This is a genomic window from Chromobacterium sp. IRSSSOUMB001 (assembly GCF_023507765.1).
Taxonomy (GTDB): domain Bacteria; phylum Pseudomonadota; class Gammaproteobacteria; order Burkholderiales; family Chromobacteriaceae; genus Chromobacterium; species Chromobacterium haemolyticum.
Window position 1 is genome coordinate 1 of the sequence record NZ_JALCYU010000005.1, and the last position, 112,798, is coordinate 112,798.

Below are 112,798 nucleotides of genomic sequence, written 5' to 3' on the forward strand. Positions count from 1 at the left end.
AGCCGTGGAGGTGACCGGCGGCGGATTGACCACGGGCGGCACATAGGCCTGCGGCTTGGGCGCGGCGGTGGGCTGCACCACTTTCTCGATCTTGGGCGGAGGGGGCGGCGGAGGCGGCGGCGGTTCGCTAATGACCGCCACTTCCACTTTTTGCTGGATCACTTTGACCACGCCCTGGGCCAGGCCCGACACCAGCGCGTAGATCAACAGTGCATGGAAGACGACCACGCCGACCAAGCCCGCGATGCGGCGCTTGGGCGGGGGACCGCCGATTCCTCTGGCTGTGATGCTCGTCATGTTTGGTACCCGTTATTCAACAACATCCGCATCTTGGAACCTGTTCACCGTCTGCGACGCATCCGGCCTTCTCCGCGGCTTTCGCCGCTTGCGAGGTTTTGAACAGGCTCTTGGACCCGCGCCGTCTTGTGAACGGTCTGGGCGTGGATCACGGACTGGTTGCCACTGTTGCCACATGGCACAAACTGCGTGCCGCTACTCTTCGCTACGACTCCTCAAGCCCGCCCCGCTCCGCTCCGGCCGCCGAAACCAGGTTCGGCCACACCGCGCGGGCCTTGAGCGGGCCCTTGCTGCCGCGGCGCCGGCGGGCTTGACGCCCGCCGGAAACCGCGTTGAATCCCGTTCGCAGCCCCTTGGACCTCACGCGGCGCGCGCGTCTTGCGCCGCGTTCGGCCGCAGGGCTTTGAACAGGTTCGTACGACATCGGCGCATCACATCTTGTAGTTGAACTTGGCGAAATAGGCTCGGCCCACCGGGTCGGTGAAGCGCGGGTCGTAGCCCTGCTGGAAGGTCTTCTGCTGATTGCTGACCGGCGGCTCCTGGTCGAACAGATTGCGCGCGCCCACGGTCAGCGTGAGCTTCTTGTCCCAGACATAGCTGCCGGACAAGTTCCAGGTGGAGTACGGCCGCACGCTGTGCGACGGGTCCTGGTCGGTGTAGCCCGATTTGTAGTCCTGAGCCAACAAGGCGCTCCAGGCCCCTTGAGCCCAGCCCAGGTTCAGGTTGTGCTGCCAGCGGAAGGTGGGCGCGGTGTCGACGAAGACGCCCAGGCTGTTGTGATAAGCCCCGCCCTTCTCTACCTGGTACTGGTACTTGGTCATATAAGTACCGTCCAGACCGATGTTGAAGCTGCCCACCGCGGTGCGCGGCGAAGCCCACGACACTTTGAGATCGATGCCGGAAGCGCTGGTGGTGCCCAGGTTCAGGGTCTGCGACGAGATGTAGTTCAAGTCGTTCTTGGCGTCGCGGCTCATCAGGCCGGCGTACTTGGCGGCGTTGGCCGGATCCAGCAGTACCGCCTCGTCCACCGTGCCTATGGTGTCGTGGATCATGGTCCACCAGAAGTCGGCGCTGGCGGTCAGGTTCTTCACCGGCTCGATCACGATGCCGAAAGACAGGGAGGACGATTTTTCCGGACTCAAACCCTTGTTGCCGCCCGTCATCAGATTGCGCTGCAAGGTGCCGTCGCAGGCCTTGGGGCCGGCGCCGGGCTGGGCCACGCCGTTGGGGCAGTAGGTCGGGTCGTAATAGCCTTGCGCGGAGTTGACCACCTGATTGGGCTGGTTCACATCGTACAGCGACGGCGCGCGGAAGCCGGTGCTGGCCGAACTGCGGAGCATCAGCTGCGGCATGGGCTGGTAACGCAAGGCCACCTTGGGGTTCACCGAACTGCCGAAGTCACTGTAGCGGTCGTAACGCACCGCCAGTTGCGCTTCCAGGTTCTTCACCACCGGAATGTCGGCTTCGGCGAACAAGGCGTTGACGTTGCGCTGGCCGGCCGCGGACTTGGCGGCGTCCAGGCCCAGGCCCACCGCGTCCTGCGACACCTCATAGTTGTAGTCGTGGCTCAGCTTCTCCTTGCGCGCCTCCACGCCGAAGGCCACCGCCATCATGCCGGCCGGCAGCTGCAACACTTCCTTGCTGACCTTGAGGTCGGCGGAATACACCGTGGCCTTGGCGGTGTCGGCGGTGCCGGTGACCGCGACGTTCTTCCAGGCGGCCTGACCAGCGACGGAAGTGTCGGTGGGATCGAAGCTGCCGCTGGTGATGCCGGACTGCAGTTTGCTATTGCTCAGATAGCCGCCCACCACCACGTTCTTGGCGTAGGACTCGGACCAACCCAGACCTGCCTTGTAATCCCAGCCGGCCACCAGACCTTCCAGGTTCAGCATCAAGCGCTGGGCGGTGCCGTCGCCCTCGTTGACGCGGTTGCCCAGCGGGATGGAGCGGCCATACAGCACGTCGCCGTTGGGATAGGTCACGTCGCCCACCGTCAACTGGGTGGGGCCGGGCTGGATGGACGAGGTGTTCTTGTTGCGGGAGATCAGGTACTGCAGGGACAGCTCGTGGTTGTCGCCAATGCGCAGCGCGCCCTTGGCGACGGCGGAGGCCTGCTCGATTTCCGGCTGGATGCCGGCGAACAGCGCGTAGTTCTCCTTGCACATGCCGCCGGAAGACACAGAGTACGGCGGGCTGCACGCCGGATAGCCGATGTTCACCATGGTGCCGTCCGGCTTCTGGATATTCACCGGATAGGCGTAGGTGCTGAGACGGGGTTTCTTGGGAATGGCGAACGAGCGGTCCACCGCGAATACGGGGTTGGCCTTGTGGTAGTTGGCCGCCACGTAGAAGTTGTAGCCGTCCTTGTTCAGATCGCCGATGCCGAAAGAGCCGTTGACCGACTTCTCGTGACCGCCGCCGTGCTTCGGGTCCAGCAGGTCGCCGCCGATGCTGAAACCGGTCAGGCTCTTCTTGGTGATGAAGTTGATCACGCCGCCGATGGCGTCCGTGCCGTAAATCGCCGAGGCGCCGTCGCGCAGCACCTCCACCCGCTCCACCGCGCTGAGCGGAATCGCGTTGAGGTCGACGGCGTAGCCGTCCATAGGCTGATTGGCCAGTCTGCGGCCATCCAGCAAGATCAGCGTGTACTGGCTGCCCAGCCCGCGCAGATTGGCGTAGGACGCGCCGCCGTTGCTGTCGCCCACCGCGGCGCTGGCGCCCTGGGTAGACTGATTGGCCGCCAGGCTGTTGACCACCTGCTCAACGGTGTTGAGGCCTTGCTTGCTCAGGTCTTCGGTTCGGATGATGGTGACGGGGGCGGCCTGCTCCTGCTTGATGGAGCGCTTGATGTTGGAGCCGGTGACTTCCACCCGGTCCAGGGTGGCGCTGTTGTCGTCGGCGTAAGCCAGAGACGCGGCGCCGACACCGAGCATGGCGAGCGCCAGCGCGATTTTCTTCTTGCGACAATTCATGATTCTCCAATCCCTTGTAAGTTCATTTGGCCACTGACCTCGTCGGGTTTATGGCTCTATCGAGAGCATCGTCGTGCTCATTTTTTGATCTGAACCGAAGGCGATCCGAGTGTGCGAATTAATCATGACCAGCGTCAATAAACTTTTCCGCGGCAACCTCCCGCCATCTTCAGAGCGAGTAGGCACTATGTTTGAAGCAATACTTCTTAACGACTCAAAACCATTATTAAACAAGCGTCTAACCGGAAATCGGAATCAATCGCCAGTCAAGACTAAATGCATATTTAGAGCAGTAACTACAAAAAAAAGGCATGCGTAAATCCCATAGTCATGTTGCTTTTTTGCAATTTCGTTAAAACCACCGCAGTGTAAATACTTCTTATTCTTTGTTTTCAATACCTGTTACATGTAAAAATCTTGCACCAGCCATGAGTTATTTGGATGTCGCTATCTAAACCCGGCCCACCCGTCGGGTTGAGCGCAAAAATGCCGAGCTCGACAAGCTACAGCGCGCCAGCCCCCGCATGAGCCAGGCTCATGCAAATCCTTCCGCCGCCCTGCCAGAGCAAGCGGCGCGGCTTAAACGCGGCAGCCGATCCGCCACAGTCCACCCCTGTCCTGATTGCCATTTTCAAAGTTTGTGATTGACCTGCTAAATGATAACGATTATCATTTCTAAAAATTCACCCAGGAGGGATGTCCAATGAATGCCATGCTTGTGGGAGCCGATACCCTCGGCAATATTCCGGATGTGCTGCGCGATTTCGGCATCAACATTCATCGTCACGTCAGCGGCCGCAACAGCTCGCACCAACGCAAGGTGGACCGCCTGCCGGCCGGCACCGACCTCTTGATCCTGTTCACCGATTTTCTCGGGCACAACGTGATGCGCCATTTCCGCGAGCTGGCCTCGGAAAACCAGATCCGCTTCATCGCCTGCCGCCGATCGGTCTGTGCGCTCAAGCAATCGCTCACCGGAGCCGGCCTCAACGACAGCCAATGCGCCGCCTGCCCGCATCAATGCGCGGCGGCCAAGAGCGGCGGCGGCAAGCGCAAGCGCTGAGTTTTTCTTACCACCCTTGAAATTAAAAGCCGGCTTTCGCCGGCTTCTTTTTATCCCGCGCCGCGGGAAAGAAAAAACCGGCCAGAAGGCCGGTTGGTCGCTGTACTTCAAATAAACGACTACTCGCCGCGCCCCGCCCTGCGCGCGGCCTCGCTCAACTGCTTGAGCTGCTGCGAGAAATTGCGGCAATTGCCGCACATGAACAGGTGCACGCGCAGACGCACGTATTCCCACTGACTCAAGGGACGGTCCTGAGAGGCCGAGATCAAACGGCTGGCCTGACGACAACTCAACTTCATACGCTAGCCTCCCGGCCCCAGCGGATCGAAAAACACTCCCGCAAGCTCATGCGGGCGCGATACAGCAATACGGAACAGTTGGTCGCGGTGATCTCCAGATTCTTACAGATCTCCGCAATCTCCATGCCCATCACCTCGCGCATCACGAACACCATCGCGGTGCGGCGCGGCATCACTTCCGAGCACTGTTCGAACACCTCCCAGAACTGGCGCGAGACCAGGGATTGCTCCGGCCCGCTCCAGGCCTTGACCGGCTCGCGCCAGTGGCCGTCGCGGCTGAACAGACCGTCAAAATCGCTATCGTCAGCCTCGTCCTCCAGCGATTCGAACAGTTTTTCCTTGCCCTTGCGGCGCAAGGCGTCAATCAGTTTGAAACGCAGGATGGAGGTCAACCAGGTGCGCAGCGTGGATTTGCCGCTGAAGGAGGCCCTGGATTCCAGCGCCGCCAGCAGCGTTTCCTGCACCGCCTCGTCCGCGGCGTCTTTTTCGCGCAGTTGCGCCAGCGCGTAGCGGAACAGGTAGGGCCGCTCCGCTTCTATGTCTCGGTCTTCTATCATTCGCCATTCGCTTTCTTGCCGCTCACTCGCGGCAGAACTCCACCGCCTGATCCAGCCGCTCCACCGCAATCACGTGCAACCCCTCAATCGGCTGGCGCGGTCGGTTGGCCTGCGGCACGATGGCGCGGGTGAATCCGAGCTTGGCCGCTTCCTTCAAGCGCTCCTGGCCGCGCGCCACCGGGCGCACCTCGCCCGCCAGGCCCACTTCGCCGAACACCACCAGCTTTTCCGGCAACGCCCGGTTGCGCAAGGAGGACACCATGGCCAGGATGATGGCCAGGTCGGCCGCCGGCTCGTTGATCTTGACCCCGCCCACCGCGTTGAGGAACACATCCTGGTCGAAGCAGGCGACGCCGCCGTGGCGGTGCAGCACGGCCAGCAGCATGGCCAGGCGGTTCTGTTCCAGACCCACGGTCAGGCGCTTGGGCTGGAAGCCGTGACAATCGTCCACCAGCGCCTGGATCTCCACCAGCAGCGGGCGGCTGCCCTCCTGGGTGACCAGCACGCAGGAGCCGGCCACGTCGTCCCGGTAGGAAGACAGAAAGATGGCGGAGGGGTTGGACACGCCCTTGAGGCCGCGGTCCGTCATCACGAACACGCCCAACTCGTTGACCGCGCCGAAACGGTTTTTGATCGCGCGTATCATCCGGTAATTGGAGTGGGAATCGCCCTCGAAATACAGCACGGTGTCCACCATATGCTCCAGCACGCGCGGGCCGGCCAGCGAACCTTCCTTGGTGACGTGTCCCACCAGCAAAATGGTGATGCCGGTCTGCTTGGCCATCCGCGTCAGTTGCGCCGCGCATTCGCGCACCTGGGACACCGAACCCGGCGCCGACGTCACTTGGTCGGTATACAGGGTCTGGATGGAGTCGATCACCGCCACTTCCGGCCGCTCGCGCTTCAGTGTTTCCAGGATGGTTTCCAGCCGGATTTCCGCCAGCAGGTTAACGCGCTCGGTGGCTACCGCCAGCCGGGTCGCGCGCAGCGCGATCTGCTGCGGCGATTCCTCTCCGGACACGTAGAGCACCTTGCGGCGCGCGCCAATCTCGGACAGCGCCTGCAGCAATAGCGTGGATTTGCCGATGCCGGGATCGCCACCGATCAAAATCACCGCGCCCCGCACCACGCCGCCGCCCAGCACCCGGTCCAGTTCGTCGATGCCGGACGGGTCCCGCGGCACTTCCTCGGTTTGCACATCGGACAGCTTCTGCACTTGAGTGGCGCTGTCGCTCCAGGACTGGAAACGGGCGTTGGCCACCGGCGCGGCCTGCACCGCCTCGGTCAAGGTGTTCCAGGCGTTGCAATGCGGGCACTGGCCCTGCCATTTGGGCGTTTGACCGCCGCACTCGGCACAACTGAAAACGGTTTTGATTTTTGCCATCAGGACAACGGAAAGAAGTGGACGGGCTCAGCCGTGCGAACCAGGCGCAGGGCTGTTCTTATTGAGTTCATTGATGATGTTGAGCAGGCGTTTCTGCTCCGGCTCCCCGCCGGAGGCCGCCTTGGATTTTTCCCCGCCTTCGCCGGCGGGCTTGTTGCGAATGGCCGCCAGCACCGCTTCCACTTGCGGATCGGTGCGCGCGGCGCGTTCGGCCTCTTCGTTGCTCAGCGGCCTGGGGCCGGAGGGCGAGATATTGGCGCTGGATTTCTCCACCGGCGCGGACGCGGCGCCGTGGCTGCTGGCGGTGGGCGCCGGCATGCCGGCGGGGGTGGACGCTTCCTTGGGCGGTTCCATGGTGTCCAGCTTGTTCTTGGCCATGTACTCGTTCATCTCGCGCCAGCCGGCGTAGATCGCCGCCTTGTCGGCTTCGGGATTGCGCAAATAGCACTCTTCCAGCGAACGGCCGGTCTGACGGCAGGCAGCGCCTATCGCCTTATTGGCGTCCTTGGTCAAGCCGGTGACGTTGCCCACCCAGTTGCAGCCGGTCAACGCCAGCAGCAGCGGCAACCATAGCCATCGCCCTATGCTCATGCCTCGCCCCTTCCCCTCAAGCGCGCCGGGCGCGCAAATCCAGTTCCACGATCTCGCCGCTTCGGCCCTGGCTGGCGGGCCCCAGCCAGTACAGCAAATGCGGCATCAGTTCGGACAGATTGCCGCGTTCGGACTTGTCCTCGCCCGGATGGGTGCGGTTCCGCTGAGGCGAATTCACCGGCCCCGGAATCAGTTGGTTGACGCGCAACTGCGGGTAAACATCCCATTCGTTGGCCGCCACCTGAGTCAGATAGTTGAGGCCGGCCTTGGACGCGCCGAAACCGCCCCAGTACGGCGCAGGGTGCAGCGCGTGGGTTTCGCCCACGAACAGCACCGCCGCGTCCGGCGACTCCTTCAACAGCGGCAGACAAGCGCGGGTCAGCGCGAACGGCGCCACGGTATTGATCCGGTACTGGTCCATCCACTCTTCCACCGTCTGATTGGACAGCGGCGACAGCGCGTAAAAATGGGAAGCGCAATGCAAGATGCCGTCCAGACGGCCCAACTCGCGCTTGATCATCATCGCCAGATTGTTGAAATCGCCCTCCGCCGCTTTCAGCAGGTCCAGCGGCACCGCCGCCGGGTCCGGCCCTCCGGCGGCCGCTATTTCATCGTAGACCTTCTCCAGGCCTTTGACGCTGCGAGCCAGCAACACCACGGTGGCGCCGTGCCGCGCCAAAGTGAGCGCGGCCTCGCGGCCTATGCCCTGGGTGGCGCCGGTGACCAGCACCACGCGGTCCTTGAATGCGTTAGAGGCGATATCTGTCGTCATTTTTTTCGCTATCTTGTAATCAGGGCCATCGGCGGCGCGCCTCTGCGGCCGCCGGATGGCTCACAGTCTTCCAATCACCGCGCGGGCGGCTGCGACGCCGCTTCGGACGGCCCCCTCCAAAGTGGCAGGATAATCAGCATGCGTCCAATCTCCCGCCAAATAAAGCGATTGTACCGGGCTTGGCTGCGCCGGTCGCCTCATATCGACCAAACTGGCAAAAGTGGCCCGCCGCTCCGCCAGCACCCGGAAATCAAGCCGCCGGCCGGCGCGCGGATCAAGCCGGCGCACGTCGGCCTCCACCAGAGCAGCCAGTTCCTCTTGCGAAAGCGCGTCCAGATGCTCCGGCGCGCTCATCACCGCGGCCACCCAGCCGGTTTCGCCCATCAGCGCGCCGCGGTCGAACAGCCAGTCGCCGACGCCGCCGCTGCAGGCGCACATCGGCGCCGGCAAGCGGACCGCGCCCTCAAACTGCAGATAGACGGTGTAGATGGGCCAATAACGATAAGCATTGGTCAACTGGCGCAGCGTTGGATCCGCCGTCAGTTCCGCCGCGTGATACGGCGCCACCGCCAGCACGGCGGCGTCGAAACGCTCGCCGTCCACGCTCACCCCCGTTGAATCCGCCGCCACGCCGCGCACGCGCCGGCCGGCGCGCAGATCCGCGCCGCGCTCGGCCAGCCACCGCCAGGCGGGCTCAGGGAACAAAGCGGACAAATCCACTCTGGGCAGCAAAAGATCGCTGGCGGCGCGGTCCGCGCCCAGGCTGTCGCGCAGCACCGCGGCCAGCACCCGCATCGACGCCTGTTCCGGCGGCGTGTTGAGGCCGGACAGCACCAGCGGCCGCCAGAATTCTCGGATCAGCGTTTCGGACTGCCCTTGCTGCGTCAGCCATTGCGCCACCGCGCAATCCGGCGCCACCCGCCAGCCCTGTCCTTTCAAACGCTGCAAGGCCAGCGCCAGCCTCGCCTTGTCGCGCCAGCTTATGCCGCGCGCCGTCAGCAGGCCCGCCGCCAGGTGCCAGGGCGCCGGCAGACGCGGACAGCTCAGGCTGATGCCGCCCTGGCGTCGCCAGTTCATCGGCAGGCGCAGCAAGGCCCGGCTCTCGTCCACGCCCACCGCGGCCATCAGCCGCAGGCATTCCCGGTACGCGCCAATCAGAATGTGCTGGCCATTGTCCAGCCGGCTGCCGCGCACGCCGATGCGGCGCGCGCGGCCTCCCGGCTCGCGCCCGGCTTCGAACACGGTCAGCTCCGCCCGGCCGGCCAGCTCCACCGCGGCGGCAAGCCCGGCCCAGCCGGCGCCGATCACGGCAACGCGCGGCTTGCTCATCATCGGCTCACGCCCGGTAGCCGAAAGTCCAGGTTTTCCATGCCAGCCACAGTTTGCGGATGGGCGTCAGCGACAGCCGCTGATTGAGCACCTTGGCCGGACCGTCCAGCTTGATTTCCTCCAAGGTGGCGCGATAGATCGCCGCCATCAGCAAGCCGGGGCGCTGCGCCTTGCGGTCCGCGGCGGGCAGCATGTCCCAGGCCTGTCGGTAATACTGCTGCGCGCGCTCTATCTGGAACTCCATCAAGGCCTTGAACGCCGCGCTTTCCTCGTAATGCAAGATGTCCATCGCCGGGCAGTTGAAACGCTGCAGCTCCTCCATCGGCAGATAGATGCGGTCTCGGCGCGCGTCCTCGCCCACGTCGCGGATGATGTTGGTCAGTTGGAAAGCGATGCCCAGCTCGTGCGCGTACTCCAGCGTCTTCTCGTCGCTGTAGCCGAAGATGCGCGCCGCCAGTTGCCCCACCACGCCGGCCACGCGATGGCAGTACAGCAACAGGTCCTGGAAGCGTTGATAGCGCACCATGCTCAGGTCCATCGCCATGCCATCTATGATTTCCTCCAGCTCGCTCTGCGGCAGGCCGAAGGCCCGAGCGTGCGGCTGCAGCGCCTGCATCACCGGGTGTTCCGGCGCGCCCTGGTAGAGCTTGGCGACCTCGCCGCGCCACCAGGCCAGCTTGGCGCTAGCCACGTTGGGGTCGTGGCATTCGTCCACCACGTCGTCCACCTCTCGGCAGAAGGCGTACAGCGCGGTAATCGCGCGGCGGCGCGGCTCCGGCAAGAAACGGAAGCTGTAATAGAAGCTGGAGCCGCTGGCGGCTGCCTTGTCTTCGCAATACTGATCAGGCGTCACGCGCCACTCCTGTTCAAGCGGCGGCCGCGGAGGGCCGCCGTTCTCATAATATTCATCGTCACCGCGCCGCGGTTCTTACGAATGTGTTTACGATCTCGCGAGCAAGGGCGAAACAAGGCGTTGCGGCTGAAAAAGCGGAGTGTACACACGGTACATGAGCATTTTGAAGCCGTACTCACCGTGTAACGCTCCACGACGCGTAGTAGATCGTAAACAGGTTCTTATTTGGCGCGCGCCGCGCGCCACAACATATAGAGCCAGTCGCGCCAGTTCAGCACCGGGCGGCTGCGGAATACGTCGCCGCCGGAGTCGTGCAGTTTTTTCAGGATGCGCTCGCCGCCCAGAATGATCAGCCTCAGTTCCAGCCCCATCCTGCCCTTCAGCACTTTGCCCAGCGGCGCGCCGGCCTGCAACATCTTGCGCGCGCGTTCTATCTGGGCGCGCATCATCGGCTGCCACAGGCCGCCGGCGTCGCGCGCGGCGATCTGCGCCTCGGTCACCCGGAAGCGCTGCAAATCCTCCTGCGGCAGATAAACCCGGCCCTTGCGCCAGTCCAGCTCTACATCCTGTAGAAAATTGATCAGTTGCAGCGCGGTGCAGATGCCGTCCGACATCGCCTGCGAGCGCCTGTCGTTCTCGCCGTAGAGGGCCAGCATCAGCCGGCCCACCGGATTGGCGGAACGGCGGCAGTAATCCGCCAGTTCCGCGTAATCGCGGTAGCGGGTTTTTTCCACATCCTGACGGAAAGCCGCCAACAGGTCGTGAAACGGCTGCAAGTCCAGACCGTGCTCGGCGATGGCCGCCGCCAGATTGCGCATCATGGCGGTGTCCGGCGTGTGCCCGGCGCCGATGCGCTCCAGCTCCGCGCCCAGGCGGTCCAGTTCGGCCAGCCTCAGCTCGGGTGCGTCGTCGCCCTCGTCCGCCACATCGTCGGCGTAGCGCGCGAAATGGTAGATCGCATGCACGGCGCGGCGCATCCTGCGCGGCAGCAGAATGGAGCCCACCGGGAAATTCTCGTAATGCCCAACCGACATTGGCTTGCTTCCTGTTGTATGGCTGGCGAATCCGGGATTATAACCGAGCGCCCCGGCCCCTCCTATGCCGGCGGCCGCGCCGCCGCCGGAAAATTATCCAAAAAAAATGGCGGAGGCTATTTACACGATCCTGCCGCTGCCATATACTGCGCAGCACTGTGAAACGCAGCCGGTGCGGGGGTATAGCTCAGTTGGGAGAGCGCTTGCATGGCATGCAAGAGGTCAGCGGTTCGATCCCGCTTACCTCCACCAAAAACTGCTTCACAGCAAGACGCCGCCCAGCGCGGCGCATAGCAAAAGCCGATTCCGAGGAATCGGCTTTTTGCATTGTCCCCGTCCTTTTCCCGCTTGCCTTTTTTTGTTGCGGCGCAAATAACTAAAGCAAGCTCACCCCGCCTCCCGTCGCGGAGCCTCCGTATGCCTCGTGCTCGTCTGATCTTCCTGCTGCTGTCGCTATTCGCGTTCGGCGCCGCGGCCGAACCGCGCCCCGCCAGCCTGCGGCTGTGCACCGAAGACATGGATTCCCCGCCATGGCGCAGCCAGAACGGCCCCAACCTGAGCCTGCAGCTGCTAAAGACCTCCGCCCAAAAAACCAAAATCAAGCTGGAAATCCGGGAAATGGCTTGGGTGCGCTGCCTGAGCGAGGTGCAGAACAATCAGATCGACGGCGTGTTCGAGATCAGCTTCAAGCCGGAGCGGCTGCGCATCGGCGTCTATCCGATGAAGGGCGACGCGCCAGACCCGACCTTCCGCATGCATCTGGACGGCTACAGCCTGTACCGGCTGAAAGGCTCTAAACTGGAATGGAATGGCCAGAGCCTCAGCCATCTCGACGGCGCCGTCGGCGCACAGACCGGCTTCTCGGTAATCGCCCAGCTTCAGGCGCTGGGCGCGCCGGTCGACGACAGCTCGCGCAACCCGGAACAGAATCTGAACAAGCTGCTGGCGCGCCGCATCGGCGCCCTGGCCCTGCCCACCTTGACCGGCGACAACCTGCTGGCGAACAACCCGGTCTATAGGGATAGAGTAGAAAAAGTGGGGCCGGATCTGGTCGCCAAGCCTTACTACCTGATTTTTTCCCACAACTTCGCGGATAGCCACCCCAAGCTGACCCGCCAATTCTGGGAAGCCATCGCCCAGACGCGGGAATCCCCTGAATACCGCAAAGCCCTGCAAGACGCGCTGCGCCAGCTCAACCGCTGACGCCGCCATGTTGCGTCTCCGCTATCCCAAATCGGCAAAGCGCCGCCCGCCCGCTTGCCCCTCCGCGCGAATCTTGCGAGCGTAAGCCTGGTTTACGACTCACGCCGCCGGGGGAAACATGACCGCTCGCCTGCCCGTCCATACCGCCGAGCCCGTCCGCGGCGGCCTGATCGCCCTGATCGCCTTCGCCGCCGTCGCGCCGCTAGTGCTAATGACCGCCCCGGCGCTGGCCAGCCAATTGGCCACTCAGTTTGGCCTGGGGCCGGAACGAATCGGCCTCCTGTTCTCCGTAGAGCTGGGCGCGATGAGCCTGGCGACGCTGCCGGCCTACCTATGGCTGCCGCGCGTGGACTGGCGCCGCGCCGCCGCCTGCGCCGGCGGGCTGTTCATCGCCGCCAATCTCGCCTCCTGTTTCGCCTCCACTTACGCCGAGCTTTTGCCGCTGAGGCTGCTCAGCGCGCTGGCCGGCGGCTCCTTGATGATTCTATGCCTGTCCACCGCCGCGGCCAGCCCCAATCCGGACCGCGCCTACGGCCTGTGGGTCTCCGGCCAGTTGGCGCTGGGCGCTTTGGGGCTGGTTCTGTTTCCGGGCTGGTTCGCCCGCTACGGCATCGCCGCCTGTTATCTGAGCTTGGCGGCGCTGATGGCCTTATGCCTGCCGCTGGCTCGCTGGTTTCCGCCCTCCGCGGCCAAGCCAGGCGGGCCAGCCGGCGCGAAAACGCCGCCCTGGCGCCCGGTGGTGATCGGCGCTGCCGCCACCTTATGCTTTTACATCAGCCTGAGCGGCACCTGGACCTTCATCGGCAGCATCGCAGGCCAAGCGGGGCTGACGCCCGAACAAAGCGGTGACTGGCTGGCCCTCGCCACCTTGATGGGCATCGCCGGTTCCGTCTGCGCCGCGGCGATTGGCGGGCGCGGTCAACGCCGCCGCCTGCTGATCGCCGGTTACGGGCTGATGCTGCTGGCGCTGGCGCTGCTGCTGGGCGCGCCGCGCGTCGGGCGCTTCGCGGCGGCGGCGCTCGCCTTCAAATACGCGTGGACCTTCATCCTGCCCTTTATTCTGGCCACGCTGGCCGCGCTGGATCACAGCGGCCGGCTGATGAACACCGTCAACCTGGCCATAGGCGGCGGCCTGGCGCTGGGGCCGTCGCTGGCCGGCGAATTAATGGCGGCCCACGGCCAAAACCCGCAAACCCTGCTGCTCGTCTCCATGGGGCTCGCCGCCTTGTCGCTGGCCCTGTTGCTGACGCTGCGGCCCGCAACGGCAAGGAGCACGCAATGACCTCCCGCACCGCGTTTTTCTTCGACGAGCTCTGTCTGTGGCACAGCGTCGGTCCTCACGCGCAGATTCTGCCGGTGGGCGGCTGGGTGCAACCGCCTTCCGGCGGCGGCCACGCGGAATCCCCGGACAGCAAACGCCGGCTGAAGAACCTGATGGACGTGTCCGGCCTCAGCGCCCGGCTGCAAGTGCGCAGCGCGCCGCCGCTGGACGAAGACGATCTGCTGCGCGTGCACTCGACCGCCTATCTGCAACGCTTCAAGGCGCTCAGCGACGCCGGCGGCGGCGAGTTGGGGCCGCAAGCGCCAATCGGCCCCGGCAGCTATGAAATCGCCAAATTGTCCGCCGGCCTGGCCTGGGCCGCGGTAAACGCCGTGCTTGCCGGCGAGGCCGACAAGGCCTACGCCTTGTCCCGTCCGCCCGGCCACCATTGTTCGGCGGACGGCGCGATGGGCTTCTGCTTTCTGGCCAACGCCGCCCTCGCCGCGGAGCTGGCAATCGCCCGCCACGGCCTACGCCGCGTCGCCATCGTGGACTGGGACGTGCATCACGGCAACGGCACCCAGTCGATTTTTTACCAACGCGGCGACGTGTTGTCCCTCTCCCTGCATCAAGACGGCTGCTATCCGCCCGGCTCCGGAGGAGCCGAGGACCGCGGCGAGGGCGACGGCCTGGACGCCAATCTGAATATTCCGCTGCTGCCCGGCGGCGGCCATCAAGCCTATCTGGACGCGATGCGCTTGCTGGTCCTGCCGGCGCTGCGGCGTTTCCGGCCCGAGCTGATCATCGTGGCCTGCGGCTACGACGCCAACGCCGTCGACCCGCTGGCCAGGATGCAAGCGCACAGCGACACCTTCCGCTCCATGACGCGGCAGCTGGCCGACTACGCCGACGCCGAGGCGAACGGACGGTTGGTCCTGCTGCACGAAGGCGGTTATTCCGAAGCCTATGTGCCCTTTTGCGGCCTGGCCGCGCTGGAAGCGCTGTCCGGCGTCCGCACCGAGGTGGAGGATCCGCTGCTGGAACTGATCGTCGCTCAACAGCCGGGCGCGCCGATGCGCGAGCTGCAGACTCGCCTGTTGGAGGCGCAAGCCGAGCAACGCGGGTTTTGAACGCGCTCAATCATCAAGGAGAAACGATATGTCCAACGTCACCCCCGAATTCATCCAGGTCGGCGCATTGGCCGACGGCTTCGCGCCCGACAGCCTGGCCCTGCCCCGCTGCGCCGAACTGGACGGCCAAAGCCTGCGGCTGTGCTTCGACGACGACAGCGCCGCGGATTGCCGGCTGGAGCCCGACGGAGACGCTAGCGTCGCCGTTGTCCAGCCGGGGTTGGCCTCGGCGCTGACGGACATGAACGGCTTCCACGCCAGTTCCTTGCGGCCCGGCGTCTATTTCGTCGACTTCCGCCACCAGGGCCCGGCCACGCAGTCCCTCAGCCTGATCCTGGACTTGGCGCGCGGCCGCTTCACCTTGATCCGGGGCCGGCTGCCCGACGCCGCCGCCACTCGGATCTGCGCCTTCGACCGAGTGGAGCGCCAGCTGGAGCTGACCGGGGTGGAAGTCGAATTCCTCCACGGCGCCGTCAACCAGCCCGCCGCCGCGGTCCCGCCGCACGCGCCCAGCCGCGAACTGATCGGCATGCGCAACCGCTACCGCTACAGCCCCACCGAGTGCTACGAGCACATTTACCTGAATGACGGCCTCTACGCCTGGCACTGTCTGGAGGGCGTGGAGCGCGGCCTGGCCGACGTCGACCGCTGCCACTACTACCAAGTGGCGGAGCGGCTGTATTTATTCGTCTGGCGCGAAAAAATCATTCCCACTCTGGGCGTGATCTTGATCGACCTGGAGCAAATGCGCACCGACGGCAAGATTTTCGGCTATCAGGACGGGAATTTCGGCGCCACCCGCAACTTCCGGGTGGGCGCGCGGGCCAGCGTCGTCAACCACACTCGCGGTTAAAGGCCCGCGCCGGCCTCATTCCCTTTCCAGCCGCGCGTAAGCCAGCGTCGGCACATCCACCGCCGTCGCGCCGCCGTCGGCCGTCAGGCAAGCGCCGCTGACCATCGCGGCCTCGTCGGACAATAGAAAGCGGCAGATCGCGGCGATTTCCTCCGGCGTAGCCGGCCGCCGCAAAGGCACGTCGGCGGTCACCCGCCGATAGGCGGCATCCAGATCTTCGCCATGGGCCGCCATCAGCGGCCGCATCTCCTCGTCCGCCATCGGCGTGCGCACCCAACCCGGACACAGCGCGTTCACCCGCACCGCCGGCCCGTAGTCGCGCGCCAGCGACCGGGCCAGCCCCAGCAAGGCGTGCTTGGCCACGACATAGCCGCAGGCTTGCGGTCCGGCCGCCAGGCCGGCGATGGAGGACATCAACACCATGCCGCCGCCCTGTCGAATCAGGTCCGGCAGGCAGGCGCGGGCGCTGACGAAGGCGGTGTCCAGATTCGCGCGCATGGCGGCGCGCCAGGCCTCGTCGTCGGTCTCCAACGCCGCGCCCATGCCCAGACCGCCGGCGCAAGCCGCCAAGCCGTCCACCCGCCCCCAGCGCGCGCGGACTCGCGCGAGAAAATCATCCCAGACCGCGGAGTCCGCGGCGTCGCCCGCCAAGGCCAGGCCGCCGGTTTCCTCCGCCAGCGCCAACAGAGGCCCGGCCCGCCGCCCCACCAGGGCCACGCGCGCGCCCTCGGCGGCGAAACGCCGCGCGCAGGCAGCGCCGATGCCGGAACCCGCGCCGGTGATCACAATGGTTTTGTCTCGCAAGGACATCGCAGTCTCCTTTGGCCCAATTTGCCGTCAAGCTCGCCGGCGGGAAGCGCCGGCGTCATGTTAATATATTCATTTAATCGTCAGGTCATCCCCGCCCTCTTCCCGCGACGTGAATCGAAGGAGCCGCCATGGATCCCACGCAACGCCCCTATCAATATCAATTGCCGCAACGCCTGCTGCGCGCCCGCGAAGCGGTGATGTCCTACTTTCGACCGGTGTTGACCCGCCACGGGCTGTCGGAACAACAATGGCGCGTATTGCGCCTGCTGGCTGAGCGCGGTGAAATGGAAGCCGGCGACATCGCCCAGCGCGCCGGCATCCATCCGCCCAGCCTCAGCGGCATCCTGACGCGCATGGAGCGGGACGATCTGGTGTACCGCCACCGCGCCCGAAGCGACAATCGCCGCTTGATCGTCACGCCCACGCCGCACGCCAAGCTGCTGACCCAGCGCATCATCCCGCTGTCCAACGACTGCTACCGGCGGATCGAGACGCATTTTTCCCCTGCCAAGCTGCAGGCCTTGCTGGCGTTGCTGGACGAGTTGGAAAACCTGCCCGCGCCGTAAATGAGAAGCTGTTCACGACCCTGTTTACGCGACGGGCGAGGGTCCGCCCCTCCGCGAGTCGCCATGGATAGAGAGGATGGAACGCAGCGATGCCCTCGCGATACACGCTCATGACTAGCCCCGCCCCGCCTCTTCGGCCAGCAAGGCGCGGCGGCAAGCGGCCAGGCTGGCCAGCAGCGCCAGGCCCTGCACCCCGCGCAGACCGATGTAACGCCGCAACGGCGGCAGCCGACAAGCCACCTCGCTGGCGCCGTAAGGCTCCAGATGTATCTGCCAGCCGTCCTGGCCGCCATGCAGCTCGCAACGCTTGAAGTCCAGCGGCGACAGGGCGACGCGCAAATCCGCGTCCGCGCGCAAGCGCTCCAGCAAGGGCGCCAACGCCGCGGCATCGCCGTCCAGCAAATCAACGACGATGCCGCTGCGGCGCCAGAAGCCGCCGTGGCGCAGGCGAATGCGCGCGCGGCCCGGCGCGCCGGGCACCGACAGCAGGAACTCGCAGGCCACCACATGCGCCAGCCAGCCCGCCTCCACCCGCTCCCGCGCAGAAAAGCTCCAGTCTCCGTGCGGAAACCGAAAACGCCGCTCCCCTTCGTCCTCCGCGTCCAGGCTGTCCAGCTCGGGCCAGTCCAGGCTCAACCGCGTCAGCATCGCGCCTGGACGATAGCCGCCCGGCCTGCGCCAAGCCTCAGCCAGCCGCGGCCACACGTTCCAGCTCCCGCCGCAAGGCCTCGTCCTCGTCCAAAGGCTGCGCGTTCAAAATCTGCTCCAGCGGCACCGGCCGGAAAGGGTTGACCTTCTGCACCAGCAAGGTCCACAGCAGCGCGTACACCAGGGTCAGCCCCAGCATCCAGCCAAAGGGCACGTAGATGTCGCGCGCCTGCATGCCGGGCGGGGTGATGAAACAGATGGCCAGCACGATGCCCAGCGCGGAGCCGATCTGCGGCAGCGGAAACCACGGCGAGCGGTAAGCGCGCGGAAAATCCGGCCGCGTCAGCCTCAGCCGCACCACGGACAAGGTCACCAGCAGATAGGCCACGCCCCAGGAACAGACCGCGGCCAGCACCAGGGGCATGATGCGGTCCAGATCGCCCTGAATCAGCCAGGCATGGATACAGGGAATCAGCACCGCGACCGCGATGCCGCACCACGGGGTATTGAAACGCGGATGCAGATAGGCGAAGCAGCGCGGCAAAGCGCCGTCCTGAGCCATGCCGTACAGGATGCGCGGCAGCGCCGCCATCAGGGTGTTGATCGTCGCCGCGCCGGCCAGCAGCAGGCCGACGCCCAGCCAGATTTTGCCGAACGGCCCCATCACCCGCTCGGCGAAGGCCGGCAGCGCCATCGGCGTGTCCAGCAGCCTTGGCCCGTCCGGATGGGCCGGGTCCAGCGGCGTATTGGCCACCTGCCGCACCATGGCCGCGCCGTACAACAGCATGGTGACGGCCACGCCGCTAAGCCCTATCTTCAAAGCCCGCGGAATGGCGCGCCCGGAGTCGCGCAGCTCCGGCGCCAGCGGCGTCACCAATTCCGCGCCGACAAACATGAACATCGCCATGCCCACCAGGCTAAGCAACAAGCCGGGATCGTCCAAACGCAGCGGCGCGCCGAACCAGCCGCCCAGATCCACCGCCGGCGCGCGCAGCAGGCCGGCCACGCCAAACACCGTCAGCGTCGCCCACATGCCGAAGGTCAGCGCCACCTCGGCCTTGCCGAACAGCGTCACTCCCAGCGCGTTGAGCCCGCCGAAAACGATGACCAAGCCCACGCCCACCATCCAGGCGCTGCCGCTTTTCTCCAGCATGGTGTTGAGATGGTCGAAATTCACCAGCGCCATGATGCCAGACAGAATGGTCTCGGCGGTGCCGGCGAACACATGCACCAATAGATAGGCCGACAGGGTGCCGGCGATGGCCAGGCCGCGGCCCAGGCCGGCGCTGATGTAATCGTAAACCGCGCCGGAAGTCGGCAGCATCGCCGCCGCTTCGGCGAAAGTGGTGGCCTGCGCCTGCATCATCAGGTAGGCGATCAGCATCGCCAAGGCGAAAGTGCCGCCGGCCATGCCAAAGCCGCTGGTGGCGGTCAGTATCACCGGGCTGGCCATCACTACGCCCACCGAACTGGCCAACGCCACCGGAAAGCCCACCACGCCGCGGCTCAGGCTGCGGCTCAAACGTTCGCTTACAGACATGGTTCTCCTCCCTCTCCATCCGCCGTCGCGCCGGCCGCCGCTCTCTGTTTTCCTGGCGGCGTGCCGGCGCGGCCGGCTGCTCCCCGTCCGGGCCAGCCGTTCAGGCCTCGGCCAGTCCGGCCTCCAAGGCCGTCGCAATCACATCGGCGTGCTCGCGCAGCAACACCAGCGGCGGCGACAGAATGATCTTGCTGCCCACCGGCCGCACCAGCGCGCCGGACCGGCGCGCGATTTCCGCCACCTTGTCGGCGTAACCGCTTTGCGGGTCGATGGGCTCCCGGCTGGCTTTGTCCTTGACCAGGTCCAGAGCCAGCATCAGCCCCTTGCCGCGCACCTCGCCCACCGCCGGATAACGCTCGGCCAGCGGCCGCAGCCGCTCCAGCAGGTAGGCGCCCGTTTCCGCCGCCTTTGCCGGCAGGTCTTCCTCTTGCACGATGCGCAGATTGGCCAGAGCGGCGGCGCAGGCCACCGGATGGCCGGCGTAGGTGTAGCCGTGCATGATGACGCCGCCGAAATCGCCGTTGGCGGCGAAGGCGTCCGCCACGCGCTGATTGACCACGGTGGCCCCCAGCGGCAGATAACCGGAGGAGATGCCCTTGGCCAGGCACATCATGTCCGGCTTCACCCCCCACAGCCGGCTGCCGAACATGGAACCGGAGCGACCGAAGCCGGTGACCACCTCGTCGGCGATCAACAGCACGCCGTGGCGGTCGCACACCTCGCGCACCCTCGGCCAATAGCTGGCCGGCGGCACGATGACGCCGCCGGCGCCCTGGATGGGCTCGGCGATGAAGGCCGCCACCGTGTCCGGGCTCTGGAACAGGATTTCGCGCTCAAGCATCCGCGCGCAAATCTCGGCCAGTTCCTCCGGGTCCTCGGTGAACGGGTTGCGGTAGAGCCACGGAGTCTCCACGTGGAAGCAGCCGGGCAGCAGCGGCTCGTAATTGCGGCGGAACACCGTGTTGCCGTTGACCGAACCGCCGCCGAAGTGAGTGCCGTGGTAACCCTGCTTCAGCGAAATGAACTTGACCCGGTCCGGCTGGCCCTTGAGCCGCCAATACTGACGCGCCAGCTTGAGCGCGGTTTCCACCGCGTCCGAGCCGCCGGAGCTGAACACCACCCGCGCCATATCCTCCTGCCGCAACATGTCGATCAGCAACGCGGACAGCTCCTCCGCCCGCGGATGGGAGATGCCGTCGAACAGTTGGAAATACTCCAGTTCGTCCAATTGCCGGGCGATCGCCTGCTTGATCTCGGCGCGGTTGTGGCCGACGTTGACGTTCCACAAGCCCGCTACGCCGTCCACCAGCTTGCTGCCTTGGTCGTCGAACACATGGCAGCCGTCGCCGCGGACGATGCGGATGGGCGGCCGCTCTTTCATTGCGTTGGGGTGCAGCATCGGGTGCCAGAAACGGGCTTTGTCGTAAGACATGTTTTTCTCCTGAATCAAAGTGGAAGCGCGTCCGCGCTCAATGGGCGATGCAGACCGATTTGATCTCGGTGAAACTCTCCACCGCGCCCTTGCCGAATTCGCGGCCGAGGCCGGATTCCTTGTAACCGCCGAAGGGCATGCCCGGGTCCAGCGGAATATGGCTGTTGACCCAGACCGTGCCGGCCTGCAGCCGCGGCACAATGTCCAGCGCCGCCGACAAATCATTGGTCCACACGCTGGCTGCCAGGCCGTAGCGCGTGTCGTTGGCCAGCGCCACCGCCTCGTCCACCTCGTCGAAAGGCATCAGCGCCAGCACCGGGCCGAAAACTTCCTCGCGCGCCACCGGGTTGTCCGGCGCCAGGTCCGTCATCACCGTCGGCTGCACGAAATAGCCGGGCAGGTCGGCGGCCCCGCCGCCCGTCAACACGCGGGCGCCGGCGGCGCGGCCGCGCTCTATCAGCCGGCACACCGCCTGCTGCCGCCGCTGCGACACCAGCGGATTGACCTGAGCCTCCAGATCCATGCCCGGCCCCAAGCGCATGCCGGCCACGGCGGCGGACAGCGCCTCCGCGAACATATTGAATTTGCTGCGATGCACGTACAGCCGCGAGGCGGCGGCGCAGACCTGGCCCTGATTGAGAAAACCGCCCAGCAAAGCGCCCTTCACCGCCTGATCGATGTCGGCGTCGCCCAGCACCAGCATCGGATTCTTGCCGCCCAGCTCCAAAGCCAGCCGGGTCATATTGTCCAGCGCGGCGTGGCCGACGGCCTTGCCCACCTCGGTGGAGCCGGTAAAGCTGACCTTGCCGATCAGCGGGTGCCCGGCCAGCGCGCGGCCCGCCACTTCGCCGCGCCCGGTCACCACGTTGAACACGCCCGGCGGCACGCCGGCCTCCAGCGCCAGCTCCGCCAAACGCAGCGCGCTCAGCGGCGTCTCGCTGGCCGGTTTCAACACCGCGGTGCAACCAGCCGCCAAGGCCGGCACCGTTTTCCACAAGGCAATCATCAATGGGAAATTCCACGGCGCGATGCCGGCGGCCACGCCCACCGGCTCGCGACGGGTGAAGGCGGTGAAGCGCGCGCCCGGCGGCGCCGGAATCGACACGTCCAGGGTTTCGCCGGTGATCTTGGTGGCCCAGCCCGCCATATAGCGCACGTATTCGATGGAGCCGCCCACCTCGATGGCCCGGGCCAGGTGGATGGATTTGCCTTGGTTCAGCGTTTCCAGCTGCGCCAGCTCCTCGGCATGCGCCTCCAGCAAATCCGCCAGCCTCAGCAATACACGCTCGCGCTCGGCCGGCCGCAAGCCGGACCAGGCGCCCGACTCAAAGGCGCGCCGCGCGCTGGCCACCGCCGCGTCCACATCGGCGGCCTCGCCGTCCGCCACGCTGGCGATCACCCCGCCGCTGGCCGGATTGCGCACCTCGTTTCGCCGCCCGGACAGCGCCGCCCGCGGCTTGCCGTCTATCCACAGCCCATGTTCCCGCTCTAGAAAGGCCCGTACCGACTCCAGCACCGGCACCAGGTTTTGATCCATCCGCGTCTCCTTTTCAATCAAGCTTGCCGCCGCGTGAGCGCGGCCGGCGATGGCTCAATATACCCAGCGTCGCCGCCGCGGCTTATCCCAAATCGGCAAAGCGCGGACCGGCCCTTCGCGTTGCGGCGCAGCATGTCGCCAGATGGAAACATTCAGTAAAAACAACGGCTAACCATCCCACGGAAGGCTGGACATTTCGATTTGAATAACATATTAATCATTTTGCGGCCCAGAACATGGGACCGAAAACAGGCGGACTCCACCCCCACCCACCGGAGAAAGCAGATGATTGCCGCAGCCCGTTGTTTTGACGACGCCCACCTGCACGCCGAGGCCTTGCCCGGCTGGGAGCAGCTATACAGCCAGATCAGCGGCGGACGTTTCCGCAGCACCCTGAGCCGAGTGCGCACCTCGCGCCTGGACATCTTCCGCGAGAGCTTCAACCAGCGCGTGGTGCAACAAGGGCGCGCGCCCGGCGGCATGATCCATTTCGCGCTGCCCATCCGCGCGCCGTCGCCGCTGAGCCTGCAAGGCGTCGCCGTACCCGACAACGCCCTGATGGCGCTGCGCGGCGGCGAGGACTTCGTGTTTCACTTGCCGCCGGGCGCGGATTCGGTTCAGGTGTCGGTGCCCTACGAGGATTTGGCCGAATTGACGCCGGCGCTGTGCCGCCCGCTGCGCGAGGCGCGAGGCAAGACCCCGGTGTTCCCCGCCCGCCCGGCCGCGCTGTCGGCGCTGCGCGCGCTGCTGAACGGCGTGTTCGAACAGGCCTTGCTGGACCCGGCCCTGCTGTCCTACGCCGGCAACCAGAAAGTGATTCAGCACCAATTGCTGGACCTGCTGCAAGACGCGCTGGCGGACGTCGCGCTGGGCGAGCGCCTCGGCAACCTGACCTTCGCCACTCATTGCGACATCGTCAGACGCAGCCAGGCGCTGGCGCTGGCCAAGCCGGACGAGCCGGTGACCGTGCTGGAGCTGTGCAGCCGTCTGCGCGTCAGCCGCCGCACGCTGCAAAACAGCTTTCAGCTGGTGGCGGATACCACCCCGGTTGATTATCTGCGCTCCATCCGCCTGAACGCGGTGCGCCGCATGCTGCTGAACCCCACGCAAGCCGGCCACGGCGTGCGAGACGCCGCCGGGGCCTGGGGCTTTTACCACTTGGGGCATTTCGCCGGCGATTACCGCAAGCTGTTCGGCGAAGCCCCGTCCCACACCCGCGCCCGCGCCCTGGCCCACCTGGGCGCGCCTCCCGGCGCGCGCGGTCTGGAATCAGCCCACGACGCGACGCACTAGGCCGCGCGGATTCAGGCCTGGCGGCGCGCGCGGTAGTCGCTGGGCGGGCAGCCCGCCAGGCGCTGAAAGAAGCGGGAAAAGTAAGCGGGGTCCTTGAAGCCCAATTCATAGGCGATGGCATGCACCGAGGCGGGGGAATAGATCAACAGACGCTTCGCCTCCTGCAACAGCCTGTCGTGCGCCAGCCGCTTGGACGGCAAGTCCGCCAACCGGCGGCACACGTCGTTGAGCCGCGCCTCGCTGACGCCCAGTTCGGCCGCGTAGCGGTCCAGGCTCCAGTGTTCACGGTAATGCGCCTCGATCAAGCCGTTGAAGCGATGGTAGAGCCGCCACTCGTCGCGACGCGGCCCCCGCCGCGGCCCCGGCAGGCCGGATAGCCGCAACACGTCCACCAATACCAGTTGGGCCAAGGCTTGCCGCGCCAGATCCGCGCCCGGCTCCGGGGCCTCGCTCTCCCGCTGCAACTGCGCCAGCCTCTCGGGTAGCCGCCGCGCCATATCGGCCCATTCCGCCGGCACCTCGCCCAGCTCCACGCAGAACGGCGCGCTCAAGGCATCCGGCCCCGCTTCCTCCAGCCAGCCGCGCGCCAGCTCCTGACGCAAGGTCAGCACATGGCCGTCGGCCTCCGGCCCGGTGATGAAGGCGTGCGGCACCGTGGGCGGGGTCAGAAACAAAAGCGGCGCGTGCGCCTGGTAGTGATCCTCCTCCAGCTGCAGCCGGATATCACCGCTGGCAAGGTAGTGCAATTGCAAAAAACGGTCGTGCCTGTGCACCGGCATATTGCGGCCGAAAAAGGCCGCCAGCCGTCCGAAGGATTCGCAATGGATGTCGATGGACTCGTAAGGGCTGTCGTAAGCCTTGCCGATGTCGATATTCGGTATGCGCGCGCCCAGGCCGCGCGGGTTTCTGCTCATCGCCATCCCTCTCTTGTGACATTTTCGCCATAGTCGGCCGCACTTGCCGCATGTTCTGTGCAAAAGACCGCCGCTCTGGCCTCAGCGCCAAATCGACAAACAAGGCCGCCACCACCCAAGCGCGGTTTTCCGCGGCTCTCCCCGCAATGCAACATGGATAAACATTGACAGCAGCCCACCGTTATCGTTATAAACTTTAACATGTTAATGAATATTTGAACAACAGCAACCCATTCAATAACAAGGAGTTAAGCATGAGCTTTGTCCTAGACGCCGCAACTGAGCGGCCGGCGGCCATCTACGGCGCGGCGCTCAACCACCGCCGTCTGCAGGCGGCGCTGGCGGCGGAGTTCGAACAGGCCCCCTACCAGCGTCCGCCGCAAGCGCCGGTGCTGTTCGTCAAGCCGCGCAACACCGTCAGCGCCTCCGGCGCGCCCATTCCCTTTCCCGCCGATGCCGACGCCGTCTACGCCGGCGGCGCGCTGGGCGTGCGCATCGCCCGCGACGCCTGCCGCGTGAGCCCGGCCGACGCCTTGTCCCATGTCGGCGGTTACGCGGTGGTCAACGAAGTCAGCCTGGCCGAAACCAGTTTCTACCGGCCGGCGATCCAGGCCAAATGCCGCGACGGCTTCTGCCCCATCGGCCCCGAGGCCGGCCCTGGCGCCATCAATCCGCAGCGGGTGCAAGTGCGCACCTACGTCAACGGCGCGCTGGCCGAAACCAACGACAGCGCCGACTGGCTGCGCGGCGTCGCCCAGTTGATCGCCGACGTCAGCCAGTTTCTCACCTTGTACGCCGGCGACCTGCTGATCGTGGCCACGCCGCCGCGCAACGTCCGGCTGCGTCCGGGCGACACCGTGGCGGTGGAAATAGACGGCATCGGCCGCCTGGAAAACATCGTCGCGGCCGAGGAGGATATCCAATGAGACACGCCCGCATCCGTTACCAGGGCCAAACCTGGCGTGCGCAGGCCGACGCCGACGGCGCCATCGTGCTGCCGGACGGCCGCCGCCTGGGCGAAACCGAGGTGGAATGGCTGCCGCCGTGCCAAGGCACGCTGTTCGCGCTGGGCCTCAACTACGCCGACCACGCCGCCGAACTGGACTTCAAACCGCCCAGCGAACCGCTGGTGTTCCTCAAGACGCCCGCCACGCTGACCGGCCACCGCCAACAATCAATGCGGCCGGATAATGCTGAATATATGCACTACGAGTGCGAACTGGTGGCGGTGATAGGCAAGACCGCGCGCAAGGTGAAGCGCGCGCGGGCGATGGACTATGTCGCCGGCTACACCGTATGCAACGACTACGCGGTGCGAGACTATCTGGAAAACTACTACCGGCCCAATCTGCGGGTGAAAAACCGCGACGGCCTCACCCCCATCGGCCCATGGATGGCGGACCGCGACGACGTGCCCGACCCGCATTGCCTGGAGCTGGCCACCTATGTCAACGGCCTCCGCGTCCAAAGCGGCAATACCCGCGACATGGTGTTCGACATCCCCTTCCTGATCGAATACCTGTCCGCCTTCATGACGCTGCAGCCGGGCGACATGATCGCCACCGGCACGCCTCAAGGCCTGTCCGACGTGCGCCCCGGCGACGAAGTCGTCGTGGAAGTCGCGGGCGTCGGCCGGCTGCTCAATCACATCATCAGCGAAACGGACTGGCTTGCGCGCCGGAACGCGGAAAAGGAAACCCCATGATCAAACACTGGATAAACGGCCGCGAAGTGGCCAGCCAAGACAGCTTCGTCAACTACAACCCGGCCACCGGCGAAGCGCTGGGCGAAGTGGCCGCGGGCGGCGCCGAAGAAATCAACCTGGCGGTGGCCGCCGCCAAGGCGGCCTTTCCCAAGTGGGCGGCCACGCCGGCCAAGGAGCGCGCGCGGCTGATGCGCAAGCTGGGCGAGCTGATTCAGCGCGAAGTGCCGCGGCTGGCGGAATTGGAAACCCTGGACACCGGCCTGCCCATCCACCAGACCCGCAATGTGCTGATCCCCCGCGCCTCGCACAACTTCGACTTTTTCGCTGAAGTCTGCACCCGCATGAACGGCCACAGCTATCCGGTGGACGAGCAGATGCTCAACTACACGCTGTACCAGCCGGTGGGCGTGTGCGCGCTGGTATCGCCGTGGAACGTGCCCTTCATGACCGCCACCTGGAAGACCGCGCCCTGCTTGGCGCTGGGCAACACCGCGGTGCTGAAGATGTCCGAACTGTCGCCGCTGACCGCCAACGAGCTGGGCCGGCTGGCGCTGGAGGCCGGCATCCCGCCCGGCGTGTTCAACGTGGTGCAGGGCTACGGCGCCAGCGCCGGCGAAGCCCTGGTCAGCCATCCGGACGTGCGCGCGGTGTCCTTCACCGGCGGCACCGCCACCGGGCGCCGCATCATGCAAAACGCCGGGCTGAAGAAGTACTCGATGGAGCTGGGCGGCAAATCGCCGGTGCTGGTCTTCGACGACGCCGACTTCGATCGCGCGCTGGACGCCGCGCTGTTCACCATCTTCTCCCTCAACGGCGAACGCTGCACCGCCGGCAGCCGCATCTTCGTCCAGAACGGCATCTACGATCGCTTCGTCGCGGAATTCTCCGCCCGCGCTCAGCGCTTGATCGTCGGCGACCCGCAGGACCCCAACACCCAAGTGGGTTCGATGATTACCCGCCAGCATTACGACAAAGTCACCGGCTATATCCGCATCGGCCTGGAGGAAGGCGCTCGGCTGACGGCCGGCGGCCTGGAGCGTCCGGCCGGCTTGCCCGAAGCGCTGGCCGCCGGTCACTTCATCCGCCCCACCGTATTCGCCGACGTCGATAACCGCATGCGCATCGCCCAAGAGGAAATCTTCGGCCCGGTGGCTTGCCTGCTGCGCTTTAGCGACGAAGCCGAGGCACTGCGGCTGGCCAACGACGTCGACTACGGCCTGGCTTCCTACATCTGGACGCAGGACATCGGCAAGGCCCACCGTCTGGCGCGCGGCATCGAGGCCGGCATGGTCTTCGTCAATAGCCAGAACGTGCGAGACCTGCGCCAGCCCTTCGGCGGCGTCAAGGCGTCCGGCGTTGGGCGCGAGGGCGGCGAATACAGCTTCGAAGCCTTCGCCGAGGTGAAAAACGTCTGCGTCTCCATGGGCAGCCACTTCATCCCGCGCTGGGGCGTGGAAACCCGCTGACACGCAAGCCAAGGCCGCCCAGACGGCCGCTTCCGCAAACGGAACGACGCGCGGGCGCAGCGCCCGCGCAACACAAAGGAGAACGCAATGGGAACCCTAGCCCTGGCGGCCAAGATCACGCACGTGCCGTCCATGTATCTGTCGGAACTGCCCGGCCCGCATCAAGGCTGCCGCCAGGCGGCCATAGACGGCCACAAGGAGATCAGCCGCCGCTGCCGCGAACTCGGCGTGGACACCATCGTGGTGTTCGACACCCACTGGCTGGTCAACTCCGGCTACCACGTCAACTGCGCGCCGGCCTTCGAAGGCGTGTACACCAGCAATGAGCTGCCGCACTTCATCAAGAACATGCCCTACGCCTACCCGGGCAATCCCGTTCTGGGCAAGCTGCTGGCCGAAGCCGCCACCGCCGCCGGGGTACATACCCGCGCCCACGACGCCACCACGCTGCCGCTGGAGTACGGCACCCTGGTGCCGATGCGCTATATGAACGCCGACCAGCACTTCAAGGTGGTATCGGTGGCCGCGCTGTGCACGGTGCACGATCTGGCCGACAGCGCGCGGCTGGGCGCGGCGATGCGCGAGGCGGTGGAGCGCGATTACGACGGCCGCGTGGCCTTCTTCGCCAGCGGCTCGCTGTCGCACCGCTTCGCCCAGAACGGCACCGCAGAGCAATACCTGCACAAGGCCTGGAGCCCCTTCCTGGAAAGCATGGACCAAGAAGTCATCTCCATGTGGTTGGACGGCGATTGGAAAACCTTCTGCGACATGCTGCCGGAGTACGCCGAAAAGTGCCACGGCGAGGGCTTCATGCACGACACCGCCATGCTGCTGGGCGCGCTGGGCTGGGACAACTACCGAGGCCGCGCGGAAATCATCACCCCCTACTTCGGCAGCTCCGGCACCGGCCAGATCAACGCGGTGCTGCCGGTGGAACCTCAGGGAGAGCGCCATGCCGCACTTCATCGCTGAGTGCACCGACAATATTCGCGAGCAGGCGGACCTGCCGGAACTGTTCCGTCAGGTGCACGACTGCCTGGCCGCCAGCGGCCTGTTTCCCCTCGCCGGCATCCGCAGCCGCGCCCATTGGCTGGACACCTGGCGCATGGCCGACGGGGAAGCCGACTACGCCTTCGTCCACTGCACCTTGCAGATAGGCAGCGGGCGCACCGAGGCGCAGCGCAGCGCCACCGCCGAGCAGGTGTTCGCGCTGATCCAACGCCACTTCGAACCGCTGTTCGCCCAGCGCTACCTGGCGCTCAGCTTCGAGCTGACCGAACTGTCCGCCACGCTCAACTTCAAGCACAACAATGTGCACCAACGTTTCCGCCAGCCCTCCTGAGGAGCCCGCATGCTGAGCCATGACCAGATCCGCGCCGCCGCGCGCCGCTTGCACGACGCCGAGCGCGAACGCAGGCAGATCCGCCAGCTCTCGCTGGAATATCCCGAGATCACCATAGAGGACGCCTACGCCATCCAGCGCTGCTGGGTGGAAATGAAGCTGGCGGAAGGCCGCAAGCTCAAAGGTCACAAGATAGGCCTGACCTCCCGCGCCATGCAGATGTCCTCGCAGATAGACGAGCCCGACTACGGCTCGCTGCTGGACGATATGTTCTTCAACGACGGCGCCGATATTCCGGTGTCCCGCTTCATTGTGCCGCGGGTGGAAGTGGAGCTGGCCTTCATCCTGGGCCGGCCGCTGTCCGGCCCCGGCGCCACGCTGTTCGACGTCTACGACGCGACCGAGTACGTGATTCCGGCGCTGGAAATCATCGACGCGCGCAGCCAGTCCATAGACCCGGACAGCCAGCGCCCGCGCAAGGTGTTCGACACCATCGCCGACAACGCCGCCAACGCCGGCGTGGTGCTGGGCGGCCGGCCCATCCGCCCGCGCGAGCTGGACCTGCGCTGGGTGGCGGCGCTGATGTACCGCAACGGCGTGATCGAGGAATCCGGCGTCGCCGCCGCGGTGCTCAATCACCCGGCCAACGGCGTGGCCTGGCTGGCCAACAAACTCTCGCCGTTCGACGTCGAACTCAAGGCCGGCCAGGTGATTCTGGCCGGCTCCTTCACCCGGCCTGTGCCGGCGCGCGCCGGCGACACCTTCCACGTCGACTACGGCCCGCTGGGCGCGATCAGTTGCCGCTTCGTCTGACACCCTCTAGAGGAACCGCCATGCAACTCCCCGCCAACCCATTCAAAGCCGCGCTGCGCGAAGGCCGCAGCCAGATCGGCCTGTGGCTGGGCCTGGCCAGCCCCTATAGCGCCGAACTGCTGGCCGGCGCCGGTTTCGACTGGTTGTTGATAGACGGCGAACACGCGCCCAATGAACTGAACGACGTGCTGCTGCAACTGCAGGCTATCGCCCCCTACCCCTGCCACCCCATTGTGCGCGCCGCCAGCAACGACCCGGTGCGCATCAAGCGCTTGCTGGACATCGGCGCGCAAACGCTGATGCTGCCCATGGTGCAAAACGCCGACGAAGCGGCGCGGGCGGTGGCGGCCACCCGCTACCCGCCGCGCGGCATTCGCGGCGTGGGCAGCGCGCTGGCGCGCGCCTCGCGCTGGAACCGCGTGCCGGATTACCTGACGCGGGCCGACAGCGAAATCTGCGTGCTGGTTCAGGTGGAAACCCGGCAGGCTCTGGCCGCGCTGGAAGGCATTGCCGCCACCGACGGCGTGGACGGCGTCTTCATCGGCCCCGCCGACCTGGCCGCCGACATGGGGCATCCGGGCCGGCCGGACCACCCGGACGTGCGCGCGGCGATGGACGACGCCATCCGCCGCATCCGCGCCCAAGGCAAGGCCGCCGGCATCCTGATGGCCGACGAGGCCGAAGCGCGCCGTCTGCTGGAACTGGGCGCCCGCTTCGTCGCCGTCGGCGTCGACACCACCTTGCTGGCGCGCCGCGCCGAAGCGCTGGCCGCGGCCTTCCGCAGCCAAACGCCCGGCCTGCCGCCGTCCCCATCCGCCTACTGACCCACGGCGGGCCGCCCGGCCCGCCACACCCAAAGCGGCGACCACACAAGAACAAGGCGCCGCCCGGAGCCGGCTCCGGCTCCGCCCCCGAGGAGAACAAAGATGAGTCACACCCCCGCTCGCTCAAGCGCGAACGCGCGCAAAGTCGCCTACGCCACCGTGATCGGCACCGCCATCGAATGGTACGACTTCTTCATCTACGCCAGCGCCGCCGGCCTGGTGTTCAATAAGCTGTTCTTCGCTCCGGCCGGCGAGCGCTCCGCCACGCTGATCGCCTTCGCCTCGGTCGGCGTCAGCTTCCTGTTCCGGCCGCTGGGCGCCTTTCTCGCCGGTCACTACGGCGACCGGCTTGGCCGGCGCGCGATGCTGGTGCTGACCCTGGTGCTGATGGGCGCCTCCACCGCGCTGATCGGCCTGCTGCCCACCTATGAGTCCGCCGGCCTGCTGGCGCCGCTCGCGCTGATCCTGCTGCGCATCCTGCAAGGCATCTCCGCCGGCGGCGAATGGGGCGGCGCGGTGTTGATGGCGGTGGAACACGCGCCGCGCGGTCAGCGCGGCCGCTACGGCGCCTTCCCGCAGATAGGCGTGCCGCTGGGCTTGCTGCTGGCTTCCGGCGTGTTCGCGCTGATGAGCGGGGTGATCTCCCCCGGCGACGCCTTCCTGGAATGGGGCTGGCGCGTGCCCTTCCTGTTCAGCGTCGTGTTGCTGTTCATCGGCCAATGGGTGCGCCGCTCGGTGGAGGAAAGCCCTGTCTTCGAGGAGATCAAGGCGCGCAAAGCCGGTTCGCGCACTCCGGTGCTGGATCTGTTCCGCCGCCACGCGTCACTGGTGCTGCTGGCCGCGCTGGTGTTCGCCGGCAACAGCGCCGTCGGTTACATGACCACAGGCGGCTTCATCCAAAACTACACCACCGACCCCGCCGGCGCGCTGCGCATGGAGCGCACCCCGGTGCTGCTGGCCGTTGCCTTCGCTTCCGCCTGCTGGATGGCCTTCACCTGGCTGGCCGGCGTCTGGTCGGACCGCATCGGCCGCCGCCGCATCTACATCATAGGCTTCGGCGTGCAGCTGGCCGGCGTGCTGATGCTGTTCCCGCTGGTCAACAGCGCCGGCTTGCCGGCGGTGCTGCTGGCGCTGTGCCTGTTGTCCGTGGGCACCGGCCTGACCTACGGCGCGCAATCGGCCTTCTACGCGGAGCTGTTCCCCGCCTCGGTGCGCTTTTCCGGCGTGTCCATCTCCTACGCGCTGGGCGCCATTCTCGGCGGCGCCTTCGCGCCGATGATAGCCAAGGCCTTGATCGCCCAAACCGGCTCCACCGCCGCGGTGACCGCTTATCTGAGCTGCATGACGCTGATCGGCCTCGCCGCCGCGTTGCTGCTGCGCGACCGTCGCGACATCCCGCTGGGACCGGAGCACGAAGCCGAACAGGCCGCCTCGCCGATACGCTGGCGCGGATCCGTCTCCGCCGCCATGCGCGCAAATACCATGAAAAGTACCTAAGACAGCTTGGAAGGTGCATTCCAGTGCGTGGCATCGCTATCCATAATGCAAATTCGCTGAAGGTATTCATTATTATCCAGCGCCACCACGCACCCAGGAGACCCGCCATGCGCCACCCCAATCCCTTGCTGGAAACTCTGCTCCCCATCCTGCCCGCCATCGCCTCCAACGCGGAGCGGGCGGAACGCGAACGCACCGTGCCGGCGGAAAACATCGCGCTCTTGAAAAGCATAGGCTTTCACCGCGCCTTCCAGCCCAAGCCTTACGGCGGCCGGGAAATCAGCCTCCCGGAATTCGCGGACTGCGTGGCGGCGCTGGCCGGCGCCTGCGCCAGCACCGCCTGGGCCGCCAGCCTGCTGGCCACCCACAGTCACCAGATCGCGCTGTTCTCCGCCCGGCTGCAAGAGGAGGTCTGGGGCGAGGACCGCGACGCCACCGCCAGTAGCAGCATCGCGCCGCTGGGCCGGGCCGAAACCGCGGACGGCGGCGTGCTGCTCAGCGGAGAAATGGGCTGGAGCAGCGGCTGCGACCACGCCGAGTGGGCGATACTGGGCTTTCGCCGCCCCGGCCCGGACGGCGAGCCGCAATACTGCTTTGGCGTGGTGCCGCGCGCCGATTACCGGATCCGCGACGACTGGCACGCCGCCGGCATGCAAGGCAGCGGCACCAAGACGCTGCTGGTGGACAAGGTCTTCGTGCCGGAACACCGGATAGAAGCGGCCAAGGACATGATGGAAGGCCGCTCCGCCGGCTTCGGCCTGTACCCGGACAGCAAGATCTTCTACGCGCCTTACCGGCCCTACTTCGCCAGCGGCTTCGCCGCCATCAGCCTGGGCGTGGCCGAGCGCATGCTGCAAGTGTTCAAGGAACGCAGCCGCAACCGCATTCGCGCCTACACCGGCGCCCAAGTGGGCGCCGCGCTGCCCGCCTATATGAGGCTGGCCGAATCCACTCACCAGGTGCTGGCCGCGCGCGCCTTGCTGGAAGCCAGCTGGCGCGATCACGCCGAGCACGGCGCGGCCAAGCGCTACCCCACGGCGGAAACGCTGGCCTTCTGGCGCACCAACCAAGCCTACGCGGTGAAGATGTGCATCCAGGCGGTGGACCGTTTGTTCGAATCCATGGGCGGCAACTGTTGGCGGTTGGAAAACGAGGCGCAGCGGCTGTTCCGCGACGCTCATATGACCGGCGCCCACGCCTACACCGACTACGACGTCTGCGCCCAGATCCTGGGACGTTCGCTGCTGGGGCTGGAGCCGGACCCCTCCATGGTCTAAGAACCTGTTCATAATCTGCTGCGCTGCGACGATACCGCGTTAAAAACCGCTTCGAAATGCTCATGTACCACTTGTACATTCCGCTTTCTCAGCCGTTTTCGCCTTGTCTCGCTTTTGCTCGCAAGATTTTGAACAGGCTCTAAGAACGTGTTTACGATCTCGCGAGCAAGACTTTGAACAGGTTCTACCGCCCCTCCCACCCGCGCCTTTCCGGCTCCGCGCCGGGCGGCCTTGAGGACACGCCATGAACGCACCCGCCCCTGCCCACGACGCGCGCGCGCTGCGCCGCGCGCTCGGCAACTTCGCCACCGGCGTCACCGTCGTCACCGCCTCCACACCGGACGGCGAACGCGCCGGCGTCACCGCCAACAGCTTCAATTCCGTCTCGCTGGACCCGCCGCTGGTGCTGTGGAGCCTGGACAAGCGCTCCGCAAGCAACGCGGTGTTCGACCAGGCCGGCCACTTCGCCGTCCACGTGCTGGCCGCCGACCAGATTGAGCTGTCCAACCGCTTCGCCCGCGCCGCCTCGGACAAATTCGCCGGCCTGAAACCGGAAACCGGCCTAGGCGGCGCGCCGCTGCTGGACGGCTGCGCCGCCCGCTTCCATTGCCGGCTACATCAGCGGCTGGACGGCGGCGACCACTGGATTCTGCTGGGTTTGGTCGAGGCCTTCGACGACTGCGGCGCCGCGCCGCTGCTCTACCATCAAGGCATGTACGCCGCCGCGCTGCCGCGCGCTCGGCCGGCCGCTGCCGCGGAACCCCAGCCCGGCTGGCTGGGCGACAACCTGCTCTATCTGCTGACCCAGGCGCTGCAGGCCTACCAGGCCAGTTACCGGCCGCGCCAACTCGCCACCGGCCTGAGCGGAGGCGAAGCACGGCTGCTGCTGGTGCTGGAACAGCAGCCGGGGCTGGATGGCTGCGCATTGCAGCGCGAGGCGGCGATGCCGCCGGAAGCGATAGAACTGGCCGAGGCCGAGTTGCGCCGCAAGGGGTTTCTGACCCGCAACGCCGCCGGCTACCGCCTCAGCGAGGCCGGCCGCGAACAAGCCGCCACGCTGTGGCGCATCGCCGGCCAGCAACAGCGGGAGATCCAGGCCGGGCTGGGCGAACAGGATCTGGCCGCCTGCAAGCGCGTGCTGCGCGCGCTGATCCGCCAAGGCTGAACCTCCCTGCCGGCGCGTCCGCGGCGGTCAAAACCGCGGGCGCGCCCGGTCAAGGCCGCCGCGCGCGGCCGCCCTATGCTGGAGCAGCCGCCCATCCTCAAACAGAAGAAGGGCGGCGCGACAACAAGGGAGACTCCATGCGCGACTACGACTACATCCTCATCGGAGCCGGCTCCGCCGGCTGCGTGCTGACCCACAGGCTGATCGAAGCCGGCAAACGCGTGCTGCTGCTGGAAGACGGCCCGCCGGACAACAGTCCCTACATCCACATGCCGGCGGCCTTCATCAAGGTGCTGGGCAGCGAACGCACCGTCACCTACCGCAGCGAGCCGCAGCCGGAAGCCGCCGGCAGGCGCATCTTCGTGCCCCAGGGACGCACTCTGGGCGGCGGCAGTTCGGTCAACGCCATGGTCTACATCCGCGGCCAGGCCGCCGACTACGACGACTGGGCCGCTCAGGGCTGCGAGGGTTGGGACTGGGCGCGGGTGCTGCCCGCCTTCAAGAAGGCGGAAAGCCATATGCGCTTGTCCGAGCCCTACCACGGCGTGGACGGGCCGCTGAAAGTCAGCGACACCCGCTACCGTCATCCGCTGAGCCTGGCCTTCGTCCAGGGCGCTCAGGAAATCGGCCTGGCCTACAACGACGACTTCAACGGCCGCGAACAGGCCGGCGTCGGCTTCTACCACACCACCACTTTCGACGGACAGCGCGGCAGCACCGCCGCCACCTATCTGGCAGCGATCCGGCAACGGTCCGAACTGGACCTGCGCACCGGTTGCCATGTGCAAAAAATCGGATTCGACGGCCGCCGAGCCTGTCAGGTGGAATGGCGCGACGCCGGCGGCCTCCAGCGCGCGCGCGCCACGGCGGAGATCGTGCTGTGCGCCGGCGCGCTGTCCAGCCCCAAACTGCTGATGCTGTCCGGCATCGGCCCCGCCGCGCAGCTGCGCGAACACGGCGTCGCCGTGCTGCGCGACGCGCCGGAAGTGGGCGCCAACTACCAGGACCATCTGGAAGTGTCGGTCTACGGCCGCGCCCGAGCGCCCATCAGCCTGCTAGGCCAGGACCGCGGCCTGGCCGCGCTGCGCCACGGCCTGCAATGGCAGTTGTTCCGCACCGGTTTGCTGAGCTCCAACGTAGTGGAATCCGGCGGTTTCGTCGACACCGGCGGCGGCGGCCGGCCGGACATTCAGTTTCATGTGCTGCCCACCCTGGTGGGCGACGTGGATCGCGAGCCGCTGCCCGGCCACGGCATTTCCATCAATCCCTGCCTGCTGCGCCCCAAATCGCGCGGCAGCGTCGCGCTGGCCAGCGTCGACGCGGCCGCGCCGCTGCGCTTCGACAGCGGCGCGCTGCGCGAGGCGGAGGATATCGCCGGCCTGCTTCGCGGCGTCAAACTGGCGCGTCGCATTCTGCGGGCGCCGTCGATGCGCCGGCTGATCGCCGAAGAACTGCTGCCCTCGCCGGCGGAGCACGCCGACGACGCGAGGCTGGAGCAGCACATCCGCCAATTCGCCAAAACCGTCTATCACCCGGCCGGCACCTGCCGCATGGGCGGCGACGCCGACGCGGTGGTGGACCCGCGGCTGCGCGTCAAGGGCGTGACCGGTCTGCGGGTTTGCGACGCCTCGGTGATGCCCTCCATCGTCTCCGGCAACACCAATGCGCCGGTGGTGATGATCGCCGAGCGCTGCGCGGAATTCATGCTCTCCGGCCAGTAAGCCGCCACCGCAAGCCCCTGTTCCGACAGGGGCGGCCGGCAGCGAAGCCGCCTCCGACACAAACCGTGCTGCGCCGGCTAGATTGAGCCGTGGCTTCGCCTCCCAGACCTTGCCAAAAAATCATTAGAACCTGTTCATAATCTGCTGCGCTGCGGCGATACCGCGTTAAAAACCGCTTCGAAATGCTCATGTACCACTTGACCATTCCGCTTTCTCAGCGGTTTTCGCCTTGTCTCGCTCTTGCTCGCAAGATTTTGAACAGGCTCTTAGAACTTGTTCATGATCTATTCTGATTTCTCAGAACCTGTTTTCGCCTTGGCTCGAGAGAGCGTAAACAGGTTCTTAAGCTTCGCATAAGCTTTGCATTCCATGCTGCACGCATTACCCCATGCAAGGACATTCCTCATGCTGCGCAATACTTCTCAACGCTATGGCGCGGTTTCCCGCGCGCTGCACTGGCTAGGCGCTTTAGGCGTCATTGCCGCGCTGATTTTCATTGAAGCCAAAGGGATTTTCCCCAAGGGCACGCCGCTGCGCGACAGCGTCAAATACGCCCATATTCAGGCCGGACTACTCGTCTTGTTATTGCTGTTTCCTCGCCTGATCTGGCGTACGGGCAATCCGTCGCCCGCCATCACCCCCCAGCCGGGCCGGCTGGCGACTTTGGCCGCCAAGGCAGGCCACTGGTTACTCTACGCTCTGATGCTGGCATTGCCGCTGCTGGGCATCGCCTTTATCCAAGCCGCCGGCAAGAATATAGACTTCTTTGGTTTTCCTCTGCCCTTGCTGCTCCCCCCCATGCCGGATATCTCGCACGATCTCAAGGAAGCTCACGAATGGCTGGGCAACGCTCTCATGTGGCTGGCCATCCTGCATGCGGCCGCGGCGTTATGGCACCACTTCATCGTCAAGGACAACACTCTGACCCGGCTAATCGGGCCACTGCGCGTCTCCAAATAAAAAGTGCCGGGCGCACGCGCCCGGCACTTCCTCCCGCATCAATCCCTTCCGCTACAAAGGCAACACCAGCTTGAGCCACAAGGCATCGCCCTCCGGCCGGTTTCGCACTTCGAACTCCTTCAGCCACCTCAGCTCCAAGCCGGCCTTGTCGAACTGATAGCGCAGCGCCGGGCCGATGGCGACAGCCTGGCCGCGAAAGCCGTTGCCCGCCACCGCCTGACCATGCTGGGTATCATCCGTGGTCTGCTTGATGAAATAGCCGTTCAACCCCAGCCGCCAGGCCGGGCCGGCCGCGTAGCTCAGCGAGTAGTCGAAATGGAACTGCTGGCCGGACTGGTAATCGATGCCCCGGTTCTTGCCGTTGAAGGTGTAGCTGATCTTGGACGAGAGCTCCCAGCCGGACGCCGGCAGATAGGAAAAGGCGAACACCGGCCGCAGCGAGTAATGATTGGCCCCCAGGTTCAACATCCGATCGCGATCATAACTGCCGGAGGGCAGCACGATGTCGGCCGCCAGCGCCGTATGCAGCGGCCCGGCGTCGCCCCAGGCCAGCACCGGCCCCAGTACCGCGTCGCCCAGGCCGCTGCGGCGCTCATGCCCACCGCCCGCGTCCAGGCTCAAGCTGGGCAGCGGCGCCAGCGCGAAACCACCCAAACGCCCGCCCCACAGCGTCCGGTCCGACATATACAGCAGCCGCGGCACCAACACGTCGGCCTGCAGTTTGAAGCCCGGCACGGAAGCGTTGCCGGCATCGTCGTTGAAACGCTTGGCCTGATAATGGGTGTAATAGAACACGCCGTACCAGCCGGCCGGCGGCAGCGCGCCGGCAAGAAAACCCTCAGCGCCGGCGCCAATGGTGTCCGCGCCGGACTGGGTGGCCTGAGCCGTTACACAGGCCAACGCCGCCGACAGCCCGGCCAGCGTATTGATCAAATTCTTGTGCATGATGTTCTCCGTCAGGGAGTGCGGCATCCCGGCGCAGCGGGACGCGCAATGAGAATGGCGCTCAGGTCGGCGCCCGGTCGGCTTCCGACACGGCTCCGCTCGGCTTCAGCCGCAGCGGCGCGGTTTCGCGCAGGCCCAAGGACAGCAGCGCCGGCAACAGGGCGCCCGCCATGGCGATCCACATCACGATGGACAGGCCGTAGCGGTCCGCGGCGAAGCCGGCCACCGTGGGCGCGACAAAGCCTCCGGCCAGTTCGCCCACTCCCATGATCATGCCCAGCGCGGTGGCGATGCGCCGCGGCGACACCGTTTCCGCCGGAATCGTGGCCATGAACAGGGTGAAGCAGCCCAAGCCGGTGTAGCTGAGAAACACCAGCGGCAGCAGCCAGGTCATGCGGTCCACGTTGAGCAACACCAAGGGGCAGCAGGCGGCGATCAAGGAAAACCCCACCATCGCCGGCTTGCGCCCGATGCGGTCGGAAATCGCCGGCACCAGCGCGCCCCACGCCACCCAGGCGAAGCCCAGGCTGCTCATCACCGCTCCCATCGCCTGCGGGCTCATGCCCTTGACCTGAATCAGAAAGGTGGGCGTGAAGGAGATCAGGATGATGAACCAGGTGATGTAGCTGCAAGCGATCAGCACGCACAGCAGAATGTTGCGCTCGCCCAGCAACTGGACGAAACCGCCGTCCCGGCCTGCCGGCACCGGCGCGGGCGCCGGCTCGCGCACATGCCGCCAGACCAGCCAGGCGATCAGCAGCCCGGGCAGACAGGACAGGTAGAAGGCGGCGCGCCAGCCGTAGGTCTCGGCCAGCGCCACCAGCAGCGGCGGGCCCAGCACAGCGCCCAGCAGGCCCGGCGCCGAGCCGTTGACGATGCCCATATTGAAACCGCGCCTCGCCGGCGTGGATGCCGCCGCCAGCAGCGATTGGGTAATGGGCAGCACCGGCCCTTCCGCCAACCCCATCAGCGCGCGGAACAGCAGCAAGGACAGGAAACCCGCCACCAGGCCGGAAGCGGCGGAAAACAACGAGAACGCCAGCACCGCGGCCACCAGCATCGGCTTTTTCACGCCGCGCCGGTCCGACCAGGCGCCCAGGCCCAGGCCTGACAAGGACCAGGTCAGCGCCAAGGCCGACGCCAGCATGCCCAGATGCGCGGGAGTCAAGCGCAGTTCGGCCGCCATGAAGGGAAAGAGAAAGGACAGCGCCAGCCGATCGAAAAACACGAAACCGAAGCTTAGCGCCAGGATGGCCAGCAATTTGTTTTCATAGGAGAGGCGCATGGCGGGCCTCTCTTTCGCCAGCGGCGCGCGCGCGGCCGCCCGGCGGCGAACCGCCCATTCGTGTGTGCATGATGATGTCTCCTCTTTATTAGGTGGGCGTCAGCCATGCCCGGAAGCGCGGCGGACCCGTCCACTCTAACGATGGGGAGAGCGTGAAATTTGCCTAATGAGGACAGTCTTGTTGTCTGGAAAGGACGCGCGCGGCCAAGGCTTCGGCCCGGGTCTGGCTCGGCGTTTCACCGTAGCGGCGTTTATAGCTTCGACAGAAATGGGCAATGTGGTTGAAGCCCCAACGGAAAGCCAATTCGCTGACCGATAGGTGGCGCAAGGCCGGATCGGCCAGGTCGACCCGGCAACGTTCCAGCCGACGGCCCCACAGATGGCGCGTCACCGATTCGCCTTCCTGTTCGAAGATGCGGGCCAATTGGCGCGCGGACACCCCAACCGCGCGGCTGATGCGTTCGCAGTCCAGATCGTCCTCGGACAGATGCCGTTCGATATAGGCCTTTGCCCGCCACAGACTGCACAAAGTGGATCGGGAAGCAGGCAAACCCTGACGCGCGCTCCACAAGGAGTGCAGCCATTCCAGCAACTGGCTGGCCAAATGCCGCCGCGCGGCCGCGCCGCCGCTAAGCAAGCGGTGGGCCGCCAAGGCGTCCATGCCTGCGGCGCGTTCAATGCGCACCAGACCGCGCTCGTTCCACACGCCCACCTGCTCCTGGAACAAGGGCCGCGGAATGTCCAGCACCGCCATCGCCATATCGGCCGGAAAGCCGTGGCCGTAAGGGCGCGCGGTATCGTACAACACCACGTCGCCCGGGCCGTGGCGGGCGCACTCCACGCCCTGATGGCTGAAGCCCTCGCCCTGCAGCATCAAGCAGGCAAAGATGGAGTCCCGGCCATCCCGGCTCAGGCTATGCCCGCTGCGCGTCACCGCGTGCTGGTTGGCGCGTATCGTGGCCATGCGCAGCAAGCCGAAGTCCTGCCAGTCCAGCGAAGCCTCCAGCCGCTCTTCCGGGCGGCGGTCGCACTCCACCCGGACCAGTAAGCGGTCCACCTCGCTCAGCCAAAAATCCAGCTTGTCGCCGTCCGCCGCCTGGCGGGTGGAAAGGTGAATGTCTCCGGTGAAACGCGTATCCATGACAGGCCTCCTCCTAGCGGCCGCCCGGCTGGGCGGCGATGGCTGAAACGGCATCGGCAAATCATGGCACAACATTTAATACATTAAAAATCAAACCCGCGGACCCCGCCCGGGCCGGGCGCGCCCCTGTCTCGCCTCCGCCACAGCGGCTGAAGCCAGCGCTAGGCCAAGCTGGAGCCCCGAACCACTAGCCGGCCGGTCAGCACCACTTTGCGCGTTGAGCGCTGCGGCTGCACCAGGCGCTCCAGCAACATCGCCATCGCCGCGCGGCCGATCTCGTCCACCGGCTGCTCTATCACCGTCAGCCCCGGTCCGGCCAGCTCCGTCCAACTGTCGTTGTCGAAACCGGCCAGCGCCAGCTGCCGCGGCAGTTCCAGGCCCAGCGCGCGCACCGCGCGCATCGCGCCCAGCAGCAGCAGGCCGTTGCTGATCACCAGGGCCCGTGGCGCCTCGGCTTCGGCCAGCCAGGCGGACACCGCCTGCTGCGCCGCCTCGGCCGTGGGCGCGACGAAACGCGCCGGCGCGGCCAGCCCGGCCTCCGCCAACGCGGCGGCGAAGCCCGCGTGTCGTTCCGCTCCGGTACTGCTGGTATTGCCGAACAACCCGCCGATGCGGCTATGGCCCTGCTCGCGCAAATGGCTGACCAACAGGCCGGCGGCGGCGGCGTTGTCCAGCACCACCGCGTCGGCCGCGCCGCCGGGCGCGGCCCGGTCGATCAACACCACGGGAAAACCCAGCGCCTCGGCGTCCAGCGTCTCAGCCGTGGCGCGGGTGGCCGCGAAGATCACCCCGGTGACGCGCTCCTCCTGCATCAACCTGAGGTACATCGCCTCCTTGTCCGGGTTCTCGTCGGTGTTGCACAGAATCACCCGCATGCCGGCCTGGTAGGCCACATCCTCCACCGCGCGGCTGACCGCGGTGAAGAAGGGGTTGCGGATATCGGACACGATCAGGCCGATGGTGTCGCTGTGCCGCGAGCGCAGGCGCCGCGCCGACAGATTGGGGCGATAACCGGTGGCGGCTATAGCCGCCTCCACCTTGGCCTTCAACGCCGCGCTGACCGGGCCCTTGGCCAGAGCCCGCGACACGGTGGCCACCGACACGCCGGCCGCCTGCGCCACATCTTTGATGCTGACCGTCATATGAAATCGTTTTCTCTCGCCATAATCGGAATTACGTTTACGCAAGCATACCCCCAAAGCGTAATTTTACAACACTGTCGCTTGAGACAGCACAAAGATGTAGCGCCAGTGCTACGAGCATGTTGACAGTAAAAATGTAATCGTTTTCAATTCACTCAACACACGAACGGCCCCCCTCCGCAAAGACAGCTGGCGGGCGCGAGCCGATCCGCTATACAGAGCCTGTTCGACTCCGCGCCGGCCCCCGGCCGCGCGGCGGAACTCGAAGAGGTTACAAACACCCCGCAGCTACCTGAACCGACAGAAGAGACCGACATGCACGATACCGGATCGCCCTCCTCCCTGATCCAGCCAGAACTGATCCGGCTGGGCTGTCAGCCCGCCGACAAAGAGGCGGCCATCCGCCTGGCCGGGCAGTTGCTGGCCGACGCCGGCTGCATAGACCCTGCCTACATCGACAGCCTGCTGCGACGCGAAGCGGTGGCCAACACCTTTCTGGGCAACGGCCTGGCCATCCCTCACGGCATGGTGGAAGACCGCCAGTTGATCCGCCGCACCGGCATCGCCATCGTGCAGATTCCGGACGGTCTGGAATGGAACCCCGGCCAGCGCACCCGGCTGCTGTTCGCCATCGCCGCCCAATCCGACGAACACATCACCCTGCTGCGCCGTTTGACCCGGCTGCTGCAAGACGAAGTCCGGCTCGAACAACTATTCAACGCAAGGGACGCCGCCCAGGTGCAGGCCTTGCTGGAAGAGACGCCGCCGGCCGCTGCCGGCGAAGCGGCCGCGGCTGATCTGGCCGAGCGCGCGCAATGGATAGTCGACTACCCCAACGGCCTGCACGCGCGCCCTGCCGCGCAATGGGTGGAGGCCGCGCGCCGCCACGCCGCCCAGCTGCAAGTGCGCCACGGCCAGGACGCCGCCGACGCCAAGAACCTGATCAGCCTGTTGCAACTGGGCCTGCGCCACGGCGACACCGTCACCGTATCCGCCCAAGGCCCCGACGCCGCCGCCGCCCTGGCCGCCCTGTTGTCCGCGATGCGCGACGCCTCGGCCCAGGAACAGACCGACGCTGCGCTCGCCGCGCAAAAAGCGCAACTGCTGGCGGCGCAACAGGGCTGGATCCCGCCCGGCCATCCCTTGTCCATCGCCGGCGTCGCCGCCAGCCCCGGCCTCGCCATCGGCGTGGTGCGCGTGCTGCACGCCGGCCAGCTCAAAGTGCCGGACCGCCCAGTGGCGCTGGGAGAAGGCGGTGACCGCCTGCACGAGGCGCTAAGCGCCACCCGCGCCGAACTATCCGAGCTGGCCGCGGCTACCGCCAGCAGGCTGGGCAAGGCCGAAGCCGGCATTTTCCACGCCCAGGCCGAACTGTTGTCCGACACCGATCTGATCACCCTGACCTGCCAGCTGATGGTGGGCGGCCATGGCGTGGAATGGGCCTGGCACCAAGCGGTGGAACGCATGGCGGAACGGCTGGCCGCGCTGGGCAACCCGCTGCTGGCGGCGCGCGCAGCCGACCTCCGCGACGTGGGCCGCCGCGTGCTGCGCCAGCTTGACCCGGCGCTGAACAGCGCCACCCTGGCCGACATCGACGGCGACGACTGCATTCTGCTGGCCGCCGATCTCACCCCCTCCGACACCGCCACCCTGGACACCGGCCGCATCCGCGCGCTGGCCACCGCCCAAGGCGGCCCCACTTCGCACACCGCCATCCTGGCCCGCACCCTGGGGTTGCCGGCGCTGGTGGCCGGCGGCCCGGCCTTGCTGGACATCGCCGACGGCACGCCGGCCATCCTGGACGGCGTAGGCGGCCGGCTCTATCTGAACCCCGGCGAGCAGGACCTGGCCTCGGCCCGCGATTGGCTGCAGGCCCAGCAGCGCACTCAGCAGCAACAGGCGGAACAGCGGCAGCGCCCGGCCATCACCCCGGACGGCCACCGCGTGGAAATCGCCGCCAACATCAACCGCCCTGACCAGGTGGCCGCCGCGCTGGACGCCGGCGCCGAGGGCGTGGGCCTGATGCGCACCGAATTCCTGTTTCTGGAACGAGAACAGTCTCCAAGCGAAGACGAGCAGTTTCACACCTACAGCGCCATGCTGGACGCGCTGGACGGACGGCCGCTGATCGTGCGCGCACTGGACATCGGCGGCGACAAACAGGTGGATTACCTGAAGCTGCCGGCCGAAGAAAACCCCTTCCTCGGCATGCGCGGCTCACGCCTGCTGCTGCGCCGCCGCGATCTGCTGGAACCTCAGCTGCGCGCGCTCTACCGCGCCGCCCGCAGCGGCCAGCCGCTGTCCATCATGTTCCCGATGATCACCTCGCTGAAGGAAATCACCCGGCTCAAGGGCTGGTGCGAAGGCATACGCCGCGAGCTGGACGCCCCGGCGGTGCCTCTCGGCATCATGGTGGAAGTGCCCGCCGCGGCCCTGCTGGCCGATCAACTGGCTGAATACGTGGATTTCTTCTCCATCGGCACCAACGACCTCACCCAGTACACGCTGGCGATGGACCGCCAGCACCCGGAACTGGCCGCCGAGGCCGACAGCCTGCATCCCGCCGTGCTGCGCCTGATCCAGCACACCGTGGCCGGCGCCGCCCGTCATCAACGCTGGGTGGGCGTGTGCGGCGGCATCGCCGGCGACCCGTTCGGCGCCGCGCTGCTGACCGGCCTGGGCGTGGCCGAGCTGTCGATGAGCCCGCGCGACGTGGCCGCGGTCAAGGCCAAGCTGTGCGCCAACGGCCACGATCGGCTGCGCGAGCTGGCGCAGCAGGCGCTGGCCTGCGACAGCGCCGATGAAGTGCGCATGCTGGCGCGGGAGCTGACATGAGCGCCCGCGTCCACACCGTCACCCTCAATCCGGCGCTGGACCAAACCATCGCCCTGCCCCGGCTGACCCCCGGCGCGGTCAACCTGGCGCAAAGCGCCAGCGGCAACGCCGGCGGCAAGGGCGTCAACGTGGCCAGCTGCCTGGCTGACTGGGGCGCGCCGGTAAGCGTTTTCGGCCTGCTGGGCCGCAACAACAGCGAAGCCTTCGAACAATTGTTCCTGGACAAGCGCATCGCCGACCACATGCTGCGCCTGCCCGGCGACACCCGGGTCAACATCAAGCTGGCCGACCTCTCCAGCGGCGACACCACCGACATCAACCTGCCCGGCATCGCCGCCGGCGAAGCGCAGCTGGAGCAAGTGGGCGCCGAGCTGGCCGCCCGGCTGAACCCCGGCGACATCGTGGCGCTGTGCGGCAGCTTGCCGCCCGGCCTGCCCGCCAACAGCTATCTGCGGCTGTGCCGGTTGCTGCGGCCTCTGGGCGCGCGGCTGCTGCTGGACAGCAGCGGAGAAGCGCTGAGCCAGGCTCTGGATGGGGACGCTCCGCCTCACTGCGTCAAACCCAATCGTCACGAACTGGAGCTCTGGGCCAGCCGCGCCCTGCCCGACACCGCCGCGGTGCTGGCCTGCGCGCGCGGGCTGCTGCAACGCGGCGTGGAACAAGTGGTGGTGTCGCTGGGCGCGGACGGCGCGCTGTTCGCCAGCCGCGACCGCTCGCTGCTGGCCTCCTTGCCGGCGCAACAGCCGCTGAGCACCGTGGGAGCCGGCGACGCCTTGGTGGCCGGCCTGGCCGCGGCGCGGCTGGATGGACTGGAGCTTGAGGCGGAAGCCCGGCTGGCGGTTGCCTTCGCCGCCGCCAAACTGGCGCGCGTCGGCCCCCACCTGCCGCCGCCGGAACAGGTGCGCGCATTGGCGGCTCAAGTCCGGCTGCAAAGCCTGGATTAAGAGGCAGCTTACGATCCGCCTCGCGTAGGCGGATGAGCCGAGGCGACGCGGCATCAGGGGCTTTGCCCACGGCTCCAAACCAATAACACAAGGGAAACAACGCCATGAACCTAATTGCCATCATCGACGCCGGCGAGCGCAGCACCCAGGGCCGGCTGGCCGCGGAAGCGCTACGCCAGGCCGCCCAGCGGCACGGACATGCCCTTAAGCTGGAACTGAACGGCGCGCCGCCGCTGAGCGCGATCGAACTCGCCGCCGCCCAGGCCGCGCTCTTGATCGGCGCCTCCGCCGATCCGCGCCTGGACAGCCTGCCCGCGCTCCGCCTGAGCCTGGACCAGGCCTTGGCCGATCCGGCCGAGGCCGTCCGCCGGGCCGCGGCGCTGAGCGCGCCCCAAACCGACGCCTTGCGCATCGTCGCCGTCACCTCCTGCCCCACCGGCATCGCCCACACCTTCATGGCGGCGGAAGGCCTGAGCCAGGCGGCTCAGGCGCTGGGCCACGCCATCCGCGTGGAAACCCAGGGTTCGGTGGGCGCGCAAAGCGCGCTCAGCGCCGGCGAGATCGCCGAAGCCGACCTGGTGCTGATCGCCGCCGATACCCAGGTGGAACTCAGCCGCTTCAAGGGCAAACGCCTCTTCCAAAGCGGAACCAAGGCCGCCATCAACGACGGCCAGGCGCTGCTGCGCCGCGCCATCGCCGAAGCCGCGCCGCACCAGCCGGACACCGCCGACACTCCACCGGAAAAACCGGCCAGCGAGCGCAACGGCCCGTACAAGCATCTGATGACCGGCGTGTCCTTCATGCTGCCCTTCGTCACCGCCGGCGGCATCATGATCGCGCTGGCCTTCGCCCTGGGCGGCATCTACGCCTTCGACGACGCCCACAAGGGCACGCTGGCCTGGGCGCTGTTCCAGATCGGAGCCAAATCCGCCTTTGCACTGATGGTACCCATCCTCGCCGGCTACATCGCTTACTCCATCGCCAACCGTCCCGGCATCGCGCCCGGCATGGTGGGCGGCATGCTGGCCGCCAGCCTGGGCTCGGGCTTTCTTGGCGGCATCATCGCCGGCTTCATCGCCGGTTACGGCACAGACTGGCTGAATCGAAAAATCCGGCTGGGCCGTAATCTGGACGGTCTTAAACCGGTGCTGATCCTGCCGGTATTGGGGTCGCTGCTGGTGGGCCTGCTGATGATCTACGTGATCGGCGGGCCGGTGGCTGCCTTGCTGGGCATGCTGACCGAGGCGCTGAAAAGCCTGCAAGGCAGCAGCGCGTTGCTGCTGGGCGCCATCATCGGTTCGATGATGGCCTTCGACATGGGCGGCCCGGTCAACAAAGCCGCCTACGCCTTTTCCACCGGCTTGATCGCCAGCCAGGTGTATACGCCGATGGCCGCGGCCATGGCCGCCGGCATGACGCCGCCGCTGGGCATCGCGCTGGCCACCAAGCTGTTCGCCGACCGCTTCAGCGCAGACGAACGCGAGGCCGGCAAGGCCGCCGGCGTGCTGGGCCTGGCCTTCATCAGCGAAGGCGCCATTCCCTTCGCCGCGCGCGATCCGCTGCGAGTCATCCCGGCTCTGATGCTGGGCTCCGCCGTGGCCGGCGCCATCTCCATGCTGGCCGGAGTTGAGCTGAAAGTGCCGCACGGCGGCGTCTTCGTGCTGCCCATCCCCAACGCCGTCAGCCATCTGGGCTTCTACCTGCTGGCGCTGTTGGCCGGCACCGCCGTCACCGCGGTTGCGCTGCGCGCCTTGAAGAAACCCGCCCAGGCCACCGCGGCCTGAGCCTCTCCCGCTATCTAGCAAACAAGAGCCCCTCCCGGTCATCGCCGGGAGGGGCTTTGCAACTGGGGTTTCAATGGCGTTGCGCCAATGCAAGGCGAATCACGAACCAGCACAGAGACGCCCCCAACTGCGGACGCGCCAACCCGGCCAAAGCGCTCTACACCGAGGCCGAGGCGCGCTCGAACGCCTGATCAATGCGTAGTTCGTCCCCCGGAACCGCCATCAGCAAGGCCGCCACGGGACGCTTGCCAAAACCGCCCGGCTTGCCGCCCCGCCCCGCCCCGGCTATACCGACGGAAGGCGCGACTGCGGGAGAAACCATGAGGCGTGTGTTGAGCATGCTGCTGTTTTGCGGGACGGCCTGGGCGGCCCAGCCAGAGGCTTGGCGCATTGTCGGCGACATTCAATTCGCGCCCTACAGCTACCAGAACGAAGCCAACGCCAAGCCTCAAGGGCTGGACGTGGAGATTGTCCAGGCGGTCATGGCCGAGGCCAGAATTCCCTACCAACTGCACCTCTACCCCTGGGAGCGCGTCAAGCAAATGCTGGGCAACGGGGACGTGGACATGGCTTTCCAGTTCGCAGGCACCGCCGAGCGGCGCGCCCAGTACGAACTCGCCGGCCCAATACGCACCGGCCGCACCATCTTCATGGTGTTGAAACAAAACAGCCTGCAAAACTGGAACACTCTGGCCGACCTGGCGCCGCTGACCATAGGGCAGGTCCACGGCTATGCCTACGAGTCCGCCTTCGACAAAGCGCCGCTCAAACGCGACGCCAGCGCCACCAACCCCGAACAACTGCTGCTGATGCTGCTGGCCGGCCGCATTGACCTGATCGTCGGCGACCGCGGCCAACTGCTTTACTACGCACGCCAGCTGCGCGCACTGCCGCATGTGCGCATCCTGCCCAAACCTCTGGTGGAAATGCCGCGCTTCGTCGCCTTCTCCAAAGGCGACAGCCGCGCCGCTCAATTCAACGCCGCGCTGGCCCGGCTGCAGCAAAACGGAAAGCTGCAAACGATTTACAACCACTGGCAGCAATAAGCCGCCGCCTTCGGACGTAAAAAGCCCGGCAGTCTCCCGCGGGAGACAAGCCGGGCCCGACCTTGTCTACAAGCAGCCGGCTGTGCCACCGCCCACATTCAGCCTGGCCGCCGCGTTGCCGCGCAAGGACATCACGTTATCCTTCAAGGACTGCAAGCGACGACCGTTGAACTCGTGCGCCAGCTCGCGCGCCGCGCTGCCCTCCGCCTCCTCCGCCGCCTTGGGCAGATAGGATATTTTGATGTCGGACACGTAATTGGTTTGATTGGCCAATTGCTGGCGGATCACATTGTCGCAAGATGCGCACGGCGCCTGCGAGATATAACCCACCATGCGTCCGCCGCGCGGCACCGCGCCATCCAGAATGTCCTTCTCAAAGGTTTTCAGCGCCTTGAGTTCCGCATCCGTGGCCTGCTGGCCTATGGTGGCGGACAGCTTGCCATTGGGCACGTTCACATTAGTGGCCGCTTTCTCCACGCTGCTCTGCCGCAGGAAGCCGGGATAAGCCCGATGGCCGGCAGAATTGGCCTCGTAAAGCAAATCCGCGGCGTCCTGGCCGGACATTGCGTTATAGACACGAGTGCCGCCGTTGTAGCTGTACTCGAAACGGGCTACCGTGGCCCCGCGCCATTTGGCCGCCAGGTTCTTCAACTTGGACGAGGACGGCGGGTTGGCCTTGGCCGCGCCGCTGACGCCGTTGACGTGGTACTCCATCGCGTTGACCAGTTCGCCCGGCACCAGGCTGTTCTTGTCAGTCACCTTGCTGATGTCCACTGTCGCGCCGGCCAGCGCCGCCTGGGACAGCGCCAACGCCAGAACCGTCCAGGCCGCCGCGCGCGCTTGCTTGAATATACGCATAGTCATGTCTTCATTCCTGTTCGCATTGTTCGAACATCATGCTCAAATCCGGCAGAAGCGGCTGAGATAGCCGGACTCCGTGGCCGCGACTTCTTCTTCGGTCAAGGCCGCCTCGGCCCCCAGCTCGGACGCTTCCAAGGTGGAGAAAAACTCCGCCGCCGCCATGCCTTCCATCAGCAGGGCAATCGGCAACAGCAGTTTGGCCAGGCGTTGGAAGCCGCTGCTCTCCTGCTCGGACGGCGGATGCGGCTTCATTTGCTGCTGATAAAGCTGGCGATACCAGCCGCTCAGCTTCTGGTCGGTCATATTGGCGTAGCACAGCTTGCCGCTGCTCTCCGGGTAGAGATTCTTGCCGTCCTTGGCGCAGGGGAAATCAAACAGATAGCCCTTGCGGTCCTGGTAGGCCGCCGCCAGCCGCGCCACGCGGAACTGGGCGGCGGGCTGAAACTGACCGCTTTTGAAACCGGCGGAGTTGAAGCGGGTGCGCCGCACCTCGTTGTGCAGCAAGTTCATCAAGTAATGCTTGTCGTATTCGGACAGGCTGTTCACGCCAGTGGTGGCGCTGCTCAGGTAGCGGTCCAGCACCTCCTTGCGAATGCCGTTCTGCAACTGCTTGGCAGCCGGCACTTTCTGCGTCGCGTCGCGCAGCAACTGAGCCGCCACCGCGAACTTGGCGGCGATGGTGCTGTAGCCATAGCCGAACACATCCAGGCTCTTGTAGAAAATGTCTCCGTCCACCCCGGCCTTGAAGGCATTGGCCAGCACCAGCCTGTCCTCGTCCTGGCGGTAGCCGGCGCGACGACGATTGAGGTCCACGTCCGTGCCCGGCAAGGCTTTGTTCAGGCCCATCTCGCTGGCGAACAGTTTCACCGAATCGTCCAGCGTCAGATTGACGCGGTGGTAGCGGTTGAAATCGCTGAGCGCGTTATTCCACTCTATGGAATTGATGATGGGCGGCTGGGGATTGAGTTCGGAATAAACCGAGCCCGGCGTTTTCAGAAACGCCCCGGCGATCTTGTCGCCGCCGAGATCGGCTTGGCCATGGTTCTTGGTCTTGTGGTACAGCACCGACTTCAACAGCGTGTCGGGCACAAAGGTTTCGGCCATCGCCGGCGGCGTCAGCAGCAAGCCGGCGGCTGCCAGGCCGCATAGCCAGCGCGAACGCCGAACTGAGGTTTGGGTCATCACGGACTCCAATGAGGGTTAGAAACAGGAGGGATACATGTCGTTCTTTCAGAGCCGGTTTACGATCTGCCGCGCGTCGGCGATACGGCCGTGAAAACCGCATCGAAAATACGCGTGCCGCGTATCCGAGCCACGCTGTTGCAGAGGCGGAAACATCAGGCGCGAGCCGGGCTGCCACCCGTCCGCAAAAAATAAGAGAACAATGAAATTCTAATAGATTAGAGCCTAAGCTCAAGGTTCCCCAGTGAATTGCAAAAATCGCTCATCAAGCATAAAGCCAGCCCTCACCTCATGCCGAAGGCAATAAAAAAGCCGCCTCGCGGCGGCCATCGCTTCTCCCTCAACCTCAAACCTCGGGCGCCGCGGCGCGCCACTCCGCTTCCGACAAAAGATACAGACAGTGTCGCCGCAGCGGATGCCCGGCCTCCAAGGCGGGATGATCGAAGTCCCGGCCGCTATCGCGCATGCCCAGCCTCCGCATCACGCCTTGCGACGGCAGATTGGGCAAGGCGGTGAAGGACACGATTTCGTCCAGCCCCAAGATCTCGAAACCCAAAGCCAGCGCCCGGCGCGCCGCCTCGGTGGCGTAGCCCCGGCCCCAGGATGCTCGCCGCAGGCGCCAGCCCGCCTCCACGCAGGGCATGCACGGCAGTTCCGCGCTCGGCACCGCCAACCCGACGAAACCGACAAAGTCGCCGGACGCTTTCTCCTCCAGCGCCCAAAATCCCCAGCCGCGCGCCGCTATCAGCCCGCGTTGGCGCTCCATGCCGTCCGCGCTCTCTTCCTCGCTCAACAGCGCCGGGAAATAACGCATCACCTCAGGATCCCGCCCCATGGCGGCGAAGGGCGCCAGATCCTCGTCCCGCCATTGGCGCAGCAATAAACGCTCCGTCTCCATTTCCATCTCTTTAATCCTTCCCATACAAACTCATTCGCTCCCCGCTCGCCATTATCACGGAACCGTAACCGCCGGCTGAGTAAAATCTGCAAGGCACGCCGTCCGCGTCCCATTAGCATGCGGCGATCAACCTTCACTCGCGTCTACCCATCATGCTCATTCAAACTTCCCGCGCCGCCATCCCCCAAACGACGGCGGCGGACGAACCCGCCCGCTCCAGCGTCGCGCCAAACGCGATGTCGGCGCGGCTCAAGCAAACGGAAAACCGCGCGGACGCCCCCGCCTCCTCGCGCACCGCGCCGCGCGTCAATCCGCTGGACGGCCTCTGCGTGCAGCAGCCGCTGGAAGACCTCAACCCTGAAGCCGCCCGTCAAAGGCTCAAGGACAGCGCGCTGCTTGCCAACTTCCCCTATAGCCGGGACCTGGACAGCCTGCGCGCCACCCAGTGGAGCCCGGACGCAGAACTGGCGCGCCTGCTGGCCAAGGGCGGCAAGCTGGAGTTTCAACCACAGCAGGCGCGCTTGATGGACCCGGAAAGCGGCATGGTGGCCTATGTGTTCCGCAACAAGGCGGCGGGAGAAATCCGCCTGGTTTTCGGCGGCACCACCAGCGGCCGCGGCGTGGGCGGCTTGGCTCAACGCAACCTGAAAAACCTGGCCAGCGTGGCGCGGCAATGGCGCGCCAACATCGGCAACGCCGCTTTCGGCGGCCGCCCCGCCTGCTACGCCCAAGCCGCCCAACTCACCGCCAAGTTGCAAACGCTGGCCGCCGGCCTGCCGCTGATGCGCGGCGGCGAACCCGACTACATCGTCAGCACCGGCGGTCATTCTCTGGGCGGCGGCATGGCCGCCTACGCGGCGATGAAATTGTCCACTCCGCAACGTCCCGTCCACGCAGAATGCTTCAGCAGCGCCCAGTTCGGCCGCGGCCTGCAAAACGAACTGCTGACGCGCCACGGCAACGATCTGGAGCAAGCGCGCGCGGCCTCTGCCCATATCCGTCATTACTGCGTTCAGGGCGATCCAGTGCCGGCGTTGGACGGCCTGCTGCCCGTGCGTCACGTCGGCCAGCTTTACCTGCTGCCGGCAAACCGCCAGGCCGACGACAGCCGCCTGGGCCGCCACGACAAATTCCTGGACCATGTGCAAGACTTCGTCGCCAGCGCCTGGCAAGGACAATCGAGGTTTTACGCCTAGAGCGCCGGATCACGGCTCGGACCTGACCGGGGGATGCGACTTTGCGCCGTTGGCGGCCGATGCCGCCGCCTTGACCCCCTCATCCCCGCTAGGCACAATCGCAAACGCGCCGCCCTAACCGGCAGCGCCCAGATTGGAGTCTGGCCCCGCCACCTCGGACCCAGCGCCGCAAACGCTTGGTCCGTGCCCTTGCACCATCCGTCATGCCTACAACGGGCAGGCCATGGTGGGAGGGTGCTCGCACCCGCCGGTCCGTGGCGCCGGAACTCCAATCCTGCCATGCGCCTGCCATGAGCCTGCCGCCTCGCCGGCAGCCTTGAATCAACAGGAGAGCGCGCATGTCCGTCAAATACCCAAGCCGTCGCCATTACCGCCCCAACCTCAAACCGGTTCCCTATCAGGAGCTGCCCTTCGCCGCGCGTTTGCCGGGCTGTCCGCGCGTGCATTGCTGGCAAGTGCCGCCAGCCGACGACTATCGCCAGGCCTATCTGCTGGGGCGCGAATACGCCGGCCACTTCATCCAATACGTGCAGGACAATCCCGATGTCCCAAGACACATGCTGCTGGCGCGCATCGCAGGCGATGTCGACTTCTCGGTGGAAGGCCCCGAGCAGGGTTACTGGGCCGGTTTCTTCGCCCTGATCGAACAAGTGCTGATCCTCCCTATCGATATCTTCGGCTACATCGACCGCATCCAGCTTAGGGAGGAAACACTGCACCGGTCGATGAGAAAACAGCCGACAGATATTGAATAACTGCATTTTTTCTCCGGCAAGCCCTGAGCCGGTTTTGGCACAAGCAAGGCCGGCACAGGCCGAATCCGGCCACGCCCCGCCAACACAATCCATTAAAATCAACAGCTTGAGCAAAAAACATCCTGGCACGCGCTTTGCCTAATAAGAACCACTACAAAGCAGCGCACCGCATCGCCGCGCCAAAAAATGCAAACGTCGTATAAATAAAAGGTCGCCGCGCCCCGCCCGGCCCCTATCCACAAAGGAGAAACACCATGCAACGCATCCGAACCTGGCTCTGTCTCGCCGCCCTGGGCGGCGGCCTCTCGCTGCCCGCCCTCGCCGCCGACGTGGTGAGACTGGGCAACCTCAAGTTCGCCCATTACGGCGCCATCAGCTACATGAAGGAAATCGCGCCCAAATACGACCTGAAGATTGAAGAACGCATGTTCGCCAAAGGCATCGACATCATGCCCGCCATCGTGGCCGGCGAAGTGGACGTCGCCGCCAGCGCGGCGGACGCGGCGGTGGCCGGCCGCGCCGGCGGCGCGCCGATTTTCGCGGTGGCCGGCTTCGCCAAGGGCGGCGCGCGCATCGTGGCGGCCAAAGACAGCGGCATCAAGAGCGTCAAGGACCTGAAGGGCAAGAAGGTGGGCGTGGCGCGCGGCGGCGCGCAGGAGTTGCTGCTGGCGGCGGAGCTGGCCAAGTACAAGCTTAGCTGGTCCGACAAGTCGGGCAAGGATGTGCAGGTGATTTACATGCCTTTCGCCGACCTGAACCAGGCTTTGATGGGCAAGCAGATCGACGCGATGAGCCAGTCCGAGCCGCAATCGTCCCAGGCCATCAACAAGGGTTTCGGCGTGGAAGTGCTAAAGCCCTACGACACCCCGCTGGGCGAGCCCATTCGCACCCTGGTGATGACGGAGAAGATGTACAAGGAACGCCGCGGCGTGGCGGAGCGCCTGATCAAATGTTTCGTGGAGGCCACCAACACCTTCATCAAAAATCCCAAGCTGGCGGAAAAATACGTGCGTGAGAACATGTTCAAGAACCAGATCAGCGCCGACGACTTCCAAGACGCCATTTCCAACTCCCCGTACAGCTACGATCTGAGCGTGGCCCACATCCAGACCACCACCGACATGATGCAGCAGTACGGCATCGGCAAGATGGTCAAGCCGCCCAAAGCGGCGGACTGGGTGAAACTGGACTTGCTGAGCAAGGCCAAGCAGGACCTCAAGGTTAATTGACGGCGGCGGGAGCAATCATGCAGCAGACTGTGTTTTCCCGGCTGGGCCAAGCCTGGTCCAGCCTGGCGGTGCCCATCGCCATCGTGTTGATCTGGCAGGCCAGTTCCAGCCTGGGTTGGATCAACCCGCAAATCCTGCCCTCGCCGCTGGCGGTGTTGCAGAAGTGGCTGGCTTACTGGCAGCCGCTGGAAGCCTACGACCCCTCGTCCGGCGCCTACTTGTCCTGGCTGCTGTCCGGCGAACTGATCCACGACGTGGCGGCCAGCCTGTGGCGTGTGGTGCTGGGCTTCGCGCTGGGCGGCGGCCTGGGCTTGCTGCTGGGGCTGTTCATGGGCGTCAGCGACCCGGTGTACCGGGCGTTCAACCCCTTGATCCAGTTCCTGCGGCCGATTCCGCCCATCGCCTGGACCCCGCTGTCCATTCTGTGGTTTGGCCTGGGCAACCCGCCGGCGGTGTTCCTCATCACTATCGGGGCTTTCTTCCCCATCCTGATGAACACCATCTCCGGCGTGCGCAATGTGGACGGCATCTATATCCGCGCCGCGCGCAACCTGGGCGCCAGCCGCGCCACCCTGTTCCGCCGGGTGATCCTGCCTGCGGCCACGCCCTTCATCTTCACCGGCGCGCGCGTGGGCATGGGCACCGCCTTCATCGTGGTGATCGTGGCGGAGATGATCGCCGTGAACAGCGGCGTCGGCTACCGCATCATGGAAGCGCGCGAGTATTTCTGGACCGACAAGGTCATCGCCGGCATGGTCACGATTGGCATTCTCGGGCTGTTGATCGACATGCTGATGCAGGGCTTGAACAACCGCTTGCTCAAGTGGCATCGCGGCATCGACCAATAAGAACCTGTTTACGATCTGCTGCGCGTCGGCGATACGGCGTTGAAAACGAGTTCAAAATGCTCATGTACCACTCGTACATTCCGCTTTTTCGCTCGTTTTCGCCTTGCCTCGCCCTAGCTCGCGGGATCGTAAACACGTTCTAAGAACCGCTAACAACACCCCTGACCCTGCGTTGCGCCTCCTTGTCGTACCACTGGTACGACCTGCGTCGGCGCGCCTTGGCCCAGGTTCGCTGCTCGGTTTTGTTAGCGGCGCCAAACACACCGCCGCGCTGCGCGGCATGGAAGGATGAAGGCATGAGCGCCCAGATCGAAGTGCAACAGGTGCAAAAAGTATTCAAGACGCCGGGCGGCGACGTGATCGCCCTGCGGGACATCCAGCTGGACATCCAGCCCGGCGAGTTCGTCTGCCTGCTGGGCCCCTCCGGCTGCGGCAAATCCACCTTGCTCAATGCCATCGCCGGCTTCGCGCCGCCCAGCGGCGGCGAGATCCTGGTGGCCGGCCAACGCGTCGCCGCGCCGGGACCGGACCGCGGCATGGTATTCCAGGAATACGCGCTGTTCCCGTGGATGACGGTGGAACAGAACATCGGCTTTGGCCTGGAAATCCAGAAGCGCGGTCCGGCCGAGATTCGCGCCGCCGTGGAGCCGCTGCTGGACAAGCTGCACCTGCGCGATTTCCGTCACCGCTTCCCCAAGGACCTGTCCGGCGGCATGCGCCAGCGGGTGGCCATCGCGCGGGTGTTGGCGCTGGATTCGCCGGTGATGCTGATGGACGAACCCTTCGGCGCGCTGGACGCGCTGACGCGGCGTTCCTTGCAGGACGAGTTGCTGCGCATCTGGCAGGAAAGCGGCAAGACCATCATCTTCGTCACCCACAGCATCGAGGAATCCATCTATCTGGCGGACCGGGTGGTGGTGATGACCTACCGCCCCGGCACCATCAAGCGCGACGTGCGGGTGGAGCTGCCGCGCCCGCGCGACCCCAGCGCGCCGGGTTTCAACGACCTGAAGCGGGAACTGACCCGGCTGGTGATGGAGGAACATTCACGCCATGAAGCCGCGGAACTGCAAGCTGCGGTAGACTGAGGCATCGCCGATTCCCGATCCGCCGCCATGCTCGCACGCGCGTTGCGTTTCCTGCTGAAAAGCCTGCCTTCCCTCGTCTTGCTGGCCTTGGCGCTGGGCGGCGGCTGGGTCTTGGCCAGCCGCATGCTGTTGACCGAAGCGGAGCGCGAGGGCCGGCATCGGGCGGAGATGCACGCCGCCAATCTAGGCGCCACGCTGGAGCAGTACCGCTACCTGCCCTATGTGCTGGCGCTGAACCAGGACATCCTCAACCTGCTGGCGGACCCGCGCAACCCGCGGCGGGTGGAGGCGCTGAACCGCTATCTGGAGCAAGTGAACCGGCAGTCGCGCACCTCGGCGCTGTTCATCGTCAACGTGGACGGCATCGCGCTGGCGTCCAGCAACTGGATGTCGCCGTACAGCTTCGTCGGCAACAGCTACGCCTTCCGCCCCTATTTCCAACAAGCGCTGGCCGGCCAGTCCGGCAGTTTTTACGGCATAGGCAGCACCAGCCGCGAGCCAGGTTATTTCCTGTCCTGGCCGGTGTTGTCCGGCCGCCGTGTCGTGGGCGTGGCGGTGGTCAAAGTCAGCTTGGCGCCGCTGGAAGAAGCCTGGCGCAAAGGCGCCGAGCCGGTGCTGGTCAGCGACCGGCACGGCGTGGCCTTTCTCAGCGCCAATCCGGACTGGAAATTCGCCACCTTGCAACTGCTGCCGCCGACAGTCCGTCGCCAGATTGACGCCACTCGTCAATACCTGGGCGCCAAACTGCATCCCTTCGCGCTGCTGCAACCCCACACAGGCTGGCGTCAGCAGGCCTGGCTGGCGCCGGACAGCGAACGCAAACTGCTGGCGGGCCGCTACCTTCAAATCCGCCAGACCTTGCCGCAAACCGGCTGGACACTGACCTTGCTGGTGGACATGCACGGCCGCAACCTCACCCTGCTGGCCATCATGAGCACGCTGCTGGCCAGCGGACTGGGCCTGCTGACGCTGTGGCACTACTGGCGGCTGAGGCTGCGCCGGCTGCGCGAGCAACTGGCGGCGCAACAGGCCCTGCAACAAGCGCACGACCAGTTGGAGCGCAAGGTGGCGGAGCGAACCCGCGACCTGGCGCTGAGCAACACGCAGCTGTCGGCGGAGATCCGCGAGCGCATCCAGACCGAAAACAGCCTGCGCATTACCCGCGGCCAGCTGGCCGAAGCCAGCAAGCTGGCCGCGCTGGGCCAGATGGCGGCAGGGGTGGCGCATGAGATCAACCAGCCTCTGGCGGCGCTGCGCGCCTTCGCCGACAACGCGGTGACCCTGCTGCAACGCGGCCGCTCGGACGCCGCCAGCGATAATCTGGGTCAGATTTCCCAACTCGTGGAGCGCATCGCCCACATCACCCGGGATCTGAAAACCTTTGCCCGCCGCCACCGCGGCCCGCTGGGCCAGACCAATCCGCTCTCCGCGCTGCAAGACACGCTAACGCTGCTGCAGCCGGCGCTGCGCGAAGCCCGGGTCGCGCTGGAGCTGGACCTTCCTCCGCGCTGCCCTGACATCGCCTGCGACGCCATCGGCCTGGAACAGGTGTTCACCAATCTGCTGGGCAACGCCATAGACGCGATGCGGCCCCAGCCGCAAGGCCGGCTGGAGATCAGCCTGCTGCATAAAGCGGGCATGCTGGAATTCCGTCTGCGCGACCACGGCCCCGGCATCGCCGACGCCGATTTGCCTCACCTGTTCGAGCCCTTCTACAGCACCAAGCCGCGCGGCCAGGGCCTGGGACTGGGGCTGGCCATCGTGCAGGAGATCGTCGAGCAGTCCGGCGGACGCATCGAAGCCGGCAACCATCCGGAAGGCGGCGCCTGCTTCATCATCAACTGGCCTTGCGAGTCCACGCCATGACGCCCACCCTCAGCGCCCCCGTGGGCGTGATTTATGTTGAAGACGACCCGGCCGTGCGCATGGCCACGCTGCAATCGCTGGAGTTGGCCGGCCTGCCGGTGCAATCCTTCGCCGATGCCGAAAGCGCGCTGGCCGCGCTAAGGCGGGACGAGCGCGCGGTGCTGCTCAGCGATGTCCGCCTGCCGGGACTCAGCGGCCTGGAACTGATGGAGCAGGCGCTGAGCCTGGACCGGGAACTGCCGGTCATCCTGGTCACCGGCCACGGCGACATCGCAATGGCGGTGTCGGCCACCCGCGCCGGCGCCTACGACTTCATCGAGAAGCCCTATGCGCCGGGCCGCTTGACCGAGACGGTGCAGCGCGCGCTGGACAAACGCCGGCTAACGCTGGAAAACCGCGAACTGCGCGCCAGCCTGGCGCGCAGCAGCGGGCCGGTATTGATAGGCCGCAGCCCGGCAATGCAGGCGCTGCGCGAAACGCTGGCCAATATCGCCGACACCGACGCCGATGTGCTGATTCACGGCGAAACCGGCACCGGCAAAGAAATGGTGGCGCAGGCGCTGCACGCCTGGAGCCGCCGCCGCGAGCGTCATTTCGTGCCGCTGAACTGCGCCGGCCTGCCGGAATCCATTTTCGAGAGCGAGATTTTCGGCCACGAGGCCGGGGCCTTCACCGGCGCGCTCAAGCGCCGCATCGGCAAGATAGAGTACGCCAGCGGCGGCACCCTCTTCCTCGACGAAATCGAAGGCATGCCGCTGGCCCTGCAAGCGAAACTCTTGCGGGTGCTGCAACAGCGTGTGGTGGAAAGGCTGGGCTCCAACAGCCTGATCCCGGTGGACTGCCGGGTGGTGGCCGCCACCAAGGACGATCTGGCCCTGGCCAGCCGGGAACGGCGCTTCCGCGAAGACCTTTACTACCGGCTCAACGTGGTGTCGCTGCGGCTGCCGCCGCTGCGTGAGCGGCGCGAGGACATTCCGGATTTGTTCCAGTGGTTTGTGGAGCAGGCGGCGGCGCGCTTCGACCGCCCGGCGCCAGACACGCCGCCGGCCTTATTGGGGCGCCTACAAGCACAGACTTGGCCGGGCAATGTGCGCGAGCTGCGCAACGCGGCGGAACGCTATGTGCTGGGCGTGGCGCCGGACGGCGGCGAACCGGCGGCCTACGCGCCCAGCGCGCTGGACGCGAGGGTGGACGCCTACGAGAAACAATTGATCGAACAGGCGCTGCTGCGCACCCAGGGCCAAGTGATGCAGGCGGCCGAACTGCTGGGCATTCCACGCAAGACGCTGTACAACAAGTTCGCCAAGCACGGCATAGACCCGGATGGCTACCGCGCCTGAGAACGTGTTCACGATCTGCACTCCGCAGCCGCCTCACACCGCCCGCAGCAGCATGAAATGGCGCAGGCTGTAATAACCCTGTGCCGTCGGCCACGGCAGCGCGCCCAACAGGCTCAGGCCCGCTTCCCAGCGCTGATTGTCCAACAGCGCCTCGGAGACGAACTCGCCGTTCAGATTGCAGAAGAACAGCCGGGACCAATGCGCGTCGCCCCCCAGCGTTTCCGCTCGCAGCGCGGTGGTTGCCTGGCGGAACAGCGCCTCGAACAAAGACTGCTCCAGCCGCTCGGCGGCGCCGCGCAAACCGAAGTTGCCAATGTAGGCCATATATTCTCGGCCGGCGATTTCCCAGCGTCGTTCAGTGACCTGGGCCTCGTCGGCGATGCCCCATAGGCCGGCCAACAGCACGTGCAGCACGTTGGCGCTGAAGTTTTCCAGAGCGTCGTTCAGCCCTTCCTGTCCAGCGCCCAGACCCGCGAAGCTTTCCATCATGCGGATATCGTTGTCCAACAGCACATGGACATCCAGCCGACCATTGTTCTCCCCCGGCGTCCAATGAGCGCCGATAGCCGGCAACTGGCCGTGCGGCAACAACCAGCCCTTAGCTTCCTGACAAGGCAAGCCGTGAGCAGCCAATATTTGCGCCAGCAGCGGCGTAGGGTTCAGGGCGGTTTGGGCTTCCGGAGTGTGGGCAGACAAGATGATCATCCTTTTGATTCTTTGCGAGGCCGGCAGTGTACCACCGCCCGCCTCGATGCCCGCTAGCGAAAACGCGGACAGGTCCCACCTTTTGTGCGCATGAGCGTTTTGAGTGGGCTTTCAACGCCGTATCGCCGCAGCGCAGCAAACTTTGAACCGGCTCTCAAGCATCGCCGCAGGCGGCGAACTGCAAAGCCGCCAGCCGCGCGTACAAGGGAGAGCCGGCCAACAGGCTCTGATGGTTGCCCTCCGCCACGATGCGGCCCTGGTCCAGCACCACGATGCGGTCCGCCTGCTTGACCGTGGCCAGCCGGTGAGCGATCACCAGGGTGGTGCGGTTTTGCGCGGCCCGCTCCAGCGCCTGTTGCACCAGTTGCTCCGACTCAGCGTCCAAGGCGCTGGTGGCTTCATCCAGCAGCAACAAAGGCGGATTCTTCAGAATGGCGCGGGCGATGGCGATGCGCTGGCGCTGTCCGCCGGACAAACGCACACCGCGTTCGCCCAGATAGGTGTCGTAGCCCTGCGGCAGCTTTTCGATGAAGCCGTCCGCGGCGGCAGCGCGGGCCGCGGCCCGCACTTCCTCATCGCTGGCCTCCGGTTTGCCGTAGCGGATGTTCTCCAAGGCGCTGGCGCCGAAAATCACCGAATCCTGCAACACCACGCCCACATGACCGCGCAAATCGGCAAACGACAGTTCGCGCACATCCACGCCACCCAGCAATACCTGTCCCTGCTGAGGATCGTAAAACCGCAGCAAGAGCTGAAACAAGGTGGACTTGCCCGCGCCGGACGGGCCCACCAGCGCCACATGCTCGCCGGGGCGTACGCTAAGCCGGACGCCGCTGAGCGAAGGCTGACCAGGGCGGGACGGGTAGGCGAAATCGACATCGCGCAGCTCCAGGCCGGCGGGCCCGGGCGGCAGAGCCCGCGGCGCGGCCGGCTCCGTCACCGGCGAACGCAGGGACAACAGTTCCATCAGCCGCTCGGTGGCGCCGGCCGCCCGCTGCATATCCCCCCACACTTCCGCCAGCGCGCCGATGGCGCCGGCGGTGACCACCGCGTACAAGATGAATTGCCCCAGCTGGCCGGCGCTCATCGTGCCCTCCAGCACTGCGTGCGCGCCCAGCCATAGAACGAAAACAATGGCGCCGAAGATCAGGAGAATCACCGCCACGGTCAGCCAGGAGCGGGCGCGGATTCGCGCCAGCGCGGCGTCGAAGCTGGTTTCCACCGATTCCCCGAAGCGCTGACTTTCCCGCACCTGCTGATTGAAAGCCTGCACCGTCGGAATCGCATTCAGGGTTTCACCGGCGATGGCGCTGGAATCCGCGATGCGGTCCTGACTGGAACGGGACAAGGTCCGCACCCTGCGCCCGAAGACCACGATGGGCAAGACCACCAGCAAGAGCGTCACCAGTATGTAAGCGGTCAGGCTGGGGCTGGTGGCCATCAACATGGCCAGGCCGCCCAACATCAGCAAGGCGTTGCGCAAACCCATGGACAGGCTGGTGCCGATCACCGTCTGCACCAGAGTGGTGTCGGTGGTCAGCCGGGACAACACCTCGCCGGTCTGGGTGACTTCAAAGTATTCCGGGCTAACCCGGATCACATGTTGGTACACCGCTCGACGGATGTCGGCGGTGACCCGCTCGCCCAGCCAAGACACGCAATAAAAACGCAGCGCGGTGGCCAGCGCCAACACCGTCGCCACGCCAAACAGACCAAGGAAATAGCGGTTGATATCCGCAGCCGCGCGCTGGCTGAAGCCGTGGTCGATCAGAAAGCGAAAAGCCACCGGCAGCAACAAGGTGGCGGCGGCGGCGACGATCAGGGCCAGCAAGGCCATCCAGGCGCGCAGCCGGTACGGACGCAGATAGGGCAGCAGGCCGGCCAGCGGGCTCAGCCGCAGCCATGGGGAAGATGCAACGGACATGAGGAGAGACGCTCCATGAAGCACAGCGCCCTACTCTAGCCTGCCGTTGAGCAAACCGCACCCCCGGACATGAAAAAACCGCCGCGGGCGAAGCCGGCGGCGGCGGGAAAGTCGGGCTTTCCTGGATCAGAACTTGTACTGCATCTGCACGCCCAGCAGGTGGCCGCGGATGGAGCTGTAAGAACCTTGCAGCGTGTCGCCGTTGCCCAACGGGCTCTTGGCGGTGTGATTGATCTCGCGATCGCCGACGCCCATCAGATAGGTGTAGCCGGCGTCCACGGTCAGCTGCTTGCTGGCCTTGTAGCTGGCGCCCAGGCTCAGCCAGACGCGATCGGTGTCCGGAATCAGCGGGTTGCGGTAGCTGGAGTTGCGCACCGGGCTGGTTTCATAACCGACGCCGCTGCGCAGGGTCAGCTGATCGTTGTAATTGTAGTCGGCGCCCACCGAGAACAGCCAGCTGGCCTTCCAGTTGTTGTCGATGACGGTCTCGGCTTTCGGGTTGCCCTTGATCACCAGTTGGTCGAAGCGGCTCCAGTTGGTCCAGCGCGCGGTGGCGCTCAAGGCCCACTTGCTGTTCAGACGGCTGAAGCCGGACAGCAGCAGCGATTCCGGCGTGGTCACGTCGGCGGCGCCGGCATGCACGCCATCCACATTCGTAAAGCCAGGAATGCCAAGACGGTTGAAACCGCTCGCGGTGTAATCGCCGCGCGCCTTGTGGTGCAGCTTGGAGCGATAGGACAGGCCGACGCGGTTGTCCTGGTTGAACGCGTACATCAGGCCCAGATTGTAGCCGTAGGCCCAGCTGTCGGCGTCGATCTCGCCGGTGGCGTCCGGGAAGAAGGCACCCTGCTTCAGATCGGCCTTGGCGTATTGAGCCGACACGCCGGCGCCGAAGCTCCACTTGTCGTCCAACTTGTAAGCGAAGGACGGGTTGAAGTCCACGGTCATGATGGAACTGGAAATGCCGTGGTTGCGGCCCACCCAGTTATCGTCATAGCTGGCGCCGAGGCCGAAGGGCACGGTGATGCCCAGGCCCAGGCGCGCGCGGTCGTTCAACTGATGCACCAGATAGGCGTTGGGGATCACCTCGGCCTTGGCGCGGCCGTTGTCGCTGCCCTGGCGCGCGGCCGGGAAACCGCCCTTGCCTTCGAACGGCGCGTCGATTTCGGCGTAAGTGAAACCACCCTGCACCTGGGTGCCTTCAATCAGGGTCATGCCGGCCGGGTTGTAGAATACGGCGGACAAATCGTCGCCCACCATGCCGGCGCCGGCGTGGGCGCGGCCCAGGCCTGCAACGCTCTGCTCGGACAATTGGAAGCCGGCTGCGTGAGCCAGCGGCGCGGCCGCCAGAAGGCCGGCCACCAGCGCGGGAATAAGGCGAACGGAGGAAGGTGCGAATGCTTTCATTTTTTTATATCTACCCCGGCGGCGGCTGCCGCCTTTGTTATGGAAACCGGGCTTACGCGCGGAAATTATGCTATTTAAATAGATAGCGATCACACAATTTTTAGGGGGTGGAGTCTAAATACTATTTTTTAAAAAAACAAGAAGCCCACACCACGCAAAAAGCATAAGCAGACCGCGCCATGCGCTGAATCAAAAGGCTGTGCTAATATTGGCGGCTCCTCATAACCCTGTTGAATAAAGCAACCATGAAACGAATGCTGAGCATGCTGGCGTTGAGCGCGCTGCCCGCCGTGGCCCTGGCCTCGCCGACAGTGGAAATGATCACAAACAAGGGCAATATCGAGATTGCGCTGGACTCGGTCAAAGCGCCCAAGACCGTGGAAAACTTCGTCGCCTACGCCAAGGCCGGCCACTACAACGGCACCGTGTTCCACCGCGTGATCGACGGCTTCATGATCCAGGGCGGTGGCTTCGACACCAAGCTGAATCAAAAGCCCACCCGCGCCGCCATCGCCAACGAGGCGAGCAACGGTCTGAAGAACGGCATCGGCACCATCGCCATGGCCCGCACCGCGGACCCGAATTCCGCCACCGCCCAGTTCTTCATCAACGTGGCCAACAACGACTTCCTCGACTATAAATCCCCGACGCCCCAAGGCGCCGGCTATGCCGTGTTCGGCAAGGTGACCCGCGGCATGGACGTGGTCAACCGCATCGCCAAGACCCGCACCGGCAGCATGAACGGCATGGGCGACGTGCCGTTCGAGCCCATCGTGATCCAGAAAGTCACCATCAAGCCTTAAGCTTTTCTGCCACCTATTTCATACCGGCAGGCCGCTACCCGCCCTGCCCGTCATCAAGGAAACACCATGATCAAACTGACCACCAACTTCGGCGCCATCGTACTGGAACTGTTCGCCGACAAAGCCCCGAAAACCGCCGCCAACTTTGAAGAGTACGTAAAGAGCGGCCATTACGACGGCACCATCTTCCATCGCGTGATCAACGGCTTCATGATCCAGGGCGGCGGCTTCACCGCCGACATGTCGCAAAAGCCGACCAACGCGCCAATCGAGAACGAGGCCAACAACGGCCTGTCCAACAAGACCTACACCGTGGCCATGGCCCGCACCATGGACCCGCACTCGGCATCCGCCCAGTTCTTCATTAACGTGTCCGACAACGACTTCCTGGATTTCAAATCGGAAAGCGCCCAAGGCTGGGGCTACGCCGTGTTTGGACAGGTTGTGGAAGGCCAGGACGTGGTGGACAGCATCAAGGCGGTGCGCACCGGTCGCAGCGGCCCGCATCAGGACGTGCCGGCCGAAGCCGTGGTGATCGAGAAAGCCGAAATCATTTGATTAGCAGACGCCGCGCAACGCGCGGCGCTCCCCGCCCGGCCGGCCGGGCTTCAACTCATCCGCACGCGACATGGCCATTCACTTCATTTCCGACCTGCACCTGGCGGACGACACTCCGGCGCTGAACCGCTTGTTTCTGGACACGCTGCAAGCCTGGCAAGGCCGGATCGACGCGCTCTACATCCTGGGCGATCTGTTCGAATACTGGGTGGGCGACGACGACGATTCGCCGTTTCTGGAAACGCCGCTGGCCGCGATGCGCGCCTTCGCCGCCATCACGCCGCTGTATGTGATGCATGGCAACCGCGACTTCCTGCTGGGCGAGGGCTTCTGTCAACGCAGCGGCGCGCGGCTGCTGAACGATCCCACCTTGATTGAAACCCATGGCCGTCGCTGCCTGCTCAGCCACGGCGACGCGCTGTGCACCGGCGACATCGCCTACCAGCAATTTCGGGCCGTCAGCCGCAACCCTCAGTGGCAGCAGGCGATGCTGGCTCGGCCGCTGGCCGAGCGCCACGCGATCGCTCGCCAAGCGCGTCAGCAAAGCGAAATGGCCAAACGGCAAAACGGGCTGACTGAGATTTCGGACGTCGCCGCCGACGCCGTCGAAGCGCTGCTGGCCGAGCACGACTGGCCAACGCTGATCCACGGCCACACCCACCGCCCTGCAACCCACCGGCATGGAGAGTCCGAGCGCTGGGTGATCCAGGATTGGCATGGCGATCAGGGCGGCTATCTGCGGCTGGACGATGAGGGCATCGTCAGCCTGCCGCTGAGCGCCGCCTAAAAACCTGTTCAAAGTCTGGTCCGCGTCGAGGGACAAGACATTGCAAATGCAAAACGCCCGCCTAATCGGCAGGCGTTTTTCGCATCAGCGCGGCGCCGTCGGCAGCGGCCGCCACTGCGGCCACCAGCCCGGCTCGGTGGCTAATTCAGAATCCACCGCCACGCCGGGCAGCGCCAGCACGCGCCCGTCGGCGTCGCACAGCAGCGGCCAGCGCTCGCGCAAGGGCGGCGCAATGCCGGCCTCCTGCAAAAAACTCTTCACAGGCTTGCGCCCAACTCCTGACGCCAAGCGCTCGCCGCCCTCGCGCGGCCTCAGGATCAAGCCTCGCGCCAATGTGTCCGCCGACAGGCCGCGCGGCCGCCAATCCCAACTCAGCGCCCCGCCCCACTCCGCCGACACGCGCTCCGTCGCCGGGTCCACCGGTCCAAGCGCCACGGCTCCCGGAGCCGGCAGCGCCGACAAGGCGAACAGTCCATCGCGGTAACGGTACAGCAAGCCCCGCGCCAGACTAAGCCGCGGACAACTGCCGGCGCCGGCCTCCAGCGCCTGGCGCTGAAACTCCGCCAGCGCATCCGGCTCCGGGGCCGGCCAACCCAAACCGCGCAACCAGGCCAAGAGCGTCTGGCGCTGCCTAGCCGCGGACAAAGCGCGCCAGCGAATCAAATCCAGACCACCGTCATTGCGACAAACGACCAGATCCTGCGCCGCCACCTCGTCCAACACCGCGGCGGCGTCCGACAGCAAGCCGGCCGAGCGCGTCAGATGACGACGATAATCCGGAACCGCCGCCTCCAGTTGCGGCAGCAAACGCTGGCGTAGAAAATTACGCCGCCAGCGCTCGTCCCGATTGCTCTCGTCCTCAACCCAGCTCAAGCCCTGAGCCCGGACAAAGTCCTCCAGCTGCCGCCTGCGCAAGCCCAGCAAGGGCCGCCACAACCAGGGGCCCTCCGCCTCCAGCTTGCGCAAGGCCGGCATCGCCGCCAAGGCGCGCGCGCCGCCGCCGCGCAGCAATTGCAGCAGCACGGTTTCCGCCTGGTCGTCCAGATGATGCGCCAAGACCACCACGCCGGCGGCGGAGCGCCGGTACGCTTGATAGCGGGCCTCGCGGGCCACCGCCTCCAGGCTATCGCCGCCGCTCAAGACCACACTCACCCGCTCCACCCGCAAAGGCGCGTCCAATGTCGCGCACAAGACGCGACAATGTTCGGCCCAGGCGTCTGCGTTTGGACTCAAACCATGGTGCACGTGCACCGCGCGGATCTCCAACTCGGGACGGCGCGCGCGCGCGCGGCAGAGCAAGGCCAGCAGCGCCACTGAATCCAGGCCTCCGCTCAAACCCACCTCAAAAGCACATTGGCCGGACAATTCGTCCGGCCAATGGCTTAACAGTGATTCAAGCGGGTCAGGCTGCGGCTTCCTTGAAGCGGCCATAACTCATCAATCTGTCGAAACGGGTTTTCAGCAACTCGTCGATCGGCTTGCTGGTCAAGTCTTTCAACTCTTCCTGCAGCACTCGCTTCAGCGTCGCCATCATTTGAGCGTGATCGCGATGCGCGCCGCCCACCGGCTCGTTGACCACACGATCGATCAAACCCAAGGTCTTCAAACGCGGCGCGGTAATGCCCAGAGCCTCCGCGGCGTCGGACGCGCGTTCGGCGGTCTTCCACAAGATAGAAGCGCAGCCTTCAGGCGAAATCACCGAATAAGTAGCGTATTGCAGCATGTTGACGCAATCGCCCACCGCGATGGCCAAAGCGCCGCCCGAACCGCCCTCGCCTATCACCGTGACGATGACGGGCACGCGCAAGCGGGTCATTTCATAGAGGTTGCGGCCAATGGCTTCGGATTGGCCGCGCTCTTCCGCGCCAATGCCGGGCCACGCGCCGGTAGTGTCCACCAAGGTGATTACCGGGATGCCGAACTTCTCGGCCAGCTTCATCAGGCGCAGGGCCTTTCGATAGCCTTCCGGGTGAGGCATGCCGAAATTGCGGCGGATCTTTTCCTTGGTGTCCCGGCCTTTCTGCTGGCCGATCACCATTACCGACTGGCCGTTGAAACGAGCCAGACCGCCCACGATCGCGGCATCATCGGCAAACGCGCGGTCGCCGTGCAGCTCTTCGAAGTCGGTGAAAATACTCTCTATATAGTCGAGCGCGTAAGGGCGCTGCGGATGGCGCGCCACCATGGCAATTTGAGACGGCGTCAGCTTGGCGTAGAGCGTCTTGGTCAAGTCCTGACTCTTCTTCTGCAAGCGCGCGATCTCCTCGGAGATATCCAGCACCGAATCGTCCTGAACATAGCGAAGTTCTTCTATTTTGTTCTCGAGCTCGGCAATAGGCTGCTCAAAATCGAGAAAGGTCGGCTTCATTCTTAACGTCATCCGATAAATAGCTAATGGCGGCATGATACCTTAGCGACAAAGTCGGCGTCACCTTTCTGTCTGACAAAAACATTAAATTTTGGAGCTTTTATTCGAAATTACCGTTGCTTGCAAAAATTTGCTGACAGACCACTTGCGCAAGCTTAAACCCTGTGTTTTAATTCGCCTCCTCGCTGAAACGCAAACGCAGCAGCGAAAAGGATTCAGGGCGTTTAGCTCAGTTGGTAGAGCGTCTGCCTTACAAGCAGAATGTCGGCGGTTCGACTCCGTCAACGCCCACCAAGGTTTTACGGTTGGAGTGGTAGTTCAGTTGGTTAGAATACCGGCCTGTCACGCCGGGGGTCGCGGGTTCGAGTCCCGTCCACTCCGCCAACAGCATTGAAGCAGTACCCGGATTCGGGCGTTTAGCTCAGTTGGTAGAGCGTCTGCCTTACAAGCAGAATGTCGGCGGTTCGACTCCGTCAACGCCCACCAAGGTTTTACGGTTGGAGTGGTAGTTCAGTTGGTTAGAATACCGGCCTGTCACGCCGGGGGTCGCGGGTTCGAGTCCCGTCCACTCCGCCAACAGCATTGAAGCAGTACCCGGATTCGGGCGTTTAGCTCAGTTGGTAGAGCGTCTGCCTTACAAGCAGAATGTCGGCGGTTCGACTCCGTCAACGCCCACCAAGGTTTTACGGTTGGAGTGGTAGTTCAGTTGGTTAGAATACCGGCCTGTCACGCCGGGGGTCGCGGGTTCGAGTCCCGTCCACTCCGCCAACAGCATTGCATAGCAGTACCCGGAAACGGTGCAACAGTTTCGGGCGGTTAGTCTCAGTTGGTAGAGCACTGCCTTCACACGGCAGGGGTCGCTGGTTCGAGTCCAGTACCGCCCACCAAATTGCTGGAGTGGTAGTTCAGTTGGTTAGAATACCGGCCTGTCACGCCGGGGGTCGCGGGTTCGAGTCCCGTCCACTCCGCCAAGCATTGCGAAGAAGCAGCCTTTAGGCTGCTTTTTTGCATTTTGCGTCGCATATTTCAAGCAAGCATTCGCTTATCTCCCAATTTAGGACAAACAACTACCATTCTATTGCTTATCAGCTTGCAATGCGTCTAGGCTACGGTGATACTTTTGGTTGACTTTCTGCATTCCATATAAAGAGATTCAACTATGCGCAATTTAATCCTGGCGACTGGCTGCTTCGCCAGCACGCTGGCTTTGGCAGGCGATCCCGCCGACAAGGCTATCTGGGAATATACGGTCAAAAACGGCGACAATCTGTGGTCGCTGGCGGCCGAGCATTTGTCGTCTCCCGCTTATGTGCCGAAGCTGCAAGCCAGAAATCGCATCGCCAATCCTTATCGGCTGATCCCCGGCAGCACCTTGCGGGTCCCCTACCCGTGGATCAAGCAAGCGCAATCCGACGCCACGCTGGAAGAAATGTCCGGAGAGTCGGCTGCTGTCGACGCCAAGGGTAAACTGTTGGAACTGGCGGTGGGCAAAAAATACCCCAAAGGCACCCGCTTCACGACCGGAAACGACGCAATGATCAAACTGCGCTTCGTCGACGGCTCTTCGCTGGTGATCAACGCCAACACGGATTTAAGCCTGCAAACCCAGGTCTACTATCCCAGCACCGGGGCAATCCAGTCTCAGATCAAGTTGAACAACGGCAGCACTGGCAATTCGGTGATTCCCAACATACTGATGCCTAGCCGCTACGAGATCCGCACCCCATCGGCGGTGACCACCGTGCGCGGCACCGAATTCCGGGTTAACGCCTCCGGCGGCGAAGATACCTTGGCGGAAGTACTCAAAGGCAGCGTGGAAGTCAAAGGCCGTCGCAGCAAGGTGGACGTGCCCGCCGGCTTCGGCACTCTGTCCAGCCGCAAAAACGGCCCCAGCCAGCCAGAGGAGCTGCCGCCTCCGCCCGACCTATCCACCGTGGCGGAAAACAGCCAATTCAACCCGCCGCCGCTGGAGTGGCAGCGCGACGAGCGCGCAATGTCCTATCGCGTCACGCTGAGCGGCAAGAAACGCTTGGCCGAGCGCCAGTTGCAAACCCCTCGCTACTATCCGCGCCTACCGGGCAACGGCGATTACGTACTGAAAGTCCGAGCCAAGAACCGCTCCGGCCTGGAAGGCTACGACAGCACGCGCAGCTTCAAGCTGCAAGCCTACCCGCTTCCGCCGCTGCTGTTCACGCGCGCGGACGGCGCGCAGCTGCGGGGCAAATCCCTACCCCTGCGGGTGGACGCCAGCCCGGAACGGCCGCTGCGGCTGCAGATTTCGCGCCAACCTGATTTCGCCCAGCCGCTGCTGGAACAGACCTTGACCGAGGCCGAGTTTAAAGCCGAATTGCCTGAGTCCGGCATCTGGTACTGGCGGCTGGCGCGACTGGACTCACACGGCCAACCGGGACCTTTCTCCGCCGCGCAAAAAGTGGAATCCAAGGGGTGGCTTAGCCGCCTGGACAACACCACGCCGGTACTGGCGGCCCGCCCCTATCCCGTCGCGCGCGCGCGCTACACGCTGACGCTGACCCAGGCCCAAGCCGCAAACGCAAACACGCCCCCGTTCTCTCTGAGCAGCGATCGCCCACAATGGGAGCTGAAAGCGCTGGAAGCCTTGCCTGCCGGGCAATACAAAGCGACTGTCAAGGTGGAAGGTGAACACGGTTACTTGGCGACTGAGGAGCAAGAAATGCTCACTCTCCCCGGAAAACTTCCCTAGAATGGCAACATGCTAACTCACTATCGCGACAAGGTTCTGCGCTTGTTGCCTTTTTTGCTGGCCCTGCTGGCGGCTCTGCTGACCCTCTCCGGTCTTCTGCTGCGGCTGGACTTCTGGCTGTACGACGGGCTGATCCGGCTCAAGTCCAACCATAACCAGACCAGCGACATCGTCGTCGTCGCGGTGGACGAGCGCAGCCTGTCTGAACTGGGGCGCTGGCCTTGGCCGCGCGAGTATCACGCCCAACTGGTGGACAAGCTGGCGCAGGCTAAAGCCGTGGGCTTGGACATCGTCTTGGCTGAGCCCTCGCACAATATGCCGGAGTCGGATCAAGCGCTGGCCGATGCCATTCGCCGCAACGGTAAAGTCATCAGTCCGGTGTTTCCCGAAATGCAGGGCAACCGTCTGACCGAAACCCGCCCCTTGCCAGGCATCGCCGCCGCCAGCGCCGGCCTGGGCCACACCGACTACGAGCTGGACAGCGACGGCGTTATACGCCGCGTCTACCTGAAAGCGGGACTGGGCTCGCCTCATCACCCCAATTTCGCGCAGGCCGTACTGGACCTGGCTCATGGCCGACGCCAATCCGACCAGCAAAAGCTGGGGCTGCCTCACGGCAATCCTGACAGCTGGCTGCGCGAAGACCCTGTAATGGTGCCTTATCTGACAGGCTCCCCGCCATTCCAGCAGGTATCCTATATCGACGCGCTCAATCAACTGCCACCGTCCTTCTTTGCCGGCAAGATCGTCCTGGTGGGCGCCACCGCCACCGGCCTGGGCGACATCCACGCCACGCCTCTGTCGGCCAACAACCGCGGCATGCCGGGTGTGGAAATCAACGCCTTCCTGCTCTACGGCTTACAGCAGGACAACACCCCCGTGCCACTACCTCTGGGATGGAAGGCCCTTATCAACGCGCTGGCCATCTTGCTGCTAGACCTGCTGCTCTGCCGCTACAAACACCGCCAAGGCATTCTGCCGGCCTATCTGCTGGCCTCCTGTGGCGTGCTGGTGCTCAGCGTCTTGCTGCTGACGCTGGCTTCGGTTTTCTGGAGCGGCGTCACCACCGCCATCCTGCTGTGGCTGGCCGGCAGCGTCCGCTTCGTGTCGCGGCAATCCAAGCTTTTGTTGCAAGCCAACACCGACGGCCTCACCGGACTTTACAACCGCCGGCACTTCGACGAGATCCTGGCGCCGACGCTGGACAAACACCGCGCCGCCGGAAAAACCCTGGCGCTCTTGATCCTGGACGTGGACAACTTCAAAGGTTACAACGACCACTACGGCCATTACGCCGGCGATCTGATCCTGCAACGGCTGGCGCAAGAGCTGAACGCCTACTTCAGCACCCGTCGCCACATCGTGGCGCGGCTGGGCGGAGAAGAATTCGGCGTGCTGCTGGAAGAATGCGGCCAGGACCAAGCGGTGGCCGCAGCGGAAGGCTTCCGCGCACGACTGGAAGAGCTGGAGCTGCCTCATTTGAAGAGCCCCCTACGCAAAGTCACTTGCAGCATTGGCGTCGCCGCCCGGGTACCGGAAACGGATGACAACGGCCGCACTTTCTATGAAGACGCCGATAGCGCGCTCTACATCGCCAAACGCTCAGGCCGCAACGCGGTCAGCCCCGCCCCCGATACCTTGACGCCGCAGCACCTGCGCTAACCTCGCTCCGACGGCCTCGCTTCGCCATGCCCGCGGCCTATGCGCCCTCCTAGAATACGTAACGGCCGGACAGGTACAACATCCTCCCCCATAGATCGGTGGCGGGGCCGGAGTAAGCGGCCGCCCCGCCGCTGAAGCCGGCGCCGGTGGCGTAACTGGGCATCCGGTTACCCAGATTGCGTATGCCGCCACTGACGCTGAAGCCCTTGCTCGGCTTCAGGCCGAAATTGATATCCAGCGCGGTGTAGGACCCCACCCTCTCCTTCACGTCCCCGGCATTGCGGTACAGCTGGGAGTACAGGTTCTTGAAAGACGCGTAGCTGCGCGCCGTCAGCCCCAAAGAATAGCTGCCCCGGCTGTAACTCACTTCAAAGACGTTTTTCCAGCGCGGCTGCGCGCCGTAGTCGGCGTACTCCAGCATCGGATCGGTCTCGGTCTGCGATTCCCGGTAGCTGAAGATGCGGCTTTGCGCGTTGCGGAACTTGAGCTTGCCGTAAGCGCCCAGCGACCAGTCGTACTGCACATCAATGTCGACGCCGGAAGTCCGGGTCTTGCCAATATTCATGTACGGCGCGGAAATGTAGTCGATGTCCCCCCTTACGCCGGGAAGATCGGCGGGCTTGCGCGCCACGAAGCCGGGAAAACGATCCGGATTGTCCAGCACGTATTGCGGGTCCAGCGACTGCACGGTGTTGGACACCTCGATCCGGTACCAATCCACGGTGGCCGACAGCGCCGGAGTCGGCTGCAGCACCAGGCCCAGCGCGTAGTTCCGCGACTCCTCCGGATTCAGCCCCGGGTTGCCGCCGCTGCGCAGCTGATTGCTGGCCAGGCCGCAGCGTTCGCGGGCGATGCCGCGGTCGGCGCACTGCGCGTAGTCGTACACCGAAGTGTAGGCCTGGCGCGACGCGTACAGCTGAGGCAGCGTCGGCGCCTTGAAACCGGTGGTGACGGAGCCCCGCAGCATCGCCGGCTCCCAGGGGCGGAAGGAAAAAGCCAGCTTGGGGTTGAAGGTGTCGCCGAAATCGTTGTAGCGATCGGCGCGCAGCGCCAGCTGGACCTCCAGATTCTTCAACACCGGCAAATTGACTTCGCTGAAAGCGGACAGCACCGAGCGGCTGGCCCGCAGACTCTGCTGGACGGCGAAATTCATGATCTTGCCGGTTTGCAGCAGCGGGTCCGGCTGCGCGTCTATCGACTCATGCGACCACTGCAGACCGGCGGCGAAGCCGGCGGGGCCGGCCGGCAACCTGAACCACTCCTCATTGCTGGCCTTGAATTCAAACGCCGACAAACGCGACGAGGACGTGTTGGCGATGGTGGCCAGATACGGCCGCAGCGCGGCGGCGTCGTTATGCTGCGAGAACGGGTTATAGAGCGGCCCGCCGTCGGTGCCGTTCCGCAACATGGCGAGGAAAGCGTCGTTCAACACCACATTGTTCTGCCTCGCCTCCACCTTGTTCAAGCCCAGGTTCAACGAGCTCTCCAAGTCCCAGTCGCGCCACAAGGCGCGTCCGCCCAGCACCGCGCGATACGTGTCGCTGGTGATCTCGTTGAGCCGCCGGCCGCTCTCCGACAGATTGCGGGTGATCTGCAGATTGTCGGTGGGCTTGAAATCCGGGTAGACCGAGGCCAGGCCGCCGTCCCGCGGATACACCGCCCAGCCCGGGCCGACTATGGTCTGGACGAAGGAATAGCCGCCATCCAGCGGCGTCTCGGTGCGGTTCAGCCCCAGTTCGGCGAAGAACTCCGCGTCGCCGCTCAAACGCCGGGTGTAATGGGCCGTCAAGCCGTAACGGCTGGTGCGCGGCGACAGCTGCGTGCCCAGCTCGTCGACATCGGACACGCACAACGCAGCTCCGCTGGGCCGGGTGGTCAGCCTCCACGGCGGGCAGCCGGGCAAGGGCTTGGCCAGCGCATTGCTTCTGTCGGCGTTGGGCGTGCGGTCGTTCCAATAGCCCCATTGCGCGCCGCTGCGCAGATCCGGCCCGCCCTGAAAACGATAATCATTGCTGCGGGTGGCGTCGTGGTTGCGGCTGAACACCGGCTCGCGGTGGTAGACGTCGAAAGACAGCAGCAGGTTCTGCCCGTCCTGTTCCAGATCGCCGAAGCCGCCGCTCAGATTCAGCCCATGCTCGATGCCGTCTCCATCCAGATTGCCGCCGCCGCGCAAGGTCGCCTCGGCGCCCCGGAAGTTGCGCCGGGTCTTGAAGTTGATCACGCCAGCCACCGCGTCAGAACCGTAAATGGCCGATGCGCCGTCCCGCAGAATCTCCACCGATTCGATCACCGACAGCGGCAAGGTGTTCAGATCGACGAAAGCGTCGGTGCCGCTGATGAACATCGCGTAATTGGGCAAGCGACGGCCGTTCAGCAATACCAGCACATACTTGGAGCTCATGCCGCGCAGGCCGGCGGTGGCCGCACCGGCGGCAAAGCTGTTGGAGTTGGTGCCGGCCAGCAAGCTGCCCACCGACGGCAGCCGGTCCAGCAACTGGATCACGGTGGACGCGCCGGTCTTGTCGATATCCTCTTTCTTGATCACCTCGACCGCCAGAGCCTTTTCCTTGCCGATGCGCTTGATATTGGAGCCGGTCACCGTCACCCGCTCCAGCGGGACGGCCTCCTCCGCCCAAGCGCCCATGCCCAAGCCCATACCCGCCGCGGCAACCGCCAGATAGCTGCGTTTCATCTCCTTCCCCCCTTAGTAGTGCGCTCGCCGGTCGCGGCGCGCGCCCCTAAGCTGCCGCAGCGGGCGCTACCAAAGAGATTGGCGGCGGTCGCCGGCCCCCTTCCCAAGGCCGGAAAACCACACATCCATTTAAAATCAACATCTTAAATAAATTTCAGCTGTGGCGATAAAAGCACAGGCGCGCCTGCCGACCGCACGATTTCCGATGTCGGCATTATTATTTACATCTTAAGCATGCAATAAGATCATGGCCCAAAGAAAAAGGCCGCCCAAGGCGGCCTTCGCTGCGCGGCAATCCGGCGTCAGGCCGATTTGCGCGCCAGCAGCCAGCCGGCAAAGCCGATCACGCCGACAAAGAACACCGCCACCCAGAACGGCATCGCCATTCCCAGGAAGGTCCAGTCCACGGAGGCGCACTCGCCGCTGCCCTTCAGCACCTTGGAAATCACCTCCGTCAACGGCGAGGACTCCATCAAGAACTCCAGGCCCGGACCGCAGGCCGGCACCTGATCCGCCGGCAGGTGTTGCAGCCACAGTTGGCGCAGCGACACCGACAGGCCGCCCAAAGCGGCCAGAATCGTCAAACCGCCCCAGGCCCTGACGCCGCAACGGCCGGGGTTGACCAAAGCCGCCACCAAGGCGACCACGCCGGCGGCGATCACGCCGATGCGCTGGAAGATGCACAGCGGGCAAGGCTCCAGGCCCAACTGGTATTGCGCGAACAATGCAAAACCCATCGCGCCGGCGCAGGCGGCGGCGATCAGCAGAAAACCTTGTCGGTTGCTCAAGCCCATATCTTCCTCAATGTTTGGCGGTAAAACGTCATGGCGCATGATTGTGCCATACAACATGGAGGATTCAGAACCGCGCCGCGGCTTAAAGTTCCAGGAAACGGCGGATAGCCTCTTTCTGATGCAAAGCATCCTTATAGCCCAAGGCGATCAACTCGCGGGTATAGCCCGGCTCAAACAGCAGATACGTGGCCAAGGCCGTGCCCCGGTGACGGGTGGCGCCGGTGCCCTTCATCAGGAAGCGCAGCAAAGGCGGAAACAGCCGAGTGTGCTTGTAGGCGATGCCCTCCAGCGATTTGCTGGGGTTGAGCATGAAGATGTCCACCCTGCGCAACTGAGTCTGGCGCGCCAGTTCCTCGTGGCTTTGCAATAGCGACACGGTATGGTTGACCCGGGTCAGCCGCTCCATGTCCACCGACATGCTGTCGATGAACACGCTGTTGAGCAGATGACCGAATATCTGCGCCGGCGACGGATAAAAACCGCTGTGGCGGCGTTCTATGGTGTCCGGCCGCTTGCTGGCCAGACCAACCACGAACAGCTTTTCCGCCCCAAGGTGCAACGCCGGCGACAAGGGCGACAACTGGCGCACCGCGCCGTCGCAGTAAAACTTCTCCCCTATGCACACCGAGGGAAAAATCAAGGGGATGGCCGAGGTGGCCATCATGTGCTCGATACCGATGCGCTCGCGCATGCCCAGCCGCTGATAGCGCTCCCACTCCTCCAGGCTGTCCGCGCCCTGGAAAAAGGTGACCGACATCCCTGTGGTGTAACACGAGGCCGTCAGCGCCAGCGCCTTGAGCGCGCCGTGGCGAACGGAATGGTCTATGCCCTCGAACACCATGACCTTGGTCAGCAGCTCGCGCAGCGGGGCGTTGTCTAGAAAGCTTTTGGGGTTGCGCCACAGCCGGCCGCCGGACATCACGGACAGGCCAAAGTGCAAAAAGGTCTTCAGGAAATAGCCGGAACTGGCGTCGTAGACATCCTGAATGTGCAGTTGCTTCCACATCTGCGCCAGCGTGGATACCGCCAGGTGAAAGTTGCCGGCGCCGGAGGCCAGTGCCACCGCGTTGATTGCCCCGGCCGACGTGCCGCAGATGATGGGAAAGGGATTGACGCGCGCATCCGGCAGCAGCCGGGAGATCCCCAGCAACACCCCCACTTGGTAAGCCGCGCGCGCGCCGCCCCCCGACAACACCAGTCCGATATCGGATTGCCTCCCCATCCCGCACCTCGCGTGGCTATGTTGGCGGCGGACCGGTCGCCGGACGCCGCACGGCTTCTTGTTCTATTTAGGGTAGTCAAACGCCGCGGCCAGCGCCAACTTCGCGCGGAGGAAATCCCTTGGACGCGTTCGGAAGCGGCTCAAAGTCTAACGAGCCAGGACGAGGCCAGGCGAAAACCGCCGAGAAAGCGGGATGAACTAGAGGCTCATGGGCGTTTCGAAGGAGCGCCCGCCGCGCCACGTCCCACGAAGCGCAGCGGACTTTTACAAGCCATTAATAGCCGGCCGCCGTCTGCATCGCCCACAGATGCGCCCCCACCAGCGCGCGCCACGGCGCGAAGCCTTGCAGCCACTGCTCTGTTTCGCGCGGCGACACCGCCTCGGCCCTCCCCAGCAGACGCTGCAGGCCTCGCCGCACCGCCACGTCCCCGTGCAGCGAGCCGTCCAGCCAGCCATAGCCGCGCAGCAGCGCGTAGCTGACCGTCCACGGGCCGATGCCGGGCATGGCCAGCAGCCGCGCGGCGATCTCCTCCGGCGCGCCGTCGTCCAGCCAGCCTTGCAAGGGCAGGCCGCCGTCGACCGTCTGCCGGCTCAGTTCCAGCAAGGTCCGGGTTTTGGCGCGAGAGAAGCCGGCCTGCCCCAATTGATCCGGCTCCAGCTCCGCCACCTGCTGCGGCGACGGATGGCATAGCAGGCCGCCGCTGTGACGGTTGCCGACCAACTGCATCAGCCTGCGCCGCAGCGAAATCGCGGCATGCACGCTGATCTGCTGGCCCGTGACCGCCCAAACCAGCGCCTCAAACGGGGTGGTCGTCTGCGGCACGCGCAAACCGGGACGCGCGGCGATCAGCCCCGCCAGCTGGGGATGGCCGCGATGCGCGCACTCGAAATCCGCCACCGGCTGCGCCAAGCCCAGCATGCGGCGCGCCATGGAGGTCAAGGCCGCCGCGTCGCCGGCCTGCGGCGAAACGTCCGCGTCCAGCTCCACCCGCACCGCGTCCGCAGCGAAATCCATGCTAAGGCAGGCCGGCGCGCCGCGCCACAGCAAGCCCTTGCTCAGGCTCAGCGCCGTCACCCGCTCGGATAGCTCCTGCGCGTCGCGGCGGTGGAAGGCCATGAAGTCGTCCCGGCGAAAATCCGCGGGCAAAGACAGGGATAAAGACAGCGAAACGAAATCGGCCGGTTCAGCCATGGATCAGCGCGCCTTGCGAAAAGTCAGATTGATGCGGCGCCGCCCCAGCAACGGGTGCATCCCGTCCGCCACCGGCAGCACCCCGTGGAAACGCATCCGGTCCGCCCCGCCCCACACCAACACGTCGCCATGGCGCAACTCAATGCGGCCGGCACGCTCGGCGCGGCTAAGACCGCCGAACAGAAAAATCGCCGGCAAACCCAGCGACACGGACACGATGGGCGCGCCAAAATCGCGCTCGTCCTTGTCCTGATGCAAGGACATCTTGGCGCCCGGCGCATAGCAATTGATCAGGCAGGCGTCCGGCGCGAAGCCGGGGAAACCGGCCTCGGCCGCGGCCTCCTCGGCCAGAGCCCGCAACAAGGCTGGCATCGCCGGCCAAGGCTGCCCGCTGCCGGGGTCACGCTCGGCGTAGCGGTAGCCGCGCGCATCGGACACCCAGCCGTAAGCGCCGCAGCTGGTTGTGGCGACCGACATCGCCCGTCCGCCCGGCGTCTGCATGCCGCGCGGAGGCGCTTGCCGCAGCACCGCCTCCACTTCCGCCAGCAAGGCCGCGTCGATCTCGCAGACGCGGCGATGCAATAAGGCCGCGCCAGGCGATAGGCGCTCCAGCCAGCCGCCCTCTTCCGGCGCGAACAAATCCGCCATCGCCTGCCTTAGAGCCTGTCCAAAGTCTCGCGAGCCAGAGCGAGACAAGGCGCAAACCGCTGAGAAAGCGGAATGATCAAGGGGTACATGAGCGTTTCGAAGCGGTTTTTAACGCAGTATTGCCGATGCGCAGCAGACATTGAGCGGGTTCTCAGGCCTCGCCGGCCACCATCATGCTGCGCAACAGCACCGAGCCCATCTGCCGGCCGCCGCGCTCCAGCACGTCGTTGCCCACCGCGTCTATCTGCATGAACATCTCGCGCAGATTGCCCGCAATGGTGATTTCCTCCACCGGGTGCATGATCACGCCGCGCTCCACCCAGAAGCCGGCCGCGCCGCGCGAGTAATCGCCGGTGACCGTGTTGACGCCCTGCCCCAGCAGCTCGGTTACCAGCAGGCCGGTGCCCATGGCCTGCAACAGCTCCTCCAGGCTTTCGCCGGTGGAGTGCACCACCAGATTATGCGCGCCGCCGGCGTTGCCGGTGGTCTGCATGCCCAGTTTGCGCGCCGAGTAGCTGCCCAGCATATAACCCTGCAGCACGCCCTTGTCCACCAGCCGGCGCGCCACCGTGGCCACGCCCTCGTTGTCGAAGGCGCCGCTGGCCATGCCGCGCAGCAAGAAGGGGTCTTCGTCTATGGTGACGTTGGCCGACATCACCGGCTTGCCCAGCGAATCCAGCAGGAAGGACGATTTGCGATACAGGCTGCCGCCGCTGATGGCGGCCACCAAGTGGCTGAGCAACGAGGCGGCTATCGGCGCCTCGAACACCACCGGATACTGCCCGGTCTTCACCTTGCGCGCGCCCAGTCGCCGCGCCGCTCGCTGACCGGCCTTGGCGCCGATGGCTTCCGGCGCGTCCAGATCCTCGCGCCGGCGCGCCGACGAATACCAGTAATCGCGCTGCATCGCGCCGCCGTCCTCGGCCACCACCGCAGCGGAAATGCTGTGGCGGCTGCTGGCGTAGCCGGCGATGAATCCGTGGCTGTTGGCGTAAGCGAAGTGGCTGGACTGCGACGAGGCGGTGCCACCCTCGGAGTTTCGGATGCGCGGATCGGCGGCCAGCGCCGCGGCCTCGCAGGACTTGGCCAGTTCGATGGCCTCCTCCACCGGCAGCGACCACGGATGGTATAGGCTGAGGTCCGGAAACTCGGTGGCCATCAACTGGGAATCCGCCAAGCCGGCGCACGGATCCTCGGCGGTGTAGCGCGCGATGTCCAACGCGGCGCGCACGGTGTCGGCCAAGGCCTCTTCGGAAAAATCGGAAGTGCTGGCGTGGCCTTTCTTCTGGCCCAGGTAGACGGTTACGCCCACGCCCTTGTCCTGGTTGTATTCGATGGTTTCCACCTCGGACAGGCGCACGCTCACGGTCTGGCCCAGTCCTTCGGAAACATCGGCTTCGGCGGCGCTGGCGCCTTCGGCCTTTGCCAGTTCGATGACGCGGGAGGCGATGTCCTCCAGCGCGGCCTGGCTGAAACTGAATGTCTTGTCTTCCATCTAGTGTCTTTCGCAATGGTCGAAACGGCCGGAGGCCTTTTCCGGTATCATACCAGCCTTGAGAAAACCGATTGAGAATTGCCAACGATGACCCATTACCAGAACGACAGCCCGGACGACGGCTACGTCAGCAAATCCCAGCGCAAGCGCGACATGGATGCGCTGCAAGACCTGGGCCGCGAACTGGTGGAGCTGTCCAAGGACACGCTGAAGAAAATGCAGCTGCCGGAAGACCTCCTCACCGCTATTCTGGACTATAAACGCTTTACCGCGCACGGCGCGCTGCGCCGCCAACTGCAATACATCGGCAAGCTGATGCGCGACGTGGACCCGGAGCCGATCCAGCAATACCTGCAAATTCTCAAAGGCGAATCGTCCGAGCACATCGCCTGGCAGCACCTGCTGGAACGCTGGCGCGAACGGTTGATGGAAGACGACAAGATGCTGGCCAGCTTCGTCACCGACTTCCCCGCCGCGGACCCGCAGCAGCTGCGCACGCTGATCCGCAACGCGCGCAAGGAAAAACAGGACAACAAACCGCCCAAGTCCTTCCGCCTGCTCTATCAGGCCGTCAAGGACGTGATTCCGGAACCGGGCAAGCCGCGCCTGCATCAGCAGGACCAAGAGGACGACGAGTGATGCTGAAAGTAGGCCTGGTCTCGATCTCCGACCGCGCCAGCAGCGGCGTGTACGAAGACAAGGGCATTCCGGCGCTGCAGGACTGGCTGGCCGCCGCGCTGGCCAGCCCCTTCGTCGTCGTCGCCCGTCTGATCCCGGACGAGCAGCCGCAAATCGAAGCCGCGCTCAAAACGCTGGTGGACGAGGAAGGCTGCCAACTGGTGCTGACCACCGGCGGCACCGGCCCGGCCGCCCGCGACGTCACCCCCGAGGCCACGCTGGCGGTGGCGGACCGCGAGATGCCCGGCTTCGGCGAGCAGATGCGCCAGATCAGCCTGCGCTTCGTGCCCACCGCCATCCTGTCCCGCCAGGTGGGCGTGATCCGCAAGCAGGCGCTGATTCTCAACCTGCCCGGCCAGCCCAAGGCGATCAAGGAAACGCTGGAAGGCCTGCGCGGCGCCGACGGCCAAGTGGAAACCTCTGGCATCTTCGCCGCCGTCCCCTACTGCATCGACCTGCTGGACGGTCCCTATATCGAAACCCATGAGGCGGTGGTCAAGGCCTTCCGCCCCAAATCGGCTCAGAAAAAGCCGGCCTGAGCCATGGCTTACCAGTCTCCCGCCTGGCTGCGCGGCGGCCATGCCCAAACCATCTGGCCGGCGCTGGCGATCAAGACCCCGCGCCCCGACTACCGCCGCGAGCTGTGGGACACGCCGGATGGCGCCCGCATCGCGCTGGACTTTGTCGCCGGGCGGCCCGGCGCGCCGCTGGTCGTGTTGTTTCACGGGCTGGAAGGCAGCAGCGACAGCCACTACGCGCGCGCGCTCTTGCTGGCGGTTCAGCGGCGCGGCTGGCATGGCGTGGTGCCGCACTTTCGCGGCTGCGGCGGCGTGGACAATCCTCTGCCGCGCGCCTATCACGCCGGCGACAGTGCCGAAGTGCGCTGGATTTTGAGCCGGCTGGCTCAACGCTTCCCGATCTTGGCCGCCGCCGCGGTATCGCTTGGCGGCAGCATGCTGCTCAACTACCTGGCGGACGAAGGCGCGCTGGCGCTGCCGCGCGCGGCGGCGGCGGTGTCCGCGCCGCTGGATCTGGTGGCGGCCAGCACCCAGCTGGACAGGGGCTTGGGCAAACTACTGTACACCCGCATGTTCATGGGCACGCTTAAGCCCAAAGCGCTGAAATCGCTACAGCGCCACCCCGGCCTGTTCGACGGGGGCAAACTCCGCCGCGCACGCACCTTCATTGAATTCGACGACCTGGTCACCGCGCCGATTCACGGCTTCGGCACCGCCCTCAACTACTGGCGCAGCGCCAGCGCCAAGCCTCGGCTGGGCCAGATCGCCCGCCCCACTCTGGTGTTGAACGCGCGCAACGATCCCTTCCTGCCGGAACAGGCGCTGCCGCGTCAGGCCGACGTGGCAGCCAGCGTCACGCTGGAATTCCCGCCCCACGGCGGCCATGTGGGTTTCGCCTCCGGCGCCTTTCCCGGCACACTGGATTGGCTGCCGTCTCGCTTGCTGGAATTCTTCGAGCCGCATCTGGATTGACTGCGCGGCGCTTTCTGCGCATCTTGACGGCATCCACCCATTAAGCGAGGGCGCCGCATGAGCCCAGATTCCGTCAAAACTTCCCTTCTGCGCAAAACCTATTTGCGCATTCTCGCTCCGCTGTTCATCGCCTCCGTACTGGCCTTTCTGGATCGGGTCAATGTCAGCTACGCGGCCTTAACCATGAACGCCGACCTCGGCTTCGACGCCAAAGTATACGGCCTGGCCGCCGGCATTTTCTTCGCCGGCTACGTGCTGTTCGAGGTACCCGGAGCGATTCTGGCCGAGCGCTGGAGCCCTAGCCGCTGGATCGCGCGCATCCTGTTCTCCTGGGGAGCGGTCAGCATATTGCTGAGCCTGGTGCAGAACGAATGGCAGTTCTACCTGCTGCGCTTTATGCTGGGCGTGTGCGAAGCCAGCTTCTACCCGGTGATCTACGCCTCGGTGATCCCGCGCTGGTTCGTCGCGGAAACCCGCGCCCGCGCGATTTCCATCACCTTGAGCTCCCTGCTGGTATCCGCCATCGTCGGCGCGCCGCTTGCCGGCTGGTTGGTGGGTCTTCAGCCCTTCGGCCTGAAAGGTTGGCAAAGCCTGTTCCTGCTGGAGGGCGGCGTCACCATGCTCTACGGCGGTGCTGTCTTGCTGTGGCTGCAGGACGATCCAGCCAAGGCCGCTTGGCTGAATGTGGAGGAAAAGCGCTATTTGATCGACACGCTGCAAGCGGAAAAAGCCGCCACCCGTAAACAACAGCCGGCCACGCTGCGTCAGGCCCTGGCGCAGCCGGCGGTGCTGCGGCTATGTCTGATCTACTTTCTATGGATCACCGGTTTCTGGGGCTTCAGCTTCTGGATGCCCACGGTGATCAAGAACGCCTCCGGCTGGTCGCCGCTGGCCATCGGCCTGGCCTCAGCCGTGCCCATGCTGGCGGCGCTGGCCGCCATGCTGTGGCTGGGTCATTCCTCGTCGCGCCGGGCGGAGAAACGCTGGCACGTGGCGCTGCCGCTCTTGCTCGCCGCCGCCGGTTTCCTGATTGGCGCGCTGAGCGACCATCTCGCCGTGGCGCTGCTCTCCGTCACCATCGTCGCCATCGGCGTCTACAGCCCGATGGGCGTGTGGTGGTCCATTCCCACTACTTTTCTCACCGGCACGCTGGCCGCGGGCGCCATCGGCCTGATCAATTCCGTGGGCAATATCGGCGGTTTCATCGGCCCCTATGCGCTGGGTTTGATTGAGGCCGCCACCGGCAGCCACACCCTGGCTTACCTCTGGCTAAGCGGCTCATTGCTGCTCAGCGCCCTGCTGGTGCTGGGCTTGAAGCCGCAAGCGCAAACAGCGGACAATGCAAACCAAGCCGCCGCTTCCGGCGGACGATAGGACACACTATGCTGACACGGCTCTTCACTCTCGCCTTCTGCTCTCTGCTGCTCACCGGCTGCGCCGGCATGGCCGAGCGTCTGAACGGCTCGCTGGAGCCGCCCGCCGAACGCGGCTACGCCATTCTGTCGTTGACCGGCAAATCCTCCAACCCGGACAGTGCGACGCTCGGCCTGGATATCGCCAACGCCGCTGGTCGCGTCGTGGCCGTCGACCGCGCCAGCCTGCTGACCGACACCGTTTTCGGCGAACCGGGCAAATCCATGGCGGAGGGCAAATTGATGCTGTTCACGCTGGAGCCGGGCCAGTACCGGGTGGAACAGGTCTGGGCCAACTGGCTGGAAGACGGAGCTTGGGGCGTGAGCCGCAAAATGCGCGGCTTCCGCCTGGCCGCTCCGTTTGAAGTGAAGCGCGGCGAGGCGGTCTATTTGGGCAATGTGGACGTGGAAATGAGTTTTTTGCCGGAAGCGCGGCTGCGCGACGAAACCGAACGCGATCTCGCGCACATCCGTCGCATCTGGAAGATCAAGGACGTATCCGGCATCCAGTTACGACCGCTGGGCGAGGCTCGGCCCTGAACCCGCTCACTTCTGCCACAGCTTGGACAGATAAGCCGGCTTCACCACCGCCGCCGACAACGGCGCCGCCTCCAGCACCCGGTAAGCGTTCTGCCGAGTGTCGCGCAGCAACGCGTCGGCGTAGGGCGCGCCGTCCAACTTGCGCAAGGCCGCCACTCGCGGCGCGTTGGCCTTGTCGCTGCGGTGGGTGACCACGCCGATCTCGTTGCTGGCCAATTTGACGAAGCTGCCGGGCGGGTACACGCCCAGCTCCTTTATCAGCAAAGCGGCGTGCTGCGGATCGAAATCGCCCAGCTCGCCACGATACAGGCTGCCGATCACCAGCGCCGGCAAGGCCGGCTGCGGCTGATGTATGCAGGAACACAACACGTCCACCATGTGCAGCAAGGCTGCGTCCGGGTGGATATCCTCGCCGCGCAGCCCCTGCGGGTAGCCGTCGCCGCCGCGCTGCTCCTGATGGGTCTGCACCAATAGATGCCAATGTTCGTCCACCACGCCGGCCTCGCGCAAAATGGCGGAACCGACAATGGGATGGGCGTAGAGATCGTCGCGCTGCGCGGCGTCCGGCGGCGTTTGCTGCCGCGATAGTTGATTCAACAAGCCGGTGATCGCCAAATTCATGCTCAAAGCCGCGCCCACCACTGCTTGCAAACGCGCCTCCTCCATGCCCAAGCGCCGCCCCAACACCGCCATGATCGCCGCTACATGCACGCTATGGGCGCTGCCGATGTCGCGGTAGGGCGTCAGCAGCACGCTGGCCAGCACCCCGTCCGGCTGCTTGCAAGCCAACCGGATCAACGCGTCCGCCATGTCCACCAGCCTCCCGGCCAGGCCCGGCACCGCCAGGCCATGCAAAAGCAGGCCCTCGGCGCGACGAGTCTGGAAACCCAGCTCCATGATGGGATTGGGCTGCACTTGCGCCGCGGCTTCCTTCTCGCGCTGCGCCGCGCGCTCCAGCTGCTCGCGCTCCAAGCGCGCCGCCACCTCCTCGCTGTCGCCGTGCGCCAACGTCACCAGCCGTTCGCGCTGCTCCGGCGTCAGCACGTAATGGCCTTTTTTCAGTAGCAGCAGGCCGTTCTTGGCGTACACGTCAACCGGCAGTTGCTGACCGATGCGCAAGAAGCTGGTAGGCAGCTTCACTTTGGAGGAGTCCGGCATAATCTATATACGTTTCGTTAAGTCATGCTTCAATGGCTGTGAATAATGCCGCATTCCCTCGTCCTAAGGAAGCCCCCGCAAGCCGGCGCGCGCGCCGGCTTGCCAGGCAATGTCAACGGCATTAAGCTGGTTGACCCAATCCGAATCACCTTGTTGGAGAATGCCCTTATGACAAGCAACCGACATATCGACGCTTCGCGTCGGGACTTTCTGAACAGCGCGGTGGGCGTGGGCTTCGCGCTGGCGGTGCAACCCATAGCCGCCAGCGCCATTCTCACGGACGGCGACGGCCTCAACGCCGGGGCGGTGGAAATCCCGACCGGCCCCGCCGTCATGCCGGGCTATATGGCAAAGCCCTCCGCTGCCGGCGGCCCTCTGCCGGTGGTGCTGGTGGTGCAGGAAATCTTCGGCGTGCATGAACACATCCGCGACCTGTGCCGACGGCTGGCCAAATCCGGCTACCTGGCCGTGGCCCCCGAGCTCTATTTCCGCCAGGGCGACCCTAGCAAGGTCGCCAGCATCGGCGAACTGGTCAGCGGCCTGGTCAGCAAGGTGCCGGACAACCAGGTAATGGCGGATCTGGACGCCACCCTGACCTGGGCAAGCGGCCACGGCGGCGACGTCAAGCACGCGGCCATCACCGGCTTTTGCTGGGGCGGACGCCAGGTATGGCTGTACGCCGCGCATAATCCCGCGCTCAAAGCCGGCGCAGCCTGGTACGGGCGGCTGCAAGGAGAGGCCGGAACGAATACACCACGCCAGCCGCTGGACATCGCCGCGCAGTTGCATGCGCCGGTGCTCGGGCTTTACGGCGGGCTGGACAAGGGTATTCCTCTGGAGTCGGTGGACAAGATGAAGGCCGCGCTGCGCGCCGCCGGCAAGCCCTCTGAAATCGTGGTTTACCCTGAAGCCGACCACGGCTTCAACGCCGACTACCGTCCAACTTACAACGCGGCCGCCGCCAACGACGGCTGGCGCCGCATGCTGCAATGGTTCAAACAACACGGCGTCTGACACCGGCTAATCTCCCGGCGGCCGTCTGGCGCAAGCCGCCAGCCGCACGCGGATCACCTGATTGAAACGCGCCAGCCAAAAGGGATCGAACTGACGCTCCGAAGCGTTGATCTCTGCGATGGCGCGCATCATCGAATGCCGCAAACCGCGATGCGAGTGCTTCAAAGTCACCGCCTCGAAGGCATCAACCAGAGCCAGAATAAGCGCGCCGCTGCAAATCTCATCGCCGTGCAGGCCATGCGGATAGCCCCTGCCATCCGGCATCTCGTGATGCTGGGCCACCATGCGCGCCGCGTCGGCCCAGGCCGGCATCCGTTCCAACAGGCCCGCCGCCCAGCCCGGGTGCTCCGCCATCTGATGGCGCTCGGACTCGCTCATCCGCCCCACTTTCAACCAGAACGACTCCGGCAGCAGCATCATGCCGATATCGTGCATATACACCGCCGCCTCCAGCTGCCTGTCGTCCACCAGCCCCGGCGCCTGGCGACTAGTCTCCAGCGCCAGTTCCAGATTGCGCTCGGTGCGGCCCTGGAACTGCGGCAAGCGCTGTTCAAACTGCAGGGCCAATATCCGGAAAAACGCCAAATCGCCCTGGCTGAGCTGCGCGGCGGCATCCGTCGGCGTATCCGATTCAATCACATGCAAGGGAATCCCGGTGATCTGCTCCACCAGTTGCTGACAACGCTGCAACAGCTCGCCAACCGGGCATTCCGCCACCTGATTCAGCGCCCGCATCAGCAGGGGCAACTGCAGATCGTCCAACAATTCGTGGTTTTCCAGGGCCTCAAGCGCCAGACCCAAACGGTCCATCACCAGCAGCATGACGTCGCCGATCGAATCCTCATAGCTCACCTCGCCGCTGCGCAGCCTCTCCAACAGGCTTTCCAGCGAATGGACGAAAGGCACCACAAAACGCACCTGGCACATGCTGGCGTCGCCCTTGATGCTGTGCAGCAAACGAAACAGCTGATCGATCTGCGCGGCGTCGGTGTCGCCGAAACCCAGTTGGCAAACCAGATGCTCAACCTGCGGCGCGTAATCGCTCATCACTTCCATGAAATCGTGGAACGCCTCAGGCTCCACGATCTCCAGCGTCAGCTCCTGCTTGCCCATGCCCTCTCCCATTTTCAATGCCCCTTCATTCCAGTATATGCAGCATGCGGCAAAGCGTGCGACAGCGCCCTTTCCAAACCATCACGCGCCGCGCATAATTTGCGCCCTCGGCGCATCGCCCGCCTATCCGCCTTAATATTCCCATGCAAAACCAACTGCAAACGCTGCAACAGCACATCGCCTTCATTATTGAAGTGGACAAACTCAAAACGGTGCTGCGCAAAACCAAGGCCGTTTATGTGGACCGCTACGAGAATTCGGCGGAGCACAGCTGGCAGATCGCCCTCTTCGCTCTCAATCTGCGCGACTTCGCCGCCGAGCCGGTGGACATCGACAAAGTCGTGCGCATGTTGTTGATTCACGACTTGGGCGAGATCGACACCGGAGACACCCTCGTCTACGACGCGGACGGTGCCGCCGAACGCGAAGCGGAAGAGCTGGCAGCGATGCGCCGCATCCTGGGTCTATTGCCCCAGCCAATCGCCGCGGACCTGCTGGCCTTGTGGCAAGAGTTCGAGGCTCGCAAAACCCCTGAAGCGCGCTTCGCCCGCGCGATAGACCGTTTGATGCCCATCTTGCTCAATCTGCAATCCGGCGGCCAGAGTTGGCGTGAAAACGGGGTCAGCAAGCAACAAGTGCTAAGCATGGCGGTGGGCAAAGTGGAGGACGGCTGTCCGCTGGCGGCGGACTGGTTGCGCGCGGAATTGGACCGCGCGGAGCAAGCCGGTTGCTTCGGAGCCTGACTCCAAACCATTAAAAACCGGCAGAAATGCCAGGGTATCCTGAAAAAACAGGATAAAAACCCTTTCGGCCATGCAGAAAACGCTTGCCATGTCCCGGAACTATAGGCACTATTCCTGCCGCAGGATGCTCAAGTTGTGGATGTGTTGTTGTCGTAGTGGCATTAAGTCCGTACCTCAGTCGCCATTTCCCTTGAACTTCGTGCCTTTTATTTCAACTGCTCGTTTTGAGGAATTAACAAAATGGCAACCGGTACCGTTAAGTGGTTCAACGACTCCAAAGGTTTTGGCTTTATCACCCCGGATGAAGGCGGCGACGACGTGTTCGCTCACTTCTCCCAGATCAATGCCAAAGGCTTCCGCACCCTGGCTGAAAACCAGCGCGTTAGCTTTGACGTCGTAGACGGCCCGAAAGGCAAACAAGCCTCCAACATCCAGCCCATCTAATCCACGCGATTAGTCAGCTTGATGAAAACCCGGCCTCGTGCCGGGTTTTTTGCATTCACGCTTCAACGCAAGGAATCCCATGCCCGCCTCCGACGATCACGAACACATCATCGCCGCCACCCGCGACTGGCTGGAAAAAGCGGTGATCGGACTCAATCTGTGCCCGTTCGCCAAGAGCGTCTACGTGAAAAACCAGGTGCGCTACGTGGTCAGCGACGCCGCCCAGCCGGATCAGTTGGCGCAAGAGCTCGCCTCCGAACTGCGTCTGCTGGCTGATAGCAGCCCGGACGAAATCGATACCACCTTGCTGATCCACCCGCGCGCGCTGCAGCGTTTCCTGGATTTCAACGACTTTCTCGATATCGCCGACGCCATCGTAGAAAACATGGGGCTGGACGGCGAACTGCAAGTGGCCAGTTTCCACCCCAAGTTCCAGTTTGAAGGCACCGGCGTCAACGACATAGAGAACTTCACCAACCGCGCGCCCTATCCGACCTTGCACCTGCTGCGCGAAGCCAGCATCGGCCGGGCAGTGGAAGCCTTCCCGCAAGCGGAAGCCATCTATGAGAAAAATATCGAAACGCTGAAACAGCTGGGCCTGGACGGCTGGAAGGCGCTGTTCGCCGGCAAAACACCGTAAGCCGCGCATTGCCAAGCACGGCGCGGGCATGGTACACCAACGGGCATTCCACTTCTGGAGCTCCATTTCCATGTCGCTCAGGCCCTTGCTGCCGCTCGCCGCTTTACTTCTGAGCGCCTGCGCTTACACTCCAGTGCAAAAACCCGTCGCCGGCGACGACTTCCGGAGCAATGAACTGGGACAGAGCAGCGCCAACCGCACGGCCAATCTGGCCATGCGCGACAATCTGGCCAGCTTGCAGACCCTGCTGGAAAAGCTGTACAAGCGCAATCCCAAGGAATGGCGCAAGACCGGCGCGGCGGACTACCCGGCCGCAATGCGACAAGTCATGGGCGCAATCCGCAATAACGCCCCGCTGCCGGCCTTGGCCGGGCAGCGCTCCATCGCGGCGATGAGCGCGGCTTTCGACCCGGGTTTTGGCGGCGACCGCGCAGGCGCGCTGATCTACGGCATGGGCTCGATGCTGGTGGACGCCTACGGCGGCCGCACCGAGCTGTTTCTGGTGCACGGACTGGACGCGCAGCAACTGGCCAACGCCTCGCACAACCTGGAAGTGGCGGCCTGGATGCTGAACAACCGCCAGATCAGCGGCGCGCCGGCCTTGCTGTCCAACGAGATCGGCAACGTGCGCAATCTGTCCTTCGAGCGGGAATTCGGCAAGATGATGGCCAGGCTGGACCTGTTGGCGGAATTGTCGGACGAGAAACTGCGCCGCAGCGCCATCGACTTCGGCCAATCCCTGATCGCCGGCCCTTTCCTGCAGTTCCTGCCGGTGAGTGCCGCCGCCCAGGCCGCGGCCCCCTGAGAACTTGTTAAATGTCTGCCGCGCTTCAGCGAGAGGCGTGGAGAGGGCTGACTTAGCCTTGATTCGGACGCTTACCCACCTTGTCGCGGTAAAAGGCGCGAATGCGAGGCATATCGGCGTCGATATCGCCGCTGGGCGTGAAGATGGGACCGAAACCGGCCTCCTTGCGGCTGTAATCCAGATACGCCAAAGCCACCGGCACCTCCGCGCCGCAGGCGATGTGATAAAAGCCCGTCTTCCATTCGGACACCGCCTTGCGCGTGCCCTCCGGCGGAATCGCCACCACTAGCCGGTCCGAACGCCGGTACACCTCCACCATTTGTTGCACCAGCGAATTATTCTGATGCCGTTTGACCGGAATACCGCCCAACCAACGCATCACCGGTCCGATCGGCCCGGCGAACAGTGTGTGCTTGCCCATCCAGTAAATCTTGGCCCGCGCGGCGAAACACACCGCCAGCGTCAACGGAAAATCCCAGTTGCTGGTATGCGGCGCCCCGATCAGCACGTATTTATCCAGCTTGGGAAACTCCCCTCGCAGCTTCCAGCCGCTCAGTTTGAGCATGACGATGGACAAGCAGCGGAACAAAGGCCGGATCACGGGCGTGTCGAAAATGGTGAAATGCATGACGGTCCTGAGCAAGGGCCTTGCCGCAGAACGGAGAACAACAACCAAGGAGGCGCTGCCCAGCGTCGGAGCAAGCGCCAACCACGTGGAAAAACGCCGGAATGTACCTGATAAAACCATCCCGGTAAATCCGGATTGCGAAATACAATCAGCTCACGCAAGTCCATGAATTCAAAAAGCAAGCGCCGCGTCTTCTCACTCCGCCAAGGGCACGATGCGATATACGCAGCGCCGCCCACCCTCGTCCAGCGCGTGCTCCAGCCGCCGCACCTCCGCCCTCGGCCCCAACACCCGCTCAAACAGCGCCAGCTCGGATCGGCACAAGCCCTGGCATTGACGCGCCGCCGCGCAGATCGGGCAATGATTTTCCAGCAACAGCCAACCGTCTCCATCTTGACGGGCCTCCGCCATATAACCTTCCTGGCTGCGTATTCGCGCCAGCGCGGCCACCCGGTCCGCCAGCGCGTCGGCGCCGGACATAGCCTGCCGGTACTCCTCCTCCGACTGCGCTTCTCGCCGTTGAATCAAACTCTCCAGACCAGCCTCGCCAAACAGCTCCCGCACCTGGGTCAGCAATTGCAGCGTCAGGTCCGCGTGCCGATCCGGAAAGCGGCCATGGCCGCGCTCGGTCAAGCGCCAAACCTGGGCCGGCCGGCCCACGCCCTGAGCCTGGGCCTCCATCCGCGCCAGCCCCTTCTGCTCCAGCGCCAGCAAGTGCTTGCGCGCGCCCATGCTGGTCAGGCCCAACTCCGCCGCCAGCGCCTGCGCCGTTTGCGGTCCCCGCGTTTTCAGCAGATACAGCAAGCGGTCCGCGCCGTTGATCGCCGCCGCCATCAGGCTTCCGCCGCCTCACGGATCACGCCTTGCAGCCAACCGGCGGCCAGGCCGCACGTCAAAGCGCCCAGGACCAGCACCAGCCGGGTGTCCAGAATGGTCAACACGCTGCCCAGCAAAGCCACCAACACATTGGCCACGCAGAAGATCGTGGTCAGCAGGCCCATCACACTGCCCTGCCCCAGGTTGGCGAAGCGCTCCGAACACCAACTGGGCAGGATGGCGTTGTAAATCGCCAGCGGCACGCCCAACAATACAATCAAGCCTATGCCCGGCCAAGGCAGATCCGCCAGCAGGCTCAAACCCAGCAGGCCCAGGGCCACCCAGGCCGCATTGATGCGTGCCAGTTCCAGCGGCGCCCGCTTATGCCCAAGCTTGCCCAGCAAAACGCTGGCCGATGTCATCAAGACGCACATCAACGCCGTCACCACCGCGATGCCACGGCTGTCCAGCCGCGCGTACTCCACCAGCCACAAAGGGTAAAACTCGTAAAAAGCGTTGACCCCGATAGCGAACGCCAGTTGCATCCAAAACAATCGCGCCAGCAAAGGGTCCGCCGACAGCAGCCGGAAGGAGTGCTGGCCGCGCATCACCTGCAACAAGGACTGATCCTGGTGCATGCGCTCGCCGGTCTCCGGCAGGAAGGCCAGCAGCACCGCCAAGCACAGCAAGATGGCGCCGGCGGCCAGCAGGAAAGGCACCGCCTCTCCCAATGGCAAGGTCAACCCGCCAATCAGCGGCCCCACCAGCCAGCCGGTATACAGCACCGCATTGAGAATGGCGAAGGAGCGCGTGCGATCCAGCTGCGGATGCAGATCCGCGACGATGGCGCGCGCCACCGCCACATTGCCCTCGGTCAGGCCGGTGACAAAACGCGCCAGCACGAACAGTAGATACCAGCGGCTCCATAAAGCGTAGGCCGTCAACAGATAGCCGGCGAAGGTCAGCAACAAGGTGCCTGTCAACACCCGCCGCCGCCCCAGCCGGTCCGACAATGCTCCAATCAAGGTGCTGCCCAGCAAAATGCCCAGCGGGTTGGCGGCCAAGGCCAGGCCCAGCAGCAGCTTGGGCGGCAGCCCCAGGAAGTGATTGAACGCATCCGGCGCGGAGTTCACGAAGATGGGCGCCAGGATGGGATAAGGCATGGCCACGCCGGCCGTGCTCATCAGCGCCACCAGACAGACAGTTAGCAGAATTAATTTTGGATGGAAAACATTCATGACGCATACCAATGAAACGATGGCCCATGCTAATCCCGCCGCCGCAATAAGTAAACAAATTGGTTTATTTAATATCGCGCCGCGTACTGAAAGTCATCAAGACAGCATATAGAATGCTGTACGTATGGTTACGAAAAGACGCGTAAAAATAGGAACCAGATGGCATTCAAAGCGTCTCAGACTACACAAGACCTACTTCATGTTTTTGGAGACTTCGATGACCTCGATTACCAGCAAACCCGCCGTTAAAGTCATTGCCGCCAGCCTGCTCGCCGTGAGCCTGCTGTCCGGTTGCGCCAACATGTCCAAGCGCCAGCAAAACACCGCCATCGGCGCGGCCGCCGGCGCCGTGCTCGGCTCCGTGCTCACCGGCGGCGACGCCATCGGCACTGTGGGCGGCGCCGCGGTGGGCGGCGTGGTCGGCAATCAGACCGGCAAACGCTAAGCTCGTAACCCCATTCCAAGAGCCAGCCCCGCGCTGGCTCTTTTGTTTTGCCCGCCGCGCCCATATCATCAATACAACAGCACCACGGGCCACGCCATGACCTCCTCCGCACGCATGAATTGGGAACGACTCCTCTCCACCAAACGCTTCAAAGTCATTCAGGGCCACGTCAAGGAAACCCGCACCCCGGCCACCGAAGAAGGCAGCCCGGGCTTGCGCACCGACTTCCACATTGACCACGACCGCGTGGTGTTCTCCAGCGCCTTCCGCCGGCTGGGCCGCAAAACCCAGGTGCACCCGCTGGCGCGCCACGACCATACCCACAACCGGCTAACCCACAGCGTGGAGGTGGCCAGCGTCGGCCGCAGCCTGGGCAATCGTGTCGGCATGATGATGCAGCATGCCCATCTGCTGCCGGACAACTACACTCCGCACGACATCGGCGCCGTGGTGCAAGTGGCCTGCCTGGCCCACGACATCGGCAATCCGCCCTTCGGCCACACCGGCGAATACGCGCTGCGCGACTGGTTTCGCGCCGAACGCAACGCGCACTGGCTGCACGGCCTGGCGCCCGAGGAAATCCGCGATGTGCAGACCTACGAAGGCAACGCCCATGGCCTACGCATGCTGGCCACGCTGGAAATGTACACCGGCGAAGGCGGCATGCGCCTCACCGCCGCCGCCTTGGGCGCCTTGATCAAATACCCGTGGACCTCGGACGCCGAAGCCGCCCAGGCCCGCGACAAATTCAATATCTACCGCACCGAGCTGCCCTATTTCCAGCGCGTGGCCGCGGAGTTGGGCCTGCTGCCCAAGGGCATCCAGCAATGGAGCCGCCACCCGCTGTCCTACCTGATGGAAGCCGCCGACGACATCTGCTACGCGATTCTGGATCTGGAGGACGCGGTGGAGATCGGCATCCTTGACTTCAAGGAGTTCGAAACCCTGTTCTCCAGCTTTACCGAATACGAACGCATCTGGGACATGCAGGACGTGCGGCAGAAATGCGGCACCTTGCGCGGCATCGCCATCGGCCGCTGCGTCAGTGAAGTAGCGGAGAAATTCATGCTGCACCACGACAGCCTGCTACGCGGCGAATTCCCGGCCAAGGACCTGATCAATCTGTGCGGCGCCCAGGTACAGGACGCGTTGATCCACGCCAAGGAGCTGGCCAGCACCCGCGTCTACCGCCACCGAACCAAGCTGGTGACCGAACTGGCCTCCTACCCGTGCATGGCGGGCATTCTGGACGCGCTGATCCCCGCCGCCCACGCCTACGTCAACAAGGGCGCCGAGTGCCTGAGCCCGCGCGAGCACCTGGCCATGGGTCTGCTGGAACAGCATATCCGCAGTGACGACAGCCTGTATCAGGCCTATATGAAAGTATTGGATTTCGTCGGCGGCATGACCGACAACTACGCCGCCAACCTGGCGCGCGACATCTCCGGCGTGGGTATTTTGTAAGGTCGCCCCGCCGCATTTTCGGCAGTTAAAAAAACAGAAAGACAGGAATGCAGCACACCACCCGTTTTTGCGTCGTCCGCCATGGCGAAACCGACTGGAACCGCGAATATCGATTGCAAGGCCATACCGACATCCCCCTCAACCCCACCGGCCAGGAGCAGGCGGCAAGCCTCAGCCGCGCGCTATGGCCGGGGCGCTACGCCTTCGACGCGCTCTACGTCAGCGACCTGACCCGCACCCGCCAAACCGCCGCGCCGCTGCAAACGCGGTTGAGCCTGACCCCCACCTACAGCGCCGAGCTGCGCGAGCGCCACATGGGCGTGTTCCAGGGCCTGACCTACGCCGAGGCGGAACAAACCATACGGGACGACTATCTGCAGCTGAAATCCCGCGATCCGGACTACGACCTCAAAGGAGGGGAAAGCCTCAATGTCTTCATGCGACGCATCCGCGATGGCTTCACCAGCATCGCCCGCAGCCACCTGGGCCAAACCCTGCTGGTGGTCACTCATGGCGGCGTGCTGGAAATGATGTACCGGCTGGCCACCGGCAAACCGATGTCCGAAGCCCGCGATTTCCCCATTCCCAACGCGGCGCTGAACTGGCTGAGCTATTGCGACGGGCGTTGGCAGGTCGAACAATGGGCCGACGAATCCCACTTGCCCGCCGCGCTGGACGAAATCCAATAGCAAAACCGGCCGCGGCCAGCGACAAGCTAAGCCAAGGCCGACAGGGTGCGCGCGATGGTTTCCGCAGACGGCAGCTCCGTCGATCGCCACGCCAGCCGGTGCTTGGCATCCACCAGCAAGACTTCCGTATGGTGCGCGCCCAAATCCGTCCGGCGCTGATTGAACGTAGCCAGCACCAAGTCCAGGGAGGCCAGCTCGGGGCTGGCTGCCCGCCAGCCTGGCTTGGGACGAAACGGCGCCAGCCATCGCCGCAGCTGCTCGGGCGTATCGTTCAATGGGTCAAGACTTAGCGACAATAGCTGCGTCCTCGCCCGCTTCGACTCCGGGATCAAATCCTGCACCTGCCTGAATGTCGCGCCCTGAATCGGGCAAACATTGGAACAGCGGGTAAAAATCAGCTGGATAGCCGTCACGCGACGCTGCAATAAGGCGTAAAACGAACGCCGCTGACCATCGCTGTCCTTCAGCAGGAAATCCGGCAGCGGCAACGGCGGGGAAATCTCCCCATGCGCCAAGGCCAGGTCCCTCGGCGACACGGTGTCGGCAAACGCGGCCGGCCCCGCCAGCCATAAGGGCGCCAGCCCCGCCAAACCCATCGCAAACCGCCTCCGCCCTTGATCCAACGGCTCGACATCTTTCCGCTGCATGCTAATGCTCCTGCAAAAAAAGCCATAAAGCCCGGCACTCCGCCGCGCTCAAGCGGTAGCGCGGCATATCCGTGCTGATCAAGATCGCGGTCGGGTCTTTTCCGGTTCGCAGCATCTCGCAAAAACTCTGCTCGGTATAAGCCCGCTCCGGTCCTCCGCGCCTGGCGCTGGGCTCCGTCAAAAATTTCGCGCCCAAATCAGGACCGAAGCGGCCTTCCGCCCGCGCATGATCCTGTAGCCGGTGGCAGTTGACGCAACGCACGTACTCGGCGCCCAAGGGACGGTTATGGACATATAGCTGGCCGATCAAAGCGACCTGACCGTAGAACAGCCGGCCGCCGGCCGGCGCCTCCTCGCCGCCGGCCGCGCACGGGATCCCCAACAGGGCCAGCGCGCAGGCGAGCCCTCCCAAGCGCTGTTTAATTGATGGTGATGATCCGGGCCACACTGGGCACCCCCTGCGGGTTCATGGCAAACAGCATGTAGTAACCCGGCAACACCGCGCCGCTATCCGCCGGAATCTGCAGGGAATAACGCGTTTCCCCCGCCAGCGGCGTGATCTGCGACACCGACAAGGCGATGCGACGTTGGTCGTTGTTGACCGTATGGGTCACCGCGGACAGCCGCATCAAGGCGAAGCGGCTCGCCGCCTGCTGCGTTTTGACTTCGATCACGCTCCCCGGCCTGGCCTGAGCTGGCGCGGCGCTGATCACCGGCCGGGCAGCCAGGCTGCCGTCTGCATTCAGCAGATACGGAGGCGTCAATATTTCCGCGTTCAGGTGATTTTGCGGGCAAGCGGCGCCGCACAGGCCGCCGCCTCCGACAAACACGCGCCCATCCTGCAGCAAGATCGCCGTGCTATGGTAGGTGCGCGGCACCTGCATCGGTTTCAAGGGCGAAAATGTCTGCTTCGCCGCGCTCCATAACTCAGGCGTCAACACCGCGTAGGAATCCGTGAACGGCTGCGGTATCGTCTGCCCGCCCACCACCACCACATCGCCATCCGGCAAAACCACCGAATTGGCGAATGCGCGGCGATAGCTCATCCCCGGCAGCGGCTTGACCTTCACTGGAGCCTTGGGGCCGCCGCGGATATCGATCAGATAAGCCGAGTTGCTCGCGTAAGTCGTACCTGTGTTCTGCTGATAAGCCGGCGCGCCGCCCAGCTTCAGGATCTGGCCGGCGTCCACCATCACCGCACTCCCGTTGATGCTGTAGGGGTCGTTGCCGCGCGTTCCCGCCGAGACGATGCTCCCGGAACCGCTGGTGCCAATCCAGTTCATCTGCGCGCTGGGTCCGGCATGAAATACCATCCCCCCGCTGCTGGCGAACAGCCACAAATGATTATCGCCGCGGTACACGCTGCCATTGGTGTCCTGCGGATCGGGCCCGATCACATTATTTTCAGGCACGCCGGCAAGAACTTTCCAATGGCCGCCCTCCCACACCTCCCCGGTGCGATTGGGCCGGCTCTTGCTGTTGTAGCCGCCGCTCCAGGAACCGCCCAAAGTCAGCACCCGTTCATCCGACAGCACGGTATTGGCCTCATAGCCCCGCGGGATATTCATATTGCCGCTGGCGCTCCAACGCTTGGCCGCCCAATCGTATATCTGTGTTTTAGGACTACTGGAGCCGCCGTTGATCAACAGATTGCCGTTGGGCAGCATCGACGTGCCCGGGCAGAACAAATTCGAGCCGGTGGTGACCACCGTCAGCGGGAGCGGCGCGTTTTTCGCCGCGTCGAACAACGCGGTATAGGTCTTGCTGTTGCCATTGCCGCTGTCTCCGCTGAAAGCGTCGGGAAAATCCGCGGACCACATCATCAGCTTGTTGTCCGGCAGATTGGCGACCCCCACGGGAGTGACCGGCAAGGGAATCACTCCGCTCCAGGCGGAGGGAAGAGCCGTGCTTTTGGAACCGGGGTAATCGAACATGAACTGGTCGTTCACCTGCGCCTTGCCCTGGCAGGGCCATTGCACCACTTTGGTTCCCTGAGTCGCGACGCCGGAAAAGATGTTCACGCACTGGCCGCTGGATGCGGACACAATATGGTAAGTGCCGACATCCACCGGCTGGATTTTCCACTGGTCATTGGTCACCGCGACGCCTTGGCATGGCCACTGAATCAGCTGAACACCCTGATTGCGACTGGAAGCCGGCACATTCAGGCACATCTGCGACTTCTGCGAGACGATGTGATAGAAACCGTTGGCCAAGGGCACGAACGTCCATTGCTCATTGCTCCCCGCCGAGCAGGGCCACTGAATGATGCCGGCCCCGGACTGGGTCGAACCGCCCCCGACATTCAAGCACTGGCCGCTATTGACCGCCACGATGCCGGTGGTGGCGGCAGCGCCCGCCTCAGAGCAAACCAGCCCTAGCAGCCCGAGCGCGCCGCTCGCCAACGTCAGCAAATTGATTCGAAGCCTCAACATATATCCCCTTTGGAGTCAGTCACGCTATCAAAACTCTCCCGATTCACCCGACGGCCCTCCCGCCTTTCCCCCGGCATGAACGGCAACAACAGGCACTGCCGCCACTCTGATGCCCGCTTCGAACAAACACAACAAAAATTTACAACTGATAATTTATTTTGTATTAAATGCAGCACACAGTACTGTGGGAAAGCCCTGGGGTCGACATGATATTGAAAATAGAAAGGCTATTTGGAAGTGTTTCTTTATTTTTAATGAATATATTAATTAAAGCCGGGCAACGTACTCCACATCCTTACAAACTCCAGCTCCGAATCCGTCATCCACGGGCTGCCGGCACGACTAATGAATCTGAGGCCAGGTTGGGTGACAAGAAGGCCAACACAGCATTAGGAGTTTTGTTAACAGGTCAAATATTGAGATAAGAGTCCGCACCCTTCCCCCGTCAACCCTGTCCCCGGTAAAACCTTAACGCCGGATATACCGGCAACTAGGACTCGCCCTAAAATAGGGCTAACCCTCTACACAGGAGCGCACCATGACCATGCAAAAAACCGATCAAGAATGGCAACGGCAGCTGACGCCGGAACAATACCGCGTCACCCGCCAGGCCGGCACCGAGCGTCCGTTCAGCGGCGAACACTATACCCGCACAGAGAACGGCGACTACCACTGCGTCTGCTGCGGCACCTTGCTATTCCATAGCGACGCCAAGTACGACCCCGGCTGCGGCTGGCCCAGTTTTTGGGCCGAAGCCGCCGGCGCGCGCATCGCCCGCATCGTCGACCACTCCCACGGCATGACCCGCATCGAAGTGCGCTGCTCGGAATGCGACGCTCACCTGGGCCACGTCTTCCCGGACGGCCCCGAACCCAGCGGCGAGCGCTACTGCATCAACTCGGTGGCGCTGGCGTTCACGCCCAAAGCTTAAAGCTGCCCTGGCTTTGCCGAGGATTGAAAGCCCGGCGCCCTGAGTGGACGACAAGCTCTCCGCCGGCTCCGACCGCCCTAAATCTAAAAAGCAGCGCCGCCACAACCCATGACGACACTGCCTTTTATAAACTCCAAATGCCGGCGCGCCTTGCGCCACCGCCGCTTAGAACCTGTTTCCGATCTACTGCGTGTCGTGAAGCGTTACACGGTGAGCACGCCTTCAAAATGCCAATGTACTACGTGTGCACTCCGCTTTCTCAGCCGTTTTCGCCTTGTCTCGCTCTTGCTCGCGAGATCGTAAACACGTTCTTAGCGCTTGCAGGCGGCCTCTTCGCGTCGGCGCTTGGCTTCTTCCAACAGGTAGACCTGATAGTCGTCCAGATCGCCGTCAAAATCGCTGACGCCGCCACGCGACACCATCCAGAACTCATCGCAGACCGCGCGCAGCAGCGCGCGATCGTGGCTAACCAGCATCACCGATCCCTCGAACTCGTTCAACGCCACGCTCAAGGCCTCGCGCGTGGCCAGGTCCAGATGGTTGGTCGGTTCGTCCAGCAGCAAGAGATTGGGACGCAGCCAGACTATCATGCACAGCACCAGCCGCGCCTTCTCTCCGCCGCTCATGCTGCCCACCGCCTGCTTGACCATGTCGCCGCTGAAATTGAAGGTGCCCAGGAAGTTGCGCAGGCCCTGCTCGCGGCAGTCGTTGGCCGGCGGGCGCAGCTGCGCCGGCGTTTCGCGCGCCAATCTCAGCATGTGCTGTAGCGGATCGTCCTCCGGCCGCAGCACGTCCAGCTCCTGCTGCGAAAAGTAACCGATGTTCAAGCCCTTGCCGCGAATGATCTCGCCGCCGGTAGCCGTCAGCGCTTCGGCCACCGTCTTCACCAGCGTGGATTTGCCCTGGCCGTTGGCGCCCAAGATGCCGATGCGCTGGCCGGCCAGCACCGAACGGTTCACGCCTTTGACAATCACCGTGGGCGGCGCGCCTTCCGCTGCCCCCTCCGCCGCCGGATAGCCGAAGGAGGCCTGCGACATGGTCAGCATCGGATTGGGCAGGCTGCTGGGCTCCTTGAATTCGAACTGGAAGTCGGCTTCGGTCAGCACCGGCGCGATCTTCTCCATCCGCTCCAACGCCTTGACGCGGCTTTGCGCCTGTTTGGCCTTGCTGGCCTTGGCCTTGAAGCGGTCGATGAATTTCTGCAGATGCGCCATCTTCTCCTGCTGCTTGGCCAGCACGGCCTGCTGCAGAATCAGTTGCTCGGCGCGCATATCCTCGAACTTGCTGTAATTACCGCCGTAACGCACCAGCTTGCCGTGATCGATGTGCAGGGTGACATTGGTCACCGCGTCCAGAAATTCACGATCATGGCTGATCACCACCATGGTGCCGGCGTATTGCTTGAGCCAGGCCTCCAGCCAGACCAGCGCGTCCAAATCGAGGTGGTTGGTGGGTTCGTCCAGCAGCAACAGGTCGGACGGGCACATCAGCGCGCGCGCCAGTTGCAAGCGCATGCGCCAGCCGCCGGAAAAACTGTTCACCGGCCGCTGCAGTTCGGCCACGCTAAAGCCCAGGCCCAGAATCAGCGCCTGCGCCCGCGCGGGAGCGTCGTGCTCGCCGGCGTCGTTAAGCGCGGTGTAGGCATGCGCCATGCGCATGTAGTCTTCGCCCGCCTCGGCTTCGGCCACTTCGCGCCGTGCCGCCAGCAGCGCGGTATCGCCCTCCACCACGAACTCGGTGGCGGTCTGCGAGGTTCCCGGCATGTCCTGCGCCACCTGCGCCATCCGCCACTGGCTGGGGATGGAGAAATCGCCGCTGTCTTCGTGCAGGCTGCCGTTCAATACCGCGAACAGAGAAGACTTGCCCGCGCCGTTGCGCCCTACCAGGCCCACCTTTTCACCGGGGTTGATATTGACGGTCGCGCCGTCCAGCAAAACTTTGGTGCCGCGACGCAAAGCCACGTTTTTCAGAATGATCATTGGGAATAGCAGTGTTGCAGAATTTTTAGGAAGCAAGAAAACAGCAGCCCGGCGACCACTTGCGTCCCGGCGGAATGCCATGAATGAAACGCGCCCACGGACAAATCGCCGAGGGCACGAGGGGGCAGATTATACGCGGAAGCGCTAGGCGCTGCCGTCAAGGCGCGCCCCCTGCCCGCGACTCACCGTCGCTTAGGAGCCCAGCCTCAGAGCTCCCAGTATTCCTTTTCCCGGCCCTGCGAGCCTGGGTTCAACTGCTCGCGCAGGCTGCGCAGCTTCTCCGGCTCGCCGCGCACGCGGAACCAGCTGCCCTCTTCGTCCGCGCGCTCTTCCAGCACTTGGCAGTGGCTGTAGATGTCGCCGCGCAACTGCTGCGCCGACCACGGCAACAGCAGCTCGCCCTCCTCCAGATCGCGCTGGAAGAAGGCGACGATGAGGGAGCGCAACTCGGCCACTTCCTCGGGGCGGCGCGCGCTCATCACCACGCAGTCCGGGTAGCGCTGCCTCAGTTCGTCCGTCCAGGCGGCCTGCGCCGCCTCGTCGCCGACATGGTCGATCTTGTTGAACACCCGGATGCGCGGCACCTCGTCGGCGCCGATTTCCGCCAACACCTCATCCGTGACCTCCAGCTGACGCTGGAAACCCGGATCGCTGGCGTCGATCACATGCAACAGCAAAGCGGCGTCCAGCGCTTCTTCCAAGGTGGATTTGAACGAGGCTACTAGTCCGTGAGGCAGGTTCTTGATGAAACCCACGGTATCGCTGACCAGCACCCGCGGCACGCTTTCCGGGTAGATGGCGCGCACCGTGGTGTCCAGCGTGGCGAACAATTTATTGGCCACCAGCACTTCGCTGCCGGTCAAGGCGCGCATCAGCGTGGACTTGCCGGCGTTGGTATAACCCACCAAGGATACCCCGCCCAGGCCCTGGCCCTGACGCTCCAGCCGGCGCGCGCGCTGGGTCTTGCGTTCCAGTTCCATCGCGACGATTTCGCGTTGCAGTTCGGCGATGCGGTCGCGCACCTTGCGCCGGTCCAGCTCGGTATGCGATTCGCCGGCTCCCCGCCCGCCCATGCCGCTGCGTTGCCGGCCTTGCGGACCCGCCAGCTTGGCCGCCTCGCGCAAGCGCGGCGCCATATAGCCGAGACGGGCGATTTCCACTTGGGCGCGCGCTGCGCGCGAGCGGGCGTTGCGGTGGAATATCTCCAGGATGACCATGGTGCGGTCCATGACCTCGCAGCCGACGGCCAACTCCAGATTTCGCGCTTGCGACGGAGAGATTTCGTGGTCCACCAGCAAGGCGTCGATCTCCACCGTGCTAGCATCCAGCACCGGCGGCGCGTCTTCCAGCTCGTCGTTGCGAAGGCCGCGGTTGACGAACTGGCTGATTTCCTCCAGCTTGCCCACTCCCATATAGGCGGTGCGGTCGAAGCTGTTACGCTTTTGCACAAAGGTCCGCACCACTTGGAAGCCCAGGGTCTTGGCCAGTTCGCTCAGTTCGGTGAGCGAGGCCTCGAACTCGACATCGCTGACATCGGGCAACTGGACCGAGGCCACCAGGGCGTAGCGGGGTTTCTCTTTGACTTCTGTTTGCATGGGCGTATGACTTTAACTTGATAGCGAGCCCAGATAGTACTCGCAAACGGAACTTCCCGCTGCGCCACGCGCGTTGCGGCGACGCCACGCCCCGCTTGACCCGGCCGCGGTCAGCGCCGATACTCCTGCCGCTTCAAGCACCATCGCCGTCAACGCCACCCATGCCATTCACCTCTCTGGGCCTGTCGCCCGCCCTGGCCCAGGCCGCAAGCGATCAAGGCTATCCGGCCCCCACCGCCGTTCAGCTCGCCGCCGTCCCCGCCATTCTGCAAGGACACGACGTGCTGGCCACCGCGCAAACCGGTTCCGGCAAAACCGCGGCCTACTGCCTGCCGCTGTTGCAGCAATGGCTGGCGGGCCGCCAAGCCTCGCCGCGCCAGACGCAAACGCTGATCCTGCTCCCCACCCGGGAGCTGGCGGCGCAAGTGGGCGACGTCCTGCGCCAACTGGCCCAGGGCCTGCCGCGCCGGCCCAAGATCGCCGTGGTCTTCGGCGGCGTTTCCATCAATCCGCAAATGATGGCCCTGCGCGGCGGCGCCGACATCGTGGCGGCCACGCCCGGCCGGCTGCTGGACCTGCTGGCGCACAACGCGCTGCGGCTTTCCTCCGTCGACACCCTGGTGCTGGACGAGGCCGATCGCCTCCTCGATCTCGGCTTCGCCGACGAGCTGGCCGGCGTGCTGGCGCAGCTGCCCCCCTACCGGCAGAACCTGCTGTTTTCCGCCACCTTCCCGCCCGCCGTGCGCACGCTGGCGGAACGACTGCTAAACCAGCCGCAGCGCATCGACATCGCGCCCGACGACACCGCCGCGCCGGACATCCGCCAGCGCGCCATCGAAGTGGACGCCGGCCGGCGCACCATGCTGCTGCGCCATCTGCTGCAAACCCATGGCTGGGAACGGGCGCTGGTCTTCGTGGCCAGCCGGCACAGCGCCGACCGGGTGGCCGGCAAACTGCAGACCGCCGGCATCCGCGCCGCCGCGCTGCATGGGGACTGCAGCCAGGGACAACGCGGCCAAGTGCTGGCCGATCTCAAATCCGGTCGCCTGCAAGTGCTGGTGGCCACCGACGTGGCCGCGCGCGGCATCGACATCGCCCGCCTGCCGGTGGTGATCAACTACGACCTGCCGCGCTCGCCGGTGGACTACACCCACCGCATCGGCCGCACCGGCCGCGCCGGCGCCAGCGGCGAAGCCATCAGCTTCATCAGCGCCGACTCCGCCGCGCATTTCCAATTGATAGAAAAACGCCAGCGCTTGCGGCTGCCGCGCGAGCGAATCGCCGGCTTCGAGCCCGTCGCCGCCAGCCCCGCCACGGTCTCGAATACGACGACCGACAACGGCGGCGTCAAGGGCAAGCGCAAGAGCAAGAAGGACAAGCTGCGGGAAGCCGCCGCCCAAGCGCAGACAGAACCACGCTAAGCGCGCGCGGCGCCGAGCCCAACGGAGAACTCAAACAACAGGGCCGTTCCAGCTGGAACGGCCCTGTTTTCGCCTGCGGCCTAACTTTACAAAGCTTGCGGATCAATCTCCGCCACGCTCTCGAATACATAGTCCGGCTGATAAGGGAACTGTTCCATGGACTCGCGAGACGACACCCCGGACAACACCAGCGCGGTGCCCATGCCGGCTTCGATGCCGCCAACGATATCGGTGTCCATGCGGTCGCCTATCATCACCGCCTCTTCGGGATGCACGCCCAGCTTGCGGGTGGCCAGCATCATCATCAGCGAATTGGGCTTGCCCACGATGTAAGGCTTCTTGCCGGTGGCGGCCTCGATGGCGGCCAGAAGCGTGCCGGCGGCCGGCTCGTAACCGCCGCCCTCTATCGGGTCGATCATGTCCGGGTTGGTGCCGATGAATTTGGCGCCCTGGTCGATGAAGCGCACCGCCTTCTTGATCTGCTCGAAGCTGAAGGTCTGGGACTTCGCCACCACCACGTAATCCGGGCGGGATTCGGAAATGGAAAAACCAACGTTGTACAACTCGTTGATCAGACCGGCGCCTCCCACCACGTAGGCGGTGGGCATCGCTTTGCGCGTCTGGCTGCGCAGGAACATCGCCGTGGCCATCGCGCTGGTGATGAAGTTGTCCTCCGTCACCCCGTTGATGCCCAGGCTCTCCAGCTTCAGCCTCAGGTCCAGCGGTGTCTGTTCCGCGTTATTGGTCAGGAACAGAAAAGGCGTGCCGGCCTGCGTCAGGCGGTTGACGAAATCGCGCGCGCCCGGAATCAGTTGCTTGCCCCGATAGATCACTCCATCCATGTCGGAAATGATGCTTTTGCTCATACGGTATATCCAAAACACAGGTGCCGATTCCGCCGGCACGGAGGCGGGCCGCGGCTTCATTCGCCGCAACCGCGACAGCATAGCACGGCGGCTCTATCGAGCTTGTTGAAAGTCTAGCGAGCAAGGTCGGGCGTTGCGGCAGAAAAGGCCTCGCCTGCGAAGTCACAATCTCGCGGCGCGCGGCGGGCTATGAACAGGTTCGAAGGTCGGCCGCGCCCATCCATCCCAACGAACAGGTGACATGACAGCAAGCTACCGCTAGCGCGCTCTTTAGCTGTACCATCGACGCCAGATGCACGCCTGCCCGCCGCGCCGAGTTTTCCCGGCGGGCTCCTATCGCAGCAGCGGCCGCCCCCTACGGGTGCGACCTTTTGCCATTCAGGGAGCGCAGCACGTATGAACATCGACGCCATCCGCGAGCAGGCCTTCGCCATGCCGCTGACCAACCCCGCTTTCCCCCGCGGCCCCTACCGCTTCACCAACCGCGAATTCTTCATCATCACCTACCGCACCGATCCGGCCAAACTGCGCGAGGTGGTGCCGGAGCCGCTGCAGCCGGCCTCGGACCTGGTGAATTTCGAATTCATCCGCATGCCGGACTCCACCGGCTTCGGCGACTACACCGAAAGCGGCCAGGTGATCCCCGTGCTGCTGGGCGGCGTGGCCGGCAACTACACCCATGCGATGTATCTGAACGACCACCCGCCCATCGCCGGCGGCCGCGAGCTGTGGGGCTTTCCCAAGAAGCTGGCCTGCCCTCGGCTGCAAGTGCGCACCGACACCCTGGTGGGCGAACTGGACTACGGCCCGGTTCGGGTGGCCACCGCCACCATGGGCTATAAGCACCAGGCGCTGGACGCCAGCGCGCTGCAGCGCTCCATGGTCAACACCCCCAACTTCCTGCTGAAGATCATTCCGCACGTGGACGGCAGCGCCCGCATTTGCGAACTGGTGCGCTTCTACCTGAAGGACGTGACCGTGCACGGTGCCTGGAGCGGGCCTGCGGCGCTGGCGCTGTTCCCGCACGCGCTGGCGCCGGTGGCGGAACTGCCGGTGCTGGAGATCGTGGAAGCGCGCCATATCATCGCCGACCTGACCCTGGGCCTGGGTGAAGTGGAATTCGATTACCTCAACTAAGAACCTGTCCAATGTCTGCTGCGCTGCGGCGATACGGCGTTAAAAACAAGCTCAAAATGCTCATGTACCACGTGTACATTCCGCTTTTTCGCTCGTTTTCGCCTTGTCTCGCCCTTGCTCGCGAGACTTTGAACAGGCTCTAAGAACCTATTTACGATCTGCTGCGCATCGGCGATACGGCGTTGAACCCCCCTTAGAAAGGGTCATGTACCGCTTGACCATTTCGCTTTCTCAGCCGTTCTCGCCTTGACTCGCGAGATCGTAAACACGTTTAAGAGCCGCTTCGCGGCTCGTCCCCACGCGACAACTCACCACAACAAGGAGAGCAGCATGCAATTGAACGGCAAAGTGGCCTTGATCACCGGCGCGGCCAGCGGCATAGGCAAAGCCATTGCGGAAACTTACGCCCGGGCTGGCGCGGCGGTGGCTATCGCCGACATCAATCTGGCCGCCGCGCAGGCGACGGCGGAGGAGATCAAGGCCGCCGGCGGCAAGGCGGTGGGCGTGGCGATGGACGTGACCAACGAGGAATCCGTCAACACCGGCACCCAAACGGCGGTGGACGCGCTGGGCGGGCTGGACATCCTGATTTCCAACGCCGGCATCCAGATCGTCAACCCGCTGGTGGACTACAAGTTTTCCGACTGGAAGAAAATGCAGGCCATCCACGTGGACGGCGCTTTTCTCACCACCAAGGCCGCGCTGCCGCATATGTACAAAGACAAGCGCGGCGGCACGGTGATCTATATGGGGTCGGTCCACTCTCACGAGGCGTCCAAGCTCAAATCCGCCTACGTCACCGCCAAGCACGCCTTGCTGGGCTTGTGCCGGGTGCTGGCCAAGGAAGGCGCGGAATACAATGTGCGCGCCCACGTGATCTGCCCCGGCTTCGTTCGCACGCCATTGGTGGAGAAACAGATTCCGGAGCAGGCCAAAGAGCTGGGCATCAGCGAGGAGGAAGTGGTCAAGCGCGTGATGCTGGGCAATACCGTGGACGGCGTGTTCACCACCGTGGACGACGTGGCCCAGACCGCGCTGTTTCTGGCCGCCTTCCCCAGCGCGGCGCTGACCGGCCAATCCGTCATCGTCAGCCACGGCTGGTATATGCAATGACGCCGCCGCACAATCCGGCCTGCCCTCAGGCCGGCGGCCTGTACCAAAGCCGCAGCCTGCCGCCCGGCCATCGCTACCAGGTGCTGGCGCTGGTGCTTCAGGGCGGCGGCGCGCTGGGCTCCTACCAGCCCGGCGTCTATCAAGGCCTGGCCGAAGCCGACCTGCATCCTAACTGGGTGGCCGGCATTTCCATAGGCGCGCTCAACGCCGCCATCATCGCCGGCAATCCGCCGGAACGGCGGGTGGAGCAACTGCGCGCCTTCTGGGACACCATCTGCCGGCCGCCGTTTCTGCCGCCCAGCCCGTTCAGCCAACTAGACACCCACCACTGGCCCGCGAGCCTCAACGGGCTGATGGCAAGCTGGGAAGCCTGGCGCGCGCTGACCGAGGGCCAGAACGGTTTCTTCCTGCCGCGCTCTCCCTGGCCGGCCGGCGCGCCCTCTCCCGCCAACTGCAGTTTCTACGACACCGCGCCGCTGAAAAGCACGCTGGAGCGCTTCGCCGACTTCGACCGCATCAACGACAGCGATCAGATGCGGGTATCGGTGGGCGCGGTCAATCTACGCAGCGGCAACTTCGTCTATTTCGACAACACCCGTCAACGTCTGCGCCCCGAACATTTCATGGCCTCCGGCGCGCTGCCTCCCGGTTTCCCGGCGGTGGAGATAGACGGCGAGTACTACTGGGACGGCGGCCTGGTGTCCAATACGCCGCTGAAGCAGATACTGAGCACCGAACCCCGCAAGAACTCCTTGGTGTTCCAGGTGGACCTGTGGAGCGCCAAGGGAAAGCCGCCCACGGACATGAAGGCGATCGCCATGCGGCAGAAGGACATCCAGTACTCCAGCCGCACCCGGCAGATCACCGACTCGATGAAACGGGAGCAGAACTACCGCGGCCTGCTGCGGCAGCTGATGGAGCTGGTGCCGGAGGCGCAGCGCGAGCACCCCGCCTACCGCCACGCCCGCGAGCTGGCCTGCGGCCGGCTGTTGAAAGTGATCCACCTGATCTATCAGGACAAGGAGTACGAGGACCACCACAAGGACTATCAGTTCGGCGCCCAGACCATGCGCGCGCACTGGACCAGCGGCTATCAGGACATCTGCCGCACGCTGAGCCATCCGGACTGGCTGGAGATGCCGTCGCCGGACCGGCCCTTCGTCACCCACGACGTGCATCGTTGAGGCGGCGGGGCCTGGCCGGTGCGCGGCGCACCCGGCCGGGCGCGCTCCACCTTTTACGCCGACGCCGCCCGCCGTCCCAGCGCCAGCCAGTCCTGCACCGCCGGCCGCTGCCATTGGCGCTCGGCGTAGGCGGCCAAGCGCGGCGGCAGCACATCGTCGTATTGCAGCCGTTTCAGCATCAGCGCGAGATCGGTATCGGCCAGACACCAGGCGCCAAACAAATCGCCGCCATCGGCCGGCAGCAATGACTCGACTGCGGCGATCAGCTTGTTCGCCGCCTGGCGCGCTTCCGGCGCCAAGGTGCCGGCCGCCGGGCGCAGGAACACCACTTCCGTGTTGCGGTCTTCCCGCAAGGCCATCAGGTCGCTGCGCAGCCACGCTTGCAATTGGCGCGCGCGGGCGCGTTGACGCAGGTCCCGCGGATAAAGCCGGGGACGCTCGGGGTAAGCATCTTCAAGATACTCGGCGATGGCAGAGGATTCGCTGAGTTGAAACTCGCCGTCCTCCAGCATGGGCACGCGGGCGGTCAGCGATTGACGTTGATAAGCCGGGGCCAGATTGGCTTGCGCGGCAAGGCTCAAGGTCTCCAGTTCGAAGGTCAGCCCTTTTTCTTTCAAGGCGACGAAGGCGGACAAAGCGTAGGGGCTGAGGAAACGGGAATCGACATGCAGCAGCATAAGGGCCTCCGAGACGGGAACATAGGATCTCAGATGCTAAAGACATGCGGCGCCGGGCGCCAGCGCCAAAACGCGAACACGGCGTTCCGGCGCGCCGTCCGTCCTGGGCGCCTGCCGACGCCCAGCGGACTTTGAACGGGTTCTCAGCCGAACAGGCCGGTGGACAGATAACGATCGCCGCGGTCGCAGACGATGGAGACGATGATCGCGTTTTCCAGCTGGCTCGACAGGCGCAGCGCCACCGCCAGCGCGCCGCCGGACGAAGGCCCGGCCAGAATGCCCTCCTCGCGCGCCAGCAGCCGCGCCATATCCTCCGCCTCCTGCTGGCTGACATGCTGCAAATCGTCCAGCTGCGAGAAATCGCAGATCTTGGGCACATAGGGGTCTTCCCATTTACGGATGCCGGCAATCTGACTGCCTGGTTCCGGATGCACGCCCACGATCTGGATCGCCGGATTTTGCCGCTTCAGATAGCGGCCGGTGCCCATGATGGTGCCGGTGGTGCCCATGCTGGACACGAAATGGGTGATGCCGCCCCGGGTGTCCTGCCAGATTTCCGGCCCGGTGCTTTCATAATGGGCCAGCGGATTGTCCGGGTTGGAGAACTGGTCCAGGATGCGGCCCTGGCCGGCGGCTTCCATCTTGCGCGCCAGGTCGATGGAACCGGGCATCGACGCCTCCTTGGGCGTCAGGACCACTTCCGCGCCGTAGGCGCGCATCGCCTGCACCCGCTCGGCGCTGGAGTTCTCCGGCATGATGAGGATCATCTTGTACCCCATCATCGCCGCCGCCATCGCCAGCGCAATGCCGGTATTCCCGCTGGTGGGTTCGATCAGGGTATCGCCCGGCTTGATCTCGCCGCGTTCTTCGGCGCGACGGATCATGGATAGGGCCGGCCGGTCCTTGACCGAGCCCGCCGGGTTGTTGCCTTCCAGCTTGACCAGCACGGTGTTGCTGGTGACGCCGGGCAGGCGCTTGAGTCTGACCAGCGGGGTGTGGCCGACGAAATCTTCCAGATGCTTGTACACGACGCGTTCTCCAACGGGGAACGGTCATTATACCGATTGGCTATCAGCAAAGACGGAATCCTTATGTCTAAGCAAATAACCGTTACGCTCCCTCGCGGCGGCGAGGGAGCGGGTCTTGCGCCAGAGGGAGGCCGCCCTCCGGCGCGCGGCGGAGCCTGGGCAGTTGATCAAACCATGGGCGGCTCGATTCTGGTGAGTTCCAGGAACACATTGCGCAAGCGCAACAAGGGCTGGGCTTGTTCAGTCAAATTGGAGCTGACGGTCAGGTCGAACCACAAGCTGCCGCCTTTTTGCTCCGGTTCGTGCGCGGCGAACCAGTCCACGCAGCCCCGGACTTGCTGGACGACGACCTCAGCCAGCGGCAGACCGCCGCCGCCCTCTTGCAAGGCCACCTCGGTAGGCGGCATCAGGTAGACCGGCAAGCGCACCTTGCTCAACGCATCGTTCAGCCGGTACTCGTAATACACCGTCAGGCTGAGAATGGCGCTGTCGCTGCCGGCATGGCCGAACAAAGCCTGATAGAACAAGCCAAGCTGGCACTCCAGCGACCGGCTCACCGGCTGGTCCGCGCCCTGGGCGTAGATGACAGCCATGTTCACCGGCTGATCCGAATCCACGGTGGGACGCAGCGGCGCGGACAAGGACACCGTAGGCGTCTGATAGACGAACGGCTCCGCCGTCGGCTTGCCCGGCACCAACTCCTCGTTGCGCCGCAGGAAGACCTGAGCGTTGGCGTCCTGGCGCTCCAGGATATCCAGGTCCGGCAATACCACCATGCGCGCGGCGATGCCCTTGCCTTCGGACGCGGCCAGATAGGCGCCGGTGCTCCGATCAAGATAAGTAAAGGAACGGCTCAGGCCTTCTCCCTCCTCCGGCTCGCACTCGTATCGCTCCGGCTCCACCTGCACGAAAGGTTGGCCGGCGCGCTCGGGCAGCGCCTGCGCCAGCGTCAGCGTCACTCGCAACGCGCTCACCTTGCCTCCATCCGGGTTGACGCGCTCCACCGCGTCCTCCTCAATGACGAAGCGTATCGGTTCCGCCTGCGCCAGCAGCCGGCTGTTCGCTTGCAACAAGCCCCCGCCGCCAGCGCTGTCCGCCAGCCACTGCACCATCTCGCCGGCGGACAGCAGCGCCGCCTCGGCGTTCTGGATCTGAGCCGGGTCCTTGCTGTTGATGTCCAGCGGCAGCAAGAAGCGGTTCAGATCCTCCACCACCTTGGGAAAGACCTGGGTCATTTCCGCCAGGTTGTCGAACAGATCCCGGCTGAGCGCCATCGCCCTCAAACCGGATTGTCCGCCCAGATTGAAATCAACCTGGCCGTTGATCGCGTCTTGCTCGAAATGGCGTTGCAGCGCATAGCGCAGCCGATAATTCCAACGACTCAGCGCGGCCAGCGGATTGTAGTCGCCGGGCCGGCTGCAAGCCGGGTCGCCGGCGGTCGTAAGCCGCGCCGCCACGACTTCATCCGCAGGCAGACGGCACGGGCAAGCGATTTCGGCATTGGCCGCCGCCTCCTGCAGGGTCAGAGCCGGCGTTTCCGGGAAGGCGCGCAGCACGATGGGCGTGCTGAAAGCGCCCAACGCCTGGCGCAGCGGCCAGCTCTCGCCGGCGGTGTCCGCCACGAAACTGAGCCAGGACGACGGCTGGTAGCCGCGGATGCCGGCCAGCGCGCCGATCTGGTGTTCAATGTTCTGTCCTTCGAACACCAGGTCCAGGTCCACTTTCTTGGCCTCCAGACCCGCACTGGAGAGCAGGAAGCTCAGCAGGCGAGTATTGCCGCCGCCGTCGCCGGCCAGCTTCAATCCCAACTTGGGCGCGGTCAGAGACAGGTTGCCGCGGCCCATGATGCCGCTGCCGCCCGGCTGGCTCGCAATATTGCCGTATAGCCGCGGCGTCAGTTCCGCGCCCGAGGGTTGGATCGCGGCATTGACCTCCGCCTGGAACTGCAGACCGGCGCGCACCGCGTAGAACTCGCTCAGCGTGCCCAGCATCCTCT

100 protein-coding genes, 9 tRNA genes and 1 pseudogene (1 of these 110 cut by a window edge) are annotated in these 112,798 nt (G+C 64.8%); 62 read left to right on the plus strand and 48 right to left on the minus strand.

What is annotated here, in order from left to right; genetic code table 11:
- Together MOV80_RS07650 and MOV80_RS07655 are read right to left on the minus strand one after the other, a co-directional pair.
- A pseudogene (locus tag MOV80_RS07650) lies at positions 1-297 on the minus strand (hypothetical protein); the annotation flags it as partial.
- A gap of 431 nt (positions 298-728) precedes the next feature.
- Positions 729-3,269 carry a TonB-dependent receptor gene (locus tag MOV80_RS07655; protein WP_019100425.1) on the minus strand — a complete coding sequence of 847 codons (2,541 nt, stop codon included), beginning with the start codon at positions 3,267-3,269 and terminating at the stop codon, positions 729-731.
- A 703-nt stretch (positions 3,270-3,972) separates the two neighbouring features.
- Here MOV80_RS07655 and MOV80_RS07660 point away from each other — a divergent pair.
- Positions 3,973-4,332, plus strand: a complete 360-nt coding sequence (locus MOV80_RS07660) for a DUF2325 domain-containing protein (protein WP_019104007.1) — start codon at positions 3,973-3,975, stop codon at positions 4,330-4,332.
- A 119-nt stretch (positions 4,333-4,451) separates the two neighbouring features.
- Here the strand turns inward: MOV80_RS07660 and MOV80_RS07665 are convergent, their stop codons facing one another.
- The 8 genes from MOV80_RS07665 to hpnC form a co-directional block, all read right to left on the minus strand.
- Complete coding sequence (locus tag MOV80_RS07665) at positions 4,452-4,631, minus strand: zf-HC2 domain-containing protein (RefSeq protein WP_019104008.1); 180 nt, start codon at positions 4,629-4,631, stop codon at positions 4,452-4,454.
- Entirely contained in the window at positions 4,628-5,188 is a 561-nt protein-coding gene (locus MOV80_RS07670; protein WP_019104009.1) for a sigma-70 family RNA polymerase sigma factor, read from the minus strand. Before MOV80_RS07670 ends, MOV80_RS07665 begins: the two co-directional genes overlap by 4 nt.
- A gap of 22 nt (positions 5,189-5,210) precedes the next feature.
- On the minus strand, positions 5,211-6,572 hold the full coding sequence (gene radA, locus MOV80_RS07675; protein WP_019104010.1) for a DNA repair protein RadA: 1,362 nt from the start codon (positions 6,570-6,572) through the stop codon (positions 5,211-5,213).
- A 27-nt stretch (positions 6,573-6,599) separates the two neighbouring features.
- Positions 6,600-7,163 (minus strand): hypothetical protein, encoded by a 564-nt coding sequence (locus MOV80_RS07680; RefSeq protein ID WP_039756482.1) that lies wholly within the window; start codon positions 7,161-7,163, stop codon positions 6,600-6,602.
- 16 nt (positions 7,164-7,179) lie between these two features.
- Entirely contained in the window at positions 7,180-7,935 is a 756-nt protein-coding gene (locus tag MOV80_RS07685) for an SDR family oxidoreductase (RefSeq protein ID WP_043590022.1), read from the minus strand.
- A 60-nt stretch (positions 7,936-7,995) separates the two neighbouring features.
- Complete coding sequence (gene hpnE, locus MOV80_RS07690; RefSeq protein ID WP_232060402.1) at positions 7,996-9,267, minus strand: hydroxysqualene dehydroxylase HpnE; 1,272 nt, start codon at positions 9,265-9,267, stop codon at positions 7,996-7,998.
- Positions 9,268-9,271: 4 nt separating this feature from the next.
- Positions 9,272-10,117 carry a presqualene diphosphate synthase HpnD gene (gene hpnD, locus MOV80_RS07695; RefSeq protein WP_107732423.1) on the minus strand — a complete coding sequence of 282 codons (846 nt, stop codon included), beginning with the start codon at positions 10,115-10,117 and terminating at the stop codon, positions 9,272-9,274.
- 221 nt (positions 10,118-10,338) lie between these two features.
- Entirely contained in the window at positions 10,339-11,151 is an 813-nt protein-coding gene (hpnC, locus tag MOV80_RS07700; RefSeq protein ID WP_019100818.1) for a squalene synthase HpnC, read from the minus strand.
- A gap of 176 nt (positions 11,152-11,327) precedes the next feature.
- On the opposite strand from hpnC, the gene MOV80_RS07705 reads away from it, so the two are divergent.
- From MOV80_RS07705 to MOV80_RS07725, 5 genes are all read left to right on the plus strand, one after another.
- Positions 11,328-11,403: transfer RNA gene (locus tag MOV80_RS07705), tRNA-Ala, on the plus strand.
- A gap of 165 nt (positions 11,404-11,568) precedes the next feature.
- Positions 11,569-12,354 carry a transporter substrate-binding domain-containing protein gene (locus tag MOV80_RS07710; protein ID WP_019100817.1) on the plus strand — a complete coding sequence of 262 codons (786 nt, stop codon included), beginning with the start codon at positions 11,569-11,571 and terminating at the stop codon, positions 12,352-12,354.
- 118 nt (positions 12,355-12,472) lie between these two features.
- Complete coding sequence (locus MOV80_RS07715; protein ID WP_249604971.1) at positions 12,473-13,636, plus strand: MFS transporter; 1,164 nt, start codon at positions 12,473-12,475, stop codon at positions 13,634-13,636.
- Positions 13,633-14,745 carry a class II histone deacetylase gene (locus MOV80_RS07720; protein WP_249604972.1) on the plus strand — a complete coding sequence of 371 codons (1,113 nt, stop codon included), beginning with the start codon at positions 13,633-13,635 and terminating at the stop codon, positions 14,743-14,745. Before MOV80_RS07715 ends, MOV80_RS07720 begins: the two co-directional genes overlap by 4 nt.
- A 28-nt stretch (positions 14,746-14,773) precedes the next feature.
- Positions 14,774-15,598 carry a MoaF C-terminal domain-containing protein gene (locus MOV80_RS07725; protein ID WP_249604973.1) on the plus strand — a complete coding sequence of 275 codons (825 nt, stop codon included), beginning with the start codon at positions 14,774-14,776 and terminating at the stop codon, positions 15,596-15,598.
- A gap of 15 nt (positions 15,599-15,613) precedes the next feature.
- Here the strand turns inward: MOV80_RS07725 and MOV80_RS07730 are convergent, their stop codons facing one another.
- Entirely contained in the window at positions 15,614-16,408 is a 795-nt protein-coding gene (locus tag MOV80_RS07730; protein ID WP_249604974.1) for an SDR family oxidoreductase, read from the minus strand.
- Between the two features lie 128 nt (positions 16,409-16,536).
- Here MOV80_RS07730 and hpaR point away from each other — a divergent pair, with 128 nt between their 5' ends.
- Complete coding sequence (gene hpaR, locus MOV80_RS07735) at positions 16,537-16,974, plus strand: homoprotocatechuate degradation operon regulator HpaR (protein ID WP_249604975.1); 438 nt, start codon at positions 16,537-16,539, stop codon at positions 16,972-16,974.
- A gap of 114 nt (positions 16,975-17,088) precedes the next feature.
- On the opposite strand, the gene MOV80_RS07740 is transcribed toward hpaR, so the two are convergent.
- From MOV80_RS07740 to MOV80_RS07755, 4 genes are all read right to left on the minus strand, one after another.
- Positions 17,089-17,679 carry a DUF3156 family protein gene (locus tag MOV80_RS07740; protein ID WP_249604976.1) on the minus strand — a complete coding sequence of 197 codons (591 nt, stop codon included), beginning with the start codon at positions 17,677-17,679 and terminating at the stop codon, positions 17,089-17,091.
- On the minus strand, positions 17,660-19,162 hold the full coding sequence (locus MOV80_RS07745) for an APC family permease (RefSeq protein ID WP_039754208.1): 1,503 nt from the start codon (positions 19,160-19,162) through the stop codon (positions 17,660-17,662). Before MOV80_RS07745 ends, MOV80_RS07740 begins: the two co-directional genes overlap by 20 nt.
- A gap of 100 nt (positions 19,163-19,262) precedes the next feature.
- Positions 19,263-20,594, minus strand: coding sequence for an aspartate aminotransferase family protein (locus tag MOV80_RS07750; protein ID WP_249604977.1), 1,332 nt, complete (start codon positions 20,592-20,594; stop codon positions 19,263-19,265).
- A 37-nt stretch (positions 20,595-20,631) separates the two neighbouring features.
- Positions 20,632-22,131 carry an aldehyde dehydrogenase family protein gene (locus MOV80_RS07755; RefSeq protein ID WP_249604978.1) on the minus strand — a complete coding sequence of 500 codons (1,500 nt, stop codon included), beginning with the start codon at positions 22,129-22,131 and terminating at the stop codon, positions 20,632-20,634.
- A gap of 285 nt (positions 22,132-22,416) precedes the next feature.
- Between MOV80_RS07755 and MOV80_RS07760 the strand changes: the two genes are divergently transcribed.
- The gene (locus tag MOV80_RS07760) at positions 22,417-23,424 is read left to right on the plus strand and encodes a helix-turn-helix domain-containing protein (RefSeq protein ID WP_203390214.1); all 1,008 of its coding nucleotides are present in this window, start codon (positions 22,417-22,419) and stop codon (positions 23,422-23,424) included.
- Positions 23,425-23,435: 11 nt separating this feature from the next.
- Here MOV80_RS07760 and hpaA read toward each other — a convergent pair whose 3' ends face one another.
- Positions 23,436-24,338 (minus strand): 4-hydroxyphenylacetate catabolism regulatory protein HpaA, encoded by a 903-nt coding sequence (hpaA, locus tag MOV80_RS07765; protein ID WP_249604979.1) that lies wholly within the window; start codon positions 24,336-24,338, stop codon positions 23,436-23,438.
- Between the two features lie 254 nt (positions 24,339-24,592).
- Here hpaA and MOV80_RS07770 point away from each other — a divergent pair, with 254 nt between their 5' ends.
- The 12 genes from MOV80_RS07770 (at position 24,593) to MOV80_RS07825 (ending at position 37,108) form a co-directional block, all read left to right on the plus strand.
- Complete coding sequence (locus MOV80_RS07770) at positions 24,593-25,264, plus strand: fumarylacetoacetate hydrolase family protein (RefSeq protein ID WP_019101017.1); 672 nt, start codon at positions 24,593-24,595, stop codon at positions 25,262-25,264.
- The gene (locus MOV80_RS07775; RefSeq protein ID WP_249604980.1) at positions 25,261-26,043 is read left to right on the plus strand and encodes a fumarylacetoacetate hydrolase family protein; all 783 of its coding nucleotides are present in this window, start codon (positions 25,261-25,263) and stop codon (positions 26,041-26,043) included. The genes MOV80_RS07770 and MOV80_RS07775 overlap by 4 nt, the downstream gene beginning before the upstream one ends.
- Entirely contained in the window at positions 26,040-27,509 is a 1,470-nt protein-coding gene (gene hpaE / locus MOV80_RS07780; protein WP_019101019.1) for a 5-carboxymethyl-2-hydroxymuconate semialdehyde dehydrogenase, read from the plus strand. The genes MOV80_RS07775 and hpaE overlap by 4 nt, the downstream gene beginning before the upstream one ends.
- Positions 27,510-27,596: 87 nt before the next feature.
- Complete coding sequence (hpaD, locus tag MOV80_RS07785) at positions 27,597-28,481, plus strand: 3,4-dihydroxyphenylacetate 2,3-dioxygenase (protein ID WP_043590029.1); 885 nt, start codon at positions 27,597-27,599, stop codon at positions 28,479-28,481.
- The gene (locus tag MOV80_RS07790) at positions 28,462-28,851 is read left to right on the plus strand and encodes a 5-carboxymethyl-2-hydroxymuconate Delta-isomerase (RefSeq protein WP_043590030.1); all 390 of its coding nucleotides are present in this window, start codon (positions 28,462-28,464) and stop codon (positions 28,849-28,851) included. Before hpaD ends, MOV80_RS07790 begins: the two co-directional genes overlap by 20 nt.
- Before the next feature lie 9 nt (positions 28,852-28,860).
- On the plus strand, positions 28,861-29,664 hold the full coding sequence (gene hpaH, locus MOV80_RS07795) for a 2-oxo-hept-4-ene-1,7-dioate hydratase (protein WP_161524014.1): 804 nt from the start codon (positions 28,861-28,863) through the stop codon (positions 29,662-29,664).
- Positions 29,665-29,684: 20 nt separating this feature from the next.
- Complete coding sequence (hpaI, locus tag MOV80_RS07800) at positions 29,685-30,488, plus strand: 4-hydroxy-2-oxoheptanedioate aldolase (protein ID WP_161524015.1); 804 nt, start codon at positions 29,685-29,687, stop codon at positions 30,486-30,488.
- A gap of 102 nt (positions 30,489-30,590) precedes the next feature.
- Positions 30,591-31,985: an MFS transporter gene (locus MOV80_RS07805; RefSeq protein ID WP_019101024.1), complete on the plus strand. Its 1,395-nt coding sequence runs from the start codon at positions 30,591-30,593 to the stop codon at positions 31,983-31,985.
- Positions 31,986-32,092: 107 nt separating this feature from the next.
- Positions 32,093-33,262 carry a p-hydroxyphenylacetate 3-hydroxylase oxygenase component gene (locus MOV80_RS07810; protein WP_081576036.1) on the plus strand — a complete coding sequence of 390 codons (1,170 nt, stop codon included), beginning with the start codon at positions 32,093-32,095 and terminating at the stop codon, positions 33,260-33,262.
- A 244-nt stretch (positions 33,263-33,506) separates the two neighbouring features.
- Entirely contained in the window at positions 33,507-34,427 is a 921-nt protein-coding gene (locus tag MOV80_RS07815) for a p-hydroxyphenylacetate 3-hydroxylase reductase component (RefSeq protein ID WP_081576037.1), read from the plus strand.
- Between the two features lie 137 nt (positions 34,428-34,564).
- Positions 34,565-36,148 (plus strand): GMC family oxidoreductase N-terminal domain-containing protein, encoded by a 1,584-nt coding sequence (locus MOV80_RS07820; RefSeq protein WP_019101027.1) that lies wholly within the window; start codon positions 34,565-34,567, stop codon positions 36,146-36,148.
- Positions 36,149-36,517: 369 nt separating this feature from the next.
- Positions 36,518-37,108 carry a cytochrome b gene (locus MOV80_RS07825; RefSeq protein ID WP_249604981.1) on the plus strand — a complete coding sequence of 197 codons (591 nt, stop codon included), beginning with the start codon at positions 36,518-36,520 and terminating at the stop codon, positions 37,106-37,108.
- Between the two features lie 51 nt (positions 37,109-37,159).
- On the opposite strand, the gene MOV80_RS07830 is transcribed toward MOV80_RS07825, so the two are convergent.
- The 4 genes from MOV80_RS07830 to MOV80_RS07845 all read right to left on the minus strand — a co-directional run bounded on the left by MOV80_RS07830 (position 37,160) and on the right by MOV80_RS07845 (position 41,621).
- Positions 37,160-38,053 carry a transporter gene (locus tag MOV80_RS07830; protein WP_249604982.1) on the minus strand — a complete coding sequence of 298 codons (894 nt, stop codon included), beginning with the start codon at positions 38,051-38,053 and terminating at the stop codon, positions 37,160-37,162.
- 61 nt (positions 38,054-38,114) lie between these two features.
- The gene (locus tag MOV80_RS07835) at positions 38,115-39,338 is read right to left on the minus strand and encodes an MFS transporter (RefSeq protein WP_249604983.1); all 1,224 of its coding nucleotides are present in this window, start codon (positions 39,336-39,338) and stop codon (positions 38,115-38,117) included.
- 163 nt (positions 39,339-39,501) lie between these two features.
- Positions 39,502-40,479: a helix-turn-helix domain-containing protein gene (locus MOV80_RS07840; RefSeq protein ID WP_019100571.1), complete on the minus strand. Its 978-nt coding sequence runs from the start codon at positions 40,477-40,479 to the stop codon at positions 39,502-39,504.
- Between the two features lie 161 nt (positions 40,480-40,640).
- On the minus strand, positions 40,641-41,621 hold the full coding sequence (locus tag MOV80_RS07845) for a LacI family DNA-binding transcriptional regulator (RefSeq protein WP_249604984.1): 981 nt from the start codon (positions 41,619-41,621) through the stop codon (positions 40,641-40,643).
- 315 nt (positions 41,622-41,936) lie between these two features.
- Here MOV80_RS07845 and ptsP point away from each other — a divergent pair, with 315 nt between their 5' ends.
- From ptsP to MOV80_RS07860, 3 genes are all read left to right on the plus strand, one after another.
- A complete protein-coding gene (ptsP, locus tag MOV80_RS07850) occupies positions 41,937-44,456 on the plus strand; it encodes a phosphoenolpyruvate--protein phosphotransferase (RefSeq protein ID WP_019101999.1) in 2,520 nt (839 codons plus the stop codon).
- On the plus strand, positions 44,453-45,400 hold the full coding sequence (pfkB, locus tag MOV80_RS07855; protein ID WP_019101998.1) for a 1-phosphofructokinase: 948 nt from the start codon (positions 44,453-44,455) through the stop codon (positions 45,398-45,400). Before ptsP ends, pfkB begins: the two co-directional genes overlap by 4 nt.
- Positions 45,401-45,504: 104 nt before the next feature.
- Entirely contained in the window at positions 45,505-47,184 is a 1,680-nt protein-coding gene (locus tag MOV80_RS07860; protein WP_249604985.1) for a fructose-specific PTS transporter subunit EIIC, read from the plus strand.
- A 157-nt stretch (positions 47,185-47,341) separates the two neighbouring features.
- Here MOV80_RS07860 and MOV80_RS07865 read toward each other — a convergent pair whose 3' ends face one another.
- The gene (locus tag MOV80_RS07865; RefSeq protein WP_161784598.1) at positions 47,342-47,506 is read right to left on the minus strand and encodes a hypothetical protein; all 165 of its coding nucleotides are present in this window, start codon (positions 47,504-47,506) and stop codon (positions 47,342-47,344) included.
- Here MOV80_RS07865 and MOV80_RS07870 point away from each other — a divergent pair.
- Positions 47,505-48,230, plus strand: coding sequence for a transporter substrate-binding domain-containing protein (locus tag MOV80_RS07870; protein WP_039755210.1), 726 nt, complete (start codon positions 47,505-47,507; stop codon positions 48,228-48,230). The genes MOV80_RS07865 and MOV80_RS07870 overlap by 2 nt on opposite strands.
- A 66-nt stretch (positions 48,231-48,296) precedes the next feature.
- Here the strand turns inward: MOV80_RS07870 and MOV80_RS07875 are convergent, their stop codons facing one another.
- From MOV80_RS07875 to MOV80_RS07885, 3 genes are all read right to left on the minus strand, one after another.
- Positions 48,297-49,094, minus strand: coding sequence for a hypothetical protein (locus tag MOV80_RS07875; RefSeq protein WP_249604986.1), 798 nt, complete (start codon positions 49,092-49,094; stop codon positions 48,297-48,299).
- Between the two features lie 36 nt (positions 49,095-49,130).
- Positions 49,131-50,273 carry a hypothetical protein gene (locus MOV80_RS07880; protein ID WP_043590039.1) on the minus strand — a complete coding sequence of 381 codons (1,143 nt, stop codon included), beginning with the start codon at positions 50,271-50,273 and terminating at the stop codon, positions 49,131-49,133.
- 346 nt (positions 50,274-50,619) lie between these two features.
- A complete protein-coding gene (locus tag MOV80_RS07885) occupies positions 50,620-51,177 on the minus strand; it encodes a GNAT family N-acetyltransferase (RefSeq protein WP_249604987.1) in 558 nt (185 codons plus the stop codon).
- Between the two features lie 146 nt (positions 51,178-51,323).
- Here MOV80_RS07885 and MOV80_RS07890 point away from each other — a divergent pair, with 146 nt between their 5' ends.
- From MOV80_RS07890 to MOV80_RS07920, 7 genes are all read left to right on the plus strand, one after another.
- The gene (locus MOV80_RS07890; protein WP_019100338.1) at positions 51,324-52,367 is read left to right on the plus strand and encodes a hypothetical protein; all 1,044 of its coding nucleotides are present in this window, start codon (positions 51,324-51,326) and stop codon (positions 52,365-52,367) included.
- 338 nt (positions 52,368-52,705) lie between these two features.
- A complete protein-coding gene (locus MOV80_RS07895) occupies positions 52,706-53,122 on the plus strand; it encodes a hypothetical protein (protein WP_019100337.1) in 417 nt (138 codons plus the stop codon).
- Between the two features lie 254 nt (positions 53,123-53,376).
- A complete protein-coding gene (locus MOV80_RS07900) occupies positions 53,377-54,351 on the plus strand; it encodes an ABC transporter substrate-binding protein (protein ID WP_249604988.1) in 975 nt (324 codons plus the stop codon).
- Between the two features lie 17 nt (positions 54,352-54,368).
- On the plus strand, positions 54,369-55,199 hold the full coding sequence (locus MOV80_RS07905) for an ABC transporter permease (protein ID WP_019101663.1): 831 nt from the start codon (positions 54,369-54,371) through the stop codon (positions 55,197-55,199).
- Positions 55,200-55,495: 296 nt separating this feature from the next.
- Complete coding sequence (locus MOV80_RS07910) at positions 55,496-56,287, plus strand: ABC transporter ATP-binding protein (RefSeq protein WP_043590041.1); 792 nt, start codon at positions 55,496-55,498, stop codon at positions 56,285-56,287.
- A 27-nt stretch (positions 56,288-56,314) separates the two neighbouring features.
- Positions 56,315-58,153: an ATP-binding protein gene (locus MOV80_RS07915; RefSeq protein WP_249604989.1), complete on the plus strand. Its 1,839-nt coding sequence runs from the start codon at positions 56,315-56,317 to the stop codon at positions 58,151-58,153.
- Positions 58,150-59,493, plus strand: coding sequence for a sigma-54 dependent transcriptional regulator (locus tag MOV80_RS07920; protein WP_019101660.1), 1,344 nt, complete (start codon positions 58,150-58,152; stop codon positions 59,491-59,493). The genes MOV80_RS07915 and MOV80_RS07920 overlap by 4 nt, the downstream gene beginning before the upstream one ends.
- A 33-nt stretch (positions 59,494-59,526) precedes the next feature.
- Here MOV80_RS07920 and MOV80_RS07925 read toward each other — a convergent pair whose 3' ends face one another.
- The 3 genes from MOV80_RS07925 to MOV80_RS07935 form a co-directional block, all read right to left on the minus strand.
- The gene (locus MOV80_RS07925; protein WP_019101659.1) at positions 59,527-60,198 is read right to left on the minus strand and encodes a DUF6348 family protein; all 672 of its coding nucleotides are present in this window, start codon (positions 60,196-60,198) and stop codon (positions 59,527-59,529) included.
- Positions 60,199-60,352: 154 nt separating this feature from the next.
- Positions 60,353-62,122, minus strand: a complete 1,770-nt coding sequence (locus tag MOV80_RS07930; RefSeq protein WP_249604990.1) for an ABC transporter transmembrane domain-containing protein — start codon at positions 62,120-62,122, stop codon at positions 60,353-60,355.
- A gap of 126 nt (positions 62,123-62,248) precedes the next feature.
- Positions 62,249-63,529, minus strand: coding sequence for an outer membrane protein transport protein (locus MOV80_RS07935; RefSeq protein WP_019101657.1), 1,281 nt, complete (start codon positions 63,527-63,529; stop codon positions 62,249-62,251).
- A 245-nt stretch (positions 63,530-63,774) separates the two neighbouring features.
- On the opposite strand from MOV80_RS07935, the gene MOV80_RS07940 reads away from it, so the two are divergent.
- The 3 genes from MOV80_RS07940 (at position 63,775) to MOV80_RS07950 (ending at position 65,677) form a co-directional block, all read left to right on the plus strand.
- Positions 63,775-64,332 (plus strand): peptidylprolyl isomerase, encoded by a 558-nt coding sequence (locus tag MOV80_RS07940; protein WP_039755071.1) that lies wholly within the window; start codon positions 63,775-63,777, stop codon positions 64,330-64,332.
- A gap of 66 nt (positions 64,333-64,398) precedes the next feature.
- Positions 64,399-64,890, plus strand: a complete 492-nt coding sequence (locus tag MOV80_RS07945; protein ID WP_019101655.1) for a peptidylprolyl isomerase — start codon at positions 64,399-64,401, stop codon at positions 64,888-64,890.
- Positions 64,891-64,960: 70 nt separating this feature from the next.
- Entirely contained in the window at positions 64,961-65,677 is a 717-nt protein-coding gene (locus MOV80_RS07950) for a UDP-2,3-diacylglucosamine diphosphatase (RefSeq protein WP_019101654.1), read from the plus strand.
- 84 nt (positions 65,678-65,761) lie between these two features.
- Here MOV80_RS07950 and tilS read toward each other — a convergent pair whose 3' ends face one another.
- Together tilS and MOV80_RS07960 are read right to left on the minus strand one after the other, a co-directional pair.
- Positions 65,762-67,018 (minus strand): tRNA lysidine(34) synthetase TilS, encoded by a 1,257-nt coding sequence (gene tilS / locus MOV80_RS07955; RefSeq protein ID WP_232060403.1) that lies wholly within the window; start codon positions 67,016-67,018, stop codon positions 65,762-65,764.
- Between the two features lie 61 nt (positions 67,019-67,079).
- Positions 67,080-68,045, minus strand: coding sequence for an acetyl-CoA carboxylase carboxyltransferase subunit alpha (locus tag MOV80_RS07960; RefSeq protein WP_019101652.1), 966 nt, complete (start codon positions 68,043-68,045; stop codon positions 67,080-67,082).
- Positions 68,046-68,263: 218 nt separating this feature from the next.
- Here MOV80_RS07960 and MOV80_RS07965 point away from each other — a divergent pair.
- The 10 genes from MOV80_RS07965 (at position 68,264) to MOV80_RS08010 (ending at position 72,429) form a co-directional block, all read left to right on the plus strand.
- Positions 68,264-68,339 (plus strand) — tRNA-Val (locus MOV80_RS07965).
- Positions 68,340-68,352: 13 nt separating this feature from the next.
- Positions 68,353-68,429, plus strand: a tRNA-Asp gene (locus MOV80_RS07970).
- Positions 68,430-68,455: 26 nt separating this feature from the next.
- Positions 68,456-68,531: transfer RNA gene (locus MOV80_RS07975), tRNA-Val, on the plus strand.
- Positions 68,532-68,544: 13 nt separating this feature from the next.
- Positions 68,545-68,621, plus strand: a tRNA-Asp gene (locus tag MOV80_RS07980).
- A 26-nt stretch (positions 68,622-68,647) separates the two neighbouring features.
- Positions 68,648-68,723: transfer RNA gene (locus tag MOV80_RS07985), tRNA-Val, on the plus strand.
- A gap of 13 nt (positions 68,724-68,736) precedes the next feature.
- A tRNA-Asp gene (locus tag MOV80_RS07990) sits at positions 68,737-68,813 on the plus strand.
- Between the two features lie 42 nt (positions 68,814-68,855).
- Positions 68,856-68,932: transfer RNA gene (locus MOV80_RS07995), tRNA-Val, on the plus strand.
- Between the two features lie 7 nt (positions 68,933-68,939).
- Positions 68,940-69,016, plus strand: a tRNA-Asp gene (locus MOV80_RS08000).
- 188 nt (positions 69,017-69,204) lie between these two features.
- The gene (locus MOV80_RS08005; RefSeq protein ID WP_118268028.1) at positions 69,205-70,767 is read left to right on the plus strand and encodes a FecR domain-containing protein; all 1,563 of its coding nucleotides are present in this window, start codon (positions 69,205-69,207) and stop codon (positions 70,765-70,767) included.
- A gap of 9 nt (positions 70,768-70,776) precedes the next feature.
- Positions 70,777-72,429: a CHASE2 domain-containing protein gene (locus tag MOV80_RS08010; protein ID WP_019101666.1), complete on the plus strand. Its 1,653-nt coding sequence runs from the start codon at positions 70,777-70,779 to the stop codon at positions 72,427-72,429.
- Between the two features lie 49 nt (positions 72,430-72,478).
- Here MOV80_RS08010 and MOV80_RS08015 read toward each other — a convergent pair whose 3' ends face one another.
- The 6 genes from MOV80_RS08015 to pmbA form a co-directional block, all read right to left on the minus strand.
- The gene (locus MOV80_RS08015) at positions 72,479-75,121 is read right to left on the minus strand and encodes a TonB-dependent receptor (RefSeq protein WP_118268030.1); all 2,643 of its coding nucleotides are present in this window, start codon (positions 75,119-75,121) and stop codon (positions 72,479-72,481) included.
- A 302-nt stretch (positions 75,122-75,423) separates the two neighbouring features.
- On the minus strand, positions 75,424-75,915 hold the full coding sequence (locus tag MOV80_RS08020; protein ID WP_019101668.1) for a disulfide bond formation protein B: 492 nt from the start codon (positions 75,913-75,915) through the stop codon (positions 75,424-75,426).
- Between the two features lie 82 nt (positions 75,916-75,997).
- Positions 75,998-77,137 (minus strand): patatin-like phospholipase family protein, encoded by a 1,140-nt coding sequence (locus tag MOV80_RS08025; protein WP_118268032.1) that lies wholly within the window; start codon positions 77,135-77,137, stop codon positions 75,998-76,000.
- A gap of 274 nt (positions 77,138-77,411) precedes the next feature.
- Positions 77,412-78,329, minus strand: a complete 918-nt coding sequence (locus MOV80_RS08030; RefSeq protein ID WP_118268034.1) for a DNA-3-methyladenine glycosylase 2 — start codon at positions 78,327-78,329, stop codon at positions 77,412-77,414.
- Positions 78,330-78,332: 3 nt separating this feature from the next.
- Positions 78,333-78,977 carry a DNA oxidative demethylase AlkB gene (gene alkB / locus MOV80_RS08035; protein WP_019101671.1) on the minus strand — a complete coding sequence of 215 codons (645 nt, stop codon included), beginning with the start codon at positions 78,975-78,977 and terminating at the stop codon, positions 78,333-78,335.
- 151 nt (positions 78,978-79,128) lie between these two features.
- A complete protein-coding gene (pmbA, locus tag MOV80_RS08040) occupies positions 79,129-80,472 on the minus strand; it encodes a metalloprotease PmbA (RefSeq protein WP_019101672.1) in 1,344 nt (447 codons plus the stop codon).
- An 87-nt stretch (positions 80,473-80,559) separates the two neighbouring features.
- Here pmbA and yjgA point away from each other — a divergent pair, with 87 nt between their 5' ends.
- From yjgA to MOV80_RS08065, 5 genes are read left to right on the plus strand one after another with little or no spacing between them, the layout of a single operon-like run.
- Positions 80,560-81,111, plus strand: coding sequence for a ribosome biogenesis factor YjgA (gene yjgA, locus MOV80_RS08045; protein WP_019101673.1), 552 nt, complete (start codon positions 80,560-80,562; stop codon positions 81,109-81,111).
- Entirely contained in the window at positions 81,111-81,689 is a 579-nt protein-coding gene (mog, locus tag MOV80_RS08050) for a molybdopterin adenylyltransferase (protein ID WP_043590059.1), read from the plus strand. The genes yjgA and mog overlap by 1 nt, the downstream gene beginning before the upstream one ends.
- Positions 81,690-81,692: 3 nt before the next feature.
- Positions 81,693-82,640, plus strand: a complete 948-nt coding sequence (locus MOV80_RS08055; protein WP_107731998.1) for an alpha/beta fold hydrolase — start codon at positions 81,693-81,695, stop codon at positions 82,638-82,640.
- 57 nt (positions 82,641-82,697) lie between these two features.
- Positions 82,698-84,014 carry an MFS transporter gene (locus MOV80_RS08060; RefSeq protein WP_019101676.1) on the plus strand — a complete coding sequence of 439 codons (1,317 nt, stop codon included), beginning with the start codon at positions 82,698-82,700 and terminating at the stop codon, positions 84,012-84,014.
- 8 nt (positions 84,015-84,022) lie between these two features.
- Positions 84,023-84,592: a hypothetical protein gene (locus MOV80_RS08065; RefSeq protein WP_019101677.1), complete on the plus strand. Its 570-nt coding sequence runs from the start codon at positions 84,023-84,025 to the stop codon at positions 84,590-84,592.
- Positions 84,593-84,598: 6 nt separating this feature from the next.
- Here the strand turns inward: MOV80_RS08065 and MOV80_RS08070 are convergent, their stop codons facing one another.
- Complete coding sequence (locus tag MOV80_RS08070; protein WP_107731996.1) at positions 84,599-85,750, minus strand: HD domain-containing phosphohydrolase; 1,152 nt, start codon at positions 85,748-85,750, stop codon at positions 84,599-84,601.
- A gap of 168 nt (positions 85,751-85,918) precedes the next feature.
- On the opposite strand from MOV80_RS08070, the gene MOV80_RS08075 reads away from it, so the two are divergent.
- Entirely contained in the window at positions 85,919-86,764 is an 846-nt protein-coding gene (locus MOV80_RS08075; protein WP_107731995.1) for a dienelactone hydrolase family protein, read from the plus strand.
- 6 nt (positions 86,765-86,770) lie between these two features.
- Here MOV80_RS08075 and MOV80_RS08080 read toward each other — a convergent pair whose 3' ends face one another.
- On the minus strand, positions 86,771-87,877 hold the full coding sequence (locus MOV80_RS08080) for an HD domain-containing phosphohydrolase (RefSeq protein WP_019101680.1): 1,107 nt from the start codon (positions 87,875-87,877) through the stop codon (positions 86,771-86,773).
- 143 nt (positions 87,878-88,020) lie between these two features.
- Here MOV80_RS08080 and MOV80_RS08085 point away from each other — a divergent pair, with 143 nt between their 5' ends.
- The 4 genes from MOV80_RS08085 (at position 88,021) to MOV80_RS08100 (ending at position 90,509) form a co-directional block, all read left to right on the plus strand.
- On the plus strand, positions 88,021-88,620 hold the full coding sequence (locus tag MOV80_RS08085; protein WP_019101681.1) for an HD domain-containing protein: 600 nt from the start codon (positions 88,021-88,023) through the stop codon (positions 88,618-88,620).
- A 240-nt stretch (positions 88,621-88,860) separates the two neighbouring features.
- Complete coding sequence (locus MOV80_RS08090; protein ID WP_019101682.1) at positions 88,861-89,064, plus strand: cold-shock protein; 204 nt, start codon at positions 88,861-88,863, stop codon at positions 89,062-89,064.
- 79 nt (positions 89,065-89,143) lie between these two features.
- On the plus strand, positions 89,144-89,704 hold the full coding sequence (locus MOV80_RS08095; RefSeq protein WP_118268037.1) for a DUF1415 domain-containing protein: 561 nt from the start codon (positions 89,144-89,146) through the stop codon (positions 89,702-89,704).
- A gap of 70 nt (positions 89,705-89,774) precedes the next feature.
- Complete coding sequence (locus MOV80_RS08100; RefSeq protein WP_019101684.1) at positions 89,775-90,509, plus strand: hypothetical protein; 735 nt, start codon at positions 89,775-89,777, stop codon at positions 90,507-90,509.
- A gap of 52 nt (positions 90,510-90,561) precedes the next feature.
- Here the strand turns inward: MOV80_RS08100 and MOV80_RS08105 are convergent, their stop codons facing one another.
- The 3 genes from MOV80_RS08105 to MOV80_RS08115 form a co-directional block, all read right to left on the minus strand.
- Positions 90,562-91,137 (minus strand): lysophospholipid acyltransferase family protein, encoded by a 576-nt coding sequence (locus MOV80_RS08105; RefSeq protein ID WP_019101685.1) that lies wholly within the window; start codon positions 91,135-91,137, stop codon positions 90,562-90,564.
- A 195-nt stretch (positions 91,138-91,332) separates the two neighbouring features.
- Entirely contained in the window at positions 91,333-91,971 is a 639-nt protein-coding gene (locus MOV80_RS08110) for a metalloregulator ArsR/SmtB family transcription factor (protein WP_019101686.1), read from the minus strand.
- Positions 91,971-93,191 carry an MFS transporter gene (locus MOV80_RS08115; protein ID WP_051002641.1) on the minus strand — a complete coding sequence of 407 codons (1,221 nt, stop codon included), beginning with the start codon at positions 93,189-93,191 and terminating at the stop codon, positions 91,971-91,973. The genes MOV80_RS08110 and MOV80_RS08115 overlap by 1 nt, the downstream gene beginning before the upstream one ends.
- A 217-nt stretch (positions 93,192-93,408) precedes the next feature.
- Here MOV80_RS08115 and MOV80_RS08120 point away from each other — a divergent pair, with 217 nt between their 5' ends.
- From MOV80_RS08120 to MOV80_RS08130, 3 genes are all read left to right on the plus strand, one after another.
- Positions 93,409-93,636, plus strand: a complete 228-nt coding sequence (locus MOV80_RS08120; protein WP_019101688.1) for a glycine zipper 2TM domain-containing protein — start codon at positions 93,409-93,411, stop codon at positions 93,634-93,636.
- A 96-nt stretch (positions 93,637-93,732) separates the two neighbouring features.
- Positions 93,733-95,100: a deoxyguanosinetriphosphate triphosphohydrolase gene (locus MOV80_RS08125; protein ID WP_019101689.1), complete on the plus strand. Its 1,368-nt coding sequence runs from the start codon at positions 93,733-93,735 to the stop codon at positions 95,098-95,100.
- Between the two features lie 47 nt (positions 95,101-95,147).
- Complete coding sequence (locus MOV80_RS08130; protein WP_107731994.1) at positions 95,148-95,789, plus strand: histidine phosphatase family protein; 642 nt, start codon at positions 95,148-95,150, stop codon at positions 95,787-95,789.
- 26 nt (positions 95,790-95,815) lie between these two features.
- Here MOV80_RS08130 and MOV80_RS08135 read toward each other — a convergent pair whose 3' ends face one another.
- Together MOV80_RS08135 and MOV80_RS08140 are read right to left on the minus strand one after the other, a co-directional pair.
- Positions 95,816-96,436 (minus strand): SCO family protein, encoded by a 621-nt coding sequence (locus MOV80_RS08135; protein ID WP_081576156.1) that lies wholly within the window; start codon positions 96,434-96,436, stop codon positions 95,816-95,818.
- A gap of 419 nt (positions 96,437-96,855) precedes the next feature.
- A complete protein-coding gene (locus tag MOV80_RS08140) occupies positions 96,856-98,871 on the minus strand; it encodes an RICIN domain-containing protein (protein WP_249604991.1) in 2,016 nt (671 codons plus the stop codon).
- A 538-nt stretch (positions 98,872-99,409) separates the two neighbouring features.
- Between MOV80_RS08140 and msrB the strand changes: the two genes are divergently transcribed.
- A complete protein-coding gene (msrB, locus tag MOV80_RS08145) occupies positions 99,410-99,802 on the plus strand; it encodes a peptide-methionine (R)-S-oxide reductase MsrB (RefSeq protein ID WP_019101694.1) in 393 nt (130 codons plus the stop codon).
- Positions 99,803-100,113: 311 nt separating this feature from the next.
- Here msrB and MOV80_RS08150 read toward each other — a convergent pair whose 3' ends face one another.
- Together MOV80_RS08150 and hflX are read right to left on the minus strand one after the other, a co-directional pair.
- Positions 100,114-101,781, minus strand: a complete 1,668-nt coding sequence (locus MOV80_RS08150; protein WP_118268039.1) for an ATP-binding cassette domain-containing protein — start codon at positions 101,779-101,781, stop codon at positions 100,114-100,116.
- Between the two features lie 206 nt (positions 101,782-101,987).
- Complete coding sequence (hflX, locus tag MOV80_RS08155; protein WP_019101696.1) at positions 101,988-103,376, minus strand: GTPase HflX; 1,389 nt, start codon at positions 103,374-103,376, stop codon at positions 101,988-101,990.
- 161 nt (positions 103,377-103,537) lie between these two features.
- Here hflX and MOV80_RS08160 point away from each other — a divergent pair, with 161 nt between their 5' ends.
- A complete protein-coding gene (locus tag MOV80_RS08160; RefSeq protein ID WP_249604992.1) occupies positions 103,538-104,797 on the plus strand; it encodes a DEAD/DEAH box helicase in 1,260 nt (419 codons plus the stop codon).
- An 86-nt stretch (positions 104,798-104,883) separates the two neighbouring features.
- Here the strand turns inward: MOV80_RS08160 and MOV80_RS08165 are convergent, their stop codons facing one another.
- Positions 104,884-105,663, minus strand: coding sequence for an HAD-IIA family hydrolase (locus MOV80_RS08165; protein ID WP_019101698.1), 780 nt, complete (start codon positions 105,661-105,663; stop codon positions 104,884-104,886).
- A 396-nt stretch (positions 105,664-106,059) separates the two neighbouring features.
- Between MOV80_RS08165 and MOV80_RS08170 the strand changes: the two genes are divergently transcribed.
- The 3 genes from MOV80_RS08170 (at position 106,060) to MOV80_RS08180 (ending at position 109,097) form a co-directional block, all read left to right on the plus strand.
- Positions 106,060-106,800 carry an acetoacetate decarboxylase gene (locus MOV80_RS08170; protein ID WP_019101699.1) on the plus strand — a complete coding sequence of 247 codons (741 nt, stop codon included), beginning with the start codon at positions 106,060-106,062 and terminating at the stop codon, positions 106,798-106,800.
- Positions 106,801-107,130: 330 nt separating this feature from the next.
- A complete protein-coding gene (locus MOV80_RS08175; protein ID WP_019101700.1) occupies positions 107,131-107,913 on the plus strand; it encodes a 3-hydroxybutyrate dehydrogenase in 783 nt (260 codons plus the stop codon).
- Positions 107,910-109,097: a patatin-like phospholipase family protein gene (locus MOV80_RS08180; protein WP_081575502.1), complete on the plus strand. Its 1,188-nt coding sequence runs from the start codon at positions 107,910-107,912 to the stop codon at positions 109,095-109,097. The genes MOV80_RS08175 and MOV80_RS08180 overlap by 4 nt, the downstream gene beginning before the upstream one ends.
- A gap of 53 nt (positions 109,098-109,150) precedes the next feature.
- Here MOV80_RS08180 and yfcF read toward each other — a convergent pair whose 3' ends face one another.
- The 3 genes from yfcF to MOV80_RS08195 form a co-directional block, all read right to left on the minus strand.
- On the minus strand, positions 109,151-109,774 hold the full coding sequence (yfcF, locus tag MOV80_RS08185; protein ID WP_118268040.1) for a glutathione transferase: 624 nt from the start codon (positions 109,772-109,774) through the stop codon (positions 109,151-109,153).
- A 143-nt stretch (positions 109,775-109,917) separates the two neighbouring features.
- A complete protein-coding gene (gene cysM / locus MOV80_RS08190) occupies positions 109,918-110,802 on the minus strand; it encodes a cysteine synthase CysM (protein WP_081575501.1) in 885 nt (294 codons plus the stop codon).
- A gap of 167 nt (positions 110,803-110,969) precedes the next feature.
- Positions 110,970-112,798 carry the final stretch of a LysM peptidoglycan-binding domain-containing protein gene (locus tag MOV80_RS08195; protein WP_249604993.1) on the minus strand. The gene runs 9,865 nt beyond the window's last position, so 1,829 of the gene's 11,694 nt are visible here — the last part of the coding sequence; its start codon lies beyond the right edge, outside the window; its stop codon occupies positions 110,970-110,972.

Coding starts and splice junctions, on each gene's coding strand:
- MOV80_RS07655 (WP_019100425.1), bottom strand. CDS start 3,269: ATGAATTGTCGCAAGAAGAAAATCGCGCTGGCGCTCGCCATGCTCGGT.
- MOV80_RS07660 (WP_019104007.1), top strand. CDS start 3,973: ATGAATGCCATGCTTGTGGGAGCCGATACCCTCGGCAATATTCCGGAT.
- MOV80_RS07665 (WP_019104008.1), bottom strand. CDS start 4,631: ATGAAGTTGAGTTGTCGTCAGGCCAGCCGTTTGATCTCGGCCTCTCAG.
- MOV80_RS07670 (WP_019104009.1), bottom strand. CDS start 5,188: ATGATAGAAGACCGAGACATAGAAGCGGAGCGGCCCTACCTGTTCCGC.
- radA (WP_019104010.1), bottom strand. CDS start 6,572: ATGGCAAAAATCAAAACCGTTTTCAGTTGTGCCGAGTGCGGCGGTCAA.
- MOV80_RS07680 (WP_039756482.1), bottom strand. CDS start 7,163: ATGAGCATAGGGCGATGGCTATGGTTGCCGCTGCTGCTGGCGTTGACC.
- MOV80_RS07685 (WP_043590022.1), bottom strand. CDS start 7,935: ATGACGACAGATATCGCCTCTAACGCATTCAAGGACCGCGTGGTGCTG.
- hpnE (WP_232060402.1), bottom strand. CDS start 9,267: ATGATGAGCAAGCCGCGCGTTGCCGTGATCGGCGCCGGCTGGGCCGGG.
- hpnC (WP_019100818.1), bottom strand. CDS start 11,151: ATGTCGGTTGGGCATTACGAGAATTTCCCGGTGGGCTCCATTCTGCTG.
- MOV80_RS07710 (WP_019100817.1), top strand. CDS start 11,569: ATGCCTCGTGCTCGTCTGATCTTCCTGCTGCTGTCGCTATTCGCGTTC.
- MOV80_RS07715 (WP_249604971.1), top strand. CDS start 12,473: ATGACCGCTCGCCTGCCCGTCCATACCGCCGAGCCCGTCCGCGGCGGC.
- MOV80_RS07720 (WP_249604972.1), top strand. CDS start 13,633: ATGACCTCCCGCACCGCGTTTTTCTTCGACGAGCTCTGTCTGTGGCAC.
- MOV80_RS07725 (WP_249604973.1), top strand. CDS start 14,774: ATGTCCAACGTCACCCCCGAATTCATCCAGGTCGGCGCATTGGCCGAC.
- MOV80_RS07730 (WP_249604974.1), bottom strand. CDS start 16,408: ATGTCCTTGCGAGACAAAACCATTGTGATCACCGGCGCGGGTTCCGGC.
- hpaR (WP_249604975.1), top strand. CDS start 16,537: ATGGATCCCACGCAACGCCCCTATCAATATCAATTGCCGCAACGCCTG.
- MOV80_RS07745 (WP_039754208.1), bottom strand. CDS start 19,162: ATGTCTGTAAGCGAACGTTTGAGCCGCAGCCTGAGCCGCGGCGTGGTG.
- MOV80_RS07750 (WP_249604977.1), bottom strand. CDS start 20,594: ATGTCTTACGACAAAGCCCGTTTCTGGCACCCGATGCTGCACCCCAAC.
- MOV80_RS07755 (WP_249604978.1), bottom strand. CDS start 22,131: ATGGATCAAAACCTGGTGCCGGTGCTGGAGTCGGTACGGGCCTTTCTA.
- MOV80_RS07760 (WP_203390214.1), top strand. CDS start 22,417: ATGATTGCCGCAGCCCGTTGTTTTGACGACGCCCACCTGCACGCCGAG.
- hpaA (WP_249604979.1), bottom strand. CDS start 24,338: ATGAGCAGAAACCCGCGCGGCCTGGGCGCGCGCATACCGAATATCGAC.
- MOV80_RS07770 (WP_019101017.1), top strand. CDS start 24,593: ATGAGCTTTGTCCTAGACGCCGCAACTGAGCGGCCGGCGGCCATCTAC.
- MOV80_RS07775 (WP_249604980.1), top strand. CDS start 25,261: ATGAGACACGCCCGCATCCGTTACCAGGGCCAAACCTGGCGTGCGCAG.
- hpaE (WP_019101019.1), top strand. CDS start 26,040: ATGATCAAACACTGGATAAACGGCCGCGAAGTGGCCAGCCAAGACAGC.
- hpaD (WP_043590029.1), top strand. CDS start 27,597: ATGGGAACCCTAGCCCTGGCGGCCAAGATCACGCACGTGCCGTCCATG.
- MOV80_RS07790 (WP_043590030.1), top strand. CDS start 28,462: ATGCCGCACTTCATCGCTGAGTGCACCGACAATATTCGCGAGCAGGCG.
- hpaH (WP_161524014.1), top strand. CDS start 28,861: ATGCTGAGCCATGACCAGATCCGCGCCGCCGCGCGCCGCTTGCACGAC.
- hpaI (WP_161524015.1), top strand. CDS start 29,685: ATGCAACTCCCCGCCAACCCATTCAAAGCCGCGCTGCGCGAAGGCCGC.
- MOV80_RS07805 (WP_019101024.1), top strand. CDS start 30,591: ATGAGTCACACCCCCGCTCGCTCAAGCGCGAACGCGCGCAAAGTCGCC.
- MOV80_RS07810 (WP_081576036.1), top strand. CDS start 32,093: ATGCGCCACCCCAATCCCTTGCTGGAAACTCTGCTCCCCATCCTGCCC.
- MOV80_RS07815 (WP_081576037.1), top strand. CDS start 33,507: ATGAACGCACCCGCCCCTGCCCACGACGCGCGCGCGCTGCGCCGCGCG.
- MOV80_RS07820 (WP_019101027.1), top strand. CDS start 34,565: ATGCGCGACTACGACTACATCCTCATCGGAGCCGGCTCCGCCGGCTGC.
- MOV80_RS07825 (WP_249604981.1), top strand. CDS start 36,518: ATGCTGCACGCATTACCCCATGCAAGGACATTCCTCATGCTGCGCAAT.
- MOV80_RS07830 (WP_249604982.1), bottom strand. CDS start 38,053: ATGCACAAGAATTTGATCAATACGCTGGCCGGGCTGTCGGCGGCGTTG.
- MOV80_RS07835 (WP_249604983.1), bottom strand. CDS start 39,338: ATGCGCCTCTCCTATGAAAACAAATTGCTGGCCATCCTGGCGCTAAGC.
- MOV80_RS07840 (WP_019100571.1), bottom strand. CDS start 40,479: ATGGATACGCGTTTCACCGGAGACATTCACCTTTCCACCCGCCAGGCG.
- MOV80_RS07845 (WP_249604984.1), bottom strand. CDS start 41,621: ATGACGGTCAGCATCAAAGATGTGGCGCAGGCGGCCGGCGTGTCGGTG.
- ptsP (WP_019101999.1), top strand. CDS start 41,937: ATGCACGATACCGGATCGCCCTCCTCCCTGATCCAGCCAGAACTGATC.
- pfkB (WP_019101998.1), top strand. CDS start 44,453: ATGAGCGCCCGCGTCCACACCGTCACCCTCAATCCGGCGCTGGACCAA.
- MOV80_RS07860 (WP_249604985.1), top strand. CDS start 45,505: ATGAACCTAATTGCCATCATCGACGCCGGCGAGCGCAGCACCCAGGGC.
- MOV80_RS07870 (WP_039755210.1), top strand. CDS start 47,505: ATGAGGCGTGTGTTGAGCATGCTGCTGTTTTGCGGGACGGCCTGGGCG.
- MOV80_RS07865 (WP_161784598.1), bottom strand. CDS start 47,506: ATGGTTTCTCCCGCAGTCGCGCCTTCCGTCGGTATAGCCGGGGCGGGG.
- MOV80_RS07875 (WP_249604986.1), bottom strand. CDS start 49,094: ATGACTATGCGTATATTCAAGCAAGCGCGCGCGGCGGCCTGGACGGTT.
- MOV80_RS07880 (WP_043590039.1), bottom strand. CDS start 50,273: ATGACCCAAACCTCAGTTCGGCGTTCGCGCTGGCTATGCGGCCTGGCA.
- MOV80_RS07885 (WP_249604987.1), bottom strand. CDS start 51,177: ATGGAAATGGAGACGGAGCGTTTATTGCTGCGCCAATGGCGGGACGAG.
- MOV80_RS07890 (WP_019100338.1), top strand. CDS start 51,324: ATGCTCATTCAAACTTCCCGCGCCGCCATCCCCCAAACGACGGCGGCG.
- MOV80_RS07895 (WP_019100337.1), top strand. CDS start 52,706: ATGTCCGTCAAATACCCAAGCCGTCGCCATTACCGCCCCAACCTCAAA.
- MOV80_RS07900 (WP_249604988.1), top strand. CDS start 53,377: ATGCAACGCATCCGAACCTGGCTCTGTCTCGCCGCCCTGGGCGGCGGC.
- MOV80_RS07905 (WP_019101663.1), top strand. CDS start 54,369: ATGCAGCAGACTGTGTTTTCCCGGCTGGGCCAAGCCTGGTCCAGCCTG.
- MOV80_RS07910 (WP_043590041.1), top strand. CDS start 55,496: ATGAGCGCCCAGATCGAAGTGCAACAGGTGCAAAAAGTATTCAAGACG.
- MOV80_RS07915 (WP_249604989.1), top strand. CDS start 56,315: ATGCTCGCACGCGCGTTGCGTTTCCTGCTGAAAAGCCTGCCTTCCCTC.
- MOV80_RS07920 (WP_019101660.1), top strand. CDS start 58,150: ATGACGCCCACCCTCAGCGCCCCCGTGGGCGTGATTTATGTTGAAGAC.
- MOV80_RS07925 (WP_019101659.1), bottom strand. CDS start 60,198: ATGATCATCTTGTCTGCCCACACTCCGGAAGCCCAAACCGCCCTGAAC.
- MOV80_RS07930 (WP_249604990.1), bottom strand. CDS start 62,122: ATGTCCGTTGCATCTTCCCCATGGCTGCGGCTGAGCCCGCTGGCCGGC.
- MOV80_RS07935 (WP_019101657.1), bottom strand. CDS start 63,529: ATGAAAGCATTCGCACCTTCCTCCGTTCGCCTTATTCCCGCGCTGGTG.
- MOV80_RS07940 (WP_039755071.1), top strand. CDS start 63,775: ATGAAACGAATGCTGAGCATGCTGGCGTTGAGCGCGCTGCCCGCCGTG.
- MOV80_RS07945 (WP_019101655.1), top strand. CDS start 64,399: ATGATCAAACTGACCACCAACTTCGGCGCCATCGTACTGGAACTGTTC.
- MOV80_RS07950 (WP_019101654.1), top strand. CDS start 64,961: ATGGCCATTCACTTCATTTCCGACCTGCACCTGGCGGACGACACTCCG.
- MOV80_RS07960 (WP_019101652.1), bottom strand. CDS start 68,045: ATGAAGCCGACCTTTCTCGATTTTGAGCAGCCTATTGCCGAGCTCGAG.
- MOV80_RS08005 (WP_118268028.1), top strand. CDS start 69,205: ATGCGCAATTTAATCCTGGCGACTGGCTGCTTCGCCAGCACGCTGGCT.
- MOV80_RS08010 (WP_019101666.1), top strand. CDS start 70,777: ATGCTAACTCACTATCGCGACAAGGTTCTGCGCTTGTTGCCTTTTTTG.
- MOV80_RS08015 (WP_118268030.1), bottom strand. CDS start 75,121: ATGAAACGCAGCTATCTGGCGGTTGCCGCGGCGGGTATGGGCTTGGGC.
- MOV80_RS08020 (WP_019101668.1), bottom strand. CDS start 75,915: ATGGGCTTGAGCAACCGACAAGGTTTTCTGCTGATCGCCGCCGCCTGC.
- MOV80_RS08025 (WP_118268032.1), bottom strand. CDS start 77,137: ATGGGGAGGCAATCCGATATCGGACTGGTGTTGTCGGGGGGCGGCGCG.
- MOV80_RS08030 (WP_118268034.1), bottom strand. CDS start 78,329: ATGGCTGAACCGGCCGATTTCGTTTCGCTGTCTTTATCCCTGTCTTTG.
- alkB (WP_019101671.1), bottom strand. CDS start 78,977: ATGGCGGATTTGTTCGCGCCGGAAGAGGGCGGCTGGCTGGAGCGCCTA.
- pmbA (WP_019101672.1), bottom strand. CDS start 80,472: ATGGAAGACAAGACATTCAGTTTCAGCCAGGCCGCGCTGGAGGACATC.
- yjgA (WP_019101673.1), top strand. CDS start 80,560: ATGACCCATTACCAGAACGACAGCCCGGACGACGGCTACGTCAGCAAA.
- mog (WP_043590059.1), top strand. CDS start 81,111: ATGCTGAAAGTAGGCCTGGTCTCGATCTCCGACCGCGCCAGCAGCGGC.
- MOV80_RS08055 (WP_107731998.1), top strand. CDS start 81,693: ATGGCTTACCAGTCTCCCGCCTGGCTGCGCGGCGGCCATGCCCAAACC.
- MOV80_RS08060 (WP_019101676.1), top strand. CDS start 82,698: ATGAGCCCAGATTCCGTCAAAACTTCCCTTCTGCGCAAAACCTATTTG.
- MOV80_RS08065 (WP_019101677.1), top strand. CDS start 84,023: ATGCTGACACGGCTCTTCACTCTCGCCTTCTGCTCTCTGCTGCTCACC.
- MOV80_RS08070 (WP_107731996.1), bottom strand. CDS start 85,750: ATGCCGGACTCCTCCAAAGTGAAGCTGCCTACCAGCTTCTTGCGCATC.
- MOV80_RS08075 (WP_107731995.1), top strand. CDS start 85,919: ATGACAAGCAACCGACATATCGACGCTTCGCGTCGGGACTTTCTGAAC.
- MOV80_RS08080 (WP_019101680.1), bottom strand. CDS start 87,877: ATGGGCAAGCAGGAGCTGACGCTGGAGATCGTGGAGCCTGAGGCGTTC.
- MOV80_RS08085 (WP_019101681.1), top strand. CDS start 88,021: ATGCAAAACCAACTGCAAACGCTGCAACAGCACATCGCCTTCATTATT.
- MOV80_RS08090 (WP_019101682.1), top strand. CDS start 88,861: ATGGCAACCGGTACCGTTAAGTGGTTCAACGACTCCAAAGGTTTTGGC.
- MOV80_RS08095 (WP_118268037.1), top strand. CDS start 89,144: ATGCCCGCCTCCGACGATCACGAACACATCATCGCCGCCACCCGCGAC.
- MOV80_RS08100 (WP_019101684.1), top strand. CDS start 89,775: ATGTCGCTCAGGCCCTTGCTGCCGCTCGCCGCTTTACTTCTGAGCGCC.
- MOV80_RS08105 (WP_019101685.1), bottom strand. CDS start 91,137: ATGCATTTCACCATTTTCGACACGCCCGTGATCCGGCCTTTGTTCCGC.
- MOV80_RS08110 (WP_019101686.1), bottom strand. CDS start 91,971: ATGGCGGCGGCGATCAACGGCGCGGACCGCTTGCTGTATCTGCTGAAA.
- MOV80_RS08115 (WP_051002641.1), bottom strand. CDS start 93,191: ATGAATGTTTTCCATCCAAAATTAATTCTGCTAACTGTCTGTCTGGTG.
- MOV80_RS08120 (WP_019101688.1), top strand. CDS start 93,409: ATGACCTCGATTACCAGCAAACCCGCCGTTAAAGTCATTGCCGCCAGC.
- MOV80_RS08125 (WP_019101689.1), top strand. CDS start 93,733: ATGACCTCCTCCGCACGCATGAATTGGGAACGACTCCTCTCCACCAAA.
- MOV80_RS08130 (WP_107731994.1), top strand. CDS start 95,148: ATGCAGCACACCACCCGTTTTTGCGTCGTCCGCCATGGCGAAACCGAC.
- MOV80_RS08135 (WP_081576156.1), bottom strand. CDS start 96,436: ATGCAGCGGAAAGATGTCGAGCCGTTGGATCAAGGGCGGAGGCGGTTT.
- MOV80_RS08140 (WP_249604991.1), bottom strand. CDS start 98,871: ATGTTGAGGCTTCGAATCAATTTGCTGACGTTGGCGAGCGGCGCGCTC.
- msrB (WP_019101694.1), top strand. CDS start 99,410: ATGACCATGCAAAAAACCGATCAAGAATGGCAACGGCAGCTGACGCCG.
- MOV80_RS08150 (WP_118268039.1), bottom strand. CDS start 101,781: ATGATCATTCTGAAAAACGTGGCTTTGCGTCGCGGCACCAAAGTTTTG.
- hflX (WP_019101696.1), bottom strand. CDS start 103,376: ATGCAAACAGAAGTCAAAGAGAAACCCCGCTACGCCCTGGTGGCCTCG.
- MOV80_RS08160 (WP_249604992.1), top strand. CDS start 103,538: ATGCCATTCACCTCTCTGGGCCTGTCGCCCGCCCTGGCCCAGGCCGCA.
- MOV80_RS08165 (WP_019101698.1), bottom strand. CDS start 105,663: ATGAGCAAAAGCATCATTTCCGACATGGATGGAGTGATCTATCGGGGC.
- MOV80_RS08170 (WP_019101699.1), top strand. CDS start 106,060: ATGAACATCGACGCCATCCGCGAGCAGGCCTTCGCCATGCCGCTGACC.
- MOV80_RS08175 (WP_019101700.1), top strand. CDS start 107,131: ATGCAATTGAACGGCAAAGTGGCCTTGATCACCGGCGCGGCCAGCGGC.
- MOV80_RS08180 (WP_081575502.1), top strand. CDS start 107,910: ATGACGCCGCCGCACAATCCGGCCTGCCCTCAGGCCGGCGGCCTGTAC.
- yfcF (WP_118268040.1), bottom strand. CDS start 109,774: ATGCTGCTGCATGTCGATTCCCGTTTCCTCAGCCCCTACGCTTTGTCC.